The sequence below is a fragment of the Tardiphaga sp. GW821-FHT12E02 genome (assembly GCF_058807155.1).
The window spans coordinates 5,416,877-5,531,675 of record NZ_JBXAQK010000001.1; the positions used below are offsets into that span (position 1 = coordinate 5,416,877).

Sequence of the window (114,799 nt, forward strand, 5' to 3'; positions counted from 1 at the left end):
GCACTTCGGAGCAGTCCTTTGATCATCACGCGCCGCGAATTCACCGCCGCTCTCGCTTTGACCGGCGCCGCCGCAGCCATCGGCCTGTCGCCGCTGCGGCTGATCTCCGAAGCCTCCGCACAGACCGCGGCCGATGTCGCCAAGCCAGTGTCGCTGCCGGACATGGCACTCGGCCCGAAGGATGCGGCCGTCACCGTGGTCGAATTCGCTTCGATGACCTGTGGCCACTGCGCGAATTTCAACGAGACCGTGTTTCCGAAGATCAAGACCGAATTCATCGACACCGGCAAGATCCGCTACGTGTTCCGCGAATTCCCGCTCGACATCAAGGCTGCCGCCGGCTCGATGCTGTCGCGCTGCATCGCCAAGGATGATGCCGGCAAGTATTTTGCCGTGGTCGATATGCTGTTCAAGCAGCAGAACGAATGGGTGATGAAGAACACCGCCGAGACGCTGACCCGCATCGGCAAGCAGGCCGGCCTCAGCCAGCAGCAGGTGGAAGAGTGTCTGAAGGACCAGGCGCTGCTCGACAAGATCGCAGCTGACCAGAAGTTTGCCAATGAAGTCCTCAAGGTCAATTCGACCCCGACCTTCTTCATCAACGGCGAGATGCTGCGCGGCGAGCAGACCTTTGACGAATTCTCCAAGAAGATCACACCGCTGCTGAAGAGCTGAGGCGGTTTTTCACGCACTCAGAACGATCATGGCCGGGCGCAGTCCCGGCCATTTTTTATGGGGCAATGCCTCTGTGTTGCCGCAACGGCCGCAAGTTTGCCGCAAGCGGATACCTGCCAAAACCCGCGCAAACGCCAAATTTCTTGCGGCAATCCTGTGGCAGCACGGCGGCGGCGAATTTCTCGGGAACGGACCGGACTCGGCTGCGTTGAAACCGATTGAAACCGCCGGCGCTGCGTCCCCGTAGCTCTCCTATTGCGCCCTTCGTGTCCCCGGAACTGCATCACCCCGACATGCCAGCACGCGCCCCCCACCTTCCCCATTACATCGAGCGTACCGCGTTGCAGAAGCTTTGCGCTGCGCCGGAATTGCCGGCCACGCATCTGCTGCCTGCCGGGCAGAAGACCCTGGCCAATATGATCCAGAAGGGCTGGATCGAATCCACCCCAGGCAGCATGGCGCGCTATCGCATCACCCCCCAGGGCGAAACCGCGCTGAAGGCGGAGATCCCGATGCCGCGGACGACGCAAGCCCGCGTGCGCTAGGCGCCGTATCGGAATTAACCATGTTAAGACCCCGGTAACGCGCATTAAGAAGTGCTTAAGCGGGAACTCGGCAATCTCCGGACATATTGCAAGGGGGGTGTCATGTTTGGAAATCTCGTCGTCGATTTTATCGGTCTGGCCTTTTTGGGCCTTTGCATTGCCGTGCTCGGCGCGCCGCAGCAGCGCCGGCCGGACGAACTGGCCCGCGATATCTGAAGCCGGCGCCTATGCCGCGCGCGGCATTTCGACATCCATCACCCAGGTGACACCGAAGCGATCGGTCAGCATGCCGTAAAGCGGCGACCAGCCGGACGGCCCGAGTGGCTGCAAGATGGTCGCGCCTTCGGACAGTTTTTCCCAATGGCGCGTGATCTCATCCGCGCCATCGCCCCGCACCGAGACGAAGAATGCCCGCTCGCCGGGATTCCACGCCATCCGCGCCTGCACGTCATAGGCCATGACGCGAAAACCGTTCGCGGAGGCCACCTGTCCCCAGATCACCTGATCGGCATCGGCCGGATCCTGCGCCTGGCCGGCCTGCGCATAGGTGAACAGCATCACCTCGCCGCCGAACACGGTTTGATAGAAGGCCAGCGCTTCGCGCGCATTGCCGCGGAAATTCAAATGGGTCGTGGTCGTCACAGCCATCACGGGCTCCTTTGCTTGATCGGATGCCCGCTGCTATAGCCCTGCCCTCCTGACAGTTTCCGACAGTAGGATATCTCCGGAGGAAGATTTGGCCCGCTCCGATCGCCTTTTCCGGCTCCTCCAGGCGATGCGCACGCTGCCCGCGCCGGTCACGGCCGCGCGGCTGGCGGAGGAGACCGGCGTCTCGCAGCGCTCGCTCTATCGCGACATCGACAGCCTGCGCGCCGCCGGCGCCCGCATCGAGGGCGAGCGCGGCTATGGCTATCGGCTAACAGAAGACTACGCGCTGCCGCCGCAGACATTTTCACGCGACGAGATCGAGGCGATCGTGCTGGGGATGGCGCAGGTCCAACACATGGGCGATCCCGCGCTTGCCCGCGCCGCCACGGACGTCCTCGCCAAGGTTGCCGCCACGCTGCCCGACGATCGAGAGCAGCATCTGCTTCATGCCATCTCGCAGGTCTATCGGCCGGATGCGCCGGAGACGCTGGCGCCCGATATCGACCTCATCCGCAAGGCCTGCTGGCACGAACAGGCGCTGGCGATCTCCTATACCGACCAGGCCGGCCGCGTCAGCACGCGCGAGATCTGGCCGCTCGCCATCGTCTATTCCGAGCGTGCACTGACGCTGCTCGCCTGGTGCTGCCTGCGCAAGGCCTTCCGCATGTTCCGGCTGGAGCGGATCGGCAAGCCGCAACGGACCGGCACGAGCTTCCGGCCGAAGCGCGCGGCGTTGCTGCGGGAATATCTCGCGGAGTTGCACGCACGATGACGTCGCCTCGGTTCACACATGGCGCTGGCGTCGCTAAGACATCAGCGTGATTGCAACAGGAGACACAGGCCGCATGGCGAATGACACGAGACTGCGCGCCGGCCAGTGCCATTGCGGCGCCGTGCGTTTCGAAGCGGTGCTGAGTGATGGCTTCAGCACCGTCCGCCGCTGCACCTGCTCCATGTGCCGCATGCGCGGCGCTGTGATGGTGATGACAGCAGCAGGCGGGGTCAACGTGCTGCAGGGTGCGGAGACACTTTCGAGCTATCGCTTCAACACGGGCGTCGCCCAGCATTTCTTCTGCGCGCGCTGCGGCGTCTACACGCATCACCAGCGGCGCTCGGACCAGACGTCATTCGCGGTGAATGTTGCCTGCCTTGATGGCGTGAGCCCGTTCGATTTTGTTGAAGTGCCGGTGAATGACGGCGTCAATCATCCAAACGACACGGGCAAGCCGCAGCGCATGGCGGGCACGTTGCGGTTTATTCCAGAGGAGTGAGGATCGAAGCCAATCAACTCAGTCCCTCGTGGTGAGGAGCGCGCATCTTCGCGCGCGTCTCGAACCATGAACTGTCCGGGCTCCGCGTTCGTGGCCATCCTTCGAGACGCGCGCCTTGCGCGCTCCTCAGGACGAGGGACGGAGTTACGATGAGCAAGACAGTGTAATCACCGCTTCTCATCCGCTTGTGCTTGTGCTTGTGCTTGCGCTCACCCCGTCCCACGCCTCGGCGCGCCGCTTATCCCTCCCGCGCCCATAGCTGCCGCACCAGCATCCCCGCCCGCTTCTCGATCGCCGCGGCCGCATCCAGCGCCAGATCCTCGCGATAGCGCCCTGCGATCAACTGCACGCCGATCGGCTTGCCGTCATGCAGCGCCACCGGCACCACCGCGCCGGGCAAGCCCAGTACATTGATCGCCGAAATGAACCGCAGGTCGTTCCAGAAGATCTCGCGGATGCGCTCGGCACTTTCCACATCGGCGCGCGGCCCCGGCGTCGGCTGCACCGTGGTCGGCGCCAGCACCACCGGGTAATCCTCGAAGAACATCTGCCACGCCCGGATATGCGTGCTGCGCGCCGCCGTCGCATTCATCCACGCGGCGAGATCGAGCGTGCCGGCCTTGGCCTTGATGCCCGCCCAGGCCTTGTGGAAGTCGTCGGACGTCACCGCCAGCATCTTGGCTTCCTGCAGCACCATGGTCTCGTTGGCGATGATGTCGCACCAGGTCTGCCAGACCCCGCTGATGTCAGGCACCTCGACCTCGGTGACACGATAACCTGCGCGCTCCAGATGGTCGGCGGCCTGGCGCAGCGCCGCGGTCACCGACGGATCGACTTTCATGTCATCCGGCATTTTCGCCAGCGCGACCTTGATCGGACCTTTCGGCTTCGGCCCTTCCAGCGGCGCTGGCACCCACCAGGGATCGCGCGGATCGCGCTGGCTCATCACGCCGAGACCAAGCCGCACATCCGCGACGCTGCGCGCCAGCGGTCCCTGCGCCGACATCAGATGCGCCATCAGCGGCCGTTCCACCGCGGCACTTTCGTTGAAGGCGGGGATACGGCCCTGGGTCGGCTTGATGGTCGCGATGCCGTTGCAATGCGCCGGCCAGCGTAGCGAGCCGCCGATGTCGTTGCCATGGGCGATGGTGCCGATGCCTGCCGCCACCGCCGATCCCGCGCCGCCCGACGAGCCGCCGCAAGTCATGTCCGGGCTCCACGGATTGTGCGTGAGGCCGTGGAGCGGATTGTCGGTGAAGGCGCGGAAGGAGAATTCCGGCGCGTTGGTGAGGCCGAGCACGATGGCGCCGGCCCTCCTGAAATTGCGCACCACCGGCGAGTCCGACGGCGCGATGAGGTTCGCCAGCGCCGGCACGCCATTGCTGTTGGCCTGTCCTTCGAAGTCGATATTGATCTTGATGGTGATCGGCACGCCATGCAACGCGCCGCGGTCCGCACTCTTGCGCATCTTGTCGGCCGCCCGCGCTGCCGCCAGCGCCTGCTCCGACAGATCGACCACCACCGCATTCAGCTTCGGATTGACCGCCTGCATATGCGCGACCTGCGCCTCGGTGACCTCGACGGCCGACACGGCGCCAGACCCGATCGCCGCAGCCGTCTCCACCGCGGTCCACTGCCAGACCGGCCCCTTAGGCAGGCGCGCCTTCGGCGCTGCCGCGAACGACGATTTGGCTTTGGATGTCTTCGATTTGGCTGTCTTGGATTTCGCTGTGGATTTCGCTGCCGGACGTTTGGCTGCCGCCGTCTTTTTCACCTTGCGTGACTTGGCCGCTTTCGCCGCTGGACGCTTCACCGTTGTCTTTGCCACCACGAAGTCTCCATTCCATCGAATGGACGCAGCCTGCCAAGACATTGACGCAAGGGCAACGCGGTGTTCCGTGCAAAATGCAGAAAGACGCGCGTGCGGGACGCCTTGCACGTCCTGCCTCGCGGCACGGTGAGGCACCTCGATCACTTTCAGCCGTCATCCGCAGGATGAGGGGCGGAGCTGGGATGGGGGCTGACTATGGTCAGCGCTTCTCATCCGGCCGCAGCGTCAGCACCTTCGCGCCTTTCGCCGTCACCGCCACCGTGTGCTCGAACTGCGCCGACAGCGAGCCGTCCTCGGTCACCACCGTCCAGCCGTCCTCTTCCGTGCGCACCTTGCTGCGGCCGCGATTGAGCATCGGCTCGATGGTGAACACCATGCCCTCGCGCAACACCATTCCGGTATTCGGCTTGCCGAAATGCATCACCTGCGGTGCTTCATGCATCTCACGGCCGATGCCGTGGCCGCAATAATCGCGCACCACCGAATAGCCGCAGCGTTTTGCGTGGCGCTCGATGGCAAAGCCGATATCGCCGAGCCGCGCCCCCGGCCGCACCGCGCGGATGCCCTGCCACATCGCCTCATAAGTCGCCTCGACCAGCCGCTTCGCCGCGGTGTTCACTGCGCCCACGCAATAGGTCTTGCTGGAGTCGGCGATATAGCCGTTCTTCTCCAGCGTGATGTCGAAATTGACGATGTCGCCGTCCTTCAGCACATCGGCGCTGGAGGGAATGCCGTGGCAGACCACCTCGTTGATCGATGCGTTCAGCACGAATGCAAAGCCATACTGCCCCTTGCTCGCCGGCCGCGCGGCAAGGTCCTCGGTGATGAAACGCTCGACCATGTCATTGATCTCGAGCGTCGAGCGACCGACCAGTTCGGTGCGATCCAGCAGCGCGAAGACGGAGGCCAGCAGCCGGCCGGATTCCGCCATCAATGCCAGTTCCTGCGGCGCCTTTGTCATGTCTGCGACGTCTTGGTCATGCCGCGCTCGCGGCCAGCGATGGCATCGCCACTCCCGCCGCGCTCATCTCGCGCGCCAGGATTTGGGTATAGCTCAACGTCGGATTGGCCTCGCAGAGCATGCCAATCCTGATCCAGTAAGCCGCCTGCGCATTGATCGACCGGCACGACACCTTGGTGACCTTGCGAAGCTGTTCATGCAGGTCGTCGTCGATGCTTACAATGCCCACGGGACGCTCCATATACGATTCATCTATGTATCGTATATTCATTATGGACGGGAAAGCCAAGCACTTGATCTAGCTGCCCCGCTGCCCGATCTTACCGGCAAGGAGATCATCATGAAGATCAAGATCGTCGTGCATGACGCAGAGGAAGGCGGCTACTGGGCCGAAGTCCCTGCAATTCCCGGTTGCGCCAGCCAAGGCGAGACCATGGACGAGTTGATGGTCAATTTGCGCGAGGCGATCGAGGGATGCCTGTCCGTCGAAGTCGAGGCGCCCGCGCCTGGCGGTGACATCCAGATGTTAGAGCTCACCGCATGACATCGATATCCGGCCGCGCCTTTGCTCGTCTGGTCGAGCGGCGCGGCTGGGTTCTTCTCCGCGTCAATGGCAGCCATCACATTTATGGCAAGCCCGGCAGTGTTATTCGACTATCAATTCCCATTCACGGCAACGGTGCGCTGAAGACTGGATTGCTGCGGCATCTCATGAAGGCTGCGGGAATAAGAGAGGACGAATTGAGCTAGTCAGCATCATTGCCGAACTCGCATATATTCCAAGCTCCCGGCTTCGATTGCTTTGCGTTATAGTAATAACAGAATGAGCTACGGTGTATCACAGCAATCGTTTTATAGACGAAACAGCCTGTCACTATCAGTGATTTGGTGCCTGCAACCGCTTCTTCATCTATCTGATGCGCCTCAAATTTCTTACTGAGGGAATACCCTCCACCGCCAAATCCACCGGTTGATGGATAGATGACTTGAGATTTCGTGGGAGCCCACGTCATCTTACATTTGTTGACAAAATCAGTGACCCACCCATGTGGCTTACCAGCGGCATCCTCGTCTTCCGACGCCACAAATAGACTGGCGTCATAGACCGCTTCGACGCCCGGCTCGCGCCCACTATTCTGATAATCGACGAATACTGTGAGTTCCTTACCCGACTCCGGGGTAGTGTCACTGCGTGCATTTCTCGGCCCGACCCAAGCACGTTGACTAGCAATCATGTTGTTTTGCGCAGTCTTCACAGTTTCAACCGCTGCATCTGCTTGCTTTGCTGCTGCCTCCGCGAGCTGCTTGTTGGTTTCAATCATTTGATCAGTTTGAGCCCCAGTGCCTTTCATTTCACTAAGCTGCCCCTGCATCGCTGTGAGCTGCGCCTGCATGACTTTGGTCTGAGCTTCAGAGTCATGATTAGCTACGACAATCGCGGCCACGCCCACCGCAGCCGCAAACCAGAGACCTAAAGTTTCCGCGATTTCGAGCCAGAATTTTCTACGCTCAAGGCGCAGGCTTAGTTTTTCAGCTAAACGATGGAATCGATCGGCACGGCTCGACTGGCGGCCCGTATCTTTCGCCTGCTCCGCGATGCGTACAAGCGCGTCGATCACGCTTTGCAAGTAGCGTTGTGTCTCGGCCGCGTGCCTTCGGTCTTCTAAAGCTTTTTTCTTCGCTCGGTATTCCGCCCTATCCATAGAGATCGCCCCCAAATCTTACGCATCAAGACGCACCCATTGATTGCAATCAACAATAAACACCCTCTCGCCCAGCAAAAACTCAACGGCAGCGTTGGCGGAAAGGAATGCGTGCAGAATGGACATTCGTTTGGTGAGATCACATAACCGCGGTGGCCGTGGTGCTCGGTGCAGCAAGCCCTTTCCGTCCCTTTTCCTGCCCTTCCCGCCCCTTATCCCCTGCAAAACCCTTGGGACAACGCGGGTTCCGCCGTTGTGCCGGTGCCCTCGTCTCGCCATTGTCGGGCCCAATTGAGAGCCGTGCCCGCGAGTCCCGGGCGGCGCTGCATATGCATTCATGCTATTGTTTGCGCTCAGGGATTCGTGTTGCCGGACAACTGGCTTAACTAGAGTACCGTATCCATGAAACTCACGCGCCTGCGCCTGAACGGATTCAAGTCGTTCGTCGAACCGACCGACTTCATGATCGAACCCGGCCTCACCGGCGTCGTCGGCCCCAATGGCTGCGGCAAGTCCAACCTTGTGGAAGCGCTGCGCTGGGCGATGGGCGAGACCTCGCACAAGTCCCTGCGCGCCACCGACATGGAAGCCGTGATCTTCGCCGGCTCCGGCAACCGCGCCTCGCGCAACCATGCCGAAGTCACCATGACCATCGACAATGCCGAGCGCACCGCGCCGGCCATGGTCAATGACGCGGAAATCCTCGAAATCACCCGCCGCATCGAGCGCGACAACGGCTCGAACTACCGCATCAATGGCCGCGATGTCCGCGCCCGCGATGTGCAGATCCTGTTTGCCGATGCCGCCACCGGCGCGCGCTCGCCGGCCCTCGTCCACCAGGGCAAGATCGGCGAAATCATCCAGGCGAAGCCCGAAGCGCGACGCCGCGTGCTGGAAGACGCCGCAGGCGTCGCCGGCCTGCATGCGCGCCGCCACGAGGCCGAACTGCGCCTCAAGGCCGCCGAGACCAACCTCACCCGCGTCGAGGATGTGATCGGGCAGCTCTCGGGCCAGATGGAAGGCCTGAAGAAGCAGGCCCGCCAGGCCACGCGTTTCCGCGAAGTCGCCGCCAAGGTGCGCAAGGCAGAAGCCATGCTGTTCCACCTGCGCTGGATCCAGGCGCATGCGGACAATGCCGATGCCGCCACCACCCATGACCGCAATGTGGTCGAGCTGGCCGAAGCGACCCGCATCCAGGGCGAATCGGCGCGCATCCAGGCGATCCGCGCCAGCGAGCTGCCGGCGATGCGCGAGGCGGAAGCGGCCGCGGCCGCCGGCCTGCAGCGCCTGACCAATGCCCGCGACCTGCTCGACCGCGAAGAGAAGCGCGCCGAGGAGCGCGCGCAGGAGCTCGATCGCCGCCTCAACCAGTTCGAGGCCGACGTCGCCCGCGAAATGAAGCAGTCGGAAGACGCCGAATTCGCGCTGCTGCGGCTCGACGAAGAAGACACGATGCTCAAAGAGGAGATCATGCAGCGCGTCGAGCTGCGTGGTGGCGTCGATGACCGCGTCTCCGAGGCCGAGCAGGTGCTGGCCGCGGCCGAGCGCACCTTCTCCGAACTCACCACCGCCCATGCAGACATGACGGCGAAGCGCAACCAGCTGCAGTCCAATGTGCGCAGCCAGGCCGATCGCCTGACCCGCCTCGGCCAGGAAATCAGCCGCGTCGAGAGCGAGATCGATGCGCTGACGGCGCAGACCTCGGGCTTTGGCGATCTCGATGAACTCGCCGCCCTGATGGAGACCGCGCAGGAGATCCTGCTGCAGGCGGAAATGTCGGTCAACGACAATGAAGGTGCGCATATCGCCGCGCGCCAGACGCTGGAAGCCTCGCGGGCCCCGCTCGCGGAAGCCGACAAGAAGGTGCAGCGCCTCGAGACCGAAGCGCGGACCATCTCGAAGATCCTCAATGGCGAGACCAAGAATCTGTGGCCGCCGATCATCGACGGCGTCAGTGTCACCAAGGGCTATGAAAAGGCCATCGGCGCCGTGCTCGGCGACGATCTCGATGCGCCCGTCGATCCCTCGGCGCCGATGCGCTGGACCGATGCCGGCGTGCCCGCCGATGATCCGGCGCTGCCCGACGGCATCGAGGCGCTGGCGCAGCATGTCACCGCGCCGCCGGAGCTGCAGCGCCGCCTGAAGCAGATCGGCATCGTCACCAAGGATCAGGGCGCGGCCCTCGTTTCGCAGCTCAAGACCGGCCAGCGCCTCGTGACGCTGGAAGGCGACGTCTGGCGCTGGGACGGCTTTGTTGCCGGTGCGCATGCGCCGACCGGTGCAGCCCGTCGTCTCGCCGAGCGCGCCCGCCTGACGGATATCGAGGCTGATCTCGAAAACGCCAAGATCGACGCCATCGCCAAGCGCGAAGCGCTGGAAAGCGCGGAAGCCGCGTTGAAGACGGCGGCCTCCGCGGAAGGCGCATCGCGCGATGCCCTGCGCAATGCCCGCCGCGATGTCGACCAGGCCCGCGAGCGTCAGGCCAATGCCGAGCGCGAGATCAACCGCCACGCCGCCCGCCGCGCGACGCTGACCGAAGCGCAGTCGCGCCTCTCCAACGACCGCATGGAGGCCGAAGCCGGGCTCGAATCCGCGCATATGGCGCTGGAAGAGCTGCCCGACACCGCCGAGGCCGAAGCCAAACTCGCCGATGTCCGCACCGAGATCGACGGCTATCGCCGCGCGGCTGCACAGGTCCGTGCCGAAGCGCAGGCGCTGGCGCGCGAGGCGGAGCTCGCCGATCGCCGCCTGCAGGCGATCATCGCCGAGCGCACCGACTGGCAGAACCGCAAGACCTCCGCCGCCTCGCAGATCGAGACCGTGGCCTCGCGCCAGGCCGAGCTGCTGCGCGAGCGCGAAGAGCTGGAAGACGCGCCCGCGCTGTTCCTGCAGAAGCGCCGTGCGCTGATCTCGGAAGTCGAGAATGCCGAGCAGGCGCGCCAGATGGCCGCCAATGCGCTGCAGGCGGCCGAGAACATGATGCGCGACACCGACCGCGAGGCCCGCACCTCGCTGGAATTCCTGTCGCAGGCGCGCGAGGCCTGTGCGCGCTCGGAAGAGCGCATGGAAAGCGGCAAGCGTCGCCTCGAGGATATCGAGCGCGAAATTCGCGACATGCTGGAAGTGGAGCCGGACGGCGTCGCGGCGCTCGCCGAAGTGCGCCAGGACGACAAGCTGCCCGACCTGCATGAAGTGGAAGTCGAGCTGGAGAAGATGCGCCGCGACCGCGAGCGTCTTGGCGCCGTCAACCTGCGCGCCGAGGAAGAGCTCAACGAGATCGAGGGCTCGCATAACAGCCTCGCCACCGAACGTGACGACCTGGTCGAAGCCATCAAGAAGCTGCGCACCGGCATCCAGAGCCTGAACAAGGAAGCGCGTGAGCGCCTGATGACCTCGTTCGAGGTCGTCAATAGCCACTTCAAGCGCATGTTCGTCGAACTGTTCGGCGGCGGCGAAGCCGAGCTGAAGCTGATCGAGAGCGATGATCCGCTCGAGGCCGGCCTCGACATCATCGCCAAGCCGCCGGGCAAGAAGCCGCAATCGCTGTCGTTGCTCTCGGGCGGTGAACAGGCGCTGACCGCCCTGGCACTGATCTTCGCGGTGTTCCTGACCAACCCGTCGCCGATCTGCGTGCTGGACGAAGTCGACGCGCCGCTGGACGATCACAACGTCGAGCGGTTCTGCAGCCTGCTGCACGAAATGATCGCGACCACCGATACGCGCTTCATCACCATCACCCATAACCCGATCACCATGGCCCGCATGCATCGCCTCTACGGCGTGACCATGGCGGAACGCGGCGTGTCGCAGCTGGTGTCGGTGGATCTGGAAAACGCGGTGAAGATTCTCGATCAGGAAGTGGCGTAACGAGAACACGAAGCCAATGGCCTCCCTCCCCCAAGCGAAGCGCAGTGGGGAGGGTCCGCCGACAGGCGGGGGTGGGGTCTATCACCACGTGACGTCAGAGCCTGCCGCACCACCCCACCCGTCTCGAAGCTCGCTGAACGCTCGCTTCGATCCACCCTCCCCGCTGCGCGGCTTGGCTGCTTGGAGGAGGGATAAGAGGAGCGTCGCTGTTTAGATGACCTCGCCCGATCTTCCAGTATCCATCTCCGCATCCCTCGCCGCGCGCCTGCATGGCGTGTCGCGATCCGACGCGGCACAGCGCTCCGACACCATCTCCAAAACCTATCGCGCTGGCGGCGGCTCAACCACCATCCGCACCGAAAGCGACGCTCTGGCCTATGCGCTCGCCCGCATGCCGGCGACCTATGCGGCCGTCATCGCCAGCCTCAATGCCTTGCAGGAGATCCGCCCGGATTTCGCGCCAACCTCACTGCTCGATTGCGGCGCCGGGCCGGGCACGGCGACATGGGCCTGCGCGGAGGCGTTCGAGACGCTGGAGAGCTTTGCGCTGCTCGATGCCAATCCGGCGCTGCGTTCACTCGCGATCGAACTGGCGCGCGAGAATGATCGCACGATCACCTACACGCTCGGTGATGCGCCGACGAAGATCATCGATGCCCCTTCCGCCGATCTCGTCATCGCGAGCTATGTCATCAACGAACTCGCCGACACTGTGCGCGAAAAACTCGTCGCCGCCATGTGGTCGAAAACGAATGACACACTGCTCATCGTCGAGCCCGGCACACCGGCCGGCTATGCGCGCATCCTCGATGCCCGCACGCAGCTCATCAAAGCCGGCGCGCATGTGATCGCGCCGTGCCCGCAAGACGAGACGTGCCCGCTGGTGAAGCCGGACTGGTGCCATTTCAGCCAGCGGCTGCAGCGCTCCCGCGTGCATAAACAACTTAAATCCGCAGAACTTCCCTATGAGGACGAGAAATTTATTTATCTCGCCGTCTCGCGCACACCGATCGCGCCACGTCCATCGCGGGTGCTAGCGCAGCCGATCACGACAAAGATCGCCATCACGGCGAAGCTTTGCACCACCAATGGCGTCATCGCTGCCGTGGCACCGAAGCGCGACAAGGCACTCTATAGCAAGTTCCGAAAGCTCGATTGGGGCGATGCGGTTTTCGAACACCCATCATCGGAATAATCCGGCGGTGCGGGCGTTCTAACTCCTGACGCGACTGCGTCGCATCGTTCATCAGGAGTGATATCTATGACCAAATCATTCGCCACCGCCGCGGCGCTCGCCGTGCTGCTCACCGCATCCGCTGCCTCAGCGCAGGCGCTGAAGACGGCCGATACGCCGAAGGGCAAGACCTTCGTCGACGCCAAGGGCATGACGCTCTACACCTTCGACAAGGACGCCGGCGGCAAGTCGGCCTGCAACGGCCCCTGCGCAGAAAACTGGCCGCCGCTGTTTGCAGCCGACAGCGACAAGCCGACCGCCGACATGACCATCGTGGTGCGCGACGACGGCAAGAAGATGTGGGCCTACAAGGGCAAGCCGCTTTATACCTTCAAGAAGGACACCGCCGCTGGCGAGGCCAATGGCGATGGTTTTCTGAATGGTGCCTGGCATATCGCCAAGCCGTAAGGCCCTCTCCCGCCCGCCGCTTTGCTCGGGCCCCCCCTCCCGCTTCGCGGGAGAGGGGATAGTTAAAACGCGTGCTTGATGCGGCCCATGACCTGATGCGTGACGTTATCGCTGCCGCCGACGATCGCATCATAGTTCACCGACAACACCGTGAGCGGCGCGAGCTTGCCCGAGAGGCCTGCACCCAGCACGCCGCGGTCGCGGATGCCTGATGCGGTCGAGGTCACGAACGAGCCGGGCAGCGTGGTATCTGCAAAGCTCGCATTGATTCCGCGGATGCCGTCGCTGAATTCGTGCAGCCAGGCGAAGCGCAGCTCAGGCGTCACCACGCCGCCGCTGATCGCATAGTCATAGGCGAAGCGCGCGCCGACGCTGGAGCGGAGCGATTCCGAACTGTCTGCGCCCACGATCAACGCTGCCGCGCTGCCGCGCTCGGTGAAGCCGTCGGTCATCACCCGCATATATTGCAGGCCGATCTCCGGCGTGACCACCCAGCCGCTAACGCGGATGTCGGTGCCGACGGTGCCGCGGATGGCATAGTGATCGCCGGAGAAGGTGGCGTCATTGGCCGAGCCGAGTGCCACGCGCGAGGTCGTGTAGTCGCTGAAGCCATAGAGGCCCATCAGCGTCGCGAACCAGGTTGGCGCCTGATAGGTGCCATAACCGCCGATGGTACCGGTCGAGATCCGGCTGTTGCTGCCATTGCTGTCGAGCTCGCCGCGCGTAAAGGCATAGCCGCCGAACACACCGGCGACGAAATTGTCGCTGAGGCGCTGGTCATAGCCGGCCAGCACATTCACCGTGTTCGCCTTGAAGCCGGGCGCATCCGCGCGCGCGCCTTCGCGAGCGAAGCTGGCGCCGGAGGTGACGAAGAAGCCGTGATCGGCTGTCACCGCGATCGGGCGCAACGCCGGCGCCTTGTTGATCGGCGCATAGGCCATCGCATCGACCACGCCGGTGCCCCAGCCGGCTTCCGCCAGCGACGCGCCGGCACTGCCCGGAAAGGCCATCACAGCGGCCAATGCGCGATCAGTGCCAAAATTGCGGTCGAACATGCCGCCATCGAACATCGCCAGCGCATTGCCGGCACCGGAGACATCGGTGCCGAGACCGTTGATGCGATTCTGCGTCAGATGCTGGCCGACCAGCGAGGTGGTCTGCTGGGCATTGTTCATGCCGATGCGGCCGAGGCTCTGATACGATCCAGGCGTCAGCTGCGACAGCGCCGCGCCGACATCAGTTGCGCTAGCGACGCGGTCCAGCATATCGACGACGCCGAGGCCCGTGGCATTGAGCGGCAGATTATCGAACAGCGCAGCGATGCCGCGCGCATTCGCATTGGCCAAAGCGGAGAAGGACGGCGCATTGGCGTTGACGACCTCGAAGGACGTATAGAGCGTGCCGCCGATATTCACGGTCTGGCCGCTCTGCAGGGCCACGCGGTTCGTCTCGGAAAGACCAACCTTGTTGTAGTTCAGCGTATCGCTGCCAGCGCCGCCATCGACCAGGCCCGCGATGCGCGACCCCTTCATGATGTTCAGCGTGTCATTGCCGCCTTCCAGATTGATGGCGCGGCCGGTATTGCCGATGATGGTGCCGTAATTGGTGAGGACGTCATTGCCCTCGCCCATCTGGATCGCGGAGCCGTCGCCGCGGATGAAGCGGGCAGAGCCGGTGCCGGTGTAAGTGACGCCGTTCAGTGTGCCGACTGAATTTTCGTCCACCAGTCCATTCTGCTTCAGCACAATGGCGTTCGGGTCCGGGATGGAGCCGTTACCGATGATCGTGCCGTAATTGACGATCGTATCATCGTTGATCGCCGGCGTTGCCGTGCTCTTGTTTTCGAACCGGATCGCATAGCCGTTCTGTCCGATGATAGTGCCGCCAGCGTTGTTGACGATCGTGGTCGCAGCAACGCCGCTGCGGTCAAAATGGCCATCACCATCATTGTTGACGACAATGCCGTTGCCGGCACCACTGATCAGACCATAATTAGTCACCGTGCCGCCGCCGAGCGACAGACCTTCGCTGTTATTGAGGCGGCCGCGACCATCATAGCCGCCAGCGCCGGTACCCTCGATCGTCCCGTAATTCGTGATCGTCGCTGCGTTATCCACATCGACACCGTCACCATCGCCGGTTCCGTTGCCGTCATATGCGCCGGTGATACGACCGTAGTTGACTACAGTACCTGTGTTGTCCGAACCGATGCCCGAACCGTTGCGTCCCAGGATCGTGCCACCGGCTTCATTGGTCACAGTCACGCCGCCGAACTCACCGACGGAAATGCCGTGACGAAAACCTGAAACAGTGCCGCCGGATTTGTTGATGACCGTTCCGGAACGGTCCTGCATGTCTATGCCGTCGGTACCCGCGCCCGATCCGATCACTCCCTCTGAGTAGATCAGACCCCAATTGGTCACAACGCCGCCTGCGCCCGGCCGAACCGCATCCGATGTCGTGGTCCGAATGACACCCGTGGCATAGTTGAATATGTTGATCGTGCCGGTTGCCAACGAGATCGCATCGAAATCGAGCGCCTGGCCGCCAGTCGATGAGATCGTGCCATAATTGTGGACGGTGATCGTCCCATTGCCGATTTCGTTATTGATGCGGAACGCGTCGTTTGTCGTGCCGCTGATGGTGGCGCCAGCGCGATTCCAGACTGTGATATTGCGCGGCGTGCCAGAGCCCGATGTATCGATACCGCGCGTAGCGCCGATGATCGTGCCGGAATTGTCGATGGTGACGCCGGGGGCCGGCGACGGATTGCCGGCAGTGACGCTCCAGGTGATTGCAGTCGCACTCGACAATGTGGCACCGGCTTCGACCGTGCCGGATTGCGTACCGGTCAAGGTGCGTCCAGTGGTGTTCGTCGTCCCGCTCGGGATCGTAAATGTCTGTGCCTCTGCCGTCATCGGCGCGAACAGCGCCGTCACGACCACACCCATCGCAAGCCGGCTCGCGCCGTCACGCCAATTCCGCATCACTTAACCCTCAGCCCCAGAAGTTAAGGCTCATTAGGTTTCGTGGATGACAGTGCGGTGACGGAACGCGCAGTGCAGCCAACCCGCAGCTGGCTCACATCAGAGTCATTCCAACTGATGCGTGGCCGCAACACAGGGCACGTCGCAACGCGAGCATGTCCCCTATAATTCAACGTATGGCATCGCCCCGCCCAAGCCGCATTGAACATATCTCCGGCCGCGCGCGACATAGACAAGTCGCCCTCACCCGGCGGCCGCTGCCCTGTGCTTGCAGCATCGGCTATGGTGCTAATGTCATTGTCTCTTTGGGGGGAGTTTTTACATGTCGACCAGCTGGATCGTTCTCGGCGTCATCGCCGTCATCGCGTTTTTCCTGTTCGCGACCTACAACCGGCTGGTGGCCCTGCGGCAGCGGGTGGACCAGTCCTTTGCCGATATCGACGTGCAGTTGAAACTGCGCCATGACCTGATCCCGAACCTGGTCGAGACCGTCAAGGGCTATGCCTCGCATGAGCGCGGGACGCTTGAAGAGGTCATCAAGGCGCGCAGTGCAGCGATGGGCGCACAGGGGCCGGGTCAGGTTGCCGCCGCCGAACAGCAGCTCACCGGCGCGTTGGGCCGGCTGATTGCACTGGCCGAGGCCTATCCGGACCTCAAGGCCAATGCCAATTTTCAGCAACTGCAGACCGAGCTCTCCGACATCGAGAACAAGATCGCCGCCGCGCGCCGCTTCTTCAACAATGCGGTCTCGGAATACAACACCGGCATCCAGCAGCTGCCAGCGGCCCTGTTCGCCGGCGCGCTGGGATTCCATCCCAAGCAGTTCTTCGACCTCGGCGAGAGCCGCGCGCAGGCCGAGGCGGCGCCGACGGTCAAGTTCTGAGGTCGTTCCACGTCATTGCGAGCGAAGCGAAGCAATCCAGAAAGCCAAGAACTGGATTGCTTCGTCGCTACGCTCCTCGCAATGACGGCTGATGGTGCGTAGCAGGACCCCACGATGGCAGCTTACGGTCTCTACACGCATATCGCATCGAACAAGACGCGTTCGATGCTGCTGCTCGCCGGCCTGTTCGTGCTGATCTATGTGGTCGTGTTCGCCGGTGCGCTGGTGCTGGAGGTCTGGAGCAACAATCGCGGCACGCTGCCTTATTATCTCAACGCGGCATTCCGCGATCTTCTGCGAGCGATGCCTCTGGCAACCCTCGCAGCCATCGGCTGGATCATCATTTCCTATTTCGGTCATCAGAAGATGATCGACATGATCACCGGCAGCGCAAGCGTGACGCGGCAGCAGCAGCCGCGGCTGTATAATCTGCTGGAAAACCTCTGCATCTCGCGCGGCATCACGATGCCGAAGCTCAAGATCATGGAGGACGACGCGCTCAACGCCTTCGCCACCGGCCTCAATCCGAAACAATATTCCGTGACGGTGACGACGGGGCTGCTGCGCAATCTCGACGATGACGAGATCGAGGCCGTGCTCGGCCATGAGCTGACACATATCCGCAATGGCGATGTGCAGCTGATGGTGATCGCCGGCATCATTGCCGGTGTGGTCGGACTGTTTGCCGAACTGATGTTCAGGTCCTTCACAAATGGCAATTACCGTTTCTCCTCCAGCCGCTCGTCCTCGCAATCGTCATCCAGCGATGGCAAGAGCGGCGGCGGTGCGATGTTCGCCATCATCATCGCGGTGGTGTTGCTCATCGTTGCCTGGGCGCTGTCTCAGGTAATCCGGCTGGCGCTGTCGCGCTCGCGCGAATTCATGGCCGATGCCGGCGCGGTGGAGCTGACCAAGAATCCGGATGCCATGATCTCGGCGCTGCGCAAGATCGAGAATCGCGGCGAGCTGCCGGGCGCGACCTCGGCGGTGATGGAAATGTGCGTGGACAATCCGCGCTCGGGCTTTGCGGATATTTTCGCGACCCATCCCTCGGTGGATGCGCGGGTTGCCGCGCTGATCAAATATGCCGGCGGGCATGATCCCGGACCGCTGGCGTTGCCCGGTGAGGCGACAGAGGAGCCGGAGGCTCTGCCGGAGGGCGGACCGGCCAAGCCGGGACCATTGAGCGACGGGGCACAGCCCACGGGAGCCTCAACCGCTGGCCCGTGGGGCAAGCACGCCTGATCCCTCCAAATGTCGTCGCCCGGCTTGACCGGGCGACCCAGTCACCTCAGTAGCTGCGGTGTTTACCGGGTCACCCGGTCAAGCCGGGTGACGACAAGCAGATGCCCTCAAAATTCTCCAATGATTTCCATCATCTGCCGTGATCTGGCGATTGAAATCCCCCATCATTCTGCCATGTTCGCGCCCAAAGCAGCCATGGGCTACAGTGGCTGCGCGCGAGTCTCGCTCGTGCGTTGGGGATTTCGAGCAGCTAAGGGAATTTCATGGCGAAGCCAGCAGTGATCGTGGTGGGCGCGGACAAAGGCGGGGTCGGCAAGACCACGGTGTCGCGGACCGTTCTGGATTATTTCAGCGCCAACAATGTCGCGACCCGGGCCTTCGACACGGAATCGCCGCGCGGCACGCTGAAGCGCTTCCACCCGGACATCACCGAGATCGTCGACATGACGACCACCTCGGACCAGATGAAGATCTTCGATACGCTGAACACGGTGGCGCCGTCGGTCACCGTCATCGACGTCCGCGCAGGCCTGCTCTCGCCTGCCCTCGCCTCGCTGCGGGACATCGGCTTCCTGGATGCCGCCAAGTCCGGCCAGATCACCTTTGCTGTCTTCCATATACTCGGCCCGTCGATCGCGTCGCTGGACGAAATCGCCGAGACCGCCGGCTTCATGGATGGCGCGAAGTATTTCCTGGTGAAGAATTTCATCAACAATACCAGCTTCTTCGAATGGGACCAGGCGACCTACAACTCCTATTTCCACAAGATCAAGGGCGCCACCGAGATCGTCATCCCGAAGCTCAACGAGATGGCCTATGAGCAGGTGGAAGTCTCCCATGTGCCGTTCCTGAAATTCGTCGCCAACAAGGGCCCGAATGACGAGGCGGCGAACTATTCGTTCGTGCTGCGCGGCTATGTGCGGCATTGGCTGGCCAATGTCTGGAGCGAATTCGACCGCATCAAGCTGACGGATATCGTGCACGACAAGCCCAGCGCACGCACGCCGGGCGAGCAGTAAGATCGATTAAACTCCGCCCTCTCGACACCTCTCCCCTCCGGGGAGAGGTCGGCGCGTAGCGCCGGGTGAGGGGGCAAACTCAGGCAGCGGTGCAAGCCCCCTCACCCGCGCGCAAGGGCGCGCGACCTCTCCCCGGCGGGGAGAGGTGAAGAGCGAGCTTCACTCGTATTCCCAGCTATACTGCCCCCATGTCGCGTACGCCCGTCTACATCATCTGCTCAACACGCCCCCAGGTCGGCAAGACCCTTGTGGCGCGCCTGTTGACGGAATTCCTCAAGCTGCAGCGCGGCGATGTGGTCGCCTTCGATGTCAGCCTGAAGGAACCGTCGCTGCTCGACTTCCTGCCGCGGCTGACCGAGACCGCCGATATCGACGACACATTCGGCAAGATGGCGCTGATGGACCGGCTGATCGTTCACGACGAGACGGCGAAGGTGATCGATCTCGGCTATCACGCCTTCGATGAATTCTTCCGCATGACCGCCGAGATCGGCTTTGCCAAAGAAGCTGCGCGCCGTGGCGTGGCACCGATCGTGCTGTTCATGGGCGACAGCGACCGCGCCTCGCTGCGCGCCTATGAGACGCTGCAGCAGCAATATCCGCAACGCTCACTCTATGTGATCGACAACGAGCAGGTGCTGCGCGGGGAGATCCCGCCCGCGCTCGCTCAAGGCAAGATGCTGCATGTCCCAGCGCTGCCGCCGTTTTTGAAAACCTATATCGATCGGCTGAACTTCTCGTTCACCGGCTATCTGAGGTCGGAGCACGATTCATCCACCGAGCTGCATCAGTGGATTCGCCGGAACTACTTTGCGTTCCGGGAGATCGAATTGGGGCTGCTGCTGATGTGAGCCGGGCCGCCTCACGCTCCGTTGTCATTGCCCGCGAAGGCGGGCAATGCAGTACACGGCGGAGCCAGTGTAGATCTCGAATGTGGCTGTCTACTGGGTCACCCGGTCAAGCCGGGTGACGACAGGCAGAGTCAGTGCCCCTCGAACGTCATCAGCGTGCGCACCGGCACGTCCATCGCGCGCAGTTTTGCGGCCCCGCCGAGATCCGGCAGGTCGATGATGAAGCAGGCCGCAACCACATCCGCACCGATCTGGCGCATCAGCTTCACGGCGCCTTCGGCCGTGCCGCCCGTGGCGATGAGGTCGTCCACCAGGATCACGCGCTCGCCGGGCTTGATGGCGTCGGCATGCACTTCCATCTCGTCGATGCCGTATTCCAGCGAATAGGCAATGCGCACAGTCGTATGCGGCAGCTTGCCCTTCTTGCGGATTGGCACGAAGCCAGCCGAGACCTGATGGGCGACGGCGCCGCCGATGATGAAGCCGCGGGCTTCCATGCCCGCGACCTTGTCGATCTTCGAGCCTGCCCAGGGATGCACCAGTTCGTCCACGGCGCGGCGGAACGAGCGGGCATCGCCCAGCAGCGTGGTAATGTCGCGAAACAGGATCCCCGGCTTCGGATAATCCGGAATGGTGCGGACGGAAGCCTTGAGGTCGTGAGCGAGGTCAGGGGTCATCAGGATCTCTGTTTCGGTCGAATGCGGGCGGCGGCGAAGGTATCGAAGCAATCCGGATGCCACAAGCAAGGCCGGATTGCTCCACCGTGGGCCCTCGCCCGCGGTTCACTCCGCCTTTTGGCCCAGCCGGAACGCATTTTCAACAATGCGCAGGCCGACCTCCCCGCCCAGCGACATCAGCGATTCCGGATGGAACTGGACGCCTCCCACCGGCAGCGTCGTGTGCTCGATGGCCATGGCGACGCCATCCTCGGTGGTGGCCGTCACCGTGAGCGCTTCGGGCATGTCGCCCATTTCGACGAACAGCGAGTGGTAGCGGCCGATGGTGACCTCGTTGGGCAGGCCCTGCATCAGCTGCCCACCCTTGACCTGCACCCGCGACGGACGGCCATGGGCCGGCTGCGTGAGCTGGCCTAGCCGGCCACCAAAATATTCGCCGATGGCCTGCACACCCAAACAGACGCCGAACACCGGAAGATTTTTGGCAAGCGCGGTATCGATGGTTTTCGAGATGCCGAAATCGGCGGGGCGGCCGGGACCGGGCGACAGCACCAGCAGATCGAACGTGTCGCGGTTCAGCACCGTCTGCGCATGGACGTGCCTGATCACACTGACATCGGCGCCAACCTGGCGGAAATAATCCGCCAGCATATGGACGAAGCTATCCTCGTGATCGATCAGCAGCACCTTCTTGCCCGAGCCGCGCGCATCCGGGGCGAAGGCGGAGAGCTTCTTCGGCGGATCGCCGCGCAACGCCTGGAAAAGTGCAGCCGCCTTGGTCTGGCATTCCTTCTCTTCCGCCACCGGATCGGAATCGAACAGCAACGTCGCGCCGACGCGGACTTCGGCGAGGCCATCCTTCATGCGGATGGTGCGGATGGTGATGCCGGTATTGATGGTGCCGTCGAAGCCGACCACGCCAATGGCGCCGGCATACCAGCGCCGTGACGAGCGCTCATTGTCCTCGACGAACTGCATCGCCCACAGCTTTGGCGCGCCGGTGACGGTGACGGCCCAGGCATGGGTGAGAAACGCATCGAGCGCATCGAAGCCGGGGCGCAGCATGCCTTCGACATGATCGACGGTGTGGAAGAGTTTTGAGTAAGTCTCGATCTGCCGACGTGCGAGCACCTTGATGGTGCCGGGCACGCAGACGCGCGCCTTGTCGTTGCGATCGACATCGGTGCACATGTTGAGCTCGAATTCGTCCTTCTCCGAATTCAGCAGCTGACGGATCTGCTCGGCATCGCCGATGGCGTCAGAACCGCGGGCAATGGTGCCGGAGATCGGACAGGTCTCGACCCGGCGCCCATCGGAGCGCACGAACATCTCCGGCGAGGCGGAAACGAGGAATTCGCCATCACCGAGATTCATCAGCGCGCCGTAAGGCGATGGATTGATGATGCAGAGGCGCTGGAACACTTCAGCCGGCGAGCGATCGCAGGGCTCGGCAAAGAGCTGACCCGGCACGGCCTCAAACAGATCGCCGCGCGCGAAGGCAGCGCGGGCTTTTTCGACCGTCTCTTGATATTGACCGGGCGCGTGATCGGCAAAGCCTTCGCGCGGCGACTTGTTGTAGCCGCTCTCCGGCGTCTCGCGCGGCAGGCCGTCGGTGGAGCGTTCCTTGAAGGCGAAATCGTAAGTGAGCGTGACGCCACGGCCGGTGGCGCGGTCATAGGCCAGCAGGCGATCGGGGATATAGAGCACGATATCGCGCTGGTCGGCTTCGCGGTCGCGTTTCTGCTTGAGATCCTCGACCTGGAACACGAGATCATAGGCGAAGGCGCCAAACAGGCCGAGCATGGGATCGGCGGAGGAGAACAGTTGCGCGACGAGATCGCGGATCAGCGACATCACGCTGGCGCGGCGGGTGCGCTGGTCTTCCTCCACCGGCGCCTCGCCGCGCACTATGTGGCCCTTGAGCTTGGCCATGGTGCGGGCATCGAGCACGACGCAAGGGTCGCTCAGCGTCTCGGCGATGAAGGCGATCAGCACCTGTCCGCGCTTGTTCAGCGCCGTGATGGTGAAGTCGGTGCCGGTGGTCTCCAGCAGCAACGGCGGATCGGAGAAGCCGAGGTCGAAACTCTCATAGCGGCCGGGCACCGTGGTCCCGGAGGACAGCACCACGCCGCGGTGATGATCGAGCCGGGTGATGAGATCGTCGAGCGCCGTGCCGCCGGTGAACATCTCGGCATGGCGCGTGACGGTCAGGCCGCCGGCGGTCTTGTAGGAGCTGTCGGCGGGAAGGGAAAAAATCGTCCTGTTCATTGTGTCCTCTTACGGAAACGAAGCCGGAGGGCGCCACACAGGACAAACGAGGCTAAGACAGAACCGAAAGCCGTCGCGTACTGCGATGGCGGCCTTCGACGATTGGGAAAAGAGCAAATCGCACCAGCCACCTCTTCAGGAGGTGCGCCACCAACGACGGGAGTTGCGGACAGGGGTGCTCATGGCGGCTACTCAGCCACGGGAAACCGGCGGCGTCAAGATGGGGGCGCAGGCAATTGATCCCTGACAAATACCGTCAGCTTGAGCGGGCCGACATTCTCCTCGATCGGCTGCCAGCCCAGCTGCAAATAATAGTCCCGACGTGGCGGGGCAGCGCAGAGATAAACTTTATCGTGACTGCGGGCGAACGCCTCGGCGCAGGCGCACGCGATCAGGACCGGCGCAACGCCCTGCCCGCGCGCATCCGGTTCGGTCCAGACGGCGGCCACCCAGGGTGTATATTGCGGGCGTTCGTCGAGATCGGAGACCAGCAGGGAGGCCGTGCCGAGAAAAGCCGATCCATGATGGGCCACCAGCGCGATCGGCAGACCATCGCCCTTCATGTTCTCGCGCAGGCGCTCGACGATATACGCCTCCGGCACACCATGACGCTTCCACCATGCCTGCCAGATCCGATCCGCGACGGTGTCGAAGAATTCCGGGACGTGACGCAGGTCGGAGATGGTGAGGTCGGGCGACATGCACCCGACCTACTGTGTTGTTCACACCGCAGCAAGTGCGGCCGGCAATCAACCCAGATGCTTCTTGAAGAACGCCGTTGCACGGCTCCAGGCGAGCTTCGCGGCTTCGAGATCATGCACTTCGGCGCGCTGTTCGTTGACGAAGGCGTGGTCGGCGTCATAGCGGAAGAATTCCGCGCTCTTGCCAGCGGCCTTCAGACCCTTCTCGAAATTATCGACGACTTCCGGCGTGCACCAGTCGTCGCGGTTGGCGAAGTGGCCCTGCAGCGGCACCTGCACATCGGCGGGCGCAGCTGCCTGCTCCGGCGGGATGCCGTAGAACGCCACGGCCGCGCTGAGTTCGGGAATCTTTGTGGCGCCGATCACGGTCACCGCGCCGCCGAGGCAGAAGCCGGTGAGACCAACCTTGGCGCCGTCCTTCGACAGATACTGCACGGCACCCCGCACGGTCTGCGTGGTGGCATCCATGAAATCGAGCGAGTTCATCTCTTTGCCCGCGGCATCCGCGTCGTGATAGGGCACGACAACGCCGTCATAGAGATCCGGCGCCAGCACATCAAAACCTTCTTGGGCGAGACGATCGGCGAGACCCTTGATCTGGTCCGACAGACCCCACCATTCCTGGATCATGACCACGCCCGGCGCGTTGCTGGCCGCGGCCTTGGCGAGATAGCCCTTGGCGTCCTTGCCGTCGGGGCGCTTGAAAGTGATGGATGAGCCCATGATGTCCTCCGGGGAGTGTGTGGTGTGATCGGTTGAACGCATTTTGGCGTCGAGATGATGACAACGCAAATACACGCCATGCGTGGCAGCCTGGAATGCCGTTAAACGCCACATGGAACAAGGGCAACAAAAAAGCCCCCGCAGGGGCTTTTCGGTTCAGGTCGATACCGTCGCTCAATGCGCGTCGGCCCAGACCTTCTTCTTGGTGAAATACATCAGGAACGCGAAGATGATCAGGAAGATCATGACCTGCAGGCCGAGCTTCTTGCGCGCTTCGAGATGCGGCTCGGCCGTCCACATCAGGAAGGTGGAGACGTCCTTGGCGTAGTTCTCGACCTTCTGCGGGGTGCCGTCGTCATAGGTCACCTGATCGTCGGAGATCGGCTTCGGCATCTTGATGGCGTGACCGGGGAAGTACTTGTTGTAGTAGGCTCCCTGCGGCAGCTGGAAATCCTTCGGCGCGTCCTCGTAGCCCTGCAGCAGGGCGTCGATATAGTTCGGGCCCTTTTCCTGGAACTGGGTGAAGAAGTCGAAGATGAACTGCGGGAAGCCGCGATCGTAGTTGCGGGCCTTGGCCATCAGCGACAGATCCGGCGGATAGGCGCCGCCATTGGCCGCGCGGGCCGCGTTCTCGTTGGGGAACGGCGCCGGGAATTTGTCGGCAAGACGACCCGGACGGTCGAACATGTCGCCGGCGTCATTCGGGCCATCCTTGACCTGGATATCCGATGCCACAGCCGACGCCTGCGCCGCCGAGAAACCGGGGCCACCGGCATCCGCGAGGTTGCGGAAGTGGAGCAGGTTCATCGAATGGCAGGTGGCACAGACTTCCTTGTAGACCTTGTAGCCGCGCTGCAGGGCACCGCGGTCAAACTTGCCGAAAGGGCCGGCGAAACTCCACGACAGCGACGGCGGCGTCGGGCCGCCTTCCGCGGCCCTGGCGTTCTGGGCACCGCCCATCACGAGGCCACCGGCCAGCAACATCACGGCAATCGCCGATGCAGCCTTCTTGCCGTATTTCGCCAGCACGTCGTCGGCGATCGAGTTCGGCACCGCGCGCGGCGTCTCGATGCGGCTGAGGACCGGCAGCACGATCAGGAAGTAGGCGAAGTAGCAGGCGGTCAGGATGCGACCGGCCGTGATGTAGATGCCTTCCGCAGGCTTGCCGCCGAGCCAGCCGAGCAGGATGCACACCACCACGAAGATCCAGAAGAACTGCTTGGCGAGCGGGCGATACTTCGACGAGCGTGTCTTGGCGCTATCCAGCCATGGCAGGAAGGCCAGCACGATGATCGCCGAGAACATGGCGATGACGCCGCCGAGCTTGGACGGGATCGAGCGCAGGATCGCGTAGAACGGCAGGTAGTACCATTCCGGCACGATGTGGGCGGGGGTCACGCCGGGATTGGCCGGGATGTAGTTGTCGGGATCGCCGAGATAGTTCGGGATGTAGAACACGAACCAGGCATAGAAAATCATGAAGCAGACGATGCCGAAACCATCCTTGATGGTGGCGTAGGGCGTGAACGGCACCACGTCCTTCTCGGTCTTCACCTCGACGCCGGCCGGATTGTTCTGGCCCACCACATGCAGCGCCCAGACGTGCAGGACCACGACGCCCGCGATCACGAAGGGCAGCAGATAGTGCAGCGAGAAGAAACGGTTCAGGGTCGGGTTGCCAACGGCGTAACCGCCCCACAGCAGGGTCACGATGTGCTCGCCGACATAGGGAATGGCCGAGAACAGGTTGGTGATGACGGTGGCGCCCCAGAAGCTCATCTGGCCCCAGGGCAGCACATAGCCCATGAAGCCGGTGGCCATCATCAGCAGGTAGATGATCACGCCGAGGATCCAGAGCACTTCGCGCGGCGCCTTGTAGGAGCCGTAATAGAGGCCGCGGAGCATGTGGATGTAGACGGCGATGAAGAACATCGATGCGCCGTTGGAATGCAGATAGCGCAGCAGCCAGCCGTAATTCACGTCGCGGACGATGCTCTCGACCGAGTTGAAGGCGAGATCCACATGCGGGGTATAGTGCATCGCCAGGATCACGCCGGTGACGATCTGCACGCCGAGCATGAAGGAGAGGATACCGCCGAACGTCCACCAGTAATTCAGGTTACGCGGCGTGGGGTAAGCGATGAAGGACGAGTGGATCAGACCGATCAGCGGCAGGCGCTTTTCGAACCACTGCAGGGCGGGATGGGAAGGCTGGAAACTGGATGGTCCGCTCATGATGCGATCCTGAAGAAGAAAACGACACTATCGGCGCAAGGTCTCGAGGCGAGCCGGGAGGCTCAGCCAATCTTGATCTTGCTGTCGGAGACGAAGGCGTAAGGCGGAATCGGCAGATTGGCGGGAGCCGGTCCCTGACGAATACGCCCGGACGTGTCGTAGACCGAGCCATGGCAGGGGCAGAAGAAGCCGTCATAGGCACCTTCATGGGCGATCGGGATGCAGCCGAGATGGGTGCAGATGCCGATCACGACCAGCCACTGGTCATGGCCTTCCTTGACGCGGGCCTGGTCGGTCTGCGGATCAGGCAGGCTCGTGACCGGAACGGCACGGGCGTCCTCGATCTGCTTCTTGGTGCGATGGCTGATGAAAATCGGCTTGCCGCGCCAGAACACCTTGATGTCCTGTCCCTCGGCGATCGGGGTGAGATCGACCTCGATCGGCGCACCTGCCGCGATGGTCGAAGCATCTGGATTCATTTGAGAAATCAGCGGCCAGACGGCGGCTGCGGCACCAACGGCAGCCACCGCCCCGGTGGCTACGTACAGGAAATCACGGCGCGTATGCTGCGCCGAAGACGTTGTCGTCACGATCCCAACCCTTTCTTATCTGCTCCCCGTCTTTGCCCGTCCGGCAACGCATGCGCGTTGACCTAGAGCAATGACCGGTGCCCGCGGTTCCTCCCCACGGCGGCGTGGTCACTTGTCCTTGCCTCGCAGCAAAAACACGCAATCCAGAATCGTTCTATTGCATCCCTACCGCGGCATCGCAAGCCTACGAACGGGGTAACAGGATGCGATGCACGCAAGATTCAACCGCGTTCCGTAATGCGGAGAATTTGGCAGCCGCACGCGGCATCAACGGCCGATTCGCAGGGCGCGATCCCCGCTTCCGGCCATTTCGTGCAACGAGCTCCAGCCACAACCATGTCGCGCAAAAGGGCTCCAAGTCCTGGAGGCTAGTGCGCCGTCTCGGCAACACCCTGGAATGGAAACCCGAACCTGAAACTATTCTAACGGCCAAAGCCTGTACTCGGACGACGCCTTCGATAGAGCCGGATGACACCAAAATCATACCGGCAGAAGCCGACTCCAGCTCCGGGGGCAACTTGGCCATGACGACTGCACGCAGCGCGCGACCTCTCGCGCATTTCCGAACCATCCGCACGCTCTGCCTTTGCGCCGTTAGCGGCCTCGCTTTGTCGGTTACCGACGTCGCGGAAGCGCAATCGACGCTCCCGGCGGTGACGGTGGAGTCGCCGCAACAGCGTACGCGGCCAGCCGCATCCCGTCCGTCACGGCGGGCTTCTACAAGCCGTGCTGCACGCGCCAATCGCGCCGCACGGGCTCCGCAGGCCGCGCCCGTCGCTGCCACCACCGCCAATCCGAATGTCGGCGAGCGTGCCGGCGGCCCGGTGAACGGCTTTGTCGCCACCCGCAGCGGCACCGGCACCAAGACCGACACCCCGCTGATCGAGACGCCGCAATCGATCTCCATCGTGACGCGCGATCAGGTCACCAATCAGGGTGCAGGTTCCATCGGCGAAGCACTGCGCTACACGGCCGGCGTCAGCGGCGACGTCAATGGCGGCTCCGACACCCGCTTCGGCGGGTTGCAGATCCGTGGCTTCGACATGACCATGCCTGGCCTTTATCTCGACGGCCTGCGGCTGCCGAGCAGCCAGTATGTGCACTTCCTCGGCCTCGAGCCCTATGGCGCCGAGCGACTCGAAGTCCTCAAGGGCCCCTCCTCCGCCATGTATGGCGGCAGCGGCACCGGCGGCCTGCTCAACTATGTGAGCAAACTGCCGACGGCACGCCAGTTTGGCGAAGTCTCGATCTCCGGCGGCAGCTTCAACCGCTATCAGGGTGAATTCGACTTCGGCGGTCCCGCCAACAAGGAAGGCACCGTGCTATATCGCCTCACCGGTGTGATCCGCGACAGCGACACCCAGGTGGACTTCTCCAAGAACAACCGCGTCTTCATCGCTCCGGCGGTAACGTTCAAACCGAACGAAGACACCAGCATCACCTTCCTGTCGAACTATCAGAAGGACAAGGCAGGCTGGGGCCTGCAGTTCTTCCCGCCGTCAGGCACCGTGTGGTCTAACAACGGGCGCACCATTCCGGTGAACCGGTTCGGCGGCGAGCCTGGCATGAACCAGTTCGATACCGAACAGGCGTCGGTCGGCTATCTGTTCTCGCACAACATCAATGATGCGCTCACCTTCAAGCAGAACCTGCGCTATTCTTACATGTACAATCAGCAGGCCAGCTTCTACGGCACCGGCTATGCGACACCTGCCGATGAAGCAGCGGGCCTGATGGGACGCGGCGGCAGCGCCGGCGATTCCACAATCAACTCCTTTGCTGTCGATAACCAGCTGCAGGGCAAGTTCAACACCGGCATCCTCGCCCACACGGTGCTGTTCGGCGTCGACTATCGCAACACCACGTTCCGCGACCGCGCCAACGGCTACACCACCGGCAAGATCGATATCTTCAATCCGGTCTATACCAATGCCTGGGTCAACAACGGACCGGAAGACAACACCGGCGTGAAACAGTCGCAGGTCGGCATCTATCTGCAGGACCAGATCAAGCTCGGCAATCTCTCGTTCCAGCTCGGCGGCCGGCAGGACTTCGTCACCACTGATGTGGATGCAACGCTGCGTGGCGCGAAAGCATCGACTGATGCTTCTGCCTTCACCGGCCGTGCCGCGGTCATGTATAATTTCGACAGCGGCATCGCGCCCTATTTCAGCTATTCGGAATCCTTCCTGCCGGTGCTCAATACCGACGGTCTCGGCAATCTGCTCAAGCCGGAGACCGGCAAACAGTACGAGGTCGGCGTCAAGTATCAGCCCGTCGGCATCAATGCGCTGATCACGCTGGCTGCGTTTGATCTCACCCGTGCCAATGTCGTCACATTCCCGCCCCCGACCTTCGATGCGGTGCAGACTGGCGAAATCAATTCGCGCGGCATTGAACTCGAAGGCACTGCCACGCTGACCGAAGGGTTCAATATTCGCGGCGCCTATTCGTATATCCACGCCAAGGTGACCAAGGACCCCGTGAATGTCGGCAATGCCCCGACCACGGTTCCTCTCAACCGCTTCTCGGTGTGGAGTGACTACACGTTCAAGGGCGGCCCGCTGGCCGGCATCCAGGTCGGTGGCGGCGTGCGTTATGTCGGCTCGACCTTTGGTGACGATGCCAACACCTTCAAGGTTCCTGCATCGACCGCCATCGATGCGATGGTCGCCTACAGCAAGGATAACTGGCGAGTGGCGCTTAACCTGACCAATCTGGCCGATACCCGCTATGTCGCCGCCTGCTATGGCTATACGAGCTGCTTCTATGCAGAAGGCCGTAAGGCCATCGCCAAGCTCACCTATCGCTGGTGACAGTTTAGAACCTTCCTAAATCGCGACATTCTGACACCGCCGGTCCCTCGACCGGCGGTGCTCGTTCTTGGTAATCAGATCCCGTCTAGATTGAGAGGGGCGGAACGCCATGAGATTGATTTTCGGGCGCCTGCATCGCTGGGCTGGCCTCTTAACAGCCGCCTTCCTGTTCTTCTCGGGCGTGACCGGCGCGATCATCTCGTGGGATCACGAACTGGATGATCTGCTGAACAGCAAGCTCAAGGACGTCACCACGCAGGGGCCGGCGAAATCGTCGATCGAATTGGCCAACCTGATCGAGCAACGCGATCCGCGTGCGCGCGTGATCCATATGAATATGACGCCGGAGAAGAACGAGTCGTTGTCCTTCTTCGTGCTGCCCCGCATCGATCCGGCGACGCAGAAACGCTACACCATCGACTACAATCAGGTGTTCCTCGATCCCAACACGGGTGAGGAACTCGGCAAGCGCTATTGGGGCGCGGTCTGGCCGATCACCCGCGAAAACTTCGTCTCGTTCCTCTACAAGCTGCATTACACGATGCACATTCCGGAATTCTGGGGCAGCGATCGCTGGGGCATGCGCATCCTCGGCATCATCGCCATCATCTGGACCATCGACTGCTTTGTCGGTTTCTATCTGACGCTGCCCTCGCGCAAGCGAGCCAAAGCCGGAGCTGATCCCTCTGTCGCGCGCGAGCTCGGCAAGGGTTTTTGGGCACGCTGGAAGCCAGCGTGGATGATCAAGACGACAGGCAGCACCTATCGCATCAATTTCGACATCCACCGTGCTTTCAGCCTGTGGACCTGGGGCCTGCTGTTCATCATCGCCTTCACGGCGTTCTCGCTGAATCTCTATTTCGAAGTGTTTTCACCGCTGATGAAGACGGTGTCGAACTACACGCCGACGCCCTATGAGCAGCGCGAATATCGCCATCTCGACAAGCCGATCGAGCCAAAGATGACCTGGGCGCAGATTTACGAGCGTGCACAGGCCGACGGCAAAGCACGCGGCTGGGACACGCCGGTGGGCTCGTTGTTCTACGGCCCCGCTCACGGCATCTTCCAGGTCGGTTTCTTCAATCCCGGCGACGATCACGGTGCTGCGGGCGTCGGACCGGCGCAACTTTACTATGACAGCGAAGATGGTCGCCCGCTCGGCGAGAAGCTGCCATGGGTCGGGACCGCCGCGGATATTTTCGTGCAGATGCAGTTCCCGCTACATTCGGGCCGCATCCTCGGATTGCCCGGTCGCATCCTGATCTCGCTGATGGGTCTCGTGGTCGCCGCGCTGTCGGTGACCGGCGTGGTGATCTGGTGGAAGAAGCGACGGGCCCGCGTCGGGCGTCGCGAAAAGGCGGCGACGATCGAGGGCCGTCCGCATCTTGCGCCTGCGGAGTAGCGCGACCGCTTGTCGCCGCGGCCGGAGGGCGGTAACGCATCACGATGCGCATCGCCCTCTACCAGCCCGATATCCCGCAAAACACAGGCACGATCCTGCGCCTGTGTGCCTGCCTTGATGTCGAGGCCCATATCATCGAGCCCGCGGGCTTTCCGATTTCGGATCGTCATTTCCGGCGTGCGGGGATGGATTATCTCGATCAGGTTTCGATCGTGCGGCACATCTCGTGGCGGCATTTTGACGAGTGGCGGCGCGAGGCCGGCTGCAAACTCGCGCTGTTCACGACGAAGGGCGCGGAGCCCTACCTCACGCACAGTTATACCGACGATGAAATTCTGCTGTTTGGCCGCGAAAGCGCCGGCGTGCCGGAAGATGTGGCTGCCGCCGCAGACAGCCGTGTCGTCATTCCCATGCGCGAGAGCCTGCGCTCGATCAATCTGGCGATGACGGTAGCGATGGCGCTTGGCGAAGCGCTGCGGCAGACGCGTGGATAGGAGGTAGGGCGGATGAGCGAAGCGTCATCCGCCGGCCGATTTCATGTGGCGAAGAACGGCGGATGATGCCCGGCTCATTCGGGAATGGCCGGGCATCGATCTGGCTGCTTACTCGGTGATGCCACCGGCCGCGGCGACGCGGCGGAGATGGAAATCGGCATCGCCGAACTGTTGCTCGATCATGGTCAGCCGCTTGAAGTAGTGGCCGATCTTGTACTCCATGGTGACGCCGACGCCGCCATGCAGCTGGACGCCGCCCTGACCGACCGCACGCGCGGAGCGGCCGATCTGCACCTTGGCAGCGGCGACCGTCTTGGCGCGTTCGTCGAGATCAGTGAAGCTCGACGCCATCGATGCGAGATAGGACATGCTGCGCGCAGTCTCCAGCGCGGTGAACATGTCGGCCGCGCGGTGCTGCAGCGCCTGGAACGAGCCGATGGCAACGCCGAACTGCTTGCGCTCCTTGATATATTCGACCGAGACCTTGAGGGCCTCTTCCATCGCACCGACCGCTTCGGCGCAGAGCGCGATGCGGGCATCGTCGACCACCTGATCGATGATCGACAGGCCGTTTTCGGCATCGCCGATCACGGCGTCAGCGCCGACTTCGACATTGGTCAGCTTGATGTCGGCAGCGCGGCTGCCGTCCTGGGTCTCGTAGCCGCGGACATCGACGCCCTTGGCATCGGCTGGGACGAGGAACACACCAACGCCCTTGGCATCGCGCTGGCCGCCGGCCGTGCGTGCGGTGACGATCAGCGTGTCAGCCGTGTCGCCATGGCCGACCACAAACTTCTCGCCGTTGAGCGTGTAGCCCGTACCGCTCTTCTTGGCGGAGGTCTTGATGTCGCCGAGGTCATAGCGGGAGTCGCGCTCGACCTGCGCAAAGGCCAGCGTCTTCGAGCCATCAATGATGCCAGGCAGATGCGCGGCGCGCTGTTCGGCCGACGCACGACGGAGGTAACCGCCGCCAAGCACCACGGTGTCGAGATAGGGCTCGACCACGAGATTGCGGCCGAGCGCTTCCATCACGATCATGGTCTCGATCGGACCGGCGCCAAAGCCGCCATCCTCTTCGCTGAACGGCAGGCCAAGCAGGCCCTGCTCGGCAAACTTGCCCCAGATCGCCTTGCTGTAACCGCCCTTTTCAGCGCGATACTTCTTGCGGTTCTCGAAGTCGTAGGACGCCTTCAGGAGGCCGTCCACGCTGTCTTTGAGAAGCCGTTGCTCCTCTGAAAGATCAAAATCCATTTTCTTTTCTCTCGGATCGCGCGCGACGCGCGTGGTGAATGTGTGAAGCTTGGCTCGCTAACCTCGCCCCGCTTGCGGGGAGGGGTCGGAGCCTGAGCGATAGCGAGGGCTTCGGGTGAGGGGGCTATCCGCGTGCTCCGAGCCCGCGGCGGCTCCCCTCACCCCGCCCCTCTCCCCGCAAGGGCGGGGAGAGGGAGAAGATCAAAGCCCCAGCACCGCTTTCGCGATGATGTTGCGCTGGATCTCGTTGGAGCCGCCATAGATCGACACCTTGCGGTAGTTGAAATAGGTCGGCGCGATCGGCGAAGCCCAGTCGCCCTCCTCGTTCTGCCCTTCGCCTTCCGGCGCGAATGGCAGCGCGAACGGGCCGGTCACTTCGAGCAGCAGCTCGGTGAGCGTCTGCTGGATTTCCGAGCCCTTGATCTTGAGGATCGACGAGGCCGGATCCGGCTTGCCCTTACCGTGCTTGCCCTCAGCCGCGACGACGCGCATCTGGGTCAGCTCGAGCGCCTTGAGCTCGATCTCGGTCGCCGCCAGCTTCTGGCGGAACTGCGGATCCTCGATCAGCGGCTTGTCGCCCGACATCACGCTGGAGGCCAACTCCTTGATGCGGCGGATGCGCTCCTTCGACATGCCGACGCGGGCGATGTTGACGCGCTCGTTACCGAGCAGGAATTTGGCGTAATCCCAGCCCTTGTTCTCCTCGCCGACGAGATTCTCGGCCGGCACCACGACTTCATCGAAGAACACTTCGTTGACTTCGACGCCGCCATCGATGGTCTGGATCGGACGGACGGTGATGCCCTTCGACTTCATGTCGATGAGGATGAAGGAGATGCCCGACTGCTTCTTCGCATCGGGGTCGGTGCGGCATAGGCAGAAGATCCAGTCGGCATGCTGGGCCAGCGTGGTCCAGGTCTTCTGGCCGTTGACGATCCAGGTGTCGCCCTTCTTCTTCGCCGTGGTCTTCAGCGAGGCCAGGTCCGACCCCGAGCCGGGCTCGGAGAAGCCCTGGCACCACCAGTCGTCCATATTCGCGATGCGCGGCAGGAAGTGCTTCTTCTGCTGCTCATTGCCGAAGGTGTAGATGACCGGGCCAACCATGTTGACGCCGAACGGCAGCGGCGGCGGCGCCGGGGTCTTCTGCAGTTCTTCGAGGAAGATGTACTGCTTGGCGGCGCTCCAGCCGGTGCCGCCATATTCCTTCGGCCAGTGCGGGACGGCCCAGCCCTTCTTGTTCAGCGTGCGCTGCCAGTTCACCAGGTCTTCCTTTGACGTGTGGTGACCTTCCTGCAGCTTCTTGCGCACGACCGGGTCGATACTTTCATGGAAGAACTTGCGCACTTCCTCGCGAAACGCGACTTCTTCCGGATTGAAACTCAGATCCATCGGATCCTCCTTGAGAGCAGTTGTTTACTGAACGATTTCGAGCAGGCCGGCAGAGCCCATGCCACCGCCGACGCACATGGTGACCACGGCATATTTCGCCCTGCGGCGACGGCCTTCGATCAAGGCGTGGCCGGCGAGACGGGCGCCCGACATGCCATAAGGATGGCCGACCGAGATGGCGCCGCCATTGACATTGAGTTTGGCCGGATCGATGCCCAGCTTGTCGCGGCAATAGATCACCTGCACGGCGAAGGCTTCATTGAGCTCCCAGAGATCGATGTCATCGACGGTGAGGCCATGGCGCTTAAGCAGGCGCGGCACGGCAAACACGGGACCGATGCCCATTTCATCCGGCTCGCAGCCGGCCGAGACGAAACCGCGGAAGATGCCGAGCGGCTTGAGGCCCTTCGAGGCGGCGAGCTTGTCGCTCATGATCACGGTAGCGCTGGCGCCGTCCGAGAGCTGCGAGGCATTGCCGGCGGTGATGGTGAAGCCCTCACCGCGCACGGCCTTGAGGCCGGCCAGACCTTCAGCGGTGGTCTCCGGACGCGGACCTTCGTCCTGCGACAGGGTGATGTCCCTCATGGTGACTTCGCCGGTCGCCTTGTCGGTCACGGCCATCTTGGTAGAGATCGGCGCCAGTTCGTCGTTGAACTTGCCGCCCTGCTGCGCCGCCGCGGTGCGACGCTGGCTTTCGAGGCCATATTCGTCCTGCTTGTCGCGCGAGATGCCGTAGCGCTTCGCCACCGTCTCGGCGGTGTCGAGCATCGGCATATACACGTCGGCCTTGATCTTCAGCAGTTCGGGATCGACCGTATGAAACTTGTTGGCGTGATCGTTCTGCACCAGCGAGATCGACTCGCCGCCGCCACCAACGGCGATCTCGACACCGTCGAAAATCACCGAGCGTGCGGCCAGCGCGATCGCCTGCAGGCCCGAGGCGCACTGGCGGTCGATGGTGGTGCCGCCGACCGTCACCGGCAGGCCGGCGCGCAGCAGCGCCTTGCGCGCAATATTGCCGCCCGTGGAGCCCTGCTGCAAGGCGGCGCCCATCACCACGTCCTCGACTTCCTTCGGATCGATGCCGGCGCGCTTGACGGCATGCTCGATGGCATGGCCGAGCAATGTCGCACCTTCGGTGGCATTCAATGCACCACGATAGGCCTTGCCGATGGGTGTGCGGGCGGTTGAAACGATGACGGCGTCGGTCATGAGTATCCTCCAGGTCTTTATTGTTGGCTGAGTGTGGGCGTGGCGATCAGGTCACGCAAGGCGTGACGCGAGAGTTTTCCGACTGTCGTGCGCGGCAAATCGGTCATGAATTCGACGGCGGCCGGCAATTCGTGCTTGCCGAGCTTGCCGGTAAGGAATGTACGCAGGTCGTCGGCGGAGAACGGCTCCGCACCCTTGCGGAGCGAGATGAAGGCTTTCGCGGCCTCGCCGCGATAATCGTCCTTCACGCCGATGACGATGACTTCCTGCACCGACGGATGGGTGTAGATCGCCTGCTCGATCATCTGCGGATAGACGTTGAAGCCGCCGGAGATGATCATGTCCTTCTTGCGATCGACCAGGTAGTAATAGCCGTCGTCGTCCATGTAGCCGATGTCACCGGTCAGGAAGCGATCGCCAACAAAGGCTTCCGCGGTTTCCTGCGGGCGATTCCAGTAGCCCTTGGTGACATTCGGGCCCTTGATGCGAATCTCACCGGTCTCTCCGACGCCCAACACCTGCAAGGGATCTTCCAGCGACACGACATCGAGTTCGATACCGGGCAATGCGAGGCCGATGGAGCCCGGCTTGTCGAGGCCCTCGGCCGAATGCGCCGTGCCTGGCGAACAGGTTTCGGTCATGCCCCAGCCGCTCTTCAGCTTGAGGCCGGTCTTGCGCTCGAATAGTCGCGCGACTTCTACCGGCAACGGTGCGCCGCCGGAACTGGCCACCGCCAGCGAGGAGAGATCGCGTGTCTCCAGCGACGGATCGGCGGCGATGGCGATCCACATGGTGGGGACGCCGGGGAATACGGTGGCTTTCTTCTTCTCGATATCGTCGAGCACAGCCGCGACATCGAAGCGCTGATGCAGCGAGATGGTATCGCCGACGCTGATGCGGCCAAGCAGGATGACGGTCAGCGCGTAGATGTGGAACAGCGGCAGCGTGCAGATGACGCGCTCGACGCGGTTGCGCTCGGCGCGGGACGGCGCCCCCCAGACATTGTAGATCGCCACAGCCGAGGTGAGATTACCGTGGCTCAGCATCGCGCCTTTCGGCAGACCGGTGGTGCCGCCGGTATATTGCAGCAGCGCGACGTCATCGGGGGAGATGTTTGGCCATTCTGCTGGCGCCGTCGCGTCCGCAGTGAAGTTACGGAAGGTGACGATCTTCGGACTGGCCGGCAGCGGAAGCTGCTGGGTCCCGATCGCGCCCCAGTCGTCGTCTTCGCAGACGATGAGCTTGTCGAGCAAGCCCTTGTAGAGAAACTTGAGCGCCATGGGTAGCAGCGCCGCGAGATTGCTGGTGACCAATACGCGCGCGCCGGAGTCGCTCAGCTTGTGAGACAGCGCGATCTCGCCGTCGAGCGGCGACAGATGCACGAGACGGGCGCCGGCCTTCAGCGCGCCGAAGAAATTGACGGGATGGTCCGGCGTATTGCCGAGAAACAGCGCGATGGTGGCGCCGCGGCCGAAGCCGGCGCGCATGAAGCTGGCGGCAGCGATATCGGCGCGCGCCTGCAGATCGGTGAATGAGATCGGCTTGCCGCGGAATTCGATGGACGTGCGGGTGTCATAGTTGCGTGCCGCATCGGCGAGCAGCCCCGGCAAGGTGCCGCGCGCGATCGGTGCGTCCCAGCGCACGCCTTTGGGGTAATATTTCTCGCCGGGGTAGGAAGAAGTCATGCGCGCTTGGTCCGCATGTTGAAGAAATGGAGCGGCGGCGGGTGCCTTCTCCCCGCTTGCGGGGAGAAGGTGGCGCGGACGAAGTCCGCGACGGATGAGGGGGACTCTCCGCAGGCTCGGAGCGTGTGGAGAGTCCCCCTCACCCGCCCTCCACATGCTCCGCATGTGAAGGACGACCTCTCCCCGCAAGCGGGGAGAGGTTAGAAGGCTACTTGCCCAGCGAAGCGAAGGTCTTGCCTTCATCCGCGAGCTTCTTCAGCAGCGGCGCCGGCTCGAGCGACGGATCGTTGGTCTGCTTGGCATAGAACGACAAGCGATCCGCAATTTCCTTCAGGCCGACGAGATCTGCGTAGAACATCGGGCCGCCGCGATAGATCGGCCAGCCATAGCCGTAGAGCCAGATCACGTCGATGTCGCTCGGACGCGAGGCGATCTTCTCTTCGAGGATGCGGGCGCCCTCATTGATCATCGGATAGACCATGCGCTCCAGGATCTCCTGGTCGCCGATGGCACGGCGGGTGAGACCGAGGCGTTTGCAGGTCTCGTCGATCAGTTTCTCCACTTCCGGATCCGGAATCGGCGCGCGCGAACCGGCTTCATACTTGTAGTAGCCCTTGCCGGTCTTCTGGCCGAAACGGCCGGCTTCGCACAGCGCGTCGGCGATTTCCGACTTGATGCCGCGGTCCTGGCGCGAGCGCCAGCCGATATCGAGGCCGGCGAGATCGCCCATGGCGAACGGGCCCATCGGCAGACCGAACTTGGTGACGACGGCATCGACCTGCTGCGGCAGCGCGCCTTCGAACAGCAGCTTTTCCGACTGCTTGGAGCGGGCTGCGAGCATGCGGTTGCCGACAAAGCCGTCGCAGACGCCGACCACGGCCGGCACCTTGGCAATCTTGCGGGCAATGGCGACGGCGGTGAGCAACGCATCCGGTGCGGTCTTCTCGGCACGCACGATTTCGCACAGCTTCATCACATTGGCGGGCGAGAAGAAGTGCATGCCCAGCACGTCCTGCGGACGCTTGGTGACGGCGGCGATGTCGTTGATGTTCAGATAGGAGGTGTTGGAAGCCAGCACCGCGCCCGGCTTGGCGTGGGCGTCGATGGCGGTGAACACTTCTTTCTTGATGGCCATGGTCTCGAACACGGCCTCGATGATGAGGTCCGCGCCCTTGACGTTATCGAGGCCGACCTTGCCGTCAATCAGTGCCATGCGCTTGGCCGGTGCATCGGCCGGGATGCCGCCGCGCGCCGCGGTGTTCTCCCAGTTCTTCTGCATGATGCCGAGGCCGCGCTTGAGCTGCTCCTCGCCGGTTTCGATCAAGGTGACCGGGATGCCGGCATTGGCGAAGGACATGGCGATACCGCCGCCCATGGTGCCGGCGCCAATGATGGCGACACGCTCGACCGGACGCGGCTTGACGCCTTCCGGCACCCCCGCGACCTTGGCCGCTTCACGCTCGGCGAAGAAAGCATAACGCTGCGCCTTGGACTGGTCGTCGGCGACCAGCTTCAGGAACATCTCGCGTTCCTTCTTCAGCGCTTCATCGAATGGCGTGTCGAGGGTCCAGCTCACGGCTTCGGCGCAAGCGAGCGGCGCATTCATGCCGCGGTTCTTCTTGTTGGCGGCGGCAGCAGCATTGGTGAAGATCGAGCGATCGGCCTTGGCGGCGGCCAGCTTCGAATCGTCGTTCTTGAGCACGCGCAGCGGGCGCTTCTCGGCGACGACCTTCTTGGCGAACGCGATGGCGCCTTCCTTCGGGCCCTCAACGATCTCTTCGATCAAGCCATTCTTGAGTGCTTCCGCAGCACCGATCGGATTACCGGTGACGATCATCTGCACGGCGAGTTCGGGACCGACCGCGCGCGGCAGGCGCTGGGTGCCGCCGGCGCCCGGCAGCAGGCCGAGCTTCACTTCGGGCAGGCCGAGCTTGGCTTCCTTCACGGCGACACGGAAGTGACAGCCGAGCGTGAGCTCGAGGCCACCACCGAGCGCGGTACCGTGAATGGCAGCGATGACAGGCTTAGAGGAATTCTCGATCTCGGCGATGACTTCGTTGAGGCCGGGCGACTGTGGCGGCTTGCCGAATTCGGTGATGTCGGCGCCGGCGACGAAGGTGCGGCCTTCGCAGGCAATCACGATGGCCTTCACAGCGCTGTCTGCGTTCGCAGCTTTCACGTTCTCGAAGATGCCGCGGCGAACCGCCGCGCTGAGGGCATTCACCGGCGGCGAATTGACCATCACGACGGCCACTTCATCATGACGTTCAAGCTTCACGACATCGCTCACGGCATTCTCCTTGGGTCGAAATCAGGGCTGATTTTTGTTGTTTCGCAGTGCGAAATTTAATTCCACATCTTGACAGGCAGGGTTATTTTGAAGAGCGTCCGTTGTCAACGAGGGCACCCCACAGAAAAACCAATCTGGGCGTAAACTCTCGCGAAAACAAATAGACGTCATCGAACAAGATGACGTGAGACACATCATCGGGGAAGCGTGAAGCGTTCAGGAAAACCAGCGGCGACCGATCGCAATTTCGTCGTCGCCTTGGCACGTGGCCTCGATGTGCTGCGCGCGTTCCGCCCCAATGACGGGATGCTCGGCAACCAGGAAATCGCGGCGCGCACCAATCTTCCAAAGCCGACGATCTCACGTCTCACCTATACTTTGACAAAGCTTGGCTATCTTACGCCCGTTCCACGCTTCGAGAAGTACCAGCTCGCGCCAGCAGCCATGGCCCTGGGGTATGCCGCACTTGCGAACCTCGGCGTGCGCTCGCTCTCCGAGCCGTTTCGCGACGAACTGATGCGGCAAACCGGCGGCGCTTGCGCCGTGGGCGCGCGCGATCGCCTCAGCATGATCTATTTCGGGCAGAGCAAGTCGAGCCTCACCGTCGGTGTTCAACTCGATGTCGGCTCACGTATTCCCATCGCAACGACAGCCATGGGGCGTGCTTATTTCTGGGCATTGCCTGCGGAAGACCGTGCCCAATTATTGCGCGAGTTCCGCGAACACTACGGAAGCCGCTGGGCGAAGATGCGCGATGGCCTCGAACAGGCCGGCGAGATGGTCGCCAAATATGGATTCGTGATTTCCGCCGGTGAATGGCAGGACGACGTTCATGCCGCTGGCGTCGCGCTCACTTTGAACGATGGCACAGGTCCTTACGCCTTCAATTGCGGCGCGCCTGCATTTCGCTTCACGGAAGAACGACTACGCGACGATATTGGACCTCGCTTACTCGCGATGGTAAGGAATATCGAAGCGGCGCTCGGGGGACTTGCAGCGCCGCACACAAAAAAAACAGAACCAAAGAAAAATAAATCAGGAGGGAAAGTTGCTCGTATTGTTGAAGGGCTCGGATAGCCTTCGCGACCGCGAAGGATGCCGTACATGACACAGGCACAGCTCGCAGAACGCGTGCCTGTCACCTCAGGCGCTCCACTGCTGCAGGTCAACGACGTCAGCGTCGTGTTCGGCGGCATTATCGCGTTGAACGGCGTCTCGTTCAACATGCAGAAGGGCCACATCCTCGGCCTGATCGGACCGAACGGCGCCGGCAAGACCACGCTCTTCAATTGCCTCAGCCGGCTCTATCAGCCGAGCAAGGGCGACATCCTGATGGAGGGCCAGTCAATCCTGACACGGCCCGCCCACAAGATCTCCGAAATCGGCATTGGCCGCACGTTCCAGAACGTCGCGCTGTTTCCGAACCTCACGGTTCGCGACAATGTGCGCGTCGGCAAGCATGCACGCACCAATAGCGACATCGTCAGCGATGCGCTGAAGCTGCCATGGGTGCGCAAGGGCGAAGCCGCGATCAACAAGGACGTCAACGACATCCTCGATTACCTCGATCTGCAGGGCGTCGCCGACACCATCGTGTCAGGGCTCCCGTTCGGCACACAGAAGCGCGTCGAACTCGCTCGCGCACTTGCGGCCGAGCCGAAGATCCTGCTGCTGGACGAGCCCGCCGGCGGCCTCAATCATGAGGAAGTCTATGTCCTCGGCGATTTGATCCGCCGCATTCGCGACGAACGCGATGTCACCGTGCTGCTCGTCGAGCATCACATGGGCCTCGTGATGTCGATCGCCGACCACGTGGTCGCGCTCAACTTCGGCAAGAAGCTCGCGGAAGGCACCCCGGCTGCCGTCCAGAAAGACCCGGCTGTCATCAAGGCCTATCTGGGGGACAAGGATTCATGAGCACCATGCTTCATGTAAAGGACCTGCGCGCCTATTACGGCCAGGTCCAGGCACTGCACGGCCTCGAATTCGACCTCAAGGAAGGCAGCCTCACCACCCTGCTCGGCGCCAATGGCGCAGGCAAGACCACCACGCTGCGGGCGATCTGCAACATGGTCCGCTCCACCGGCTCGATCGAGTTCGAGGGCAAGAAGCTCGACAACAAGTCGACTGAAAGCATCGTGCGCCTCGGCATCGCCCATGTGCCGCAAGGCCGCGGCACCTTCACCACCATGACGGTGGAAGAAAACCTGCAGCTCGGCGCCATCAGCCGCAAGGACACCAAGGCGATCGATGGCGACATCGAGCGCATGTATGACCACTTCCCGGTGCTCAAGCAGCGCCACACCCAGCAGGCCGGCACGCTGTCCGGCGGTGAACAGCAGATGCTCGCGGTGGCCCGCGCGCTGATGTTGCGGCCCCGCCTGATGCTGCTGGACGAGCCCTCCTTCGGCCTCGCGCCGCTGATCGTGCGGGATCTGTTCAAGATCCTTGGCAAGATCAACCGCGAGGACAAGGTCTCGATCCTGGTCGTCGAACAGAACGCACAGCTCGCGCTCGAACTCGCCGACAAGGCCTATGTGATCGAAACAGGACGCATCGTGATGTCCGGCACCGCCGACGAGATCGCGAACAACGAAGACGTCCGTAAATCCTATCTGGGATATTGAGGGGGAAGCCATGGAGCTGTTTACCAACCAAGTCCTGGCTGGCATTGCCACGGGCGCGATCTATGCCTGTATGGCGCTCGCGGTCGTGATGATCTACCAGGCGATCGACCACCTGAACTTCGCCCAGGGCGAAATGGCGATGTTCTCGACCTTCATCGCCTGGCAATTAATGCAGTGGGGCGTGCCTTACTGGGTCGCCTTCATCCTGGTGCTGATCTTCTCCTTCATCGGCGGTGTCGTGATCGAGCGGGCTTTGTTCAAGCCGCTCGCCAAGGCGCCGGTGCTGACCCATGTCGCCGGCTTCATCGCGCTGTTTGCCATCGTGAACAGTGTCGCGGGCCTCACCTGGGACTTCACCATCAAGCAGTTTCCGTCGCCGTTCGGCTCTGCCCCGTTCCTGGGCAGCCAGCTGATCTCGACGCATCAAGCCGGCATGATCGGTGTCACGCTGGTGCTGTTGCTGCTGCTGTTCGCTTTCTTCCGCTACACCCGCGTGGGTCTGGCGATGCGCGCTGCGGCAGTGATGCCTGAATCGGCCCGCCTCGTCGGTATCAACACCTCGTGGATGATCGCGCTCGGCTGGGGCATGGCAGCTGCGATCGGTTCGATCGCCGGCATGCTGATCGCTCCGGTCGTGTTCCTCGAGCCCAACATGATGGGTGGCGTGCTGATCTACGGCTTCGCGGCCGCGGTCGTCGGCGGCCTGTCGAGCCCGCTCGGCGCCGTGATCGGCGGCTTCCTGGTCGGCATCTTCGAGAATCTAGTCGGCACCTACATTCCGGGTGTCGGTAACGAGCTCAAGCTGCCCATCGCGCTGGCGCTGATCATCACCGTGCTGGTCGTCAAACCCCATGGCCTGTTCGGCCGCACCATCGTGAAGCGAGTGTGATCATGAGCACCGTGCAAGAAGTCTCCTCTGCTCCGGTCGTCGCTGCCGTCCCCAAGAAGGCGATGTCGCTCGGACCGGGCGCCTCGCTAGTGTTGCTCGCCCTCCTCGCGATCACGCCGTTCTTCGTCAAGAACTTCATCATCTTCCAGATGACGATGGTTCTGATCTACGCGATTGCGGTGCTGGCGCTGAACATACTGACGGGTGCCAGCGGCCAGTTCTCGCTCGGCCAGAGCGCGTTCTACGCGCTCGGGGCCTATACGTCGGCGATCCTGATCGAACATGCCGGCATGAACTACGCGCTAACGCTTCCGTTTGCCGGCATCGTCTGCTTCATCGCCGGCTTCCTGTTCGGCCTGCCCGCGCTGCGGCTGTCCGGCATCTACCTCGCGCTGGCGACCTTTGCGCTGGCCGTGGCGATGCCGCAGCTCCTGAAGCTCGGCGTGTTCGAGCACTGGACCGGCGGCGTGCAGGGCCTGGTCGTCACCAAGCCGGATGCCCCGGAGATCTTCGCCTCCATGGGGCTGAAGGTCTCGCAGGACATGTGGCTGTATTTCTTCACCCTCGTCGTTGCGATCGTCATCTACATCGTGTCGGTCAATCTGCTGAAGTCGCGCTCCGGCCGCGCGATGATGTCGATCCGTGACAACGAAATCGCGGCCTCCGCGATGGGTGTCGATGTAGCGCTCTACAAGACCCTCGCCTTCGGCGTCTCGGCCGGCATTACCGGCATTGCTGGTGGTCTTGGCGCCATCGCCGTGCAGTTCGTGGCGCCAGATGGCTACACCATCCAGCTCGCCATCGCGCTGTTCCTCGGCATGGTGGTCGGCGGCGTTGGCTGGCTGCCGGGTTCGCTGGCCGGTGCGCTGTTCATCGTGTTCGTCCCGAACATCGCCGAGCATGTGTCGAAGGGATTGTCCGGTGCCGTGTTCGGCGTCATCCTGATCTTCATCATCTTCCTGCTGCCGAACGGCGCGCGTCAGCTCGCTTATGGCGCACAGGCGATGTTCAGCAAATTGCGCGGAAGCTGATCGATCAAAGCAACATTAACTATCAGAGGCCCCTGCGACGAAAGTTGCGGGGGCTTTTTCTTGCCATCAGCAGGCGAAACCTGTTCAATCCGCGCACCGCAGCATTCATAAAAACAACAACACGCGCGGTTTCATGGACATGATCAAGGAGACCAGAAATGCCTTCGTTTAGCTCGCGCGCAATGACGTTCTCGATTGCCGCGGCCCTCGTTGCCTCAGCAGGCAGCACAGCTTTCGCTCAAAAGAAATACGACACCGGTGCCACCGACACCGAGATCAAGATCGGCAACATCATGCCCTATAGCGGGCCAGCCTCCGCCTATGGCGTGATCGGCAAGATGGAAGAAGCCTATTTCAAGATGATCAACGATCAGGGCGGAATCAACGGCCGCAAGATCAACTACATCACCTATGACGACGGCTACTCGCCGCCGAAGGCCGTGGAGCAGGCACGCAAGCTGGTCGAGTCCGACGAAGTGCTGTTCATCGCGAGCTCGCTCGGCACCCCATCGAATTCGGCGATTCAGAAATACATGAACGCCAAGAAGGTACCGCAACTGTTCGTGGCCACCGGCGCCACCAAGTTCGGCGAGTATAAGGACTTCCCGTGGACCATGGGCTGGCAGCCCGCCTATCAGAGCGAGTCGCGGATCTATGCGGCCTATCTGCTCAAGGAAAAGCCCGACGCCAAGATCGGCGTGATGTATCAGAACGACGATTTCGGCAAGGACATGCTGAAGGGCCTCAAGGACGGTCTCGGCTCCAAGGCCGCCTCAATGATCATCGCCGAAGCCAGCTATGAAGTGTCCGAGCCGACCATCGACTCGCATGTCATCAAGCTGAAGTCGGCCGGTGCCGATACCTTTGTCAGCTTCACGACGCCGAAGTTTGCCGCACAGGCGATCAAGAAGACCGCCGAACTCGGCTGGAAGCCGACCTACATCCAGAGCAATGTCGGCGCATCGGTCGGCAGCGTGATGAAGCCGGCAGGCTACGACAATGCGCAAGGCATCCTGTCGGCGAACTACGCCAAGGATGGCGCCGATGCGAGCTGGGACAATGACGAGGGCATGAAGAAATTCTATGCCTTCCTCGCCAAATACGCGCCCGGCATGGACAAGAATGACGGCTCGGTCGTCTATGGTTACGGCCAGGCCCAGACCATTGTCCAGGTGCTCAAGCAGGTGGGCGACAACCTGACCCGCGCGAACATCATGAAGGAAGCGGCCAATCTCAAGAATTTTGCGCCCGATACCCTGCTGCCCGGCGTGACGATCTCGACCTCGGCCACTGACTTCTACCCGATCGAGCAGCTGCAGATGCAGCGCTTCAAGGGCGAGAAGTGGGAGCTGTTCGGCCCGATCATCGCCGGCAAGATCGACGGCTGAGCGGGTTCCCGCCACCATCTTTCTGCCACATCGACAGTGCCCCTCGCGATCACATTGCGAGGGGTTTTCTTTTGGTGCCGACATCGGCGCCCCCTCGCCGCGCCGAGGATTGTTCTGGATATGCCGACCCGCTTTCGCTCGCCCGCTGCATTCGCTTTGACGGCAGCTCTGTCTTTCGCAGTCGCGGGCACCGCTTGTGCGCAGAAGGCATACGATCCCGGCGCATCCGATACCGAGATCAAGATCGGCAATATCATGCCCTATAGCGGTCCGGCCTCGGCCTATGGCACGGCGGGCATCATCGAGGCCGCTTACTTCAAGATGATCAACGATCAGGGCGGCATCAATGGCCGCAAGATCAATTTCATCAGTTACGACGACGCCTACAATCCGTCCAAGGCGGTCGAACAGGCGCGCAAGCTGGTGGAATCAGACGAGGTGCTCGTGGTCTTCAACCCGCTGGGCACGCCATCGAACACGGCGATCCTGAAATACCTGAACGGCAAGAAGGTGCCTCAGCTCTTCGTTGGCGCTGGGAGTACGTCATTCGGCGATCACAAGGCCTATCCGTGGACCATGGCCTGGCAGCCGCCCTATCAGAGCGAAGGCCGCATCTATGCGACCTATATTCTGAAGGAGAAGCCCGACGCAAAGATCGCGGTGCTCTATCAGAACGACGACTTCGGCAAGGATGTGCTCAAGGGCCTGAAGGACGGCCTTGGCGACAAAACCTCGATGATCGTCGCCGCCGAAGGCTATGAAGTGAGCGAGCCGACCATCGACAGCCGCATCATCAATCTCAAGGCTTCCGGCGCCGATGTGTTCATCAGCGTGACCACTCCGAAGTCGGCGGTGCAGGCAATCCGCAAGGTCGCCGCCTTGGACTGGAAGCCGCTCTACATCCAGGGCTATGCCAGCGCCTCGGTCGGCTCAGTGCTGAAGCCGGCCGGCCTCGACATCTCGCAAGGCATCCTTTCGGCCTACTACGCCAAGGACGGCTCCGATGTGCAGTGGGACAATGACGAGGGCATGAAGCGCTTTACCACTTTCCTCGCCAAATATGCCCCGGATTACAGCCGCAATGACATCTCCACCGTCTATGGATATGGCGTGGCCCAGGCGATGGTGCAGGTGCTGAAGCAGGCCGGTGACGATCTCACCCGCGCCAATGTCATGAAGCAGGCTGCGAATCTGAAGGATTTCGTACCGGATATCGTGCTGCCCGGCGTGAAGCTCAACACGTCGGTCAGCGATCATTACCCGATCGAACAGCTGCAGATGATACGTTTTACCGGCGAGACATGGGAGCCGTTTGGACCGGTCATTTCCGGAGAGATGAAGCGGTAAAGCGTAACTCACAGGGTGGACAAAGCGAGGCCTGCCCACCGCATCCCTTGACCGCGGATGGCGGGCACGGCGCAAACGCGCCTTTGCCCACCCGACAGAATGCTCAATAAATCAGCCCCTTGTGACGCCAGCACAAGGAGCTTTCTGTTGCCGCATGCGTGCGAACGGTGTTGAATTCAACCGGAGCCACAAAGGCCCTCAAAGAAAAACAGAATTCGGGAGTTGGAAATGCCGTCGATCCTTTCGCGCACCACAGACAGTCTTTTGCTCTTGTCCGTCGCTGCGACCCTCAGCGTCGCTGCCACAGGCGGCGCACTCGCCCAGAAGAAATACGATACCGGTGCCAGCGATACCGAGATCAAGATCGGCAACATCATGCCGTATAGCGGCCCTGCCTCGTCCTATGGACTGATCGGCAAGACCGAAACCGCCTATTTCAAGATGATCAACGACAATGGCGGCGTGAACGGCCGCAAGATCAATTTCATCACCTATGACGACGCCTACTCGCCACCAAAAGCCGTGGAGCAGGCGCGCAAGCTGGTGGAGTCCGATGAGGCCCTGTTGATCTTCAATTCGCTGGGCACGCCGTCGAACACCGCGTTCCAGAAATACATGAACGCGAAGAAGGTGCCGCAGCTCTTCGTCGCCACCGGCGCCAGCAAGTGGAACGACCCGAAGCATTTCCCGTGGACCATGGGATGGCAACCGAGCTACGCCGTCGAGGCACAGATCTACGCCAAATACCTGATGAAAGAGAAGCCGAACGCCAAGGTCGCGGTGATCTATCAGAACGACGATTTCGGCAAGGACTACCAGAAGGCCTTCAAGGAAGCGCTCGGCGCCAAGGCCGCCACGATGCTCGTGACCGAGGAGAGCTATGAGATCTCCGAGCCGACCATCGACTCTCACATCGTCAAGGTGAAGTCGCTCAATCCCGACGTCGTCGTGCATTTTGTCACGCCGAAATTTGCCGCCCAGGGCATCAAGAAGATCGGCGAACTCGGCTGGAAGCCGCTGCAGCTCGTCACCAATGTCAGCGTGTCCGTTGGCGCCGTCATGCAGCCCGCCGGTTTCGACAATGCGCAGGGCGTGCTCTCGGCCGACTATCGCAAGGACGGCGCGGACTCGCAGTGGAACAACGACCCCGGCATGAAGAAGTGGTCGGCCTTCATCGACAAATACATGCCGGGCGCTGATCGCACCGACAACAGCCTCGTCTATGGTTACGGCGCGGCCCAGACCATGGTGAAGGTGCTGGAGATGGCGGGTGACAATCTCACCCGTGAGAATGTGATGAAGCAGGCCGCAAGCCTGAAGGATTTTGCGCCGGATACGCTGCTGCCGGGCATCACCATCACGACCTCGGCCACCGACTATGCGCCGATCGCGCAGCTCCGCATGATGCGCTTCAAAGGTGACAAGTGGGAGTTGTTCGGCGACGTCATCAATGCGGATGTGGCTGCGCCCGAGTAAGTGCAACGCACTCGCCGCACTGCACGCATTTTATAGCAATTCCGGGCCCCTGCGATTTTGTCGCAGGGGCTTTTCCTTGTGACGTGACGGCGACAGGCGTTCAATATGTCGCAGGAGCCGCAGAGCTCCGCAAAACGATTGGGACGAACGACCTCGGGAGACTTTGAATGCTCGCACGATCAATGCGCTTGGCAGCGGTTTCCGCTGCGTTGGCTTTACTGGCTACAACTGCCACCGGCGCATTCGCGCAGAAGAAATACGACACCGGCGCCACCGATACGGAGATCAAGGTCGGCAACATCATCCCCTATAGCGGCCCAGCTTCCGCCTATGGACTGATCGGCAAGACCGAAGCCGCCTATTTCAACATGATCAATGCGCAGGGCGGCATCAACGGCCGTAAGATCAACTTCATCAGCTATGACGACGGCTACTCGCCGCCGAAAGCCGTGGAGCAGGTCCGCAAGCTGGTCGAATCAGACGAAGTGCTCGTCGTCTTCAATCCGCTCGGCACGCCCTCCAACACCGCGATCCAGAAATATCTGAACGGCAAGAAAGTGCCGCAGCTGTTTGTCGCCACCGGCGCCACCAAGTGGAATGATCCGAAGAACTTTCCATGGACGATCGGCTGGCAACCTTCTTATCAGAGCGAAGCAGTCATCTATGCAAAGTATCTGCTGAAGGAGAAGCCGAATGCCAAGATCGGCGTTCTCTATCAGAACGACGATTTCGGAAAAGACTATCTGAAAGGCTTCAAGGACGGTCTCGGCGCCAAGGCTGCGTCGATGATCACCATCGAGGACAGCTACGAGATTTCCGAGCCGACCATCGACACCCATGTGGTGAAGCTGAAGGCTGCCAATCCTGACGTGCTGATGATCTTCACCACGCCGAAATTCGCGGCGCAGACCATCAAGAAAACTGCTGAACTCGGCTGGAAGCCGCTGCAGATCCTTGCCAATGTCAGCATCTCGGTCGGCGCGGTGATGCAGCCCGCCGGCTTCGACAATGCACAGGGCGTGTTGTCGGCGTCCTACAGCAAGGACGGCACCGATCCGCAATGGAAGGACGATGCCGGCATCAAGAAGTGGAACACCTTCCTCGACAAATACATGCCGGAAGCCAACAAGGCGGACTCGAGCACGATCTACGGCTACGGCGCCGCGCAGACATTGGTAAAGGTGCTCGAAATGTGCGGTGACGACCTCACCCGCGCCAATGTGATGAAGCAGGCCGCCAGCCTGAAGGATTTTGTCCCGGACACGCTGCTGCCCGGCGTGAAGATCAACACCTCCCCCACCGACTTCGCCCCGATCTCGCAATTGCAGATGCAGCGTTTCAAGGGCAATGCGTGGGAGCGCTTTGGCGAAATCTTCAGTGGCGACGTAGCACCCACGCAATAATCCTGCTGCAACAGCGAAGAGACACAACGATACCGCCCTCGCGATCATGTCGCGGGGGCTTTTTCTTGCCGGTGATCGCGCGCGGGTGTTGAATGTCGCAAGGAGCCGCAGAGCTCCAGCGTCAACAACATGACACACACGCCATCATCAGGGAGACAGAAATGCCCGCAATGCATCTGCGTTTGGCCGCGCTTCCGGCTGCCGTCGCCATCCTTGCCGTCACCACATCCGGCGCGCTTGCCCAGAAGAAATATGGCCCCGGCGTCACCGACACCGAAATCAAGATCGGCAACATCATGCCCTATAGCGGACCTGCTTCCGCTTACGGCGTGATCGGCAAGACCGAGGAGGCCTATTTCAAGAAGATCAATGCCGAAGGCGGCATCAATGGTCGCAAGATCAATTTCATCAGCTATGACGATGGCTATTCCCCGCCGAAGACCGTCGAGCAGGCGCGCAAGCTGGTCGAGAGCGACGAAGTACTACTCATCTTCAATCCGCTCGGCACACCACCCAATTCGGCGATCCACAAATACATGAACGCCAAGAAGGTGCCGCAACTCTTCGTCGCCACCGGCGCCACCAAGTGGAACGATCCGAAGGATTTTCCCTGGACCATGGGCTGGCAGCCCAGCTACCAGTCCGAAACCCAGATCTATGCCAAGTATCTGTTGAAGGAACGACCGAACGCCAAGATCGGTGTGCTGTTCCAGAATGACGATTACGGAAAAGACTATCTGAAGGGCTTAAAGGACGGGCTCGGCGCCAAGGCCGCGACCATGATCATCGCGGAAGAGGCCTATGAGACCTCGCAGCCGACCATCGACAGCCACATCGTCAAGCTGAAGTCCTCGGGCGCCGATGTCTTCATCAACATCACCACGCCGAAATTCGCCGCGCAGGCGATCAAGAAGATTGCCGAGATCGGCTGGAAGCCCGAGCACTTCCTCAACAACGTCTCGGCGTCCGTCGGCAGCGTGATGAAGCCGGCCGGCTTCGAGAACGGCCAGGGCATCATCTCCGCCGCCTATGCCAAGGACGTGTCCGATCCGCAATGGAAGGACGACAACGGCATGAAGACTTTCCTCGCTTTCCTGGCGAAGGATTTTCCCGAGGGCAACAAGCTCGACGGCAATGTCATCGTCGGCTACGGCGCGGCACAGACGCTGGTGCAGGTGCTGAAGCAGTGCGGTGACGACCTCACCCGCGAGAACGTCATGAAACAGGCCGCGAGCCTGAAAGACTATCGCACCGAGATCCTTTTGCCCGGCATCAAGATCAATACCTCGGCCTCGGACTTCGCGCCGATCAGCCAGTTGCAACTGATGCGCTTCAAGGGCGAGATGTGGGAGCTGTTCGGCGACATCATCAGCGCCGACGTCGCCGGCTGATCATTCCTCACAACGAAATAAACGAGGCCTGCGACCAAAGATTCGCAGGCCTCTTCTCATTTCTGAACGCTTTCCTTTTGAGCCACTAAGCATTCGCGGTAAGACCACCTCGCAAGTGCGAGAGCGCATTTGCCGAACAAGAAAATCACGCCTTGCAAGCAAGGGAAGGAACTCGAATGTCCGCCACCTCCGTGCGGCTGGCTGCCCTCTCGGCCGCCGCCATGTTGCTCGCTGTCTCCTCCACCGCCGTCTTCGCCCAGAAGAAATATGACACCGGCGCCAGCGACACCGAAATCAAGCTCGGCAATATCGTGCCCTATAGCGGACCGGCTTCGGCCTATGGCGCCGTCGGCAAGGCACAGGCCGGCTATTTCAAGATGATCAACGACAAGGGCGGCATCAATGGCCGCAAGATCAACTTCATCTCCTATGACGACGCCTATTCGCCGCCGAAGGCCGTGGAGCAGACCCGCAAGCTGGTCGAGAGCGATGAAGTGCTGCTGATGTTCTCCGCACTCGGCACGCCGTCCAACACCGCGATCCACAAATACATGAACGCCAAGAAGGTGCCGCAGCTGTTCCTGGCCACTGGCGCCACCAAGTGGAATGATCCCAAGAACTTTCCTTGGACCATGGGCTATCTGCCAAGCTACCAGAGCGAAGGCCGCATCTACGCGCAATATCTGATGAAGGAGAAGGCCGGCGCCAAGGTCGGCGTGCTCTATCAGAATGACGACTTCGGCAAGGACTATCTCAAGGGTCTCCGCGACGGTTTCGCCGATAAATCTTCGTCGATCGTCATCGAGGACAGCTATGAGCTGACCGAACCCACGGTCGATTCCCATATCGTGAAGATCAAGGCAGCCAATCCCGATGTTGTCGTCATCTTCGCAACGCCGAAATTTGCCGCACAGACCATCAAGAAGATCGCCGAGCTCGGCTGGAAGCCGACCATGATCGTTCCAGGCGTCAGCGTTTCGGTCGGCCAGGTGCTGCGGCCAGCAGGCTTCGAGAATGCGCAGGGCCTGATCTCCGCGCATTACGCCAAGGACGCCACTGACCCGCAGTGGAAAGACGATCCCGGCATGATCGCCTACAAGGAATTCCTCGCCAAATATGTGCCGGACGGCAATCCCGCGGATTCCTCGCTGATGTCCGGCTACAACATCGCCGTAACCATGGCGATCCTGCTCCAGCAGTGTGGCGACGACCTCACCCGCGCCAATGTGATGAAGCAGGCGGCGAACCTGAAGGACATCCAGCAGCCGACCTTGCTGCCGGGTGTGAAGATCAACACGTCGCCTACCGATTTCGCACCGATCGACCAGATGCAGCTGATGAAGTTCGAAGGCGAGAGCTGGAAGCTTTTTGGCGAGGTGATGAAGGGCGAAGTGGGCACGAACTAAGGCGGCCGAAGCTCCATGTTTTCCTTCTCCCCTTGTGGGAGAAGGTGGCTTCGCGAAGCGAAGACGGATGAGGGGTACGGCTAGGCTCGGAGCCTGTGGCTACCCCTCCCCCGTCTCGAACGCTTCGCGTTCGATCCACCCTCTCCCACCCCGCACAGCTTCGCTGTGCTAGGGGGAGAGGGAAGGAAAAGCCCATCTTGCCGCCTCCGTCATTGCCCGGCATAACCCCCTCATGACCGACAAACGCCCCCTGCTCCGCGCCATGTTCGATGCCGCTGTCGCTGCAGCGCATCCTGACGTCATTCTCAGTGCCCATCTGCCGGCGCCACCGAACGGCCGCATCATCTGCTTGGCCGCCGGCAAAGGCGCCGCCGCCATGGCTGCAGCTGCCGAGAAACATTATCTCGACGATCTCAAGCTCGATCCCGAGCGTCTGACCGGCATCGCCACCACCCGTCACGGCCACGGCGTGCCGACCCGCCGCATCCGCGTGGTCGAGGCCGGCCATCCCGTGCCCGACGAAGCCGGCATGAAAGGTGCCGACGACACGCTGGCACTTGCAGCCACAGCCACCACCGACGACCTGCTGCTGGTGCTGATCACCGGCGGCGGCTCGGCCAACTGGACCGCACCGGTCGCCGGCATCACGTTTCAGCAGAAGCAGCAACTCAACCGCGCTTTGCTGCGCTCGGGCGCCGTCATCGGCGAGATCAACACCGTGCGAAAGCATCTGTCCCGCATCAAGGGCGGCCGCCTCGCCCGCGCCGGCCAGAAGGCGGAGATCCTGTCGCTGGCGATTTCCGATGTGCCGCATGACGATCCCGCCGTGATCGCGTCAGGGCCCACCGTGCCGGACACGACGACGCTTGCGGACGCCCGCGCCATCGTCGCCAAATACAAGCTTGCCGTGGACGATGCCGTCAGCGCCGCACTGAACGATCCGGCGAATGAAAGCGCAAAGCCGAACGATCCGGCTTTCGCGCGCGCTACGTTCAAGCTGATCGCCAGGCCGAAGGAGTCGCTGGATGCCGCCGCTCAGGTGGCACGCGATGCCGGCTATGAGGTCATCGATCTCGGCGCCGATCTCGAAGGCGAAGCCCGCGAGGTTGCGGCCGAGCATGCAGCCATGGCGCTCAAAGCCCAGGCCGAAGGCAAGAAGATCGCCATCGTCTCCGGCGGCGAACTGACGGTCACGGTGACTGGCAACGGCCGCGGCGGCCCCAATCAGGAATATGCGCTGGCGCTGGTGGATGCCTTCAAGGACACCACAGGCATCGTGGCGCTGGCCGGTGATACCGATGGCGCCGATGGCGGTGCCGGCAGCGCTAGCGATCCCGCGGGTGCACTGCTCGATGCGAAGACGTTCGAGGCCATGCGTGCACAGAAACTCGATCCGATCGCTTCGTTGAAGAACAACGACGCAACCACGTTCTTCACGGCCACGGGAGATCTTTTGCAGACCGGCCCGACGCTGACGAATGTGAATGATGTTCGGGTGATTTTGGTGGGGTGACTCTGTTCCCTCCCCCAAGCGGCAAAGCCGCGCAGCGGGGAGGGTGGATCGAAGCGAGCGTTCAGCGAGTTTCGAGACGGGCGGGGTGTCTCCCCAAACTCCGTCCTACCGTGGGGATAGACCCCACCCGGCGCTACGCGCCACCCTCCCCGCTGCGCGGCTGTGCCGCTTGAGGGAGGGAGATCACGCGCAGCCGCGCTTCAAAACTCGTTCGCGATCTTCGCCATCATCCCCAGCAGCGCCTTATGCTCCGTCGGCCCCAACAGCTCGATCAGCCGCGCCTCGTGTCGCGTCGCCACCAGCTTCTTGGCGCGGGCCAGGGTCGCGCGGCCCTTGTCCGTCAGCATCAGCACATGCGAGCGACGATCGCTGGGCGAGCGCATCCGCGTCAGCAGGTCGCGGCTTTCGAGCCCGTCCAGCATCGCCACGAAATTCGGCCGCAGAATACCGAGCGTATTGGCGATCTCGGTCTGGTTGCGGCCCGGGTTCTTGTCCAGCAGGAGCAGCACTGAAAACTGCGCCGGGGTCAGTTGCAGCGGCGCCATGCAGCGATGGAAATCGTCGAACACCTTCAGCTGCGCACGCTTGATGACATAACCCAGCAATTCGCTGAGTTCACCCATCTGCAGCGCAGCGCCTTCCTCGTCCAAACCAGCGGGCGCCGGCGATTTGGATGAATCCTGGGCGGATGTTTTGGACGTGGGCATCACTCGCCTTCCGCGATAGCCGGTGGTTGAATGTCACACCCGGTCGAATTGCGGCTGGGCTTGAGTTATGATCAATAATCGTTATGAAATATATCAAATATGTGAGCGGGTTCAACCGCCATTGTTGATTGTCCTGCCCCTGTGGTATCCGCCGCGGCAGGCAATGTGGGGGAGCGTCCGGCCTTGAATACGACGATCTTGCTGTTCCTGCTTCAGGACGGCATCACCAATGGCGCAATTTATGCGCTGCTCGGACTGGCACTGGTGCTGGTCTTTGCAGTCACGCGCATCATCCTGATCCCCCAGGGCGAATTCATCACCTTTGGCGCGCTGACCTATGCCAGCCTCTCCGCCGGGCAGACGCCGGGAACCATCAAGCTCGCGGTCGCCATGGGCGTCGTTGCCTTCGCCTTCGACCTGTTCACCTTTCGCCGGGCGCTGCAGGCCAAGCGCGTGCTGCGCTCGCTGGCCGTGAACATCGTGTTCCCGCTGGCGATCTGGGCCGTGCTGTGGGCGCTGGCCGGCAGGCCGTCCAATATCGCCGTCAACATCGCGCTATCGCTGCTGATCGTCGCCGCCATCGGCCTCTATCTCTATCGCATTGCCTTCCAGCCGATAGCCCACACGTCCGTGCTGGTGCTGCTGATCGCCTCGGTCGGCTGCCACCTGGCGCTGCAGGGCTTTGGCCTCGTCTTCTTCGGCGCCGAAGGCCAGCGTGGACCCGCGATCTCCACCGACGCCATCACCATCGGCGCGCTGCGCTTCACCGGCCAGAGCATCGCCGTCTATGCCATCACCATCGCGCTGATCGTCGGGCTCTGGCTGTTCTTCGGCTACACGCTCTATGGCAAGGCGCTGCGTGCCACCGCCGTGAACCGCCTCGGCGCACGTCTGTCCGGCATTCGCACCACGCTGTCGGGCCAGCTCGCTTTCCTGCTGGCCTCGGTCATCGGCGCCATCTCGGGCATCCTGATCGTACCGATTACCACGCTCTATTACGACACCGGCTTCCTGATCGGCCTCAAAGGCTTCGTCGCCGCCATCATCGGCGGCCTGGTGAGCTATCCGCTGACGGCTGCCGCCGCCATACTGGTCGGCTGCGTTGAAGCGTTCTCGTCCTTCTATGCCAGCAACTTCAAGGAGGTCATCGTCTTTACGCTGATCCTGCCGGTTCTGGTGCTGCGCTCGCTCGCAGCCCCTGAAGTCGAAGAAGAGAAGGATTGAGCGCCATGTCATCGCGTCTCCTTCCCATTTTCGCTTTCGCGCTCGTCATGGCTGCGATCCCGTTCGTGCCCGGCGTGCCGCCATTCTGGATCGTGCTGCTCGACAATATCGGCTTGGCCGCGCTCGTGGCCATGGGCCTCGTTCTGCTCACCGGCGTCGGAGGTCTCACCTCTTTCGGCCAGGCCGCCTTCTGCGGCTTCGGCGCCTATACGACAGCCGTGCTGACGACGACCTATGGCGTGTCGCCATGGCTGACTCTGCCACTGTCGCTGCTGGTCGCAGGCTTCGCCGCCGTGTTTCTCGGCCTCATCACCATGCGCCTGTCGGGCCACTATCTGCCGCTCGGCACCATCGCCTGGGGCATCAGCCTGTTCTATCTGTTCGGCAAGCTGGAATTCCTCGGGCGCAATGACGGCATTTCCGGCATTCCGCCGCTGTCCATCGGCAGCTGGAAGATGCTGGATCCCGGCTCGATCTATTTCCCGATCTGGATCGCCGTCATCATCGCCGCATTGCTGTCGATGAACCTGCTCGATAGCCGCACCGGCCGCGCCATCCGCGCGCTGCGCCGCGGCCATGTGGCGGCAGAGGCGTTTGGCGTGCAGACCGCGCGGGCCAAGCTGCTGGTGTTCATCTATGCCGCCGTGCTCGCCGGTCTGTCCGGCTGGCTCTATGCGCATTTCCAGCGTGCGGCGAACCCGACGCCGTTCGGCCCGCATCTCGGCATCGAATATCTGTTCATCGCCGTGGTCGGCGGCGCCGGCTATGTGTGGGGCGGCGTGCTCGGCGCGGCGGTGGTGATCATTCTCAAGGAAGTGCTGCAGAGCTATCTGCCGATGCTGTTCGGCGGCAGCGGCCAGCTCGAGACCATCGTGTTCGGCATCTTGCTCGTGGCGCTGCTGCAGCTCGCCCCCACCGGCATGTGGCCGTGGGTCACGTCGCTGCTGCCTGCAAAGGACAGCCGCAAGCGCCCGGCTGCCGCCGACGCACTGCCCGGCCGCGCCGACAGCGCGCAGGCCGGAAGCATATTGCTGCAGGTTGAGAAAGCGCGAAAGCAGTTCGGCGGCGTGGTTGCCGTCAATGATGTCTCCTTCGATGTGAAAGCCCGTGAGATCGTCGCTCTGATCGGCCCCAATGGTGCCGGCAAGAGCACGACCTTCAACCTCATCACCGGCGTGCTGCCGGCCACCGCCGGCAAGGTCACCGTGCGCGGCGAGAGCGTCTCCGGGGCACCGCCGCAGGAGGTCGTCAAACTCGGCGTCGCCCGCACCTTCCAGCATGTCAAGCTGGTGCCCGACATGACCGTGCTGGAAAACGTCGCCCTCGGCGCGCATCTGCGCGGCAGCGCGGGTGCCATCGCAAGCATGCTCCGGCTCGATCGTGCCGATGAAGCCAAGCTGTTGGCGGAAGCCGCCAAGCAGATCGAGCGCGTCGGCCTCGGCGACCAGATGAACCAGCTCGCAGGCTCGCTCTCGCTCGGCCAGCAGCGCATCGTCGAGATCGCACGCGCACTCTGCGTCGATCCGATGCTGCTGCTGCTCGACGAGCCCGCTGCGGGTCTCCGCCACATGGAAAAACAGCAACTCGCTGCGCTCCTGCGCCAGCTTCGCGAAGGCGGCATGTCGGTGCTGCTGGTGGAGCACGACATGGGATTTGTGATGAACCTTGCTGATCGCATCGTGGTGCTCGATTTCGGCACCAAGATCGCCGAGGGCACACCGACCCAGATCAAGACCAATCCCGACGTGATCAAAGCCTATCTGGGAGCCGCGGCATGAGTGCGCTGCTGCAAGTCACCGACGCGCATGTTGCTTACGGCAAGGTCGAGGCCGTGCGCGCCGTCAATCTCGACGTCCGCGACGGCGAGATCGTCACCATCATCGGCGCCAATGGCGCCGGCAAGACGACCCTGCTCAACGCCACCATGGGCATCTTCCCGCTGAAAGGCAGTGTGCGCTTCGCTGGCAAGGAGATCAGCAAGCTCGACATCGAGGACCGCGTCGCCGCCGGCCTCAGCCTGGTGCCCGAGCATCGCGAACTGTTCGCCACGATGAATGTGGAAGACAATCTCCTGCTCGGTGCCTTCCGCATCGACAAGGCGACGGCTGCACGCTCCTTCGAGCGCGTCTACACGCTGTTCCCGCGCCTCAAGGAACGCCGCAAGCAGCTCGCCGGCACGCTGTCCGGCGGTGAGCAGCAGATGCTTGCCATGGGCCGCGCGCTGATGGGCGCGCCGAAGCTGCTGATGCTCGATGAACCGAGCCTCGGACTTGCGCCGATCATCGTCGCCGATATTTTCCGGATTGTCGGTGAATTGAAGGCCGCCGGCGTCGCCGTGCTGCTGGTGGAGCAGAACGCGCAGGCAGCATTGAAGATCGCCGACCGCGCTTATGTGATGGAGCTTGGCGAATTCGTTCTCGACGGCAAAGCCAGCGACATCGCCAGCAACCAGCGCGTGGTGGCAAGCTATCTCGGCTTCCAGCACGAAGGCGAAAGCGCGATCTGATCTTCCGCCGTCATTGCGAGGAGCGCAGCGACGAAGCAATCCAGACCTGGGCCAAAAACTGGATTGCTTCGCTGCGCTCGCAATGGCGACTGACAAGCAGGTGCCTCAATGAAAAGGCCGGCGATCTCGCAACCGCCGGCCTTCTCTTGCGAATTCCAGCTCACTTCGCCGGAACGTATTTCCCGTCCTTCACCGTCAGCAGGATCCGCGAGCGGTCATCGACGCCGTTGCGATCCTTTTCGGTGTAGTTGTAGACGCCCTGGCTCGCCGGGATCTCACGTTCGGTGAGCAGCGCCTGGCGAATGGCCTCGCGGAATTCCGGGGTGCCGGGCTTCGCGGTCTTGAGTGCCACCGGCACGATGCGCTTCAGCACTTCGAACACGTCGTAGGAGTGCCCCGCGAACTGGCTGCGGCTGTTGGCGCCGTATTTGGCTTCATAAGCCGTATTCAGTTCGAGGCCCGGCTTCTTGGTCAGTGCCGAATCCGGCTGGCCTTCCGGATACATCACCGGACCCGCTGCCATCAGCACACCTTCCGCCGACTTGCCGGCAATGCGGATGAAGTCGCTGCTCGCCGCACCATGGGTCTGATAGATCAGGCCCTTATAGCCGCGGTCGCGCAGTTCGCTCTGCGGCATGCCGGCGCCGGTGCCGGCAGCGCCGATCAGGATCGCATCGGGATTGGCGGCGATCAGTTTCAGCGCCTGCCCGGTGATCGAGGTGTCGGGACGGGCGAAGCGCTCGTCGGCGACCATCTTCATGCCCAGCCCGCCAGTCTGGGTCTTGAAGTCGTTGAACCACAGGTCGCCATAGCTGTCGGAATAGCCGATATAGCCCACGGTCTTCACGCCATTGGCCTTCATGTGGTCATACATGACCTTGCCGACGATCTCGACCGGCTGCGGCATGTCCACCGACCACTTTTCGCGCGCCGGCGTAAACGGCATCGGCGACAAGCTGAAATGCGGCACGCCGACTTCATTCGCCACCGCCGAGATAGCGATCGAGGTCGGCACGATGGACGATCCGACGATCAGGTCGGCCTTGGATTCGGTGACGAAACGGCGGGCATTGGTGGTCGCGGCAGTCGGGTCGCCGCCATCGTCGAGCACGATCAGCTTCAGCGGCACGCCGCCGATTTCCTTCGGCACGAAGTCGAGCGCGTTGCGCGAGGGCACGCCAAGGGCTGCGGCCGGGCCGGTTGTCGAGAGGCTGAGACCGATGGTGATTTCAGGGCTTTGGGCTTCCGCCGGGGAAGCAACGGCCAGCGCAGCGGCAACGGCCGCAATCGCCAGATGAAGCTTGGACATTTCTTGTTACTTTCTTGGATGGATGGCACGGCAGCCACGGCAACAAAGGCCGCAGGCTGGCACGGGTGGCGATCTGCGCGCCGGAACGCGCACGGCAAAAAGCCGGCCTTCAGGTGAAGGCCGGCTTTGGTTAGCCAATATTGCGCTGCGGGGGAAGCGGCTTGGCGCCGCGGGTTCTTGGCAAAAGGTAGGCTTGTCAGCCTCTTTCTTACCTCTCCCCTCCGGGGAGAGGTCGGCGCGCGCAGCGCGACGGGTGAGGGGGCGCCGCGGGCAACAGAGCGTGTGGAGCCCCCTCACCCGCCCGACTTCGTCGGTCGACCTCTCCCCGGTGGGGAGAGGTGAAACAGATTTACTGCGCCAGCACGTATTTGCCGTCCTTGACCGTCAGCAGGATGCGGGAACGCTCGTCGAGGCCGTAGCGGTCCTTCTCGGTGAAGTTGTAGACGCCCTGGGTCGCCGGAATTTCACGCTCGGTGAGGAGCGCCTGGCGGACGGCCTCGCGGAACTCGGGGGTGCCGGGCTTCGCGGTCTTCAGCGCCGTCGGAATGATGCGCTTCAGCACCTCGAAGGCGTCATAGGAATGGCCGGCGAACTGGCTGCGGCTGTTCGGGCCATACTTCGCCTCATAGGCGGCATTCAGGGTCAGGCCGGGCTTCTTGGTCAGCGCCGAATCCGGCTGGCCTTCCGGATACATGACGGGACCCGACGCCATCAACACGCCTTCCGCCGCCTTGCCGGCAATGCGGATGAAGTCCATCGAGGCCGCACCATGGGTCTGGTAGATCAGGCCCTTATAGCCCTTGTCGCGCAGCTCGGTCTGCGGCAGGGCAGCGGCCGTACCGGACGCGCCAACCAGGATGGCGTCGGGATTGGCGGCGATCAGCTTCAGTACCTGGCCGGTGACCGATGTATCCGGACGGGCAAAGCGCTCTTCAGCGGCAATGGCGATGCCCATCGGCACGGCCTGGGTCTTGAGATCGTTGAACCAGAGATCGCCATAGCTATCGGAATAGCCGATATAGCCGACGGTCTTGATGCCCTTGGCCTTCATGTGGTCGTACATCACCTTGCCGACGATCGGCACCGGCTGCGGCATGGCCACCGACCATTTGGCGCGCTCCGGCGTGATCGGCAGCGGTGACAACGCGAAATGCGGGATGCCGGCTTCGTTGGCGACGTTGGACACCGCGATGCTGGTCGGCGTCACGGCCGAGCCCATGATGATGTCGGCCTTGGATTCGGTCACGAAGCGGCGGGCATTGGTGGTCGCCGAGGTCGGATCGCCGCCATCGTCGAGCACGATCACTTTCAGCTTCACGCCGCCGATTTCCTTCGGCACGAATTCCAGCGCATTGCGCTCGGGAATGCCGAGGGCTGCCGCCGGGCCGGTGGTGGAGGTCGTCAGTCCAACCGTGACTTCCTGCGCTGCAGCAGGCGTGGCAATTGCCAGCGACGCGGCCACGGCCGCCATCGCCAAGGCACACTTGGAGTGGTACTTGGTCATTTGTTCTCTCCCTCAAGATTCTTTTGTTATCGACAGCTAAACAAAGTCCGGCTGTACTTTCAGCCCCTTCTTTAGGTCAGTGGGGAGGGACTGGTAAAGGCCCACCCCACCGGCGCTTCGCCGCAGGCTTAACGGCTAGACGGCGATCACCCGCGCCGCTTCGCTCCCCGTATAGATATCGTCAATCAGCGCCGCCCGATGCTCCAGCACCGCGCGCTGGTTGATCGAGCCCTTGTCGGTCACCTCGCCTTTGTCGATGGAGAGTGGCGTGTCCAGCAACACGGCCTTGGCAATCCGGGTGGACGAGCCGGTGGCGCCCGCCATGAACTGCGCCAGCCGGTCACGGAAGGCGTCGCGAACCACCGGATCATGCGCTGCAGCAGCGAGATCGCCGGCCGGAAGGTCGGGATTGATGACGCGGCAGCCATCGAGATCGAGCACCACAAGCGCCGCCAGCTCATCGCGATTGATGCCGGCGATGACGACATCGCGGACCAGTGGCGCGCAGGTGCCGACAAAGCGCGCCCGCAGCGGGCCAACGCTGACCCAGGTGCCGCTGCCGAGCTTGAAATCCTCGGAGATACGGCCGTCGAAATCGAAGCCGGCATCGAAGTCATCGGGATCGACCGCCTTCAGCGCATCGCCGAAAATATAGTAACCCTCGTCATCGAACGCCTTGGCGGTGAGGTCCGGCTGACGCCAATAGCCCGGCGTGACATTGGGACCCTTGGCACGGACTTCCATCTTGCCGTTGTTGGGCACCAGTTTTGCGTCATTGCCCGGCACGGGAAGGCCGACATGGCCGGAGCGGCTGGTGAGCGGTGTCACGCACATGAAGAACGGCGCGGTTTCCGTGGCGCCAAGCCCGGTCAACATCGGCACGCGCTTGCCAGTGGTCTGCACCGAGAGCTCGTCGAGACTGCCCCACACATAAGGGGACAGTGCTGCGCCAGAGAAGAACATCGCATGCAGCCGCGCAAAGAATTTTTCACGCAGCTGCGCGTCCTCGCGCAGATAGGGCAGCAACGACTCATAGCCTTTGGGGACGTTGAAATAGACCGTCGGCGAAATCTCGCGGAGATTACGGATAGTTTCCGCGATGCCCGCCGGGGTCGGCTTGCCTTCGTCGAGATACATCGAGCCGCCATTGAACAGCGTCAGTCCGATATTGTGATTGCCGCCAAAGGTGTGATTCCACGGCAACCAGTCGATGATCACCGGCGGCTCGTCTTTCAAAAAGGCGAGCGTATCGCGCAGCATGATCTGGTTGGCGCACATCATGCGCTGCGTATTGATCACGGCTTTCGGATTGCCGGTCGAGCCTGAGGTGAGCAGGAATTTTGCGATCGTATCCGGGCCGATGGCCTGATGCGCGGCGTCGAGACCCGCGGCCTCCGGTGTCGTCAAAAGATCCGACAGTTGCGTTGGGCGACGATCGGGCAACGTGCCGCGCGACACCACGACCTCGACATCAACCGGCACGTTGAAGCGGATGGCATCAGCGAACACATCGCCGTCATCGACGAAAACAAGACCGGGGGTCAGAAGCCCCATCAGATATTTCAGCTTGCCGTAGTCCTTCGACACCAGCGAATAGGCGGGCGACACCGGTGCAAACGGAATCCCCGCATAGAGCGCACCGAACGCCACCAGTGCATGATCGATGGAATTACCGGACAGAATCATGATCGGCCGATCCGGCGACAGGTTTCGCGCCAATAGCGCCGAGGCGATGCGGCGCGCCGCGTCCAGCATCTGCGCATAGGTGATCTCGCGCCAGCCATCGCCCTCGCCGCGCTCGCCCATGAAAACGCGATCCGGCGTCTCCTTGGCCCAGTGATGCAGATAGTCGGTGACTCGGGTGGGATAGTCGCCGATGGCATTGGTCGGGCGGAGATAGATGGTGCCGTCGTCGCGGCGCTCCACACGCACGGCCGGATCGCCATAGGAGATCGGGCGCAGCGGATGTTGTGCCGCGCTGGTCTGGTCGCTCGTCGTCGCCACTGCAGACATGACTGTCCCGTCCCTTGTGTCGTCCGTCCCGTTTTTTTTGTTCTTAGTTATAACTCCGTCGTTGCGAGGAGCGTAAGCGACGAAGCAATCCAGAAGCCGAGTGAAGAAAGACTGGATTGCTTCGCTGCGCTCGCAATGACGGTGGTCGTCAGTCGGATTTCACCTTGCCGACTTTCTTCTCCAGAAAATCCCGGATGCGGTTCTTCGCCTCCTGATCGCTCTGCGCCACCGAAGCCATCAGAGATTCCAGCATCAGGCCGGTCTGCGGGCTTGCCTCGGCGATCAGCGGCAACGCCTGCAATACGGCGAAATTCGTCAGCGGCGCATTCTGCGCCACGCGCTCGGCGAGTTCGAGCGCCTTGGTGAGCGCACCATCGGCGTTGGTGAGATATTGCGCGAAGCCAAGCGTGATGCCCTCTTCCGCTTTATAGACACGGCCGGTGAGCATCATGTCCGCCATCCGGTGCACGCCGATCAGGCGCGGCAACCGCATCGAGGCGCCGCCGCCGACAAAGATGCCGCGGCTCCCCTCCGGTAGCGCGTAATAGGCAGAAGGGTCGGCAACGCGGATATGCGCGGCACAGGCCAATTCAAGCCCGCCGCCGATCACAGCGCCCTGCAGCGCAGCCACGACGGGCACGCGGGCGTGCTGGATCAGGTCGAACACGCGGTGCCACATGCGGGAGTGCATCAGGCCCGCGGTGGCGTCACGCTCCTGCAGTTCGGAGAGATCAAGACCGGCCGAGAAATGACCGCCGATGCCGTGGATCACGATGGCACCGATATCGTCCGGTAGCGCGCGGAAAACCTGCTCGATTTCGAGGATGATTCCGTCATTCAGCGCATTGCGCTTGGCAGGACGGTTCAGGCCGACCAGCAGCACCCGGCCACGGGTTTCGGTCTGGAGCAGGGAAGCAGTCTGGGACATCGGCGCCAAATAAGTCTCCGGAAGAATAATTATATACTATAACGGATTGGGCGCGAGTCAACCGCTGGGGCCGTAGGATGGGTTGAGCGGAGCGATACCCATCGCCACAGGCACCGGAGCCGCGGTGATGGGTATCTCTCCGGCGCTTTGCGCCTTCGCTCAACCCATCCTACGCGCTCTCAATTGTCGCCCTACCTGATCGCCACCGGATTGATCATGCTCTGCACCCCGCCCTTGAACCGCGGCTGGCCGAGCACGAACAGGAACTCGTAGCCCTTGTCCTTGGCGAGTTCGGACGTGTCCATGTTTTCGAGAATATAGGTGCCGTTCATGGCCAGCAGGATCTGGTGCACCTCGAACACGGTGTTCTTCTCGAACGGCACCACCTCGACGCCCCAGGTATCCGCGCCGACGGCCACCACGCCCTTGCCGGTGAGAAATTTTGCGCCCTCGACGCCGAGGCCGGGCTCGCCGCCATTGTAGCGCTTGTCGTCCTTGCCGACGAGGCTGAGCCACCCGGTGTGGAACAGCACCACATCGCCCTCCTTGATCTCGACGCCCTGCGCCTTGGCGGCTTCCTCGATCTCCTTGGTGTTGAAGGCGGTGCCTTCCTTGACCACATCGGTCTTGTAATAGGCGGCCATGTCGAGCATCACGCCGCGCGCCACGATCGGTGGGACCTTGTCGATACCGAGCTTCTTCAGGCCGCTGACATCGCCGAAATCCGCGATCTTGTTGCCGTTGTAATAGACGTGATCGACGCCGAGATGGCCGAGCCCGTCCATCTGGCTGCCGACGCCAACCCAGCCAGTGATCATGTCGTCATTATAGGTGGCGTTGTTGGGACCGATGCCGTGATTGCCGGCCTGGCCGGGCTGCACGATGGTGACCTTCACCGACCGCGGCGGATAGGCCGGTGTATCGGAACCGACGGGAATGCCGAGTGCATAGGTCTTGCCGGTCTTCACCAGTTGGGCTGCGGCCTTCACGCGTTCGGGGGTGATGTAGTTGGCCGCGCCGATCTCGTCAGTCGGGCCCCATTTCGATTTGGTCCAGTCCTGCGCCCATGCGGGCATGGCCATCACAAGCGATACGGCACTTCCAAGCAAAGCTGCTCTCAACATCGTCGCCTCCCTGTGTTCGCCGGATGTTTCCGGTCGATGGGGAGTAGACTACAGCAATTAGGGTGAAAGTAAGTATCACCGTCATTGCGAGGAGCGAAGCGACGAAGCAATCCAGCGCCGCAAGCGAAAACTGGATTGCTTCGCTACGCTCGCAATGACGGCGGAGAGGACGGTGCTCTACAGCACCTGATGCACCGCAAGCTCCACGCGGTCCGGATGCCGGGCACCGACGCCGATGAACAGGTTCTGCATCAGCCAGCGATAGTCCGGATGCGCGGTCTCGAATTTCGGCACCGATCGGAAATAGATCAGGCGGGGATCGACGATCTCGCCACGGGCGATGCGGTCCAGCGCCTCTTTCGGCCCGAAGCGGATGCCGTAATTGGCGATATAGATCACCGCGCCATCATCGAGCTCGAATGTGTATTTCGCTTCCAGCTCCGTAAAGCCATCCGGACGGATGATCTGGAAATCAGCACCGCCCTGATGGATCGTGCCGTTGATCCCCTCGCCCTTCACGGTGCCACCGAGCACAGGGATGACGCGCCGGGTGCCATAGCCGAGATCGCCGGCGACCACGGGCGTCCCGACCTGGATCGCAAGGCTGAACACATATTTCGTCTTCAATTCCGGCACGCTCATCGCCTCACCCCAGCATTCGCATCGGCAGCCACGTGGCGATGATCGGGAACAGGATCAACAGCACCAGCCGCACGAGATCGGTCGCCACAAAGGGCAGCACACCCTTGAAGATCGTGGACATGGTGACGTCCTTGATCACGCTCTTGATGACGAAGACATTCATGCCGACCGGCGGATGGATCAGGCCGAGCTCGACGGTCATCACGATGATGATGCCGAACCAGATCGGATCGAAGCCGAGCGCCATGATCACGGGGAACACGATCGGCACCGTGAGGATCACCATGGCCATGGCATCCATCAGGCAGCCGAGCACCAGATACATCAGCAGGATCAGCGCCAGCACACCATAGGGGCCGATGCCGAGGCCGGTGAGGAACTCCGTCACATGCTGCGGCGTCTGCGTCACCGTGAGAAAATAGCCGAAGCAGAGCGCGCCGATCAGCACGGTGAACACGGCCGCAGCCGTGCGGGTCGCCTGCAGCAGCGATTGCAGGATACCTTCCTTGTTCAGCTTGCCCCGCATCACCCCGATCAGGAACGCACCGACGGCGCCGACCGCCCCCGCCTCGGTCGGAATGAAGAAGCCGCCATAGAGCCCGCCGATCACGAAGACGAACAGCAGCAGCGGCGACCACACGTCGCGGATGGCGGCCGCGCGTTCGCGCCACGAGGCTTTCGGGCCTTCGGGCAGAAAGCCGGGCTTCACCACGCCGATGATGGCGATGGTGATCATGTGCATGACGATCGCCAGCAGGCCCGGCACGATGCCGGCAATGAACAGCTTGCCGATATCCTGCTGGGTGATGATGCCATAGACCGCCAGCACCGTGGATGGCGGCAGCATGGCGCCAAGCGTGCCGCCGACGGCGATGACACCGGTGGCAAAGCTCTGCGGATAATTGTGCCGCCGCATTTCCGGATAGGCCACTGCGGAGAACGTCGCTGCGGTCGCCACGGACGAGCCGGAGATCGCCGCAAAGCCGCCGCAGGCCGCGATGGTGGCGATGCCGAGGCCACCCTTCCAGTGCCCGACGAATGTATTCGCTGCGCGAAACAATTCGCGGCTGATGCCGGACACCGAGACGAAGGCGCCCATCAGCAAAAACATCGGGATCACGCCGAAGGAATAATCCGTCACCGTGCGCATGGTGGTCTGGCCCACCAGTTTCAGCGCCGGCGCGAAGCCGGTGATGTAGCCAAAACCGGTGATGCCCACGAGGCCCATGGCCATGCCGACCGGCACGCGCAGCAGCATCAGCGCGAACAGGCTGACAAAGCCGATGACCGCGACCGCTTCATTGCTCAATTCCATCGCCGGTTACTCCGCGGTCTTGATCTTGGGCTCGTGCATTTCGTCCGGATGCATCACGAGCCGATAGGTGCGGATGGCGATCAGGAGCACGGCCGCCCCGTCGCCGATCCATGACAGCAGGAAGAACGGCCACACCGGCAATTGCAGGTCCATGGTGACGAGCCCGCTATTGTAGGTGTCCACCACCTTGTCGAACAACGTGTAGGTCTGCACGCTCACGACAAACAGCAGCACCAGGGTCGCGAACACGTCGATCCAGCGCTGATACTTTGGCGTGGCATTGGCCCAGACCAGATCGACGGTGATGTGCGAGCCGCGATAGCTGGTGGCGGCGATACCCCAGAAGATCAGCACGCCCAGCATGAACTGGCCGACATTGTAGTAATCTGGGATCGTGACGGCGAAGAACTTGCGCATGAACACGGCGATAAAAGTGTTCAGCGCGACGACGCCGACGAAGAACGCGGCGATCCATTCGATGGAATCGATGAAGCGATCCATCACGTTCTTCTTGCGCGGCTCCGGCGGTCCGGTGAGCGCGCCATCGGCGGTGACTTCGGGGGTGGAGGTCATGAGGAATTCCTGAGGCAGCGGTGGTGCCTTCTCCTCGCTTGCGGGGAGAAGGTGGCCCGGCGTAGCGCAACGAAGCCTGGAGGGATGAGGGGGCTCTCGGCGAACTGCGGAGCGTGTGGAGAGCCCCCTCACCCGCCTTCCACATGCTTCGCATTTTACAGGCGACCTCTCCCCGCAAGCGGGGAGAGGTTAAGAAGCTCACAGCCCGGCATTATGCTTCTTCAGCGAGGCCTTGAGCTCCGCATCGATGGCATCCGCATCGCCGCCGGCTTTCTTCACCGCGGCAGCCCATGCTGCATGCAGCGGCTCGACGCCCTTCTTCCAGGTGGCAAGCTGCTCCGGCGTCAGCGGATAGACCTCATGATCCGGCAGCGCCTTCATCTTGGCGATGCCAGCGAATTCATAGTCCACCCAGGGATCGGTGACCTTCGCCGCCCATTCCGGCGAGCAGTGATCGTCGATGATCTTCTTCTGCCCAGGCGACATGGAATTATATTTGGCGAGATTGACGTTGTAGGTGAACACCGTCGAATAGAGCGGCGCGTCGATGTGATACTTCACCACCTTGTCGATGCCGAACAGGAAGATCGAGCCCCACGGGAAGAAGATCGCGTCAGCCACGCCACGCTCGATCGCGTCGCGCGATTCTGGCGCGGACGCCTGCACATTGGTGCCGCCGAACAGCTTCACCATTTCGCCGATCGTGCTCTGTGCCGGACGCACCTTCACGCCCTTGAGATCGTCGGGCACCACGATCTTCTTCTTGCTATGAATCGAGCCAGGCGCGTGGATGAAGGCGAAGCACAGCTTGGTGTCCTTCATCTCCGTCTTGGCGTATTTCTGGTACCACTCGTTGAACGCCTGCGTGCCCTTCTTGCCTTCGTTGAACACGAAAGGAAGCTGGCCGGCCGCGGCGATCGGGAAGCGGCCCGGCTGGTAGCCGGGATTGACGTAAGTGACATCGGCGATGCCATCGCGCGCCATGTCGTAATGATCGAACGCCTTGCCGAGCTGCTCCGAGGGGAACACCGACAGCTTGATGCTGCCGCCCGACGCCTTCTCGATATCGGCAGCCCAGGCCTGCGTCGCGGGCACCAGCGGATGCGCCGGGGGAACCCACAGCGATACTTTCAGATTGACGGTCTTGTCCTGTGCCTGCGCGGCGATCGGCAACATGCAGCCGGCCGCGAGCAACGCCATCAGCGTCTTCCTCATCGACGTCTCTCCCTCTGTGCGTCCGTGGATTTTTCCACTGAACCCTGTCCTCTCGGACTATTCACCGGACCTTGAATGGCCCTTGGCGGATATTGTTATATCTTATAACGATCATTGCAAGCTTGACGGATGTCAGTCTCGCCACGGCGCTTGACTTGTCAACTGAGCCTTGAGACTGAGTCAATATCAATGACGGGAGTAAGTCGTGCGCACGAAAGTTGCGATCATCGGTGCCGGTCCGGCGGGCATGCTGCTCGGGCAGCTGTTGCACTCCTATGGCATCGACAACGTCATCTTGGAACGCAAGGATCGCGACTATGTGCTGGCGCGGATCCGCGCAGGCGTGCTCGAACAGGGCACCGTCGGCCTGCTGGAGACGCTGGGGATCACCGAGCGCCTGCACCACGAAGGCCTGATCCATGACGGCATCGAACTGCTGTTCGGCGGCACCCGCCATCGCATCGACCTCAAGGCAGCCTCCGGCGGCAAGACCGTCACCGTCTATGGCCAGACCGAAGTCACGCGCGACCTGATGGATGCGCGCGCCAGAGCCGGCCTCAAGACCATTTACGACGCCGATAACGTCCGCCTGCATGATTTCGACAGCGACAAGCCGCGCGTCCGCTACGAAAAAGACGGCGTCACCTATGAATTGCTGTGTGATTTCATCGCCGGCTGCGACGGTTTTCACGGCGCCAGCCGGCAGGCGATCCCCGCCTCCGCGGTACATGCCTATGAGCGCGTCTATCCGTTCGGCTGGCTGGGCTTACTCTCGGATACGCCGCCGGTGTCGCCGGAGCTGATCTACACCAATCACGCCCGCGGCTTTGCTTTGTGCTCGATGCGCTCTCCGACCCGCAGCCGCTATTATGTGCAGTGCTCCCTCGACGAGAAGGTCGAGACCTGGACCGACGACATGTTCTGGGACGAGCTGCGCCGCCGTCTCGATCCGGAAGCTGCCGAAAGCCTGATCACTGGCCCGTCGCTGGAAAAGAGCATCGCGCCGCTGCGTAGTTTTGTCGCGGAGCCGATGCGCTTCGGCAAGTTGTTTCTCGCCGGCGACGCTGCCCATATCGTGCCACCTACCGGCGCCAAGGGTCTCAATCTCGCGGCCTCGGACGTGCATTATCTGTCGATGGCGCTGCGCGAATATTACGACGAGAAGTCATCCGCGGGCCTCGATAACTATTCGGTCACCGCGCTCAAGCGCGTGTGGAAAGCCGTGCGCTTCTCGTGGTGGATGACATCCATGATGCATCGTTTCCCCGATACGGACGGCTTCGGCACCAAGCTGCAGCAGGCCGAGCTGGATTACGTCGTGCATTCGGATGTGGCGCGCGCCTCGCTGGCGGAGAATTATGTGGGGCTGCCGTATTAGGCACCTCGCTCTTTTGTCGTCACCCGGCTTGACCGCGTGACCCAGCAAACTCCGCCGACGTCGTGAAACGATTGGTCCGTGTTGACTGGATCACCCGCTTTCGCGGGTGATGACGGACGGGGAGCTATTCCGCCCTCGTCCCGCCTGTTTTAAACGCGCCATCATTCCCGTTTGAAACTTTGTTGGCCTGTCGCTCGCGTCTCTTTTCGTTTCAAATACGCGCATGACCGACACCATTCCCCAAGATCCTATCCCCGAAGGTTTCGCGCCGCATTTCCGCAAGAGCCCGCTTACCGCACCGTGGGAGCCGATCTATTCGAAGACCACCGATAGCGCCGTCATCCTTGGCCTGCGCATCGCCGAGCCCCACACCAATTCGCGCGGCATGGCGCATGGCGGCCTCATCACGGCGCTCGCCGACAATGCCATGGGCCTGAGCTGCGGCCATGTTGCAGGCGGCGGCACGCGGCTTGTCACGGTGAACCTCTCCGCTGATTTTCTTGGGCCCGCGAAAATCGGCCAGTGGCTGGAGATCGTAACCGATGTGGTGAAAACCGGCAGCCGTCTGTGTTTCGCGCAGGCGCTGGTCACTGCCGACGGCGTGCCATGTGCGCGGGCGAATGGGACCTTCAGCGTGGTGACGCAGAAGGAATGACTCGCTGCCGTAGGATGGGTTGAGCGCAGCGAAAACCCATCATTCAAACCACGCGGCAGGCTCCGCCGATGGGTTATCGCTCCGGCGCTTCGCGCCTTCGCTCAACCCATCCTACGCTTCTCACCAAACCGCCAATCCGTCGTCTCCACCGCCAGATCGATGAACGCCCGCACCTTTGCCGATAGCAGGCGCGAGGTGGGATAGACGACATGAATCGGAATTGCTGGCTGCTCGAACGCCGCCAGCACCACTTTCAGCTTCCCCGCCGCCAGCGCCTCCGCGGCCTGATAGGCGAGCACCCGCGTCAGCCCGCCGCCCTGCGCCGCATGCCAGATGGCAGCATCCGCGACATTGCAGATGAAGCGCGGCGTGTACGGGATGCGCAGATCCTGCCCGTCCCGCGCGAACTTCCATTCCGGCGAGACGACGGCCGCACCGAACTGGATCGTGTCATGTTCGGCAATCGCCTCCGGTGTCTTCGGCTCGCCGCGGCGCTTGAGATAGTCCGGCGAGGCCACAACAATGCGCCGCATATCGCCGACCTGCCGCGCCACCAGGCTGGAATCGGCGAGCTCACCGACCCGGACGGCGACATCGACGCCCTCTTCCACCAGATTGACCATGCGATCATTGAGCCGGAGCTCGCCCGACACGTCGGGATAGCGCTGCAGATAGGCCGACATCAGCGGCGTCACATGCAGCCGCCCGAAGCCCACGGGAGCGGCGACAACCAGCCGGCCGCTCGGCTGCGCCTGCTCGGCCTGGGCTGCGCCATCGGCTTCCTCGAGATCAGCCAGGATGCGCCGCGCCCGTTCGAGATAGCGCGCGCCGACATCTGTCAGTGTCACCGACCGCGTGGTCCGCTGCAGCAGCCGGGCGCCCAGCCGCTCTTCCAGCGAAGCCACCAGCCGCGTGACGGCGGATGCGGAAATGCCGAGGCGGCGCGCTGCAGGCGCAAAGCCCTGCAGGTCGGCCACCGTGACAAAGGCCGTCATGGCTTCGATGCGGTCCATAAACTCTCCCCTCATCCTGAGGAGCGGCCACAGGCCGCGTCTCGAAGGATGGCCACACACTCGGAGCCACGCCAGCTCATGGTTCGAGACGGCGCTTCGCGCCTCCTCACCATGAGGGACGGCGTGAGGCCATTCCACCACTATTTCAATATCCGCAACAATGAAGTGTCAATCGCGATAATTGTTGCTGGCACGGCCGAAGGCCATATTGGGCAGGAAACAGAAAGGTGGCTCAGATGTCCGACACCCATGTTTATTCCAGCGACATCGCCTTCTCGCCTGCCGTCAAGGCGATCCAGGCCCGCAAGGGCTCGCGCAAATCCTACGCACATGTGGAAGAGAGCGGCGGCTGGCAGACCGAGATCGACGACAATCTCGCGGAATTCCTCGCCCACACCAACAGCTTCTATCTGGCGACGGCGAGCGCCGACGGCCAGCCCTATATGCAGCATCGTGGCGGCCCGAAGGGTTTTATCAAGGTGATCGACAAGAACACGATCGCCTTCGCCGATTTCAGCGGCAACCGGCAATACATCACGCAGGGAAATCTGACGGAGAATCCCAAGGCCAATATCTTCATCATGGACTATGTCCATCGTCGCCGTGTGAAGATCTGGGGCACCGCAAAGGTGATCGAGGACGACAAGGCGCTGATCGACTCGATGATGCCGAAAGGCTATCGCGCGCGGCCTGAACAGGTGATTCTGTTCACTGTGTCTGCTTGGGACACCAACTGCCCGCAGCACATTCCACAAAAATTCGATGCGGCGGATGTGGCGCAGGCGGTCGCCCAGCGCGATGCGAGGATCGCGGAGTTGGAGGCTGAATTGGCTAGCCTCAAACAAACTTTGTCGTCACCCGGCTTGACCGGGTGACCCAGTAAACTCACTGGCTGCTATGTGTACTGGATCGCCCGGTCAAGCCGGGCGACGACAGGTAGGGAGCCGTCACGCCGCCTCGGCGTGACACTGCCAGGCATGTTCCGGATAGAAACGCGCCATCATGCGATCCACATAGGCCGTGAGATTGCCGAACTGCATCAACCGCTGCCGCAGAGGTGAATCGAAATACGGCGTCATGATGCCGGCCAATACAGCGAAGGCCGTTGCATCGGCGCCGCATGGACGTTCCCCCATCAGATAGGGCTTGTCCGCCAGCAGCAGCGACAGCGCCATCAGCGAGCGGCCGGCGAGTTCGAGCGCCTCATCCGGCGAATGCCGGCCGAGACCGCTAACCAGATAATTATGCTTCACCTGCTCGCGGACGGCCGCGCGTACGCCATCGCGCTGCGTTGCTGGAAGATCGTCGAAGAATTGCGCCGGGCCTTTCGCAAAATTCTCGTCATTCAGCCAGCGGGCACCGACCAGCGCGAAATAAACATGATGTTCGATCATCCGCTCCATGGCCCAGGCCTGCGCGCGTTGAGAGAGATCGAGCCCTTCATCAAAATCGATTCCGTGCTGGCTCTCGATATGCGCACGGATGAAACTTGAATCGGCAATGGTCTCGGCACCGTCCTCGATGAAGGGCATCTGTCCCTTCGGTGACGCCATCGGCTTTGACGGCTGCTTGCGATAGGCGAGCCCCGCCATTTTGAGCTGGACCTCGGTCTTGGTGACGAAAGGGCTGACCTCCGGCAGGCCGAAGCCTGCGCCGCCGCCGTGAAGCGTAATCATGTCGTTCTCCCGATGATGATGATGACGTTCTAGAGGGACGCTGCTGCCACCGTGGTGTCAGCAGCGGGTGGTGGACACGAACCACAGGCGCGCTTGCGTCAGTCCCGCCGATATCATCCGGCAGATGAGCCCGAACAACGCCCAACGCCAATCGCCGGCCATGAGGATTATGGCGCGCTCCAGCAGCCAGGCGCGCAGGTGCCAGAGCCTGTCGTCCTGGGGACAGCCCAGGCTTTCGAATGCGTTCATCGCAGGAATCCTTCCGTGTTCAGGGTTGGCTCCTGTATGACGGACCCCTGCTGACAACATGCTGTCAGCATCATGCGACGAGGATGCAATGAGACGTGCGGATCGCCTGTTCCAAATCATCCAGGTGCTGCGGCGGACGCGAAAGCCACTGACGGCTGACGCGATTGCCACCGAACTGGAGACGTCCAAACGCACCATCTATCGCGATATCGCGACCCTGATGGGCCAGCGCGTGCCGATTCGCGGCGAGGCCGGCATGGGCTACATTCTCGAGAGTGGGTTCGACATGCCGCCTCTGATGCTGACACCTGACGAGATCGAAGCCGCCGTGCTCGGCGCGCAATGGGTGATGGGCCATGCCGATCCGGCGCTCGCCACAGCGGCGAAGGATCTGATCGCCAAGATTGCCGACACCGTTCCGGAAAAACTTCGGCCCTTTGTACTGGAGCCGGCCAGCCGTGCCCGACCGAATTTCATCGGCATCCCGGATGCGCTCGATATGGTGCAGATGCGCGCGCATATTCATGCCGGCAAGAAAGTGCGGCTCTGCTACCGCGACGAATCCGGCCGCGCCAGCGAGCGCATCATCTGGCCGATTGCCGTGGGCTATCTCGAAGCCGTGCGCCTGCTCGCGGCCTGGTGCGAACTCCGCGGGGATTTCCGCAGTTTTCGCACCGACCGCGCGGTGACAGCCGAATATCTCGACGAAAAATACCCGGAAAGGCGCGAAGTGCTGCGCAGCCGCTGGCGCAAGACGCTGGCTTGGGAACCGCCGACGGATGCGTGATCGGCTGGCCACCTGCTGCCGATCGCGCTAAACCGCGCGCCATGACGACCACCGCTCCCATTGCTGACGACAGCCCGTGTCAGGCCTGCGGCGCCTGCTGCTCCTATTCGAGCAACTGGCCGCGCTTCACCATCGAGGATGATGCGGAGCTCGATCTGATCCCGGAGAAATTCGTGAATGAGCGGCAGTCAGGCATGCGCTGCGATGGCGATCGCTGCAGCGCGCTGACGGGCAAAGTTGGCGAATTCGTCGCCTGCGGGATCTATGAGATCCGGCCGGATGTGTGCCGGACCTGCATGCCCGGCGATCCCGAATGCGCCATGGCTAGGCGCCGCCACGGACTGCCGATCCTGGCAGCCCCGGACTGGTAACTTAAGCGATGACGCGGTCGCGTTCGGTTTCGATCTCGTCGTCGAGATCATCGTCCATCGGCGCCAGCGTCGACAGCGGTTTGGTCGACAGCGTAATCGCCTTGCGGCTGCTATAGGCCGACACCGACACGCTGCGCACCGCAGGCGCTTCGTTGGCGAGCGCGTAAAGCGTGGAACCGACGCGGCCGCCATGCTCGATCAGCTCGCGCTCGTTGCAGCTCGATGCGATGGAGATCGCAAGCGCATGCATGTGATTGCGGCGATAGCAGAACAGCGCCAGCATCGCGCGCACTTCTGACGGCACGCTGGCAACGAGATGGGGCAGGCCATTTTCATTCGCACGATACATCGCACCGAGCAGATCATCACTGACGGGGCAACGATCGTTCTCAAAAGCTTGACGGCTGGACCACATGGGTTGTTCTCCTCGATAGCGAGGATGCGGTTCAATTTGCTAACGTGCGGTTAACCAATAGGCTTAACGGCCGGGTGCGACTCTTGCGCAACAGTGGTAAATATGGCAGCGGCCGCCGCAAGCCTGACACAAGCTCGCCGCAACACTTTCGACGATTCAGCTGTTTGCGACGATGTAAATGGCGAGAAAAAAGCCGGTCAGATGGTGCAAAGCCTGGTCGATTCCGATCAGCCACCAGAACCAGCGCGAGGCCTGCGTGACGCCGTAATGCGCCACCGTCCATCCCTTGGCGCGATCGATCGTGATGTGGATCGCGAAATCAACCAGCCCGAGAAACCAGAGCTTTGGCTGAACAGCGGCAATGATGGCGGTCGTGAGCACGCCATGAATCGCGCAATGAATGAGCAGCGGCAGCGCCCAGCCGGTCTTCTGATCCTTGCCCATTGCGAGCCAGGCATTTTGCAGCATGAAGTCCGCGATCACGTGCTTGACCGTGAGCGCGAGCATCCAGCCGACAAGCCCGCCCAGAGCAATCGACGACGACATTGCAGGAAACACGCTGGCCCCTTTTTGCAGTCACAACGGGCGACCTCTCGGCCGACCGTCGCTCGCCCCATTTATGACATCCCGGCGCCGGGAATGCACGCCGCGGAACCGGTAAACTCACCGCATCGTGTTGCGCCTTTTGCCACGCCGTCAATGCGCTTGCGCATATCAATGCGCCAGCACATGGCCGCGCAACTCGCCGATCGCCTTCCGCAATTGCTCCCCCTTGGGATCGCGCGGCACCGTGCGGGCGCGCTCGATGGCGCCACTGAGATCGGCGATATCGAGCAGGCCGTCGAAGCTCGGTTTTGCGAGGCCATCGATGATCTGGTGCCAGGCTGCCATCCCATGGCGATAGCCGGTGCCATAGCCTTCGATCATGGTGGCCGAACGCACCACCGCAATCACCGCATCAGGCCGTTTGGTCAACGCGCGGTCGATCATATGCAGCCAGCGCTCGACCCAGACGCGCTCCTGCTCGTAGCGCGTCGACAGGCGGCGCCAATGCCGCAGCCAGGCCTCGAATTCGAGGCGTTTGATGCCGACAATGCTCGCCTTGCTGAAGCGGATCTGCATCGTGCGATGCGCGCAATAGATGCGCTCCAGCAGCCGCATGGCGGGCTTGCCGACGATATCGGGAAGCGACGACACGAGTTCGTCCAGGCGGAAGCGCCGCTTGTCCACCACGGACTTGCGGCCCGGCGTCACGGGCTCCTGCAGCTTCAATTGCGCGATGCGGATCGGATCGAGATAGCCCATGCGTGCAACAAGCAATTGCGCGATCTCGACGAACAAATCGTCATCGACACCGCGCTTGCCGATGAATCGGCGGAGGCGATCGCAATAGAGCTGTGCATAGGCTTCGCTCTGATAGTCGATCAAAAGTGCAACAGCATCCTGTGCGATTGGCTGCACCGCTGCCGGAAGCCCGACCGGATACTCTACCGCAGCGACATCGTTGATCCCCGCGATCTCGCGGATGGTCGAGCGGATGACATTGGTGAAGCCGACCACGACGATCCCTGACTGTTAAACGGCCTGCGCTGCCGCCACCGGCACAGGCATCGGCACATCGCGCTGCGACAGCCGTGCTTCCAGCGTGCCGATATTCTCGAACAGCCGCGCACTGGCTAGCCGCAGGAAAAAGAATCCGAATTCAGGATTCTGGACGTAGAGTTCTTCCACCTGCGCATAAGTGACGCTCAGCACGAGACCGGCCTCAACGCATTCCAGCGTCTGCGTGCGCTCGCCGAGCGGCGACAGCATGCCCAGCTCGCCAACGATGGCACCGACCGGCAGCTCGATGCCGGACTCCACGAGGCGATAGCGGCCGGAGACGATGTAGAACATCCGGTCGGCCTTCTCGTCCTTATAGAACAGGACTTCGCCCGCCTTGCATTTCTGCTTGGTCATGAACGGCTTCAGCCACTCCATCGACAGGTCCGAATTCACGGACTTCTTCACGTCGCGCACCAGCTGCAGCATCTGGCGCAGGCGCCAGATATTCACCGGCAGCAACACTGCATGCAGCACCAGCGTCGGATAGTTATGGGTCGGGATCGAGATCGCGATCAGCAGCAGATTGGCCATGATGCCGAACACCCGCAGTGGGATCATCGTCCGCATGGTGGCCGTTGCCACCACGAAGATCGTGGCGGCGGCACTGCCGAAATGATGGAGATAGGACATATCCATGGGCGCGAACCGGTTTCAGAGAGTGCGCCCGCTATGTGTCCCGTCCATATGAAAAATCAATGACCGGAAGCGCGCGAGCCGCAATAGAACCTATGGGGTCATCATAGCCTGCCCTGCAACTTCTGAAAATGCGCCGATCAGGCATGGCGATTGACGCGCCCGGGGCGCACGGGCACCGTCGGCCAGCTGCAAAGGAGAACAACATGTCGGAAACGACAGACACCCCCGATAATTCGGCCCCAATCCTCACCATCGACGGCCCTCGCGCCACCATCCGCCTCAACCGCCCTGCCAAGCTGAACCGGCTGTCGCAGGCCGATCTGGACACGCTGATGGCTCATTTCGACCGGGTCGAGGCAAATCCGGCCATCCGGGTGCTGGTGTTGACCGGCACCGGCCGCGCTTTCAGCGCCGGCTTCGACCTGACGGCGATTGCGGCCCGGGCGGCGAGCACGCCCGCCGATGGCTCATCCGGCTCGGCCTTCGAGGCCGTCGCCAACCGGCTGGAGGACCTCGGCGTACCGACCATCTGCCGGCTGAACGGCGGCGTCTACGGCGGCTCGACGGATCTGGCGCTGGCCTGCGACTTCCGCATCGGGGTGGACATGGCCGAGATGTTCATGCCGGCCGCAAGGCTCGGGCTGCACTACTACCGGGGCGGCATCAAACGCTATGTGAGCCGGCTCGGCGCGGACAATGCCAAACGGCTGTTCCTGACCGCGGAGAAGATCGACGCGCATGAGATGCTGCGGATCGGCTATCTGACGGCGATCGCGACCACGCGGGCGCTGGATGGCGAGGTGGACAAGCTCGCAACAGTGTTGTCCGGCAATGCGCCAAAGGCCATGCGCGGGATGAAACAGGCAATCAACGAATTCGCCCGCGGCGAGCTGGATGAGGAAGCCGCGGATCAACGCGCTCGGGACAGCATGCGCGGGGACGAGATCAAGGAAGGGACAACGGCGTTCAAGGAGAAGCGGGCGCCGAGGTTCTAACTGAGAGTGCGCAGCGACGCTCGGTTACCTCTCCCCGGTGGGGAGAGGTCGGATTGCGAAGCAAGCCGGGAGAGGGGGCGCCGCAAGCGACGTCATTCGTGGCGCCCCCTCTCCCACCGCGAAGACGCGGCGACCTCTCCCCGGTGGGGAGAGGTGAAGAAGGAGCGTCGCTGCGATGACGTCACTCCACGAACGTCGCGACATCACCAAGTTGTGCCCTGCTCGTGCGATAGCTGTTCACCTTGTGCTCGATGTCCGCATAGCCGAATGAAATGCCGCACACGACACGGCGATCATCCGCCATTCCAAAATGCTTGCGCACAACGGCAGAATGAAACGCCAGTGCGGCCTGCGGTACGGTGGCGACACCAAGCGCTTGTGCGGCCAGCATGAAATTATTGACATAACCGCCGCAGTCCACCGCCCCATAAACGCCGAGCGCCTCATCCGACGTGATGATCGCCACATGCGGTGCGCCGAAGAAGTTGAAATTCTGCAGCGCCTGCTCGGCATAGGCAGCCTTGTCGCCACGCGCGATGCCGAGCGTGTTGTAGAGCTGAAAGCCACTCTCGCGGCGGCGGTCGAGATAGGGCCCTTTATATTCGCGCGGGAATTCGAAATCGCCGCTGCTCGGCGTACCCGATGCCGCGACGGGATAGAGGACATCTCGAAACTTCGATGTGGCTTCGCCCGACGTGATCGTCACCTGCCACGGCTGGCTGTTGCACCACGACGCCGTCCGCTGCGCGGCCGTGAGAATGCGATCAATGATCTCGCGCGGTACGGCATCGGATTTATAGGCGCGGCAGGAGTAGCGGTCGGTAAGAAGCGTTTCGAGTGTAGCGATGGCGTCGGTCATGTAGGCCTCGTACTTTACTCAGCCCCTCATAGTGAGGAGGCGCCACTCGGCGCCGTCTCGAACTATGAGATGGCCTGGCTCTGTGATTGCCGCATCCTTCGAGACGCGCGCCGAGTGGCGCGCTCCTCAGGAGAGGGCGGAGTTTTGGGCGTTACCGTCCCCTGGTCGGCACCTTGTTGAACGGTACATCCTTGTCGACGCGGATGTCACCGGGCAGGCCCAGCACGCGCTCCGCGATGATGTTGCGCAGGATCTCGTCCGTGCCCCCCGCGATGCGCATCGACGGCGAGGACAGGATCGTCGCTTGGAATTCGCCGTCGGCTTCCGCGTCCGTGCCGACCAGCGCGCCGGACGCGCCCTGCAGATCGGCCGCGAACTGCGCGATGTCCTGCATCATCATGCCCGAGACGAGCTTGCCGATGGAGTTCTCCGGACCCGGACGCTCGCCTTTCGACAGCGCCGAGATCGAGCGGTAGCTGGTATAGGTCAGGCCGGAATTCTTCACCGCCCAACCCGCCAGCTTCGAACGCACATTGGAATCGTCGATGGCAAGACCATCCTCGAGCATCAGATTGCTGCAATAGTCGAACAGCTCGGGGAAGCCGGTGTGGACGCGGGCGCCGATCGACATGCGCTCGTTCATCAGCGTGGTGAGCGACACGTTCCAGCCATCACCGACCGCACCGAGACGCTGGCTGTCGGGAATGCGGACATTGGTGAAGAACACCTCGTTGAATTCCTGCATGCCATTGGCCTGCTTGATCGGCTTCACCTCGACGCCTGCGCTCTTCATGTCGAGAAAGAACATGGTGAGGCCCTTGTGCTTGGGCACATTGGGGTCGGTGCGGGTGATGAGGATGCCGTAATCGGAATAATGCGCACCGGAGGTCCAGATCTTCTGGCCGTTGATGATCCAGTCATCGCCATCCTTCTCTGCCCGGGTGCGAAGACCCGCGACGTCGGAGCCGCCGGCAGGCTCGGAGAACAGCTGGCACCAGACCTTTTCGCCGGAGGCCAGCGGCGGCAGGTACTGGCGCTTCTGGTCTTCGGTGGCATAGGCCATGACGGTGGGGCCGCACATGCCCTGACCGATGGCGAAGGGTCGGGAGAGCTTGTCATAGACGCCCTCCTCCTGCTGCCAGATCACGCGCTCGATCGGCGTCGATCCGCGGCCGCCATATTCCTTCGGCCAGTGCAGGCAGGCCCAGCCCGCATCGGCCTTCTTCTTCTGCCACGCCTTGGACGCGCCCAGCATGGAATCGCGCTTGGCATTGGGGTTCGACAGCTCGGCCTCGAGCTCTTTCGGCGCATTGGTAGCGATCCATTTGCGCGCGACGGCGCGGAATTCGGCTTCCTGCGGCGTGTCATCGAAATTCATGGCTCTCGTCTTTCTCTCTGTCACTCATGGTGAGGAGGCGTCACCTGGCGCCGTCCCGAACCATGAGTTCGCCTGGCTCTGCGTGTGCCGCCATGGTTCGAGACGGCGCTGCGCGCCTCCTCACCATGAAGGCGGAGTTTATGCGCGTCCCCGCGTCGGGATCTTGTTGAACGGCACGTCCTTGTCGACCCGGATGTCGCCGGGCAGGCCCAGCACGCGTTCCGCGATGATATTGCGCAGGATCTCGTCGGTGCCGCCTTCGACACGCGTCGCCGGTGAACGCAACAGCATCGCCTGGAATTTGCCGGCAACTTCCGCATCCTCCGGCCCGTTCAGCACGCCGGCCGCACCCTGAAGATCGAGCGCATAGGTCGCGACATCCTGCAGCATGGCGCCAGCAACAAGCTTGCCGATCGAGTTTTCCGGGCCTGGCCGCTCGCCGCGCGACAGTGCGGAGATCGACCGAAAACTCGTGTAACGAAGACCCGAGGCACGCACGGCCCAGTTGGCGAGCTTCGAGCGCACAGCGGGATCGTCGATCGCCGGGCCATCCTCCAGCGTCAGATTGCTGACGAAGTCGAACAGCTCCGGAAAGCCGGTCGCGACACCGGCGCCGATCGCCATGCGCTCATTCATCAGCGTGGTCAGCGACACATTCCAGCCGTCGCCCACGGCGCCGAGACGTTGCGAGTCCGGAATGCGGACATCGGTGAAATAGACCTCGTTGAATTCGGCCTGGCCATTGGCCTGCTTGATCGGCTTCACCTCGACGCCGGGGCTCTTCATGTTCAGAAAGAACATGGTGAGGCCCTTGTGCTTGGGTACAGTGGGATCGGTGCGGGTGATCAGGATGCCATAGTCCGAATGATGTGCGCCGGAGGTCCAGATCTTCTGGCCGTTGATGACCCAGTCGTCGCCATCCTTTTCCGCACGCGTGCGCAAACCCGCGACATCGGAGCCACCGGCCGGTTCGGAGAACAGCTGGCACCAGATGTTTTCGCCAGAAGCCAGCGGCGGCAGGTAGCGGAGCTTATGTTCTTCCTGCGCATAGGCCATCATGGTCGGGCCGCACATGCCATGGCCGATGATGAAGAGCGCGCCGAGCTTGCCGAACACGCCCTCTTCCTGCTGCCAGATCACGCGCTCGATGGGCGATGCGCCGCGGCCGCCATAGTCCTTCGGCCAGTGCGGCACGGCCCAGCCGGCGTCAGCTTTCTTCTTCTGCCAGGCCTTCGCGACCTCAAGGATGTTGGCGCTCTTGAGCTGAATGCGGCCGAGTGCGGCCTTCTTCAGTTCGTCCTCATATTCGCGTGGCGCATTGGCCGCGATCCAGGCGCGCGCCTTGGCGCGGAATTCGGCTTCTTGCGGGGTGTCATCGAAATTCATGTCGCGATCCCTGATGATTGTCGTCCCCGCGAAGGCGGGGACCCATAACCACCGTCTCTTGTTACGAAGCTGGGCGACGCCACAGCCCTTATTGCTGGTTCAGTGTGTATGGGTCCCCGCCTTCGCGGGGACGACACGGAGTTAAGCCGCGTTCTTCTGGCGCATGCGTTCGATCAACTGGTCTTCCCAATAGCTCAGCGAGCCCAGGCCAACGGCGAGCGCATTGGAGCGGCGATAATAGAGGTGGCAGTCGAATTCCCACGTAAAGCCCATGCCGCCATGAACCTGGATGTTGTTCTTGGAGCAATGCTGGAACGCCTGCGTCGCGCTGATGCGGGCCGCAGCTGCTGCTTCCGGCAATTCGGCGGCATTGGTCGAGAGCGCCCAGGCGCCGTAATAGCAATTCGAGCGCGCCAAGGTCGCCGAGACATACATATCAGCGAGCATGTGCTTCACCGCCTGGAACGAACCGATCTGGCGGCCGAAGGCAATACGGTCGAGCGCGTAGTCGCGGCCCATCTCCAGCGCGCGGTCGGACCCGCCGACCTGCTCGAAGCCGATCAGCACCGCGGCGCGGTCGAGCACTTGGGAGAGGATGCTCCAGCCTTCGCTGGCAGCGCCGAGCGGCTCGGCCTTGACATTGGTGAAGGTGATCTCTGCCTGGTTGCGCGAGGGATCGATGGAGGTCAGCGCCTTGGCCTCGACGCCCTCGGAGGTGAGATCGACGAGGAACAGCGCGATGTCGCTGTCGCGGCCGGTGGATGCGGTGCGCGCGGCGACGATGGCGAAGTCGGCAATGGCACCGTCCGCGACCGGCTTCTTGGTACCGTTGAGTACGCCATTGGTGGCGGTGAGCTTCACCGCCTTCGGCGACGGATTGCCGGTGCCTTCGAACAGCGCCAGCGTGCCGACCGCATGGCCCTGCGCAATCGCCGGCAGCCACTTCTGCTTCTGGGCATCGGAGCCGGCGAGCAGCAGCGCTTCGGCGGCGAGATAGACGGTGGAGGAGAACGGCACCGGCGCCAGCGCGCGGCCCATTTCCTCGGCGATCACGCAGAGTTCGAGATGTCCGGCGCCCGAGCCTCCAAAGGCTTCGGGAATCGCGACGCCGAGGAAGCCCATATCGGCGAGGCCTTTCCAGAGCTCGCGATCATAGGGCGCCTGACCATCGATCACAGCGCGCACCGCCTTCGGCGGGCATTTTTCGGTGAGGAAGCGGCGGGCCTCGTCGCGGAGCTGTTTCTGATCGTCGGAGAAATCGAAATTCATGGCGGTGTCTCTCTTCGTTCGAATTTTATCTTGGTCGTCCCCGCGAAGGCGGGGACCCATAGCCTCTGTCCGCGCAATCGAAACGGCAGGGCCGCCCCGATAAAGCTTCACCCAAATCTCCGGTGTCTATGGATCCCCGCCTTCGCGGGGATGACATCGGAGCGTGGGATTACATCTTCATTTCAGCACGATCACATCCTCACCCGGATGCTTTGCATAAAGCTCCGCCACATCAGCGGCGCGGCGTTCGAGGCCGGCGCGCTGGTTGATGTAGCCCTTGTCGGTCAGTTCGTTGCCGTCGATGGAGGGCGGCTCCACCAGGAACATCGCGCGCGCGATGCGGCGGCTGCTGGCGCCGACCGATGCGGCGTTATGGGCACGCAGACCGTCCTTGAAGCAGGCAAGCACCTTCGGGTGCTTCACGACATCGGCAAAGCTCGCATCCGGCCTGTCGATCAGGATGCGACACGCCGGCAGGTTCGGCCAGGCGAGCACGCCGATGAATTCGCGGTCCTGCCCGGTGATCAGCGCGTCCTGCACCACAGGCGTTGTGGCCGCGATGATATCCGTGCGCAAAGAGCCGACATGGACGAAGGTGCCCGTGGTGAGCTTGAAATCCTCCACCACGCGACCGGAAAAGATCAGCCCCTTCACCGGATCGTTGTTATCGACGAACACACCGGCATCGCCGATCTTGTAGAAGCCTTCCTCGTCGAAGGCGGCTTTTGTCAGCTCGGGCTGGCGGTAATAGCCGGGCATCACATTGATGCCGCGCAGGCGCAGTTCATATTTCGCGTCCACCGGCACCATCTTCAACTCGACGCCCGGAAACGGCAGGCCGATCAGGCCGACGCGCTCGGTGTCCCAATAGGTGCCGGTCGAGGTCGGCGCCGTCTCGGTGCAGCCCCAGCCGGTATAGAACACGATGCGCTCGCCACAGGCGCGCACGGCCAGCGCCTGCATGCGGTCGAACAGATCGTCGGGGAGACGCGCGCCGCCATAGCCCATGATGCCGAGATTCTTGAAGAAGGAGCGCGCGAGATCCTCGTCCTTCTCCAGGGCGCCGGCGATGGCCGCATAACCGGCGGGCACATTGGCGTAGTAGGTCGGCGAAATCTCACGCAAATTGCGCAGCGTCTCGTCGATCATGCCGGGCATCGGGCGACCGTCGTCGATATACAGCGTGCCGCCATCGACCAGCAGCGGATTGAACAGCGCATTGCCGCCCATGGTGTGATTCCACGGCATCCAGTCGAGATAGACCGGCGGCTGCGCACCGGGCTGGCGCGGACGCGTCTGCATCATCTGCGCCGCATTGGCGCACATCATCTGCTGGGTGTTGATGACCGCCTTGGGCAGGCCTGTCGATCCCGACGTGAACAGCAGTTTGCCGACCGTGTCCGGCGTGATCGCCGCAATCGAGTCAGCGACGTCGCCGGTCACCTTGGTCGCGGCCATATCGGCGAATGACACGCTCGCGATCCCTTCCGGCGGACGCGACACATGGATCACCTTGATGCCGGTGAGATCGAGCGCATCCAGCGCCTTCTGGAAGGTCGGTCCGTCCTGCACCATGATGGCCGCAGGCTTCACCAGATCGAACAGATATTTGAGCTTGAGATGATCCTGGCTCATCAGCGAATAGGCCGGCGACACCGGCGCCGCCGGATGCCGTGCCTGCATCGCCGCCATGGTCATCAGCGCATGTTCGATAGAGTTGCCGGACAGGATCGCAATTGGTCCTTCCGAGGCCAGCTTCATGTCGAGCAGCGCCTGCGTGAGCCCATCGACAATGCGCTTGGCTTCCGCATAGGAGACGCGGCGCCATTGCCGGTCATCACCAGCGCGTTGGGCGAGCCAGGTAAGATCGGGACGCTCTTTCGCCCACTTCGCGAGCGGCGCAGCGAGATGCGGCTCACGCGCCATCAGCGGGACGCGCGACTTCATGACGATGACCCCATCCGGACGGCGTTCGACATCGATGTCGCGCTCCATCCAGTGCACCTTGCGGAAGGCGGGTTTGGTCTGTGCCGCGGCCTGCACGTTCATTGCGTTCCTCCCAGAACGGCTTGGCCGACCACAGTCTCTTTATCTGGACCTTGTGTCGGTTTCATCTTCTCAGCGCGTCACATAAACCGGTTTGCGTTTCTCGATGAAGGCGCGGATGCCCTCCTCGAAATCTTCGGACCGGCTGCACAGCACCTGATTGCGATCTTCCATGGCGATGACGGCCTCGATCGAGCCGGCATCCACCGCCATGTTGATGCATTCCTTCGAGAGACGCAGGCCGACCGGCGAGGCTGAGATCATCGCATCGACATAGGGCGCAGCGGCCTTGTCGAGCTCGCCGTCAGCGACGACTTCCGACACGAGACCTACGGCGAGCGCACGATCGGCATGGATGAAACGGCCGGTGAGGATCAGCTCTGAAGCCACGGACACGCCGACGAGACGCGGCAGGAAATAGCTGGTGCCGATATCGCAACCGCCAAGGCCGAGCTTGATGAAGGCGCAGTTCATCCGCGCAGATTTTGAGGCGATGCGGATATCGGCGGCGAGCGCCAGCGCGAATCCACCGCCGGCGGCTGCGCCCTGCACCAGCGCGATGATCGGCTGCGGGCAGCGGCGCATCAGCATCACGATGTCGGCGATGCGGCGCTGCGAATCCAGCGACTCGGTAACGGTGCGCGGCGCATTCTGGCCACGCGCGGCCATCGCATGTTTGAGGTCGAGCCCGGCGCAGAAATTATCGCCGGCGCCGCGGAGCACGACGACGCGGGTCTTGCGATTGCGCTGCAGGCTTTGAAAGTAATCGTTGAGGGCATCGATCAGAGAGGGATCGAGCGCATTCAGGCTCTCCGGGCGATTGAGCGTCACCCGGTCCACGCCGTCGTCATGGTCGATCAGCAGTGGGGATGCCACGTGCGTTACTCCTACCCGTCTTTGTTTTTCGGCATCTTCGGGCGCCTGTTGTAGTCCCCTCTCCCCTCGGGGAGAGAGGAGCGCAGGAATTAGACGAAACCTCTTTCGGAAGAGGGGGAGCAGCGACGCTCTGAGTTTGTGACTGCCCCTCTCCCGCCTTTCGCTTCGCTCAGGCCCCCTCTCCCGCAAGCGGGAGAGGGGAAACAACCACTACCGCGGAGCCATGCGGATGGCGCCGTCGAGACGGATCGTCTCGCCATTCAGCATCGGGTTCTCGACAATGTGAACCGCGAGATTGCCGTATTCCGACGCGTCGCCCAGACGGGCCGGATGCGGCACCTGCGCGCCGAGGCTGGCGCGGGCTTCTTCATTGAGGCCCATCAGCAGCGGCGTCAGGAACAGGCCCGGCGCAATGGTGTTCACGCGGATCTTCTGCGAAGCAAGATCGCGCGCGGCTGGCAAGGTCAGACCCACAACGCCGCCCTTGGAGGCGGAATAGGCGATCTGGCCAATCTGGCCTTCATAGGCCGCAACCGATGCGGTGTTGATGATGACGCCGCGCTCTTCGCCGATCGCTTCCGCGGTGGCAAGCTGCTCAGCGAACAGACGCAGGCAATTGAAGGTGCCGATCAGGTTCACCATGATCACATTGGTGAACTTCTCCAGCGGATAGACGCCCTGCTTGCCGACAATGCGCTGCGAACCGCCGATGCCGGCGCAGTTCATCAGCACGCGTGCGGTGCCGTGAGCAGCGGCGGCCTTGGCCAGAGCTGCCTTGACGTCGGCCTCGCTGGTGACGTCACCGACGCAGGCGACGCCCTTGATCTCGGCAGCGACCTTCTCGGCATTGTCAGCGGCGCGATCGAACACGGCGACTTTGGCGCCCTTGGCGGCCATCGCGCGTGCGGTCGCGGCGCCGAGGCCCGAGCCACCACCGGTGATGAATACGGCTACGTCTTTGAGCTGCATGGGAAGAGCCTTTCCTTGGGCGTTTCTGGTATTTTCTTGAATCGTTAGGTCGCGAAGAGAAAAAGAAGAAATGGTCCTTGGGCGTTTCTTATTGGTCTTGAACTGCGAGCTTGATGGAATCTGTTTTGTTATTTTTTCTTATTGTTGTTTTTGTTGAGTTCCTTGGGCGCTTCCTCAAGTCTTTTGTTTTTGCAGTCTGTCCTTGGGCCGTTTCTTCTTGAGCTCGGTTGTCAGCGGGCTTTGGCGCCCGCCTTCTTGTTTGTCAGCATGCCGTCGAGCAGCAGCATTTCGAGATGCGCCACATAGGCGCGGCACACATCATCCGTCACCGGGCCGACGCCAATGGCGCGCGACATGGCATGACGGCTGAAGAAGAGGTTGTCGCAGGCGCCGATCAGGCTGGTGTAGAACAGCACCGGATCGACCACGCGGAATTCGCCGGTCTTGTGGCCCTCGGCCAGCAGGCGGCGATGGAAGCTGAGCAGCGGCCCGACGAAGAACTTCGAGACTTCATCCGCCGACTTGTCACTGCTTTCATGCAGCAGATAGTGGATCAACCGGTTCATATAGGGGAACTGGTTGTAGGCCTTGATGATGCCGCCGATGTGCAGGCGCAGCTTTGCCGTGGCCGTGATCGGCTGCTCCAGCAGATATTCCAGATTGGTCATCTCATTGGCGGCGTCGCGCTCGAGCAGCGCCAGCAGCAGACCATCCTTGTTGCCGAAATGATATTTCACCAGCGCAGCGTTGACGCCCGATTGCTGGGCAATCTCGCTCAGCGACACCTCGATGGAGTTGCTGGAGATCATCAACTCGCTCGCCGCGAGCAACAGCTTGTCCGCGGTCGGATTCTTGCCGACCGGGTGACGTACTGAGGCTTGGGATGGGCTGGGAGTCGCTGCCATGGGAGCCGCAGATAATACGAAGATACGACCGCACTCAAGAGTTAATTGACCGATTGACTAAAATGAATGCGCCCCGTTAAATCCGCCCAACACCACGCCCATCACAACAACAAAATTCCAGGGAGAACGCTCATGGCCGAGGCCTATATCGTCGCCGCCGCACGCACCGCAGGTGGCCGCAAGGGTGGCCGGCTGGCCGGATGGCATCCGGCGGACCTTGCCGCTTCCGTGTTGAACGCTCTGGTGGATCGCACGGGCGTCGATCCGGCACTGGTGGATGACGTGATCATGGGCTGCGTCGGCCAGGGCGGCGAACAGGCCGTCAATGTGGCGCGCAATGCCGTGCTGGCGTCCAAGCTGCCGGAAAGCGTGCCGGGCACCTCCATCGATCGCCAGTGCGGCTCGTCACAGCAGGCGCTGCACTTTGCGGCGCAGGCGGTCATGTCGGGCGCCATGGATATCGTGATCGCCTCGGGCGTCGAAAGCATGACGCGGGTGCCGATGGGCTCGCCCAGCATCCTGGCTTCCAAGGCCGGCATGGGCAATTATATGAGCCCGAACATCCAGGCGCGCTATCCGAACATCCAGTTCAGCCAGTTCACCGGTGCTGAAATGGTGGCGCAGAAATATGACCTGTCAAAGGATCATCTCGACAGCTATTCCTATCAGAGCCATCAGCGCGCCATTGCGGCCACCGAAGCCGGCCGTTTCAAGGACGAGATCGTGCCGCTGCAGATCACCCGCGCGGATGGCTCGACCGATACGCATCACATCGACGAAGGCATCCGCTTCGACGCAACCCTGGACGGCATCAAGGGCGTCAAGCTGATCAACGAGAATGGCGGGCGGCTTTCTGCCGCCTCGGCGAGCCAGATCTGCGACGGCGCCTCGGGCGTGCTCGTGGTCAATGAGAAAGGCCTGAAGCAGCTCGGCGTCAAACCACTGGCGCGCATCCACCATATGAGCGTGATGGGCGGCGATCCCGTCATCATGCTGGAAGCCCCGCTGCCGGCTACGAAGCGCGCGCTGGAAAAGGCCGGCATGAAGATCGACGATATCGATCTGTTCGAGGTCAACGAGGCCTTCGCGTCGATCCCGACTGCCTGGCTGCAGGCGACCGGCGCCGATCCATCGCGGCTGAACGTGAACGGCGGCGCGATCGCGCTCGGCCATCCGCTCGGCGGCTCCGGCACCAAGCTGATGACGACCTTGGTGCATGCGCTGAAGCAGCAGAACAAGCGCTACGGCCTGCAGACCATGTGCGAAGGTGGCGGCATGGCCAATGTGACGATTGTGGAGCGGCTGTAACTCGGTGTCGTCCCCGCGAAAGCGGGGACCCATAGACACCGAAGAAGTGATTAGCTGAGGGAGAAGCCTCAGCCCTCACCTCTGACGACAGAGGTTATGGATCCCCGCTTTCGCGGGGATGACATACTGAGATAGCTGAGCAGAACACGAGCGGGCCAACCCGCCGATCCTTCCAAGAGGAAACACCCATGACCCATCCGTCGCTTCACGCCAAAACCAATCCCGACAAGATCGCCTATCGCATGGCCGGCTCCGGCGCGGCCCTCACCTATCGCGAGCTCGACGAACGCTCCAATCGCGGCGCGCATCTGTTCCGCTCACTCGGGCTGAAGGCCGGCGACCACGTCGCACTCCTGATGGAAAACCGGCTCGAATTTATGGAGATCTGCTGGGCCGCACAGCGCTCGGGGCTCTATTACACCGCCATCAGCCGCTATCTCACCGGTGATGAGATCGCCTATATCGTGAAAGACTGCGGCGCCCGCGTCGTCATCACCTCCGAACAATGCGCCGACGTCATCGCACCGCTGATTACCAATGCGGCCGAACCTGTCTTCTACATTGTCGATGGCTCGCGCGCCGGTTTTCGCGACTGGAACACCGCACTCGCGACCCAACCGACCACGCCGATCGCCGACGAGATCGCCGGCTACGACATGCTGTATTCGTCCGGCACCACCGGTCGCCCCAAGGGCATCAAGCGCGCCTCGGAGAATTCACCAATCGACGTACCGAACCCGTTCCTGAAACTGCTCTGCGCCAATATGTGCGGTATGGCCGAAGACAGCATCTATCTGTCGCCGGCGCCGCTCTATCATGCAGCCCCGCTGCGCTTCAACATGATGACCATCACGCTTGGCGGCACCTCGGTGATCATGGAGAAATTCGACGCCGAGAAATTCCTCGAGCTGGTGGAGACGCACAAGATCACCCAGTCGCAGCTGGTGCCGACCATGTTCGTGCGCATGCTGAAACTGCCGGACGAAATCCGCCAGCGCTACGACGTGTCCTCGCTGAAAGGCGCGATCCATGCGGCGGCGCCCTGCCCGGTCGATGTGAAGGCGAAGATGATCGACTGGTGGGGGCCGATCCTGATCGAATATTACGCCGGTTCCGAAGGTAACGGCGTCACCGTCTCGAATTCGCAGCAATGGCTGAGCCATCGCGGCACCGTCGGCAAGGCGGTGGTCGGCAGCGTCAAGATTCTCGACGAAGAGGATCAGGAACGGCCGACGGGCGAGATCGGCACCGTCTATTTCGCCGACACACCGGTGTTCAGCTATCACAACGATCCCGAGAAGACGAAGCGCGCCTATAATGCGCGCGGCTGGTCGACGCTCGGCGATGTCGGCTACGTCGATGCCGAGGGCTTCCTCTATCTCACCGACCGCAAGTCCTACATGATCATTTCCGGTGGGGTGAACATCTATCCGCAGGAGACGGAGGATGTCCTGATTACCCATCCGGAGGTCGCTGACGTCGCTGTGTTCGGCGTACCCAATGACGAGATGGGTGAAGAGGTGAAAGCGGTGGTGCAGCCCCACAGCATGAACCGCGCCGGCAAGGCACTGGAAGCCGAGCTGATCGCGTTCTGCCGCAAACACCTGTCGCCGATCAAATGCCCGAAGAGCGTGGATTTCGAGCCGGAACTGCCGCGCACGCCGACCGGCAAGCTGGTGAAGCGCCATTTGCGGGACAAGTACTGGCCGAAAAAGGAAACGGCGACGGCGTAAAATCGATCGCCCCGCCGCCTCTAATTGTCGTCACCCGGCTTGACCGGGTGACCCAGTACACACCGCACTGACTGAGTTGACTGGATCGCCCGGTCAAGCCGGGCGACGACAAGGGAGTTAGGCTGCTTGCGGCTTGCCTCCTCCCGCAGTAATCCACCGCGATGCTGCGAACCTTCCCATGACAACCGGTATCCTGATCTCCGCCATCCGCTCTGGCGCCGGCAAGACGACGGTGACGCTTGGCCTGCTGGCCGCACTGGCGCGGCGCGGCACCAGGCTGCGCGCGGCCAAAGCCGGGCCTGATTATATCGATCCCGCCTTTCACGCCGCAGCAACGGGCGCGCCTTGCGTCAATCTCGATAGCTGGACCATGCCGCCGCCGCTGCTGCAGACGCTGATGGCGCGGGCGACAGACAACACCGACCTCGTCATCGTCGAAGGCGTCATGGGCCTGTTCGATGGCGTACCGGCCAATCCCGATCGCGACGGATCGAGCGGCAGCATCGCGGCGCAATTTCGTCTGCCTGTCATCCTTGTGCTCGACGTGACCGCGCAATCGCAATCAGCAGCAGCGGTCGTCAGGGGCTTTGCGGCGCATCGCCCCGACGTTCACGTCGCTGGCGTGGTGCTCAATCGCGTCGGCAGCGAACGGCACCAGAAGCTCATCACCGACGCCATCGCGACACTGAACATTCCTGTGGTCGGCGCTGTGCCGCGCGATGCCGCTTTCGCTCTGCCGGAGCGCCATCTCGGTCTGGTTCAGGCGGACGAGCATGGCGATCTCGCCAAGCGCATCACTGCGCTCGCTGACATGGCCGAAACACACCTCGACCTCGATGCGATCCTCGCGCTGGCCGCGCCGATCGAGACGTCATCGCTTAACGCGACAGCGACCGCTTTGCCGCCGCCGGGCCAGCGCATCGCGCTCGCCTCCGATGCGGCATTCAGTTTCATCTATCCGCATCTCATCGCGGGCTGGCGCGATGCGGGCGCCGAGATCGTCCGTTTCTCACCGCTTGCGAACGAAGCCCCCCCGGACAAATGCGACAGTTGCTGGCTGCCCGGCGGCTATCCGGAACTGCATGCCGGCGCGCTCGCAGCTGCGACGACGTTCCAAGAAGGGCTTGTGCACTTCGCACAGACGCGGCCTGTCCATGGCGAATGCGGTGGCTACATGGTGCTTGGCAAAGGACTGGAAGATGCCGACGGCCAGCGTCATGCGATGACTGGGCTCCTCAGCCATACGACGAGCTTCCAGAAGCGGAAACTGCATCTCGGCTATCGCGAGGCGCGGCTGCTGGTGGACAGCGTCATCGGATCGACTGGCATGATCGTGCGCGGCCATGAATTCCACTATGCCTCGCTGACCGACATCGGTCACGACGAACCACTGGTCGAACTCACCAATGCCGACGGCCATTCCCTGCCCGAACGCGGCGGACGGCGCGGCCATGTGACCGGGACATTCTTTCACGCGATTGCGGCGGCGTAATGCGGTGGCACACCGCGCTCCAACTGTCGTCACCCGGCTTGACCGGGTGACCCAGTACGCACCGTACCGACGGCGTTTACTGGATCGCCCGGTCAAGCCGGGCGATGACAAGATAGCGTGACACCTACCGTCCCCAGCGATCCTGCCAGATTTTCTCGCCCACCATGCAATTCACCCGCGGCTCTCGCGCAGCAGCGGGAATGATCTTCGCGTAAGGCAGCGCGATGCCTGCAACTTCCATCACCAGCTTGGTGCGGATGGCTTCCTTGAACTTGTCGCGCTCCTTGATCGGCACCACGAAGGCGCCGGGGCCGCCGATCACGCAGTCCTCGTAATACCAATCGAGATTCTCGATATCCATGGTCGAGTAGGACAACTCTTTTGCCATGATGGGCAGGCCGTTGATGATGATACCCTTCTCCACCGCCGCATCGCGCGCGATGGTGACGGGGCCGCCATTGTTGTTCGGCCCGTCGCCGGAAATGTCGATGACGCGGCGGATGCCGTGCAGCGCATTCTCCTCGAATAGCGGCATGGCGAAATTGATGGCGCCGGAGATCGAGGTGCGCGATGCCCGGCGGATCGGTGCCTTGCTGATCTCGGCGGCAACGGCATCGGCCGATTCCGGCCCGTCGATCACCCGCCAGGGAATGATGACCTTCTGGTCGCTGGCAGCGGCCCATTCGAAATAGGTGACGGCGATCTTGCCGTGCATGCCGGTTTTCAGCGCCGCGAGGAATTCCTTGGAGACAATGGCCTGGGCATAGCCCTCGCGCTGGATCGCCAGCTCGTCCATATCCATCGAATAGGAGACGTCCACTGCAAGGACGAGTTCGACATCGACGACAGGTTCGGGCTTGTTCTGGGCGAGTTGCGGCCGCAGGCCGGTGGCGGCCACACTCGTGGCGTCACCGCCGAGCAGGGCGCCGGCGACGAATACCGCTCCAATCGAGACACACCAGCGCATTGCGGCCCTCCCGTTGAGAATCGAATGGTGACACGCAAATGACGCGCCGCAAAGCAGGAACCGCATCGCCCCTTCACAATCAGGTCAGCAATGCAGACAACGGCGGGCTCATCGACAGTGCGGAGCGGTGCGATTATATGTGAGCGCTTCAGAGCGCATCCCGACGCCCGCCCGCGTGACAAGCCATGCCCGACAGCACGATCAAGCCGGAAACCAAGGCAAAGCCGAAGGTCGAGCGGCCAAAACTATACAAGGTGATCCTCGTCAATGACGACTTCACGCCGCGCGAATTCGTCGTGCGGGTGCTGAAGGCGGAATTCCGGATGTCCGAGGACCAGGCGGCGAAAGTGATGATGACCGCGCACCAGCGCGGCGTCTGCGTGGTCGCGGTCTTTACGCGGGACGTGGCGGAGACCAAGGCGACGCGGGCGACCGATGCCGGGCGCGCGAAGGGCTATCCGCTGCTGTTCACGATAGAACCGGAAGAATAGCACTCCTCCCCTCATGGTGAGGAGGCGCGCAGCGCCGTCTCGAACCATGAGCTGACCTGGCCGGGAGCTCTCGGCCATCCTTCGAGACGCGGCCTGTGGCCGCTCCTCAGGATGAGGACCAAGTTTGTGGCGGCAAACTTTCATCCGCCAATCCATACACCCGCTCCGCCCGCGCAAATCCCGCAATCGGAAACTCGCCGAGATCGGTCCACACCCCCTCGCTGGCGTCGGCGAATGCCGACGACGCCACCACCGTGCGTGCGAGTTTGCCGGCAATCTTCTCCAGCCGCGCGGCAAGGTTTACGGCCGGGCCGATACAAGTAAAATCGAGCCGGTCGCCACCGCCGATATTGCCGTACAGCACCTTGCCCACGTGGAGTGCGAGGCCAAAGCGGAATTGCTCTTCGGTGAGATTGGTGCCGGCCCAGCGCAGTGCCTCGACGGCCGCGCGTGAGGCACGCGCAGCTTCCAGCACACGAGCGCATACGGCGCTGAGATCCTCGTCGTTCTCAGCCACAGGGAAGACGGCAAGCAGACCATCGCCCATAAACTTCAGCACCTCGCCGCCCTGCTCCAGAATCGCCGGCACCTGGCAATCGAAATAGCGATTCAGGATATCGACGACATTTTCCGGCTGCAGCCGGTCCGACAGCGCCGTAAAACCGCGCAGGTCGGACAGCCAGATCACCGCCTGCATGGTCTCGGTATGACCACGCCGGATCTGCCCGGCGAGGATGCGCTCGCCGGCGCGGGCGCCGACATAGTTGTCGAGCAGGCCGGATGCCGTGCGGCGGAGCAGATGGATCTCGATCATGCGGGTCAGCGATGGCATTACGCGGCGCAGACCGGCGAGTTGCTCCTCCGAAAAACCGTCGGGATCGCGCGTCGTCCAGCTCGATGCATGGACATTGCCATCGGACATTTCCAGCGGCAGCGCGATGTAGTCCGTGCTGCCTTCAGCCAGCATGTCGGCGAGGAACGGGATGTTGCTGACATTGGCACCGATCAGGCGATGGCGCACCTCAATGCCTTCATGGAAGACATATCGGAGCGGGCTGCGCAGGAATTCGTCGCCCTCGTCGTCGCCATGAGCAAGTGCGCCCAGCGTGACCTCGCCGCTTGCGCGCCAGATGAAATTGCGGCCCAGCATGCTCGGATGCAATGTGCGCACGAACACGCCGACGCGGGCAAGCGGAATGCCTGCGGCCACCATTCGCTCGCAGGTCTCGGCCATGAACAGGTCCGTGCGGACGGCCGAACGGGCGCCATCGGCAAGCCAGATAATGAGATCGTTGAGCTGCGTCGCGTTCATTGCGGATGCAGTCTAGCACAACTGTCTTTGACTTCACCTCTCCCCTCTGGGGAGAGGTCGATCGGCGCAGCCGAGCGGGTGAGGGGGCGCCGCAGATGACGTCGTTCGCAGAAGCCCCTCACCCGCGCGCAAGAGCGCGCGACCTCTCCCCGGCGGGGAGAGGTGAAGAAAGAAGCGACTAACCGACCTGCCCGCGATGGCGGATGAAATGATCGGCGATCACGCAGGCGACCATGGCTTCGGCCACCGGCACGGCACGGATGCCGACGCAGGGATCGTGGCGGCCCTTGGTGAGGATGTCCGTATCGGCGCCGTTGCGATCCACCGTTTGGCGCGGCGACAGGATCGATGAGGTCGGCTTCACGGCGAAACGCGCGATGATCGACTGGCCGGTGGAAATGCCACCGAGAATGCCGCCGGCATGGTTGGACAGGAAGGTTGGACCGTTATTGCCCATCCGCATCTCGTCGGCATTTTCCTCGCCTGTCAGCGAAGCGGCATCGAAACCATCGCCGATCTCGACGCCCTTCACGGCATTGATGCTCATCAGCGCTGCGGCAATATCGGAGTCGAGCTTGGCGTAGATCGGCGCCCCCAAACCTGCGGGCACGCCGTCGGCCACCACCTCGATGACGGCGCCGATCGAGGAGCCGGATTTGCGGATGCCGTCGAGATAGTCCGCATAGAAAGCGGCCTTCTCCGCATCGGGGCAGAAGAACGGGTTGTTGCCGACCTCGTCCCAATTCCAGTTGGCGCGGTTGATCTTGTGCGGCCCCATCTGCACCAATGCGGCGCGCACATTCACGCCCGGCAGGACTTTTCGTGCAATCGCGCCAGCGGCCACACGCGTCGCCGTTTCGCGTGCGGAGGAACGACCGCCACCGCGATAATCGCGCAGCCCGTACTTCGCTTCATAGGTGAAGTCCGCATGGCCGGGACGGAATTTGTCCTTGATCTCCGAATAGTCCTTGGAGCGCTGGTCGGTGTTCTCGATCAAGAGCGCGATCGGCGTGCCTGTCGTCACCTGCACACCGGTCTGCGGATGCGGCATCACGCCCGACAGGATCTTCACCGCATCCGGCTCCTGCCGCTGCGTGGTGAAACGCGACTGGCCGGGGCGACGGCGATCGAGATCGAGCTGGATCTCGGCCGCCTCCAGCGGGATCATCGGCGGACACCCGTCGACCACGCAGCCGATCGCCACACCATGGCTCTCGCCAAAGGTGGTAACGCGGAACATATGGCCGAAGGTGTTGTGGGACATGGAGCTCAGAGCCGATCTGCAAAGTTGCAAATGTCGTAACGCGAGTGGTCAAAAGGGTCAAATGACGACATATCGACGGTCATCCCCGCGAAAGCGGGGATCCATAACCACCGTCGAATTGGCTGGTCGCCGTCCGAAAGGCCGTGTCGTCACACCAACTGGGAGTCTATGGGTCCCCGCTTTCGCGGGGACGACGTGGCGAGCACCGCCGGGGCACGAGCCTAGCTGAACTTCTCCAGCCCATCCGCGCCGAACACATAGACCGCGCCCTGCTGGATCGGCAGCTCGGCCACGCCGTCGGGCGTGTCGATGCCGAGTGCCACCATGAGCGCGCGGCAGGTGCCGCCATGGGCCACCGCGACCACATCGCCGGTCAGCTCCGCCGCCCAGGCGCGAACGCGTTCTTCCACCTGCACATAGGTCTCGCCATTTGGCGCCGGCAGCGTCCATTTCTGGGTCAGGCGCGCCGCGAACAGATCCGGCTTGTCGGCCTGCTGTTCGGCAATCGTAAAACCTTCCCAGTCGCCGTAACCGATCTCGCGCAGGCGGTCATCGAGGCCGTAGTCGCCGACCGGGATGGCGAGCTCCGTGCGCACCAGCTCCATGGTGTTGCGCGCGCGGCCGAGCGGGCTGGCGACAAAACTCACATCGCGATGCGTGCGATTGTGGCGCGCCAGCAGATCCTTCAGCACACCGCCGGCATGGGTCGCCTGTTCGCGGCCGAGATCGTTGAGCGGAATGTCCTTGGAGCCCTGAAAGCGGCCCAGGGCATTCCACTCCGTCTGGCCGTGGCGGATGTAATAGATGACCGGCTTGGGCATGGGATGAAACTCAGGAAGAAAAAGTCGTCATTGCGAGCGAAGCGAAGCAATCCAGAAAACCACAAAGCAAGAACTGGATCGCTTCGTCGCTTCGCTCCTCGCAATGACGTGGAGAGGTGCGGAGTGCTTACTCTCCGCTGCCCATGCGGATATCCGGCGCGTCCGGCACCTTGGTGCCGAGCACGTGATAGCCGGCATCGACATGATGCACTTCGCCGGTAACGCCGCTGGAGAGATCCGAGAGGAAATACATCGAGCTCTGGCCGACTTCGTCGATTGAGACGTTCTTGCGCAGCGGCGCGTTCACTTCGTTGTACTTGAGCAGATAACGCGAATCCGCGATGCCCGCGAAAGCCAGCGTCTTGATCGGGCCGGCCGAGATTGCATTGACGCGGATGCCCTTCTCGCCCAGGTCAGCTGCGAGATAGCGCACGCTGGCTTCGAGAGCTGCCTTGGCGACGCCCATGACATTGTAGTTCGGCATCCACTTCTCGGCGCCGTAATAGGACAGCGTGACGATGGATCCGCCCTCGGTCATCAGCTTCTCGGCGCGCTGGGCGATCGCGGTCAGCGAGTAGCAGGAAATCAGCATGCTCTTGCTGAAATTCTCCGCCGAGGTGTCGACATAGCGGCCTTCGAGCTCGTTCTTGTCCGAGAATGCGATGGCGTGGACGACGAAGTCGATCTTGCCCCACTTTTCCTTCAGGCGATCGAACACCGCATCGATGGTGGCGGGATCGGTGACATCGCAATGGCCGAGCAGTTCGGCGCCGAGTTCGGCAGCCAGCGGCTCGACCCGCTTCTTCAGCGCATCGCCCTGATAGGTCAGCGCGATTTCGGCACCCTGCGCCTGGCACGCCTTGGCGATGCCCCAGGCGATGGAGCGGTTGTTGGCGACGCCCAGAATGACACCACGCTTGCCCTTCATCAGGCCTGACACTTCGCTCATATCGCCTCCGTTTTCGCTGGCGGGCCGGCTCGTGGCCGAGCCCAAAATCTGGCCTTTGGGGTACACCAGCACTGCCGCAGGGTATAGCCCCAAAGTGCCGGGATCGTGGTCTGTTCACCATGTCCGCGAGCGCAGGAATAGACGCCCGGACAAGGTGTTATGATGGATGCGGCAATTGTGGCCGCGCCGAAATACCGATGGACCCCGACCAATGGCGACAGCCTCATGAACGCATTCCGCGAGGGCGTGGAAAGCATGATCCCGGCGTTGCGGCGCTATGCCCGCGCGCTGGCGCGCGACGCCGATATCGCCGATGACCTCGTGCAGGACACGCTGGTGCGCGCGCTGCGCTCCGAAAAGCTGTTCATCGGCGGCGATCTGCGCAGCTGGCTGTACACGATCCTGACCAATCTGAACCGCAACCGCCGCCGCTCGCTGGCCCGCAAGCCCATCTTCACTGAACTGTATGACAACAATGCCGACGCGTCAGGCACCGAAGCCGAAGGCCGCGACATCTCGCGGGCTTTGGCCCATCTCGTCGAGGAGCAACGCTCGGTGCTGCTGCTCGTGATGCTCGAAGGGCTCAGCTATCGCGAGGTCGCCGATATCCAGGGCGTGCCGATCGGCACCGTGATGTCGCGCCTCGCCCGCGCCCGCGCCCATGTCAAAGCCTATCTCGACGGCGAGCGCCCGGCGCTGCGCGCGGTCAAGTGATTTCAGAGGAACCGGACATGACCGACCCGAAAATCCCCGTCACCGAAGACGAACTCCACGCCTTCGTCGATGACGAATTGCCGACCGAGCGCCGCGCCGATGTAGAAGCGTGGCTCGCAGCACATCCGGACGATGCCGAGCGCGTCCGCTCCTGGCGCAGCATGGCGGAGCTGCTGCATGCCCGCTACGACGCCGTGGCTGAAGAACCGGTGCCGCAGCGGCTCGAACTCGAACGCCTCACCCGGCAGTCCCAATCGCGGCCGTGGATGTATGGCGCCGTCGCGGCCGCACTTGTTGCGTTTGTTGCGGGCGGCAGCGTCGGCTGGCTCGCGCGCGGCGCCTCAGCTGCGTCACCGAACTTCCAGACCTTTGCGCTGGACGCGCTTGATGCGCATCGCACTTATGTGGTCGAAGTCCGCCATCCCGTCGAGGTCGCGGGCAATGAGCGCGCGCATCTGCAGCAGTGGCTGTCAAAACGCGTCGGTTATGCCATCAAGGCGCCGGATCTGGATAGCAGCGGCTTGAAACTCGTCGGCGGACGCTTGCTGCCCGGCCCTGACGCGCCGGCCGCGTTCTTCATGTATGAGACCGCGAGCGGTGAACGCTTCACGCTCTATACGTCGCGCGCCAAGACCGACACCACCTCGATGCGCTATGCCGCGCAGGACAAGGACGGCGCCATGTTCTGGGCCGACAAGGGCGTCGGCTATGTGGTGTCAGGCACGTCCGACAAGGAGCGGCTGAATACGGTCGCGCGGGCGATTTATGATCAGACGGAGAAGACAGGATCGTAGGCCGTAGGATGGGTCGAGCGGAGCGATACCCATCACCACGAACTCCGAGCGCGCGCTGATGGGTATCGCTGCGCTCAACCCATCAGCGCGCGGTGATGGGTTTCGCTCCGGCGCTGACGCGCCTTCGCTCTACCCATCCTACGGCTGCGGAGTGTTACATATCACTCCGCGGGTTATACGGATGTCCGCTCTGCCACTTCTCCATCAGGGCTTCCAGTTCGGCGTCGTTGCCGTCGGGGAGCATGATGCGGGTGGTGAAATACAGGTCGCCGGCGCCGTCGGCTTTCGGCAGGCCCTTGCCCTTCAGGCGAAACACGCGACCGCTCGACGTGTTCTTCGGGATCGATAGTTCGACCGCCCCCGTCAATGTCGGTGCACGCACCTTGGCGCCGAGCACGGCTTCATAGAGCGTGATCGGCAAATCCACGCGCAAATCGCTGCCGTCGATCTTGAACACCGCATGCGGCGCGATGGTGACCGTGATCATCAGGTCGCCGGGACGATGGCCGGGCGCGGTTTCGCCCTGGCCGCGCAGGCGGATCTGCTGACCATTGGTGACGCCGGCCGGGACCTTGACGTTCAGCTCCTTGCCCGTCGACAGCCGCACGCGCTTCTCGGTGCCCTTGACGGACTCCTCCAAGGTGACGGTCATGGCGACATTGATGTCGAGATCCGGAATGCCGCCGCCATAGGCGCTGCCACCACCGAATCCACCGCCGTCGAATTCGAACGACTGCGCGCCCGCGCGCGCGCCGCGCGGACCGGCGCCGCCGAACATGCTGTTCAGGATATCCTCGAAACCTGCTCCACCGGCGCCGGCGCCGCCGAAGCCCTGCTGGCCGCCGCGGAAGGCGTGCTCGAAGCCGGCACCACGCGCACCGCCGCGGCCACCGCCGGGAAAGCCCTGGAAGCGCTGCTTGCCCTCGGCATCGATCTCGCCGCGGTCGAACGCCTTGCGCTTCTCCTCGTCGCCGAGAATTTCGTTGGCCGAGTTCACTTCCGAAAACCGCTCGGCGGCTTTCGGATCGTCTTTGTTGGCGTCGGGATGATGCTTCTTGGCGAGCTTGCGAAAGGCGCTCTTGATCGCCGCAGCACTGGCGCCCCGCTGCACCCCCAAGACCTCATAGGGGTCGCGCATCCGTCGTCTCTCCTCAATTATGCAAATGGCGGGCGATTGCCCGCGTGAATGGCGTGCAGGCTCCGCCTGCTTGCCTTTTCATCTGGTGTGTTCGTGTCATTTTTGCAACGGGACCGCAAGCAGCTCTGCAAAACTCAGCTGCGCTTCCAAATCCTAGCTGCGCTTCCAAGGCACCAGGGTGCGAACATCCCAGCGGCCACGCTCGCCTTTACACGCCGCACCTTGCATCCAGCTTTCGGTGGTGCCGTTGACGTACGAGGCCAGGAAATCACGGCAGGTCTTGCCTTCGGCCACATAGGTGCTGGAGAGCGGCGTCACCGAGCCGCGCGCACCGGTTGCAGGATTTTCCCAGGGCTGGCTGGAGTCGCGACTGCCTTTGGTCAGGACATCGCTCGCGGCGTTCCGCGCCAGCGCCAGATCGGCTTCGGTCGGGTCGTAACTCGCCGGCTGCGCCATTGGGAAAACAGAACCGGGCGTGATCGAGCCGGTGACGTCGCCACCTTCCATTTTGGCGAACGGGCCGTCATCGCTGCGCATGATGCTGCAGCCGCCGAGACCGGTGCCGATGAGAATAGCTGTCAACGCAGCCCTGAGCGGGCACAGACCCGATAGGCCAATGCGGTCCCGTGTCCTATATAGGACCTGCCTATATGAGGATTGCCGCACGCACTCGCGGATAGGCCAACGCAATACGGAACTCCGGACATGACCGACACGACCTCCGCCATCAAAGACGCAACTCCGTTAACGTCAGGTGATTTTACGGCGGCCGAGGAGCCGTTTGCGCTGTTTTCCGAATGGTTTAACGAGGCCAAGGGGTCCGAGCCCAACGATCCGAACGCGATGGCGCTGGCCACTGTCGATGCCGACGGGCTTCCCGATGTGCGAATGGTGCTCATGAAAGGCTTCGATGCCGATGGCTGGGTCTTCTACAGCCACATCGCCAGCCAGAAGGGCCAGGAACTGGCCGGCAATCCCAAGGCCGCCCTGCTGTTTCACTGGAAATCGCTGCGCCGGCAGGTCCGCATCCGCGGCCTGGTGACGCCGGTGACGCCTGAAGAGGCCGACGAGTATTTTGCCAGCCGCCCCAAGCAGGCGCAGATCGGCGCCTGGGCAAGCAAGCAGTCGCAGCCACTGGAGAGCCGCTTTGCCTTCGAGCAGGCCATCGCCAAGGAAGGCGCAAAGCACCTGATCGGCAATGTGCCGCGTCCGCCAGGCTGGAGCGGATGGCGCATCACGCCGCAGCGGATCGAATTCTGGCACGATCGCCCGTATCGCCTGCATGACCGTATCGAATTCCGCCGCGAGGCAGCCGGCTCCGCCTGGAGCAAAGTGAGGATGTATCCGTGAACGCTGATCCGGCCGCGAGGCCCAAAGCCGCGACCCATCCCGGCTCCAACGCGCCCAAGCGCACCATGCTGCTGACAGGTGCCAGCCGCGGCATCGGCCATGCCACCGTGATGCGCTTTTCCAGCGCCGGCTGGCGCGTGCTGACCTGTTCGCGGCATCCATTCCCGGAAGTCTGCCCGTGGGATGCGGGCCCGGAAGATCACATCCAGGTCGATCTCTCCGACCATGACGACACCGCGCGTGCCATCGACGACATCAAGGAGCGCCTCAATGGCGGCGCGCTGCATGCGCTGGTGAACAATGCCGCGATCTCGCCGAAGGGCGAAGGCGGTTCGCGCCTGGGCTCGATCGGCACCGACGTCGCCACCTGGACCCATGTGTTCAACGTCAACTTCTTCGCGCCGATCATGATGGCGCGCGGATTGATCGAACAGCTCAAGGCCGCGAAAGGCTCGGTGGTGAACGTGACCTCGATCGCCGGTTCGCGCGTGCATCCCTTTGCGGGCGCGGCTTACGCGACATCGAAGGCCGCATTGGCTTCGCTGACCCGCGAGATGGCGTCCGATTTCGGTCCGCTCGGCGTGCGCGTCAATGCGATCGCGCCGGGCGAGATCGATACATCGATCCTGTCGCCGGGCACGCAGGCGATCGTCGACCACCAGATCCCGATGCATCGCCTGGGCACGCCGGACGAAGTCGCCAAGATCATCTATGTGCTGTGCACGGAGACGAGCTCCTACGTGAACGGCGCCGAGATCCACATCAATGGCGGGCAGCACGTGTAGTTGCTCGCTCCGTCCCTCATGGTGAGAAGGCGCGCAAGCGCCGTCTCGAACCATGAGCTGACAGGGCTCCGGAGTTCGCGACCATCCTTCGAGACGCGCGCAATTGCGCGCTCCTCAGGATGAGGGCGGAGTTTGTTGTAACAGGGGATTTTTAAGCACAAGGAGTGAGGCAGGCGCCTTTCTGGCGCTCCTCTTGAGGGAAGAACGGGACCGTCAGTCCGCGTAAAACTTCCGCAGCATCGGCGCGGCGGCTTCAATGCCGGCGCTCGAGCAATCATCGTCGGATTCGCCATCCAGCAGCGCCGCACCGCAATGGCGGCAATTGCGTGCCGTCATTGGCTGAGCCTTGCCGCGGCGCGCTGCCTGGTAGGAGCGCAGATCGACGACGTTCCGCCCGGGTAGTTTTGTTCTGTCAACCATTGCTGTCCTCTTCAGTCGAGACAGCGCTTATGACAGCAAGGTTTAGCGCAACCGTTCAGCGAACAGGTCGAATTTTACTGGAAACATTGTGGCGGAAGAGAGCACCTATGGATGCAGTGCCGTAGGATGGGTTGAGCCAACGGGTCGCGCGAAGCGCGCCCGATGATAAACTCCGCGAAAACCCATCATTCCGTCGATTGCCGCAGGCTCGGCCGATGGGTTTTCGCTCCGGCGCTCCGCGCCTGCGCTCAACCCATCCTACGGCCGCAGCGTCGCATTCTCGCGGCGCATGAAGCGTCCGAGGTATGAGAAGTTTTCCCCTCCAAACATGAGGGGAGGTGGCACGCCGCAAGGCGCACTTGAGTGGACTTGACGCTGCTCCTGTCTGCTGGATCGCCAGCAAACCGGAGCCGCGCAACGCCTTACGGCGCGCCACCGCGACGTTCTTACTGATCGAAGGACCGTTCTTCCGGGTACTGGGCGCTCTCCATAAGAGAGCCATCCGACGGATTTCTCCGCCTTCGCCCGCACCACGTCCAGCCGCACTAGCGGCAGGGCCCCGTAGTGGGCCCGGACGGTGACCCCCGACCACCCGAGTGCTGGGGGATACGTCCTCCCCCGGCCCGCAGGCGCCGCATCCACGTTCCGCTTAAAGACGCCTCATGAAAGCGCCCCTCACAAACGAGACGGGAGAAAGTATGGCAACGATGGGAATTTTGTCAAGAACAAAATAAGAACAAAACTCGGTACAGTAGGATGGGTCGAGCCAACGGGTCGCGCGAAGCGCGCCCGATGATAAACTCCGCGAAAACCCATCATTCCGTCGTTGCGGCAAACTCCGCCGATGGGTTTCGCTCCGGCGCTAAGCGCCTACGCTCTACCCATCCTACAGGGGTCTGCGCGCTCGAGCCTTACCCGCCCAGCTTCGCCATCAGCGCTTCCGAGATCTCGAAATTCGCATAGACATGCTGGACGTCATCGTGATCGTTCAACAGATCCACCAGCTTCATCAGCTTTTCGCCGGTCTCGTCATCCACCGCGATCGTGTTCTGCGGCTTCCAGATCAGCGCGGCCTTACGCGCTTCGCCATATTTGGCTTCCAGCGCCTTGGTCACTTCGTGGAAACTATCCTGCGACGAATAGACTTCGTGGCCGTCCTCGCCCGACACCACGTCATCGGCGCCGGCCTCGATGGCGGCTTCCAGCATGTCGTCGGCCGAGGCCTTGGCGGCGTCGTATTCGATCACGCCGACATGGTCGAACATGAAGGACACCGAACCGGTTTCCCCCATATTGCCGCCGGACTTGGTGAAGTAAGAGCGAATGTCCGACGCCGCGCGGTTGCGGTTGTCGGTCAGCGCCTGGACGATGACGGCGACGCCGCCGGGGCCGTAGCCCTCGTAACGCATCTCGTCATAGTTCTCGCCCTCGGTGCCGATCGCCTTCTTGATGGCGCGTTCGATATTGTCGCGCGGCATGTTTTCCTGACGCGCCGCGATCACGGCGGAGCGCAGCCGCGCATTCATGGCCGGATCGGGCGTTCCCAGCTTGGCCGCCACGGTGATTTCGCGCGCCAGCTTTGAGAACAACTTGGACTTCTGGGCATCCTGACGGCCCTTGCGGTGCATGATGTTCTTGAATTGGGAATGTCCGGCCATACGGTCTCTCTCGATCGTCCGACGTGAAGTGATGGTCTGTGGGGTGTGGCGCGGGGTTATAGTCCCGAGGCGGCACAAAATCAAAATGTCGCAGCCGATTAAGGACGATCACCGGCCTCCCCCGCCTGCCACTTAACGATCGTTTCACGGATCGGTGCAAGGCTACTCGCATAAATTGCAAAAATCAGGGGAGGCCGAGACAGGCCATGGCGATTCGACTGTTTCGCAGACGGCCGGCCGAGATGGCCGAACTGGCAATCCAGCCTGAAAACATTGCCCTTCCCACGCCTCCCGCCATCCCCGAACCCGACCCCGCCCGCGACATCCTGGAGTTGCTGGAGCTCGAACTCGGCGGCCTCGTGCGGCAGCTGGAAAAAGCGGCAGGCTCGGTGGCCGGCGGCGCAGAATCGACCGCCGCGACCCTGACCGCCATCCGCGACCGCACCGATGCGCTGACCCAGCGCAGCAGCGGCGCGCAGGCGACCGCGACCACCTTCGCCCATGCCGCCGACAAGTTCACCCATTCGGCGCAGGCCATCGGCGCGCAGGTGCGCGATGCCAGCAAGCTCGCCGACGAGGCCGGCGCCGCCGCCCATGACGCGAGCGTGAATGTGGACCGGCTGCGGGAATCCTCCGCCGCCATCGGCCAGGTGCTGGAGCTCATTGCGCAGATCGCCCGGCAGACCACGATGCTGGCGCTGAATGCGACCATCGAGGCCGCGCGCGCTGGCAGCGCAGGCCGCGGCTTTGCGGTTGTCGCCACCGAGGTGAAGGCGCTGGCGGTGCAGACCCAGGGCGCGACCGAGGAGATCAAGCGCAAGATCGACGCCCTGCAACGCGATGCGGCGAGTTCGGTCGAAGCCGTGCATCGCATCTCCACGGCGATCGAGGCGATCCGCCCGGTGTTCTCGCATGTGAATGGCGCGGTGGCCGAGCAGAATGCCACCACCAGCGAGATGTCGAGCAATGCGGCCTCGGCCTCGCAATTCATCGTCGCCGTGGGCGACAGCGCCCATGAGATCGATGCGGCGGCGAAGGAAGCGGCGGCGCATGGCGAGGACGTCGCGCAGGCCGGCGCCGCCGTGACGCTGTTTGCGTCAAAGCTGAAATCGCGCTGCGCGGTGCTGCTGAAGCAGGATGCCGATAGCGACGCGCAGCGCAGGCGCGAGCGCCTGCCCTGCCACCTGCAGATCACGCTGGAGACACGCGGCGGCCGCGTGAGCGCGCCGGTCTATGAGATCGCAATGGACGGCGTGCTGATCGGTGGACCTGATGCCACGCGGCTGCCGCTGCATGAGGTGCTGTCCGCCGAGCTTGGCGATATCGGCGCCTGCCGGCTGCGGATCGACGCTCATGACAAGTCCGGAGCGCAGGCGCGTTTCATCGCGCCGGATGCGCATGTCGTCAGCCGCATCGAAGATCGGCTGTGGGCGATCCATGACGAGAACACCGAACTGGTGACCCGCGCGCTTGATGCAGGCGCTGCGCTGAACAAGATCTTTGCCGAGGGGATCGCGTCAGGCGCGATCACGCTCGATGACATGTTCGACGAGACCTATGAGGAAATCGCCGGCAGCAATCCCGTGCAATATCGCACGAAGATTCTGCCCTGGGCCGACCGCGCGCTGCCGGAATTCCAGGATGCGTTTTTGGCGACGGATTCGCGCATGGCGTTCTGCGCCATGATCGATCGCAATGGCTATCTGCCCGTGCATAACGGCATCTATGCGAAGCCGCAGCGCCCCGGCGATGTCGCCTGGAACACGGCCAACAGCCGCAACCGCCGCATCTTCAACGATCCGGCCGGCCTCGCCGCCGGGCGAAATACGCGCGCTTATCTGATCCAGAGCTATGCCCGTGACATGGGCAACGGCCAGACCGTGATGATGCGCGAGATCGACGTGCCCGTGCGCGTACAGGGCCGGCACTGGGGTGGGTTCCGGACGGCATATAAGCTCTGATTTGTAGGGCCGCCTCACACTCTCCCCCCTCATCCTGAGGAGCGGCCGCAGGCCGCGTCTCGAAGGATGGCGGAAAGCTCCGAGCCCAGCCATCTCATGGTTCGAGACGGCGCTGCGCGCCTCCTCACCATGAGGGACCGAGCGGGGGCGACTTAACACCGCGCTCCCGGAACCGATGTCATACCAATGACATTCGATATTGGTTCAACCCACGAACTGACATTGATCACCCATTCCGATTTCCCGAGGCGACCATGAACGAACTCTCCCCCGACAATGCAAAAGCGATGCATGACCGCGTGCGTGAGGAGATGCTCGACAGCTATGACGAGGAAATGGAGCTCGAACTCGACGAGGATCGCCTCGACCAGATGGCCGACGAACTCGCGGGCCAGAACGCCGGCAGTTCCGTCGATCGCCGCACCTATTTCAAGGAGCTGTTCCGCCTGCAGGGCGAGCTGGTGAAGCTGCAGAGCTGGGTGCAGCATGAGAAACTGAAAGTCGTGGTGATCTTCGAGGGCCGCGACAGCGCCGGCAAGGGCGGCGTCATCAAGCGCATCACCCAGCGGCTCAATCCGCGCGTCTGCCGTGTCGCCGCACTGCCGGCACCAAACGAGCGCGAGCGCACGCAATGGTACTTCCAGCGCTATGTCTCGCATCTGCCGGCCGGCGGCGAAATGGTGCTGTTCGACCGCTCCTGGTACAACCGCGCCGGCGTCGAGCGCGTGATGGGCTTTTGCACCGAAGCCGAGGTGGAAGAGTTTTATCGCACCGTGCCGGAATTCGAACGCATGCTGGTGCGCTCGGGCATCATCCTGATCAAATACTGGTTCTCCATCACCGACGAGGCGCAGCACCTGCGCTTCTCCATGCGCATTGCCGATCCGCTCAAGCAGTGGAAGCTGTCGCCCATGGACGTGCAGTCGCGTGCGCGCTGGGAGGCCTATACCAAGGCCAAGGAAGCGATGCTCGAACACACCCATATCCCGGAAGCGCCGTGGCATGTGGTGCAGGCTGTCGACAAGAAGAAGGCCCGCCTGAACTGCATCGCGCATCTGCTCGAGCAGATCCCGTATGGCGAGGTGCCGCAGGACGAAGTCATCCTGCCGCCGCGCGTGCGCAATCCGGACTACTTCCGCAAGCCCGTGCCGCCGGAAATGTATGTGCCGGAGAAGTATTGATCAGGCCCTCATGGTGAGGAGCGCGCCGCTTGGCGCGCGTCTCGAACCATGAGATGGCGAGGCTCGGCGCACGCCACCATCCTTCGAGACGCCGCGCTTTGCGCGGCTCCTCAGGATGAGGACACAGCGGATTGCGGACGCAGTCGCCTCACCAGAAATCCGGCACCGTCTGCGACAGACGTCCGCCGATCCGCACCGGTGCGATCCGCGTCGCCAGCCCGGTCTTGTCGTCCGTCTCCACCGCGACGCCCGACAGCGTCGCGGGGCCGAAGGCTGGCTCGAAGCGACCGCTCGGGATGCCGGTGACGAAGCGGCGGACCGGCTCTTCCTTCTGCATGCCGATCACGGAGTCATAATCACCGGTCATGCCGGCATCGGTCATGTAGGCGGTGCCGCCGGGCAGAATCTGGTGATCGGCCGTCGGGATATGCGTATGCGTGCCGACCACGAGGCTGACTCGGCTGTCCAGGAAATGGCCCATGCCCTGCTTCTCGCTGGTCGCCTCGCAATGGAAATCGACAACGATGGCATCCGCAGCGTCCACCAGCGGACACGCTTCGATTTCTTTCGCGATGCCGGCGAACGGATCGTTCAGAGGCTCCATGAAGACACGGCCCATGGCATTGATGACCAGCGCACGGGCGCCGTTCTTGGCGTCGATCAACGCGGCACCGCGGCCAGGCGTGTGGCGCGGAAAATTCAGCGGACGGATCAGGCGCGGCGCGCGCTCGATGAAGACCAGCGCTTCCTTCTGATTCCAGGCGTGGTTGCCGAGCGTCACCGCATCGGCGCCGGCATCGATCAGGTCATTGTAGATGGACTCGGTGATGCCGAAACCGCCGGCAGCGTTCTCGCCATTGATAACGACGAGATCGAGCTTCCAATCGCGGATCAGGCCGGGAAGCTTGTCGAGGATGATCACGCGGCCGGTCTTTCCGACCACGTCACCGATGAAGAGAATACGCAACTCAGATGCTCCGAAAATCGATCATACGCGTCTCGGTTAGCACGAAATCGAGCGCCACGTCGTGCGGCTGCATGGGGATGGCCTCGATTTCCTGGGTATCGAAGGCCAGGCCGATGGCGGTAAACGGCTTGATCGCCCTCAATTGCGCGAAGGTGCGGTCGTAATGGCCGGCGCCATAGCCGATGCGGTGGCCAGCGCGGTCGAAGGCCGCGAGCGGCACCAGCAGGATATCCGGTATGAGTTGCGGCGCCTCCGGCGGCGGCTCGAGAATGCCAAGCGAGCCGGCGACGAGGGCACTGTCGGGCTTCCAGACGCGGAACATCAGGGGTTCGTCGCGGGCGATGATCACCGGCAGCGCGAGACGCGCGCCGTGGGCCGCGAGCGCCTGCATCAGCAGCACCGGATCGATCTCGCTGCGGATCGGGGAATAGCCGGCGACGATGGTGCCGGGGGCGATGGGGAGCGGAAACGGATGCGCGGCCAGTGCCCGTGCAGCAGCATCACGCGTGGCCTCGCCCAGCGCAGAGCGCCGTGCGAGGGCGGCGATGCGGAGTTCGGTTTTGCTGGGGGTCGGCGGCGTATCGGACATGCTGCAGACTAGGCCTCATCGTGCCGCTGCAAAAGCGGATCGGCGCGATACCTCAATGGCTTTGAGCGATGAGGTTAAGGAGCACGCATAGGCGTGACGAAAAAGAAAAGTGCGAAGCCACGGTGGCCGTTGAAGCACGCGATCCCGGAGCACCTACGAAAGTAGGTGGGCACCGTGTGACCAGGTCCACGGACCTGGCCAGGGACAGTTCCCGTGAGGATCGATAAGGCCCCGGGGATATATGGCTCCTGACGCGCGACGCAGCCTCGCATGAGCAATGTAGGGGTTATGGGGCGGATGCGCCAGTGGTGCCCGTCGTCCCCGCGCAGGCGGGGACCCATACACACAGGCGAAATGGCGGAGACAGGGGTGTGGCTGCTCGGCCGTCTGAATTGCGTTTCGGGGGTTATGGGTCCCCGCCTGCGCGGGGACGACAACCTAGCCGATCGCAACCCCGCCGCCGATGGTGCGGTTGAGCACCTGAGTCGTCTTCTCGATACGCTCGGCTGCCGCGTTCAGCGCCGCAGCCACCGCCGTCTGCGTCGCGCGGGCGCGATCGGCGGCGACGACGCGAACGTCACGCAAGGCCATCAGCTCTTCCTGCAGCGCACGGATCTGCGCGTTGGCATCGACCAGCTCGTCGGCCACCATCAGCGCCGCCATCACCGTGAGACGGGCATCGCCGATCTCGCCGAATTTGCCGCGCAAACCGGTGACCCGCGATTCGAGACTATCGGCGAGACGCAGCAGGCGCGTCTCCTGCCCTTCCTCGCAGGCCATGCGATATTGCCGGCCATTGATGGTGACGTTGACGTGGGTCATGCCATGATCACTCACGAACCTGCTCCGCCAGAACCGTGCGGATGGTGCCGATGGCGGCATCCAGGGAGCCTGCAATCTCGCGATTGGTGCGCTCGAGTTTTCGCGTTTTCACCAGCGAACCATCGAGCTCGTCGGCGAGGCGCGAGCGATCGGCGCCGAGCGCCTGGATCCGCGCCGCCAGCTCATCCTCATCGCGATCGGCCTCGCGACGGCGCTCCACAGCGCTTTCGAGCGCATCCAGCGCCGTCATCAGCCGGCGCGTCGCGGACTCGATCTCCTGCGCCCCGCCATGGGCAGGGTCGGAGGCAGAGAGATGGGCGGGACGTTCGATCATACCGGCGCGAGACACCTTGGCTGGCGGAACCTGACTGGGCGCGCGACGCCAAAAAACACGCCGCGGCAAGGTTTTAGGCTCGAAATTTAGGCGGACGGCGCTTCGGACGCAACGCCGGCCCAAAACCTATGCACCGTAAAGCGGTCAAAAACCGGGGTTATCCTGCGAACGAGGCCGCACTCCCGGGGATGGCTTGGACTCCCGGAACCGAGGTGCTATCCACCCGTTCTCCAATGCGATGCCGCACATACTGCAATGCCGCACACCCCGCGGCTGCAGACGGTTCACTCCCAAGACGGCTCAGTTTTCAAGATAAACGGAACACAAGATGGCGCAGGTTGATCACTCGAAAATGGCCAATGCTATTCGCGCTTTGGCCATGGATGGCGTGCAAAAGGCCAATTCCGGCCATCCCGGCCTGCCCCTCGGCGCCGCGGACGTCGCCACCGTGCTGTTCACCCAGTTCCTGAAATTCGATGCCGCCGATCCGAAGTGGCCGGACCGCGACCGCTTCATCCTGTCGGCCGGCCATGGCTCGATGCTGCTCTATGCCCTGCTCTATTTGACGGGCAACAAGGAGATGACGCTCGACCAGCTGAAGAATTTCCGCCAGCTGCATTCGGCGACGCCGGGCCATCCCGAGAATTTCCACACATCGGGCGTCGAGACCACGACCGGCCCGCTCGGCCAGGGTGTTGCGACATCCGTCGGCTTCGCGCTCGCCGAGCGCATGCTTGCTGCGGAATATGGCGATATCGTCGATCACCACACTTATGTGCTGTGCTCCGACGGTGACCTGATGGAAGGCGTCAGCCATGAGGCGCTGGCGCTTGCCGGCCATCTCAAGCTGTCGAAGCTGATCTTCCTGTATGACGACAACGGCATCTCCATCGATGGTCCGCTGTCGCTGACGGACAGCGTGGATCAGGTCGCGCGCTTCAAGGCGCATGGCTGGAACGCCGTTCAGATCGATGGCCATGATCAGGCTGCGATCGCCGCTGCCATCAAGGATGCGCAGAAATCGGATCGTCCGTCGCTGATCGCCTGCAAAACCACGATCGGCTTTGGCTCGCCGAAGCGCGCCGGCACCTCGAAGGCGCATGGCGAGCCGCTTGGCGCGGAAGAACTCGCAGCGACGAAGAAGGCATTGGGCTGGGATTACGGCCCGTTTGAAATCCCGGACGACATCCTCACTGCCTGGCGCGATGTCGGCAAGAAGGGCGCCGCTGCGCACGCCGACTGGCAGAAGCGTTTTGACGCGCAGCCGGCCGACAAGAAGGCTGAGTTCACGCGCCGCAACGACCACAAGCGCCCCGCAGCCATGGCAGACGCGATCCGCCAGCTGAAGAAGAAGCTGGTGGACGAGCCGCAGACTGTGGCGACCCGCAAGGCGAGCGAACTCGCGCTGGAAGCGCTGGTGCAGGTGGTACCGGAAATGGTGATCGGCTCGGCGGATCTTACCCCGTCGAACAATACCCGCACCAAGCAGGCGATCGAAGTGAAGACCGGCGACTTCAAGGGCCGCTATATTCACTACGGCATTCGCGAAATGGGCATGGCTGCAGCTATGAACGGCATTGCGCTGCATGGCGGCTTCATCCCGGCCGGCGCGACCTTCATGTGCTTCACCGATTATGCGCGTCCCGCGATGCGTATCTCGGCGCTGGCGCAGATCCCGGTCATCTACATCATGACGCATGACTCGATCGGGCTCGGCGAAGACGGCCCGACCCACCAGCCGGTGGAGCATCTGGCCGCCATGCGCGCGATGCCGAATATGCGCGTCTTCCGTCCAGCCGATACGGTCGAGACTGCGGAGTGCTGGCAGCTGGCGATGGAGAAGACCAATGGTCCGACCATGCTCGCGCTGTCGCGCCAGAATCTCGCGCCGGTGCGCACCACGCATCACGATGACAACCTCTCCGCCAATGGCGGCTATGAGCTTGTCGCCGCCAACGGCAAGGCCGCCGTCTCGATCTTCGCATCGGGCTCAGAAGTCGAGATCGCCGTCGCCGCACAGAAGACGCTGGCCGAGAAGGGTATTGCCACGCGCGTGGTCTCGGTGCCCTCGCTCGAACTGCTGCTGGAGCAGCCGGAAGACAAGCAGAAGGCGATCATCGGCGATGCGCCGGTGAAGATCGCGGTGGAGGCCGCCGTGCGCTTCGGCTGGGATGCCGTGATCGGCCATGACGGTATCTTCATCGGCATGACGGGCTTTGGCTCCAGCGCGCCGGCGAAGGAGCTGTACAAGCTGTTCGGCATCACGCCGGAAGCCGTTGTGGACGCCGCTACCCGCAAGCACAACGCGGCTTAACGCTACCGGGACATTGGTGATGTGACGCATTGCACCAATGTCCCATTCAGGGCATGAAATGCCCGCAAACGGGACTATATGAAGCCCTCACGCAAGGCAGGGCGCAACAAGGAGAAAATGAATGGCGATCCGGGTTTCGATCAACGGTTTTGGCCGCATCGGCCGCAACGTGCTGCGGGCGATCTACGAGTCGGGCCGCACCGACATCGAAGTGGTTGCCATCAACGATCTCGGCCCGGTTGAGACCAATGCTCACCTGCTGCGCTTCGACAGCGTGCATGGCCGCTTCCCCGGTGAAGTGACTGTCGACGGGGACACGATCCAGCTCGGCAAGGGCAACAAGATCAAGGTCACCGCGGTGCGCGATCCGAACACGCTGCCCTGGAAGGACCTCGGCATCGACATCGCGCTCGAATGCACCGGCATCTTCTCGGCGAAGGCAAAGGCCACCGCGCATCTCACCGCAGGCGCCAAGCGCGTGCTGGTGTCCGCACCGTCGGACGGCGCTGACGCGACCATCGTTTATGGCGTCAACCACAAGACGCTGACCAAGGATCATCTGGTCGTCTCCAACG

The 114,799-nt window shown here is 62.6% G+C and carries 104 protein-coding genes and 1 other RNA gene (1 of these 105 only partly in view); 49 read left to right on the forward strand and 56 right to left on the reverse strand.

Annotated features, from left to right (window positions below; translation table 11 throughout):
* Positions 1-18 precede the first annotated feature (18 nt).
* Positions 19-675 carry a DsbA family protein gene (locus AC1RQ5_RS25450; RefSeq protein WP_398481129.1) on the forward strand — a complete coding sequence of 219 codons (657 nt, stop codon included), beginning with the start codon at positions 19-21 and terminating at the stop codon, positions 673-675.
* A 341-nt stretch (positions 676-1,016) separates the two neighbouring features.
* Entirely contained in the window at positions 1,017-1,220 is a 204-nt protein-coding gene (locus AC1RQ5_RS25455; protein WP_493202682.1) for a hypothetical protein, read from the forward strand.
* 225 nt (positions 1,221-1,445) lie between these two features.
* Here AC1RQ5_RS25455 and AC1RQ5_RS25460 read toward each other — a convergent pair whose 3' ends face one another.
* A complete protein-coding gene (locus AC1RQ5_RS25460) occupies positions 1,446-1,868 on the reverse strand; it encodes a VOC family protein (protein ID WP_493202684.1) in 423 nt (140 codons plus the stop codon).
* Positions 1,869-1,956: 88 nt separating this feature from the next.
* On the opposite strand from AC1RQ5_RS25460, the gene AC1RQ5_RS25465 reads away from it, so the two are divergent.
* Together AC1RQ5_RS25465 and AC1RQ5_RS25470 are read left to right on the forward strand one after the other, a co-directional pair.
* A complete protein-coding gene (locus tag AC1RQ5_RS25465) occupies positions 1,957-2,640 on the forward strand; it encodes a helix-turn-helix transcriptional regulator (protein WP_493202686.1) in 684 nt (227 codons plus the stop codon).
* 73 nt (positions 2,641-2,713) lie between these two features.
* Positions 2,714-3,139 carry a GFA family protein gene (locus AC1RQ5_RS25470; protein ID WP_493202688.1) on the forward strand — a complete coding sequence of 142 codons (426 nt, stop codon included), beginning with the start codon at positions 2,714-2,716 and terminating at the stop codon, positions 3,137-3,139.
* A 238-nt stretch (positions 3,140-3,377) separates the two neighbouring features.
* Here the strand turns inward: AC1RQ5_RS25470 and AC1RQ5_RS25475 are convergent, their stop codons facing one another.
* From AC1RQ5_RS25475 to AC1RQ5_RS25485, 3 genes are all read right to left on the reverse strand, one after another.
* Positions 3,378-5,012, reverse strand: a complete 1,635-nt coding sequence (locus tag AC1RQ5_RS25475; RefSeq protein ID WP_493202690.1) for an amidase family protein — start codon at positions 5,010-5,012, stop codon at positions 3,378-3,380.
* Between the two features lie 157 nt (positions 5,013-5,169).
* Entirely contained in the window at positions 5,170-5,931 is a 762-nt protein-coding gene (map, locus tag AC1RQ5_RS25480) for a type I methionyl aminopeptidase (protein ID WP_493202692.1), read from the reverse strand.
* Positions 5,932-5,947: 16 nt separating this feature from the next.
* Positions 5,948-6,160, reverse strand: a complete 213-nt coding sequence (locus tag AC1RQ5_RS25485; RefSeq protein WP_493202693.1) for a ParD-like family protein — start codon at positions 6,158-6,160, stop codon at positions 5,948-5,950.
* 111 nt (positions 6,161-6,271) lie between these two features.
* On the opposite strand from AC1RQ5_RS25485, the gene AC1RQ5_RS25490 reads away from it, so the two are divergent.
* Both AC1RQ5_RS25490 and AC1RQ5_RS25495 read left to right on the forward strand, forming a co-directional pair.
* Positions 6,272-6,475: a type II toxin-antitoxin system HicB family antitoxin gene (locus AC1RQ5_RS25490; RefSeq protein WP_493202695.1), complete on the forward strand. Its 204-nt coding sequence runs from the start codon at positions 6,272-6,274 to the stop codon at positions 6,473-6,475.
* Positions 6,472-6,681, forward strand: a complete 210-nt coding sequence (locus AC1RQ5_RS25495) for a type II toxin-antitoxin system HicA family toxin (RefSeq protein WP_493202697.1) — start codon at positions 6,472-6,474, stop codon at positions 6,679-6,681. The genes AC1RQ5_RS25490 and AC1RQ5_RS25495 overlap by 4 nt, the downstream gene beginning before the upstream one ends.
* Here AC1RQ5_RS25495 and AC1RQ5_RS25500 read toward each other — a convergent pair.
* Positions 6,678-7,634 (reverse strand): hypothetical protein, encoded by a 957-nt coding sequence (locus tag AC1RQ5_RS25500; protein ID WP_493202699.1) that lies wholly within the window; start codon positions 7,632-7,634, stop codon positions 6,678-6,680. The genes AC1RQ5_RS25495 and AC1RQ5_RS25500 overlap by 4 nt on opposite strands.
* A gap of 402 nt (positions 7,635-8,036) precedes the next feature.
* Here AC1RQ5_RS25500 and smc point away from each other — a divergent pair, with 402 nt between their 5' ends.
* The 3 genes from smc to AC1RQ5_RS25515 all read left to right on the forward strand — a co-directional run bounded on the left by smc (position 8,037) and on the right by AC1RQ5_RS25515 (position 13,143).
* On the forward strand, positions 8,037-11,501 hold the full coding sequence (gene smc / locus AC1RQ5_RS25505; RefSeq protein WP_493202700.1) for a chromosome segregation protein SMC: 3,465 nt from the start codon (positions 8,037-8,039) through the stop codon (positions 11,499-11,501).
* Positions 11,502-11,715: 214 nt separating this feature from the next.
* Positions 11,716-12,696, forward strand: coding sequence for a small ribosomal subunit Rsm22 family protein (locus AC1RQ5_RS25510; protein WP_493202702.1), 981 nt, complete (start codon positions 11,716-11,718; stop codon positions 12,694-12,696).
* 66 nt (positions 12,697-12,762) lie between these two features.
* Positions 12,763-13,143: a COG4315 family predicted lipoprotein gene (locus tag AC1RQ5_RS25515; protein WP_398483802.1), complete on the forward strand. Its 381-nt coding sequence runs from the start codon at positions 12,763-12,765 to the stop codon at positions 13,141-13,143.
* Between the two features lie 62 nt (positions 13,144-13,205).
* On the opposite strand, the gene AC1RQ5_RS25520 is transcribed toward AC1RQ5_RS25515, so the two are convergent.
* The gene (locus AC1RQ5_RS25520) at positions 13,206-16,130 is read right to left on the reverse strand and encodes an autotransporter family protein (RefSeq protein WP_493202704.1); all 2,925 of its coding nucleotides are present in this window, start codon (positions 16,128-16,130) and stop codon (positions 13,206-13,208) included.
* A 322-nt stretch (positions 16,131-16,452) separates the two neighbouring features.
* On the opposite strand from AC1RQ5_RS25520, the gene AC1RQ5_RS25525 reads away from it, so the two are divergent.
* The 4 genes from AC1RQ5_RS25525 to AC1RQ5_RS25540 all read left to right on the forward strand — a co-directional run bounded on the left by AC1RQ5_RS25525 (position 16,453) and on the right by AC1RQ5_RS25540 (position 20,128).
* Positions 16,453-17,013: a LemA family protein gene (locus AC1RQ5_RS25525; protein WP_493202705.1), complete on the forward strand. Its 561-nt coding sequence runs from the start codon at positions 16,453-16,455 to the stop codon at positions 17,011-17,013.
* Between the two features lie 114 nt (positions 17,014-17,127).
* Positions 17,128-18,258 carry a M48 family metallopeptidase gene (locus AC1RQ5_RS25530; RefSeq protein WP_493202707.1) on the forward strand — a complete coding sequence of 377 codons (1,131 nt, stop codon included), beginning with the start codon at positions 17,128-17,130 and terminating at the stop codon, positions 18,256-18,258.
* Between the two features lie 263 nt (positions 18,259-18,521).
* Positions 18,522-19,277, forward strand: a complete 756-nt coding sequence (locus tag AC1RQ5_RS25535; RefSeq protein WP_398483793.1) for a P-loop NTPase family protein — start codon at positions 18,522-18,524, stop codon at positions 19,275-19,277.
* Positions 19,278-19,465: 188 nt separating this feature from the next.
* The gene (locus AC1RQ5_RS25540) at positions 19,466-20,128 is read left to right on the forward strand and encodes a hypothetical protein (protein WP_493202709.1); all 663 of its coding nucleotides are present in this window, start codon (positions 19,466-19,468) and stop codon (positions 20,126-20,128) included.
* Positions 20,129-20,259: 131 nt separating this feature from the next.
* Here AC1RQ5_RS25540 and AC1RQ5_RS25545 read toward each other — a convergent pair whose 3' ends face one another.
* The 6 genes from AC1RQ5_RS25545 to petA form a co-directional block, all read right to left on the reverse strand.
* Positions 20,260-20,805 (reverse strand): adenine phosphoribosyltransferase, encoded by a 546-nt coding sequence (locus AC1RQ5_RS25545; RefSeq protein WP_398483704.1) that lies wholly within the window; start codon positions 20,803-20,805, stop codon positions 20,260-20,262.
* Between the two features lie 105 nt (positions 20,806-20,910).
* Positions 20,911-23,073 carry an anthranilate synthase component I gene (locus tag AC1RQ5_RS25550; RefSeq protein WP_493202711.1) on the reverse strand — a complete coding sequence of 721 codons (2,163 nt, stop codon included), beginning with the start codon at positions 23,071-23,073 and terminating at the stop codon, positions 20,911-20,913.
* A 215-nt stretch (positions 23,074-23,288) separates the two neighbouring features.
* Positions 23,289-23,774 carry a GNAT family N-acetyltransferase gene (locus tag AC1RQ5_RS25555; protein ID WP_493202713.1) on the reverse strand — a complete coding sequence of 162 codons (486 nt, stop codon included), beginning with the start codon at positions 23,772-23,774 and terminating at the stop codon, positions 23,289-23,291.
* 48 nt (positions 23,775-23,822) lie between these two features.
* Positions 23,823-24,497 (reverse strand): dienelactone hydrolase family protein, encoded by a 675-nt coding sequence (locus tag AC1RQ5_RS25560; protein WP_493202714.1) that lies wholly within the window; start codon positions 24,495-24,497, stop codon positions 23,823-23,825.
* 174 nt (positions 24,498-24,671) lie between these two features.
* Positions 24,672-26,732 (reverse strand): cytochrome c1, encoded by a 2,061-nt coding sequence (locus tag AC1RQ5_RS25565; protein ID WP_493202716.1) that lies wholly within the window; start codon positions 26,730-26,732, stop codon positions 24,672-24,674.
* Positions 26,733-26,794: 62 nt separating this feature from the next.
* Entirely contained in the window at positions 26,795-27,322 is a 528-nt protein-coding gene (petA, locus tag AC1RQ5_RS25570; RefSeq protein ID WP_398483694.1) for a ubiquinol-cytochrome c reductase iron-sulfur subunit, read from the reverse strand.
* Between the two features lie 524 nt (positions 27,323-27,846).
* On the opposite strand from petA, the gene AC1RQ5_RS25575 reads away from it, so the two are divergent.
* From AC1RQ5_RS25575 to AC1RQ5_RS25585, 3 genes are all read left to right on the forward strand, one after another.
* Entirely contained in the window at positions 27,847-30,138 is a 2,292-nt protein-coding gene (locus tag AC1RQ5_RS25575) for a TonB-dependent siderophore receptor (RefSeq protein WP_493202718.1), read from the forward strand.
* Positions 30,139-30,247: 109 nt separating this feature from the next.
* Positions 30,248-31,540 carry a siderophore utilization protein FsrB gene (fsrB, locus tag AC1RQ5_RS25580; RefSeq protein WP_398483690.1) on the forward strand — a complete coding sequence of 431 codons (1,293 nt, stop codon included), beginning with the start codon at positions 30,248-30,250 and terminating at the stop codon, positions 31,538-31,540.
* A gap of 44 nt (positions 31,541-31,584) precedes the next feature.
* A complete protein-coding gene (locus AC1RQ5_RS25585; protein WP_493202720.1) occupies positions 31,585-32,034 on the forward strand; it encodes a tRNA (cytidine(34)-2'-O)-methyltransferase in 450 nt (149 codons plus the stop codon).
* 108 nt (positions 32,035-32,142) lie between these two features.
* On the opposite strand, the gene pimD is transcribed toward AC1RQ5_RS25585, so the two are convergent.
* From pimD to AC1RQ5_RS25610, 5 genes are all read right to left on the reverse strand, one after another.
* Complete coding sequence (gene pimD, locus AC1RQ5_RS25590; RefSeq protein WP_493202722.1) at positions 32,143-33,285, reverse strand: pimeloyl-CoA dehydrogenase small subunit; 1,143 nt, start codon at positions 33,283-33,285, stop codon at positions 32,143-32,145.
* A gap of 201 nt (positions 33,286-33,486) precedes the next feature.
* On the reverse strand, positions 33,487-34,674 hold the full coding sequence (pimC, locus tag AC1RQ5_RS25595) for a pimeloyl-CoA dehydrogenase large subunit (protein WP_493202723.1): 1,188 nt from the start codon (positions 34,672-34,674) through the stop codon (positions 33,487-33,489).
* Between the two features lie 24 nt (positions 34,675-34,698).
* The gene (locus AC1RQ5_RS25600) at positions 34,699-35,886 is read right to left on the reverse strand and encodes an acetyl-CoA C-acyltransferase (RefSeq protein ID WP_493202725.1); all 1,188 of its coding nucleotides are present in this window, start codon (positions 35,884-35,886) and stop codon (positions 34,699-34,701) included.
* Positions 35,887-35,903: 17 nt separating this feature from the next.
* Positions 35,904-37,571 (reverse strand): dicarboxylate--CoA ligase PimA, encoded by a 1,668-nt coding sequence (gene pimA, locus AC1RQ5_RS25605; protein WP_493202727.1) that lies wholly within the window; start codon positions 37,569-37,571, stop codon positions 35,904-35,906.
* Between the two features lie 208 nt (positions 37,572-37,779).
* Positions 37,780-39,861, reverse strand: a complete 2,082-nt coding sequence (locus AC1RQ5_RS25610; RefSeq protein ID WP_493202728.1) for a 3-hydroxyacyl-CoA dehydrogenase NAD-binding domain-containing protein — start codon at positions 39,859-39,861, stop codon at positions 37,780-37,782.
* A gap of 207 nt (positions 39,862-40,068) precedes the next feature.
* Between AC1RQ5_RS25610 and AC1RQ5_RS25615 the strand changes: the two genes are divergently transcribed.
* The 12 genes from AC1RQ5_RS25615 to AC1RQ5_RS25670 all read left to right on the forward strand — a co-directional run bounded on the left by AC1RQ5_RS25615 (position 40,069) and on the right by AC1RQ5_RS25670 (position 54,332).
* A complete protein-coding gene (locus tag AC1RQ5_RS25615; protein ID WP_493202730.1) occupies positions 40,069-40,938 on the forward strand; it encodes an IclR family transcriptional regulator in 870 nt (289 codons plus the stop codon).
* A 27-nt stretch (positions 40,939-40,965) separates the two neighbouring features.
* Positions 40,966-41,778, forward strand: a complete 813-nt coding sequence (locus AC1RQ5_RS25620) for an ABC transporter ATP-binding protein (protein ID WP_398481848.1) — start codon at positions 40,966-40,968, stop codon at positions 41,776-41,778.
* The gene (locus AC1RQ5_RS25625) at positions 41,775-42,488 is read left to right on the forward strand and encodes an ABC transporter ATP-binding protein (protein WP_398481850.1); all 714 of its coding nucleotides are present in this window, start codon (positions 41,775-41,777) and stop codon (positions 42,486-42,488) included. The genes AC1RQ5_RS25620 and AC1RQ5_RS25625 overlap by 4 nt, the downstream gene beginning before the upstream one ends.
* 10 nt (positions 42,489-42,498) lie before the next feature.
* Entirely contained in the window at positions 42,499-43,377 is an 879-nt protein-coding gene (locus tag AC1RQ5_RS25630; protein ID WP_398481853.1) for a branched-chain amino acid ABC transporter permease, read from the forward strand.
* A gap of 2 nt (positions 43,378-43,379) precedes the next feature.
* Entirely contained in the window at positions 43,380-44,408 is a 1,029-nt protein-coding gene (locus AC1RQ5_RS25635) for a branched-chain amino acid ABC transporter permease (protein WP_493202732.1), read from the forward strand.
* Between the two features lie 182 nt (positions 44,409-44,590).
* Positions 44,591-45,796, forward strand: a complete 1,206-nt coding sequence (locus tag AC1RQ5_RS25640) for an ABC transporter substrate-binding protein (RefSeq protein WP_493203569.1) — start codon at positions 44,591-44,593, stop codon at positions 45,794-45,796.
* A gap of 120 nt (positions 45,797-45,916) precedes the next feature.
* Positions 45,917-47,143, forward strand: coding sequence for an ABC transporter substrate-binding protein (locus tag AC1RQ5_RS25645; protein ID WP_493202734.1), 1,227 nt, complete (start codon positions 45,917-45,919; stop codon positions 47,141-47,143).
* Between the two features lie 228 nt (positions 47,144-47,371).
* Complete coding sequence (locus tag AC1RQ5_RS25650; RefSeq protein ID WP_493202736.1) at positions 47,372-48,619, forward strand: ABC transporter substrate-binding protein; 1,248 nt, start codon at positions 47,372-47,374, stop codon at positions 48,617-48,619.
* 167 nt (positions 48,620-48,786) lie between these two features.
* The gene (locus AC1RQ5_RS25655; protein ID WP_493202738.1) at positions 48,787-50,022 is read left to right on the forward strand and encodes an ABC transporter substrate-binding protein; all 1,236 of its coding nucleotides are present in this window, start codon (positions 48,787-48,789) and stop codon (positions 50,020-50,022) included.
* Positions 50,023-50,183: 161 nt separating this feature from the next.
* Complete coding sequence (locus AC1RQ5_RS25660) at positions 50,184-51,413, forward strand: ABC transporter substrate-binding protein (RefSeq protein WP_493202740.1); 1,230 nt, start codon at positions 50,184-50,186, stop codon at positions 51,411-51,413.
* A gap of 176 nt (positions 51,414-51,589) precedes the next feature.
* The gene (locus AC1RQ5_RS25665) at positions 51,590-52,819 is read left to right on the forward strand and encodes an ABC transporter substrate-binding protein (protein WP_493202742.1); all 1,230 of its coding nucleotides are present in this window, start codon (positions 51,590-51,592) and stop codon (positions 52,817-52,819) included.
* A 232-nt stretch (positions 52,820-53,051) separates the two neighbouring features.
* Complete coding sequence (locus AC1RQ5_RS25670; protein WP_493202744.1) at positions 53,052-54,332, forward strand: glycerate kinase type-2 family protein; 1,281 nt, start codon at positions 53,052-53,054, stop codon at positions 54,330-54,332.
* Between the two features lie 200 nt (positions 54,333-54,532).
* Here AC1RQ5_RS25670 and AC1RQ5_RS25675 read toward each other — a convergent pair whose 3' ends face one another.
* The gene (locus tag AC1RQ5_RS25675) at positions 54,533-55,039 is read right to left on the reverse strand and encodes a MarR family winged helix-turn-helix transcriptional regulator (protein WP_493202746.1); all 507 of its coding nucleotides are present in this window, start codon (positions 55,037-55,039) and stop codon (positions 54,533-54,535) included.
* A 183-nt stretch (positions 55,040-55,222) separates the two neighbouring features.
* Here AC1RQ5_RS25675 and AC1RQ5_RS25680 point away from each other — a divergent pair, with 183 nt between their 5' ends.
* From AC1RQ5_RS25680 to AC1RQ5_RS25690, 3 genes are read left to right on the forward strand one after another with little or no spacing between them, the layout of a single operon-like run.
* Complete coding sequence (locus tag AC1RQ5_RS25680) at positions 55,223-56,263, forward strand: branched-chain amino acid ABC transporter permease (RefSeq protein ID WP_493202748.1); 1,041 nt, start codon at positions 55,223-55,225, stop codon at positions 56,261-56,263.
* 5 nt (positions 56,264-56,268) lie between these two features.
* Positions 56,269-58,041 (forward strand): branched-chain amino acid ABC transporter ATP-binding protein/permease, encoded by a 1,773-nt coding sequence (locus AC1RQ5_RS25685; RefSeq protein ID WP_493202749.1) that lies wholly within the window; start codon positions 56,269-56,271, stop codon positions 58,039-58,041.
* Entirely contained in the window at positions 58,038-58,769 is a 732-nt protein-coding gene (locus AC1RQ5_RS25690; protein WP_398481876.1) for an ABC transporter ATP-binding protein, read from the forward strand. The genes AC1RQ5_RS25685 and AC1RQ5_RS25690 overlap by 4 nt, the downstream gene beginning before the upstream one ends.
* 160 nt (positions 58,770-58,929) lie before the next feature.
* On the opposite strand, the gene AC1RQ5_RS25695 is transcribed toward AC1RQ5_RS25690, so the two are convergent.
* From AC1RQ5_RS25695 to AC1RQ5_RS25735, 9 genes are all read right to left on the reverse strand, one after another.
* A complete protein-coding gene (locus AC1RQ5_RS25695) occupies positions 58,930-60,078 on the reverse strand; it encodes an ABC transporter substrate-binding protein (RefSeq protein WP_493202751.1) in 1,149 nt (382 codons plus the stop codon).
* A gap of 349 nt (positions 60,079-60,427) precedes the next feature.
* On the reverse strand, positions 60,428-61,582 hold the full coding sequence (locus AC1RQ5_RS25700; RefSeq protein ID WP_493202753.1) for an ABC transporter substrate-binding protein: 1,155 nt from the start codon (positions 61,580-61,582) through the stop codon (positions 60,428-60,430).
* 135 nt (positions 61,583-61,717) lie between these two features.
* Entirely contained in the window at positions 61,718-63,595 is a 1,878-nt protein-coding gene (locus tag AC1RQ5_RS25705; RefSeq protein WP_493202755.1) for a feruloyl-CoA synthase, read from the reverse strand.
* A gap of 148 nt (positions 63,596-63,743) precedes the next feature.
* Entirely contained in the window at positions 63,744-64,523 is a 780-nt protein-coding gene (locus AC1RQ5_RS25710) for a crotonase/enoyl-CoA hydratase family protein (protein ID WP_493202757.1), read from the reverse strand.
* 191 nt (positions 64,524-64,714) lie between these two features.
* Positions 64,715-65,647 (reverse strand): cyclase family protein, encoded by a 933-nt coding sequence (locus AC1RQ5_RS25715; protein WP_493202759.1) that lies wholly within the window; start codon positions 65,645-65,647, stop codon positions 64,715-64,717.
* A gap of 177 nt (positions 65,648-65,824) precedes the next feature.
* Positions 65,825-66,289: a DUF3237 domain-containing protein gene (locus AC1RQ5_RS25720; RefSeq protein WP_493202761.1), complete on the reverse strand. Its 465-nt coding sequence runs from the start codon at positions 66,287-66,289 to the stop codon at positions 65,825-65,827.
* A gap of 4 nt (positions 66,290-66,293) precedes the next feature.
* Positions 66,294-67,598, reverse strand: a complete 1,305-nt coding sequence (locus tag AC1RQ5_RS25725; protein ID WP_493203571.1) for a TRAP transporter large permease — start codon at positions 67,596-67,598, stop codon at positions 66,294-66,296.
* A gap of 12 nt (positions 67,599-67,610) precedes the next feature.
* Positions 67,611-68,177: a TRAP transporter small permease gene (locus AC1RQ5_RS25730; protein WP_493202763.1), complete on the reverse strand. Its 567-nt coding sequence runs from the start codon at positions 68,175-68,177 to the stop codon at positions 67,611-67,613.
* 198 nt (positions 68,178-68,375) lie between these two features.
* Entirely contained in the window at positions 68,376-69,392 is a 1,017-nt protein-coding gene (locus AC1RQ5_RS25735) for a TRAP transporter substrate-binding protein (protein ID WP_493202765.1), read from the reverse strand.
* Between the two features lie 205 nt (positions 69,393-69,597).
* Between AC1RQ5_RS25735 and pobA the strand changes: the two genes are divergently transcribed.
* Together pobA and AC1RQ5_RS25745 are read left to right on the forward strand one after the other, a co-directional pair.
* Complete coding sequence (pobA, locus tag AC1RQ5_RS25740) at positions 69,598-70,770, forward strand: 4-hydroxybenzoate 3-monooxygenase (protein ID WP_493202767.1); 1,173 nt, start codon at positions 69,598-69,600, stop codon at positions 70,768-70,770.
* A gap of 223 nt (positions 70,771-70,993) precedes the next feature.
* Entirely contained in the window at positions 70,994-71,425 is a 432-nt protein-coding gene (locus tag AC1RQ5_RS25745) for a PaaI family thioesterase (RefSeq protein ID WP_493202769.1), read from the forward strand.
* A 101-nt stretch (positions 71,426-71,526) separates the two neighbouring features.
* Here the strand turns inward: AC1RQ5_RS25745 and AC1RQ5_RS25750 are convergent, their stop codons facing one another.
* On the reverse strand, positions 71,527-72,438 hold the full coding sequence (locus AC1RQ5_RS25750; RefSeq protein ID WP_493202771.1) for a LysR family transcriptional regulator: 912 nt from the start codon (positions 72,436-72,438) through the stop codon (positions 71,527-71,529).
* Between the two features lie 236 nt (positions 72,439-72,674).
* Here AC1RQ5_RS25750 and AC1RQ5_RS25755 point away from each other — a divergent pair, with 236 nt between their 5' ends.
* The gene (locus AC1RQ5_RS25755) at positions 72,675-73,313 is read left to right on the forward strand and encodes a pyridoxamine 5'-phosphate oxidase family protein (RefSeq protein WP_493202773.1); all 639 of its coding nucleotides are present in this window, start codon (positions 72,675-72,677) and stop codon (positions 73,311-73,313) included.
* 72 nt (positions 73,314-73,385) lie between these two features.
* Here AC1RQ5_RS25755 and AC1RQ5_RS25760 read toward each other — a convergent pair whose 3' ends face one another.
* Both AC1RQ5_RS25760 and AC1RQ5_RS25765 read right to left on the reverse strand, forming a co-directional pair.
* Complete coding sequence (locus tag AC1RQ5_RS25760) at positions 73,386-74,114, reverse strand: glutathione S-transferase family protein (protein ID WP_493202775.1); 729 nt, start codon at positions 74,112-74,114, stop codon at positions 73,386-73,388.
* A gap of 57 nt (positions 74,115-74,171) precedes the next feature.
* Complete coding sequence (locus tag AC1RQ5_RS25765; protein WP_493202777.1) at positions 74,172-74,363, reverse strand: hypothetical protein; 192 nt, start codon at positions 74,361-74,363, stop codon at positions 74,172-74,174.
* Positions 74,364-74,451: 88 nt separating this feature from the next.
* Here AC1RQ5_RS25765 and AC1RQ5_RS25770 point away from each other — a divergent pair, with 88 nt between their 5' ends.
* Positions 74,452-75,150: a helix-turn-helix transcriptional regulator gene (locus tag AC1RQ5_RS25770; RefSeq protein WP_493202778.1), complete on the forward strand. Its 699-nt coding sequence runs from the start codon at positions 74,452-74,454 to the stop codon at positions 75,148-75,150.
* A 41-nt stretch (positions 75,151-75,191) separates the two neighbouring features.
* Positions 75,192-75,521 (forward strand): YkgJ family cysteine cluster protein, encoded by a 330-nt coding sequence (locus AC1RQ5_RS25775; protein ID WP_493202780.1) that lies wholly within the window; start codon positions 75,192-75,194, stop codon positions 75,519-75,521.
* 1 nt (position 75,522) lies between these two features.
* On the opposite strand, the gene AC1RQ5_RS25780 is transcribed toward AC1RQ5_RS25775, so the two are convergent.
* The 4 genes from AC1RQ5_RS25780 to AC1RQ5_RS25795 form a co-directional block, all read right to left on the reverse strand.
* Positions 75,523-75,936, reverse strand: a complete 414-nt coding sequence (locus AC1RQ5_RS25780; RefSeq protein ID WP_398484117.1) for a hypothetical protein — start codon at positions 75,934-75,936, stop codon at positions 75,523-75,525.
* A gap of 156 nt (positions 75,937-76,092) precedes the next feature.
* Positions 76,093-76,482 carry a DUF3307 domain-containing protein gene (locus tag AC1RQ5_RS25785; protein ID WP_493203573.1) on the reverse strand — a complete coding sequence of 130 codons (390 nt, stop codon included), beginning with the start codon at positions 76,480-76,482 and terminating at the stop codon, positions 76,093-76,095.
* 168 nt (positions 76,483-76,650) lie between these two features.
* The gene (locus AC1RQ5_RS25790; RefSeq protein WP_493202782.1) at positions 76,651-77,496 is read right to left on the reverse strand and encodes a DUF6537 domain-containing protein; all 846 of its coding nucleotides are present in this window, start codon (positions 77,494-77,496) and stop codon (positions 76,651-76,653) included.
* A 15-nt stretch (positions 77,497-77,511) separates the two neighbouring features.
* On the reverse strand, positions 77,512-78,177 hold the full coding sequence (locus tag AC1RQ5_RS25795; RefSeq protein WP_493202784.1) for a Crp/Fnr family transcriptional regulator: 666 nt from the start codon (positions 78,175-78,177) through the stop codon (positions 77,512-77,514).
* A 203-nt stretch (positions 78,178-78,380) separates the two neighbouring features.
* Here AC1RQ5_RS25795 and AC1RQ5_RS25800 point away from each other — a divergent pair, with 203 nt between their 5' ends.
* Positions 78,381-79,172, forward strand: a complete 792-nt coding sequence (locus AC1RQ5_RS25800; RefSeq protein ID WP_493203575.1) for an enoyl-CoA hydratase/isomerase family protein — start codon at positions 78,381-78,383, stop codon at positions 79,170-79,172.
* Between the two features lie 181 nt (positions 79,173-79,353).
* Here the strand turns inward: AC1RQ5_RS25800 and AC1RQ5_RS25805 are convergent, their stop codons facing one another.
* The 8 genes from AC1RQ5_RS25805 to AC1RQ5_RS25840 all read right to left on the reverse strand — a co-directional run bounded on the left by AC1RQ5_RS25805 (position 79,354) and on the right by AC1RQ5_RS25840 (position 88,860).
* A complete protein-coding gene (locus AC1RQ5_RS25805; RefSeq protein ID WP_493202786.1) occupies positions 79,354-80,031 on the reverse strand; it encodes a nitroreductase in 678 nt (225 codons plus the stop codon).
* 151 nt (positions 80,032-80,182) lie between these two features.
* Positions 80,183-81,409 (reverse strand): acyl-CoA dehydrogenase, encoded by a 1,227-nt coding sequence (locus AC1RQ5_RS25810; RefSeq protein ID WP_493202788.1) that lies wholly within the window; start codon positions 81,407-81,409, stop codon positions 80,183-80,185.
* 138 nt (positions 81,410-81,547) lie between these two features.
* Positions 81,548-82,795 (reverse strand): acyl-CoA dehydrogenase, encoded by a 1,248-nt coding sequence (locus AC1RQ5_RS25815; protein WP_493202790.1) that lies wholly within the window; start codon positions 82,793-82,795, stop codon positions 81,548-81,550.
* A gap of 141 nt (positions 82,796-82,936) precedes the next feature.
* Positions 82,937-84,064 (reverse strand): acyl-CoA dehydrogenase family protein, encoded by a 1,128-nt coding sequence (locus AC1RQ5_RS25820; RefSeq protein WP_398484209.1) that lies wholly within the window; start codon positions 84,062-84,064, stop codon positions 82,937-82,939.
* A 177-nt stretch (positions 84,065-84,241) separates the two neighbouring features.
* Complete coding sequence (locus AC1RQ5_RS25825) at positions 84,242-86,113, reverse strand: AMP-binding protein (protein ID WP_493202792.1); 1,872 nt, start codon at positions 86,111-86,113, stop codon at positions 84,242-84,244.
* Between the two features lie 69 nt (positions 86,114-86,182).
* A complete protein-coding gene (locus AC1RQ5_RS25830) occupies positions 86,183-86,986 on the reverse strand; it encodes an enoyl-CoA hydratase/isomerase family protein (RefSeq protein WP_493202793.1) in 804 nt (267 codons plus the stop codon).
* A gap of 210 nt (positions 86,987-87,196) precedes the next feature.
* Positions 87,197-87,955 (reverse strand): SDR family NAD(P)-dependent oxidoreductase, encoded by a 759-nt coding sequence (locus AC1RQ5_RS25835; RefSeq protein ID WP_398484215.1) that lies wholly within the window; start codon positions 87,953-87,955, stop codon positions 87,197-87,199.
* A 230-nt stretch (positions 87,956-88,185) separates the two neighbouring features.
* Positions 88,186-88,860: a TetR family transcriptional regulator gene (locus AC1RQ5_RS25840; protein WP_493202795.1), complete on the reverse strand. Its 675-nt coding sequence runs from the start codon at positions 88,858-88,860 to the stop codon at positions 88,186-88,188.
* 132 nt (positions 88,861-88,992) lie between these two features.
* Here AC1RQ5_RS25840 and AC1RQ5_RS25845 point away from each other — a divergent pair, with 132 nt between their 5' ends.
* The 3 genes from AC1RQ5_RS25845 (at position 88,993) to AC1RQ5_RS25855 (ending at position 93,393) form a co-directional block, all read left to right on the forward strand.
* Positions 88,993-90,168, forward strand: a complete 1,176-nt coding sequence (locus AC1RQ5_RS25845) for an acetyl-CoA C-acetyltransferase (RefSeq protein WP_493202796.1) — start codon at positions 88,993-88,995, stop codon at positions 90,166-90,168.
* Positions 90,169-90,356: 188 nt separating this feature from the next.
* Entirely contained in the window at positions 90,357-91,901 is a 1,545-nt protein-coding gene (locus AC1RQ5_RS25850) for an acyl-CoA synthetase (protein ID WP_493202797.1), read from the forward strand.
* A 178-nt stretch (positions 91,902-92,079) separates the two neighbouring features.
* A complete protein-coding gene (locus AC1RQ5_RS25855; RefSeq protein WP_493202798.1) occupies positions 92,080-93,393 on the forward strand; it encodes a cobyrinic acid a,c-diamide synthase CobB in 1,314 nt (437 codons plus the stop codon).
* Between the two features lie 124 nt (positions 93,394-93,517).
* Here the strand turns inward: AC1RQ5_RS25855 and AC1RQ5_RS25860 are convergent, their stop codons facing one another.
* The gene (locus tag AC1RQ5_RS25860; protein ID WP_398484589.1) at positions 93,518-94,360 is read right to left on the reverse strand and encodes a DUF1194 domain-containing protein; all 843 of its coding nucleotides are present in this window, start codon (positions 94,358-94,360) and stop codon (positions 93,518-93,520) included.
* Positions 94,361-94,545: 185 nt separating this feature from the next.
* Between AC1RQ5_RS25860 and clpS the strand changes: the two genes are divergently transcribed.
* On the forward strand, positions 94,546-94,851 hold the full coding sequence (clpS, locus tag AC1RQ5_RS25865) for an ATP-dependent Clp protease adapter ClpS (RefSeq protein ID WP_398484587.1): 306 nt from the start codon (positions 94,546-94,548) through the stop codon (positions 94,849-94,851).
* Positions 94,852-94,957: 106 nt separating this feature from the next.
* Here the strand turns inward: clpS and AC1RQ5_RS25870 are convergent, their stop codons facing one another.
* From AC1RQ5_RS25870 to fabI, 4 genes are all read right to left on the reverse strand, one after another.
* On the reverse strand, positions 94,958-96,163 hold the full coding sequence (locus AC1RQ5_RS25870; protein ID WP_493202800.1) for an adenylate/guanylate cyclase domain-containing protein: 1,206 nt from the start codon (positions 96,161-96,163) through the stop codon (positions 94,958-94,960).
* A gap of 178 nt (positions 96,164-96,341) precedes the next feature.
* Complete coding sequence (gene aroC / locus AC1RQ5_RS25875) at positions 96,342-97,427, reverse strand: chorismate synthase (protein ID WP_493202802.1); 1,086 nt, start codon at positions 97,425-97,427, stop codon at positions 96,342-96,344.
* A 221-nt stretch (positions 97,428-97,648) separates the two neighbouring features.
* Positions 97,649-98,248: a histidine phosphatase family protein gene (locus AC1RQ5_RS25880; RefSeq protein WP_493202804.1), complete on the reverse strand. Its 600-nt coding sequence runs from the start codon at positions 98,246-98,248 to the stop codon at positions 97,649-97,651.
* A gap of 127 nt (positions 98,249-98,375) precedes the next feature.
* Entirely contained in the window at positions 98,376-99,197 is an 822-nt protein-coding gene (gene fabI / locus AC1RQ5_RS25885) for an enoyl-ACP reductase FabI (RefSeq protein ID WP_493202806.1), read from the reverse strand.
* 225 nt (positions 99,198-99,422) lie between these two features.
* Here fabI and AC1RQ5_RS25890 point away from each other — a divergent pair, with 225 nt between their 5' ends.
* Both AC1RQ5_RS25890 and AC1RQ5_RS25895 read left to right on the forward strand, forming a co-directional pair.
* Positions 99,423-99,911: a sigma-70 family RNA polymerase sigma factor gene (locus AC1RQ5_RS25890; protein ID WP_398481559.1), complete on the forward strand. Its 489-nt coding sequence runs from the start codon at positions 99,423-99,425 to the stop codon at positions 99,909-99,911.
* Positions 99,912-99,928: 17 nt separating this feature from the next.
* A complete protein-coding gene (locus tag AC1RQ5_RS25895) occupies positions 99,929-100,705 on the forward strand; it encodes an anti-sigma factor family protein (RefSeq protein WP_493202808.1) in 777 nt (258 codons plus the stop codon).
* 154 nt (positions 100,706-100,859) lie between these two features.
* Here the strand turns inward: AC1RQ5_RS25895 and AC1RQ5_RS25900 are convergent, their stop codons facing one another.
* Together AC1RQ5_RS25900 and AC1RQ5_RS25905 are read right to left on the reverse strand one after the other, a co-directional pair.
* Positions 100,860-101,843, reverse strand: a complete 984-nt coding sequence (locus AC1RQ5_RS25900; protein WP_493202810.1) for a DnaJ C-terminal domain-containing protein — start codon at positions 101,841-101,843, stop codon at positions 100,860-100,862.
* Between the two features lie 153 nt (positions 101,844-101,996).
* A complete protein-coding gene (locus AC1RQ5_RS25905) occupies positions 101,997-102,425 on the reverse strand; it encodes an RT0821/Lpp0805 family surface protein (RefSeq protein WP_493202812.1) in 429 nt (142 codons plus the stop codon).
* 123 nt (positions 102,426-102,548) lie between these two features.
* Between AC1RQ5_RS25905 and pdxH the strand changes: the two genes are divergently transcribed.
* Positions 102,549-103,193, forward strand: a complete 645-nt coding sequence (gene pdxH / locus AC1RQ5_RS25910; protein ID WP_493202814.1) for a pyridoxamine 5'-phosphate oxidase — start codon at positions 102,549-102,551, stop codon at positions 103,191-103,193.
* Between the two features lie 65 nt (positions 103,194-103,258).
* Positions 103,259-103,978: an SDR family NAD(P)-dependent oxidoreductase gene (locus tag AC1RQ5_RS25915; RefSeq protein ID WP_398481573.1), complete on the forward strand. Its 720-nt coding sequence runs from the start codon at positions 103,259-103,261 to the stop codon at positions 103,976-103,978.
* Between the two features lie 213 nt (positions 103,979-104,191).
* Here AC1RQ5_RS25915 and AC1RQ5_RS25920 read toward each other — a convergent pair whose 3' ends face one another.
* Positions 104,192-104,398 carry a hypothetical protein gene (locus AC1RQ5_RS25920; RefSeq protein WP_493202816.1) on the reverse strand — a complete coding sequence of 69 codons (207 nt, stop codon included), beginning with the start codon at positions 104,396-104,398 and terminating at the stop codon, positions 104,192-104,194.
* A 911-nt stretch (positions 104,399-105,309) separates the two neighbouring features.
* Positions 105,310-106,056 carry a YebC/PmpR family DNA-binding transcriptional regulator gene (locus tag AC1RQ5_RS25925; protein WP_398481546.1) on the reverse strand — a complete coding sequence of 249 codons (747 nt, stop codon included), beginning with the start codon at positions 106,054-106,056 and terminating at the stop codon, positions 105,310-105,312.
* Between the two features lie 206 nt (positions 106,057-106,262).
* On the opposite strand from AC1RQ5_RS25925, the gene AC1RQ5_RS25930 reads away from it, so the two are divergent.
* A complete protein-coding gene (locus AC1RQ5_RS25930) occupies positions 106,263-108,017 on the forward strand; it encodes a methyl-accepting chemotaxis protein (protein WP_493202818.1) in 1,755 nt (584 codons plus the stop codon).
* A 254-nt stretch (positions 108,018-108,271) separates the two neighbouring features.
* Complete coding sequence (ppk2, locus tag AC1RQ5_RS25935; RefSeq protein ID WP_493202820.1) at positions 108,272-109,198, forward strand: polyphosphate kinase 2; 927 nt, start codon at positions 108,272-108,274, stop codon at positions 109,196-109,198.
* Positions 109,199-109,346: 148 nt separating this feature from the next.
* Here the strand turns inward: ppk2 and AC1RQ5_RS25940 are convergent, their stop codons facing one another.
* From AC1RQ5_RS25940 to AC1RQ5_RS25960, 5 genes are all read right to left on the reverse strand, one after another.
* Positions 109,347-110,165, reverse strand: coding sequence for a TIGR00282 family metallophosphoesterase (locus AC1RQ5_RS25940; RefSeq protein WP_398481536.1), 819 nt, complete (start codon positions 110,163-110,165; stop codon positions 109,347-109,349).
* A 1-nt stretch (position 110,166) separates the two neighbouring features.
* The gene (locus AC1RQ5_RS25945) at positions 110,167-110,754 is read right to left on the reverse strand and encodes a 5-formyltetrahydrofolate cyclo-ligase (protein ID WP_493202822.1); all 588 of its coding nucleotides are present in this window, start codon (positions 110,752-110,754) and stop codon (positions 110,167-110,169) included.
* Positions 110,755-110,864: 110 nt separating this feature from the next.
* Positions 110,865-111,024, reverse strand: a non-coding RNA gene (ssrS, locus tag AC1RQ5_RS25950) — 6S RNA.
* A 168-nt stretch (positions 111,025-111,192) separates the two neighbouring features.
* A complete protein-coding gene (locus AC1RQ5_RS25955) occupies positions 111,193-111,576 on the reverse strand; it encodes a cell division protein ZapA (protein ID WP_398481570.1) in 384 nt (127 codons plus the stop codon).
* A gap of 7 nt (positions 111,577-111,583) precedes the next feature.
* A complete protein-coding gene (locus tag AC1RQ5_RS25960) occupies positions 111,584-111,910 on the reverse strand; it encodes a DUF4164 domain-containing protein (RefSeq protein WP_398481532.1) in 327 nt (108 codons plus the stop codon).
* 328 nt (positions 111,911-112,238) lie between these two features.
* On the opposite strand from AC1RQ5_RS25960, the gene tkt reads away from it, so the two are divergent.
* Both tkt and gap read left to right on the forward strand, forming a co-directional pair.
* Positions 112,239-114,224 (forward strand): transketolase, encoded by a 1,986-nt coding sequence (gene tkt, locus AC1RQ5_RS25965; protein ID WP_493202824.1) that lies wholly within the window; start codon positions 112,239-112,241, stop codon positions 114,222-114,224.
* 121 nt (positions 114,225-114,345) lie between these two features.
* Positions 114,346-114,799 carry the beginning of a type I glyceraldehyde-3-phosphate dehydrogenase gene (gene gap, locus AC1RQ5_RS25970; RefSeq protein WP_493202826.1) on the forward strand. 557 nt of this gene lie beyond the right edge of the window, so the window shows 454 of its 1,011 coding nt (coding positions 1-454); it begins with the start codon at positions 114,346-114,348; its stop codon lies beyond the right edge, outside the window.

Bases quoted from the DNA above. Each gene is read 5' to 3' on its own strand.
- AC1RQ5_RS25460 (WP_493202684.1), bottom strand. From the start codon at position 1,868: ATGGCTGTGACGACCACGACCCATTTGAATTTCCGCGGCAATGCGCGC.
- AC1RQ5_RS25470 (WP_493202688.1), top strand. From the start codon at position 2,714: ATGGCGAATGACACGAGACTGCGCGCCGGCCAGTGCCATTGCGGCGCC.
- AC1RQ5_RS25475 (WP_493202690.1), bottom strand. From the start codon at position 5,012: ATGTCTTGGCAGGCTGCGTCCATTCGATGGAATGGAGACTTCGTGGTG.
- map (WP_493202692.1), bottom strand. From the start codon at position 5,931: ATGACAAAGGCGCCGCAGGAACTGGCATTGATGGCGGAATCCGGCCGG.
- AC1RQ5_RS25490 (WP_493202695.1), top strand. From the start codon at position 6,272: ATGAAGATCAAGATCGTCGTGCATGACGCAGAGGAAGGCGGCTACTGG.
- AC1RQ5_RS25495 (WP_493202697.1), top strand. From the start codon at position 6,472: ATGACATCGATATCCGGCCGCGCCTTTGCTCGTCTGGTCGAGCGGCGC.
- AC1RQ5_RS25500 (WP_493202699.1), bottom strand. From the start codon at position 7,634: ATGGATAGGGCGGAATACCGAGCGAAGAAAAAAGCTTTAGAAGACCGA.
- smc (WP_493202700.1), top strand. From the start codon at position 8,037: ATGAAACTCACGCGCCTGCGCCTGAACGGATTCAAGTCGTTCGTCGAA.
- AC1RQ5_RS25510 (WP_493202702.1), top strand. From the start codon at position 11,716: ATGACCTCGCCCGATCTTCCAGTATCCATCTCCGCATCCCTCGCCGCG.
- AC1RQ5_RS25515 (WP_398483802.1), top strand. From the start codon at position 12,763: ATGACCAAATCATTCGCCACCGCCGCGGCGCTCGCCGTGCTGCTCACC.
- AC1RQ5_RS25520 (WP_493202704.1), bottom strand. From the start codon at position 16,130: ATGCGGAATTGGCGTGACGGCGCGAGCCGGCTTGCGATGGGTGTGGTC.
- AC1RQ5_RS25525 (WP_493202705.1), top strand. From the start codon at position 16,453: ATGTCGACCAGCTGGATCGTTCTCGGCGTCATCGCCGTCATCGCGTTT.
- AC1RQ5_RS25530 (WP_493202707.1), top strand. From the start codon at position 17,128: ATGGCAGCTTACGGTCTCTACACGCATATCGCATCGAACAAGACGCGT.
- AC1RQ5_RS25535 (WP_398483793.1), top strand. From the start codon at position 18,522: ATGGCGAAGCCAGCAGTGATCGTGGTGGGCGCGGACAAAGGCGGGGTC.
- AC1RQ5_RS25540 (WP_493202709.1), top strand. From the start codon at position 19,466: ATGTCGCGTACGCCCGTCTACATCATCTGCTCAACACGCCCCCAGGTC.
- AC1RQ5_RS25545 (WP_398483704.1), bottom strand. From the start codon at position 20,805: ATGACCCCTGACCTCGCTCACGACCTCAAGGCTTCCGTCCGCACCATT.
- AC1RQ5_RS25550 (WP_493202711.1), bottom strand. From the start codon at position 23,073: ATGAACAGGACGATTTTTTCCCTTCCCGCCGACAGCTCCTACAAGACC.
- AC1RQ5_RS25555 (WP_493202713.1), bottom strand. From the start codon at position 23,774: ATGTCGCCCGACCTCACCATCTCCGACCTGCGTCACGTCCCGGAATTC.
- AC1RQ5_RS25560 (WP_493202714.1), bottom strand. From the start codon at position 24,497: ATGGGCTCATCCATCACTTTCAAGCGCCCCGACGGCAAGGACGCCAAG.
- AC1RQ5_RS25565 (WP_493202716.1), bottom strand. From the start codon at position 26,732: ATGAGCGGACCATCCAGTTTCCAGCCTTCCCATCCCGCCCTGCAGTGG.
- AC1RQ5_RS25575 (WP_493202718.1), top strand. From the start codon at position 27,847: ATGACGACTGCACGCAGCGCGCGACCTCTCGCGCATTTCCGAACCATC.
- fsrB (WP_398483690.1), top strand. From the start codon at position 30,248: ATGAGATTGATTTTCGGGCGCCTGCATCGCTGGGCTGGCCTCTTAACA.
- AC1RQ5_RS25585 (WP_493202720.1), top strand. From the start codon at position 31,585: ATGCGCATCGCCCTCTACCAGCCCGATATCCCGCAAAACACAGGCACG.
- pimD (WP_493202722.1), bottom strand. From the start codon at position 33,285: ATGGATTTTGATCTTTCAGAGGAGCAACGGCTTCTCAAAGACAGCGTG.
- pimC (WP_493202723.1), bottom strand. From the start codon at position 34,674: ATGGATCTGAGTTTCAATCCGGAAGAAGTCGCGTTTCGCGAGGAAGTG.
- AC1RQ5_RS25600 (WP_493202725.1), bottom strand. From the start codon at position 35,886: ATGACCGACGCCGTCATCGTTTCAACCGCCCGCACACCCATCGGCAAG.
- pimA (WP_493202727.1), bottom strand. From the start codon at position 37,571: ATGACTTCTTCCTACCCCGGCGAGAAATATTACCCCAAAGGCGTGCGC.
- AC1RQ5_RS25620 (WP_398481848.1), top strand. From the start codon at position 40,966: ATGACACAGGCACAGCTCGCAGAACGCGTGCCTGTCACCTCAGGCGCT.
- AC1RQ5_RS25625 (WP_398481850.1), top strand. From the start codon at position 41,775: ATGAGCACCATGCTTCATGTAAAGGACCTGCGCGCCTATTACGGCCAG.
- AC1RQ5_RS25630 (WP_398481853.1), top strand. From the start codon at position 42,499: ATGGAGCTGTTTACCAACCAAGTCCTGGCTGGCATTGCCACGGGCGCG.
- AC1RQ5_RS25635 (WP_493202732.1), top strand. From the start codon at position 43,380: ATGAGCACCGTGCAAGAAGTCTCCTCTGCTCCGGTCGTCGCTGCCGTC.
- AC1RQ5_RS25640 (WP_493203569.1), top strand. From the start codon at position 44,591: ATGACGTTCTCGATTGCCGCGGCCCTCGTTGCCTCAGCAGGCAGCACA.
- AC1RQ5_RS25645 (WP_493202734.1), top strand. From the start codon at position 45,917: ATGCCGACCCGCTTTCGCTCGCCCGCTGCATTCGCTTTGACGGCAGCT.
- AC1RQ5_RS25650 (WP_493202736.1), top strand. From the start codon at position 47,372: ATGCCGTCGATCCTTTCGCGCACCACAGACAGTCTTTTGCTCTTGTCC.
- AC1RQ5_RS25655 (WP_493202738.1), top strand. From the start codon at position 48,787: ATGCTCGCACGATCAATGCGCTTGGCAGCGGTTTCCGCTGCGTTGGCT.
- AC1RQ5_RS25660 (WP_493202740.1), top strand. From the start codon at position 50,184: ATGCCCGCAATGCATCTGCGTTTGGCCGCGCTTCCGGCTGCCGTCGCC.
- AC1RQ5_RS25665 (WP_493202742.1), top strand. From the start codon at position 51,590: ATGTCCGCCACCTCCGTGCGGCTGGCTGCCCTCTCGGCCGCCGCCATG.
- AC1RQ5_RS25670 (WP_493202744.1), top strand. From the start codon at position 53,052: ATGACCGACAAACGCCCCCTGCTCCGCGCCATGTTCGATGCCGCTGTC.
- AC1RQ5_RS25675 (WP_493202746.1), bottom strand. From the start codon at position 55,039: ATGCCCACGTCCAAAACATCCGCCCAGGATTCATCCAAATCGCCGGCG.
- AC1RQ5_RS25685 (WP_493202749.1), top strand. From the start codon at position 56,269: ATGTCATCGCGTCTCCTTCCCATTTTCGCTTTCGCGCTCGTCATGGCT.
- AC1RQ5_RS25690 (WP_398481876.1), top strand. From the start codon at position 58,038: ATGAGTGCGCTGCTGCAAGTCACCGACGCGCATGTTGCTTACGGCAAG.
- AC1RQ5_RS25695 (WP_493202751.1), bottom strand. From the start codon at position 60,078: ATGTCCAAGCTTCATCTGGCGATTGCGGCCGTTGCCGCTGCGCTGGCC.
- AC1RQ5_RS25700 (WP_493202753.1), bottom strand. From the start codon at position 61,582: ATGACCAAGTACCACTCCAAGTGTGCCTTGGCGATGGCGGCCGTGGCC.
- AC1RQ5_RS25705 (WP_493202755.1), bottom strand. From the start codon at position 63,595: ATGTCTGCAGTGGCGACGACGAGCGACCAGACCAGCGCGGCACAACAT.
- AC1RQ5_RS25710 (WP_493202757.1), bottom strand. From the start codon at position 64,523: ATGTCCCAGACTGCTTCCCTGCTCCAGACCGAAACCCGTGGCCGGGTG.
- AC1RQ5_RS25715 (WP_493202759.1), bottom strand. From the start codon at position 65,647: ATGTTGAGAGCAGCTTTGCTTGGAAGTGCCGTATCGCTTGTGATGGCC.
- AC1RQ5_RS25720 (WP_493202761.1), bottom strand. From the start codon at position 66,289: ATGAGCGTGCCGGAATTGAAGACGAAATATGTGTTCAGCCTTGCGATC.
- AC1RQ5_RS25730 (WP_493202763.1), bottom strand. From the start codon at position 68,177: ATGACCTCCACCCCCGAAGTCACCGCCGATGGCGCGCTCACCGGACCG.
- AC1RQ5_RS25735 (WP_493202765.1), bottom strand. From the start codon at position 69,392: ATGAGGAAGACGCTGATGGCGTTGCTCGCGGCCGGCTGCATGTTGCCG.
- AC1RQ5_RS25745 (WP_493202769.1), top strand. From the start codon at position 70,994: ATGACCGACACCATTCCCCAAGATCCTATCCCCGAAGGTTTCGCGCCG.
- AC1RQ5_RS25750 (WP_493202771.1), bottom strand. From the start codon at position 72,438: ATGGACCGCATCGAAGCCATGACGGCCTTTGTCACGGTGGCCGACCTG.
- AC1RQ5_RS25755 (WP_493202773.1), top strand. From the start codon at position 72,675: ATGTCCGACACCCATGTTTATTCCAGCGACATCGCCTTCTCGCCTGCC.
- AC1RQ5_RS25760 (WP_493202775.1), bottom strand. From the start codon at position 74,114: ATGATTACGCTTCACGGCGGCGGCGCAGGCTTCGGCCTGCCGGAGGTC.
- AC1RQ5_RS25765 (WP_493202777.1), bottom strand. From the start codon at position 74,363: ATGAACGCATTCGAAAGCCTGGGCTGTCCCCAGGACGACAGGCTCTGG.
- AC1RQ5_RS25770 (WP_493202778.1), top strand. From the start codon at position 74,452: ATGAGACGTGCGGATCGCCTGTTCCAAATCATCCAGGTGCTGCGGCGG.
- AC1RQ5_RS25775 (WP_493202780.1), top strand. From the start codon at position 75,192: ATGACGACCACCGCTCCCATTGCTGACGACAGCCCGTGTCAGGCCTGC.
- AC1RQ5_RS25780 (WP_398484117.1), bottom strand. From the start codon at position 75,936: ATGTGGTCCAGCCGTCAAGCTTTTGAGAACGATCGTTGCCCCGTCAGT.
- AC1RQ5_RS25785 (WP_493203573.1), bottom strand. From the start codon at position 76,482: ATGTCGTCGTCGATTGCTCTGGGCGGGCTTGTCGGCTGGATGCTCGCG.
- AC1RQ5_RS25795 (WP_493202784.1), bottom strand. From the start codon at position 78,177: ATGGATATGTCCTATCTCCATCATTTCGGCAGTGCCGCCGCCACGATC.
- AC1RQ5_RS25800 (WP_493203575.1), top strand. From the start codon at position 78,381: ATGTCGGAAACGACAGACACCCCCGATAATTCGGCCCCAATCCTCACC.
- AC1RQ5_RS25805 (WP_493202786.1), bottom strand. From the start codon at position 80,031: ATGACCGACGCCATCGCTACACTCGAAACGCTTCTTACCGACCGCTAC.
- AC1RQ5_RS25810 (WP_493202788.1), bottom strand. From the start codon at position 81,409: ATGAATTTCGATGACACGCCGCAGGAAGCCGAATTCCGCGCCGTCGCG.
- AC1RQ5_RS25815 (WP_493202790.1), bottom strand. From the start codon at position 82,795: ATGAATTTCGATGACACCCCGCAAGAAGCCGAATTCCGCGCCAAGGCG.
- AC1RQ5_RS25820 (WP_398484209.1), bottom strand. From the start codon at position 84,064: ATGAATTTCGATTTCTCCGACGATCAGAAACAGCTCCGCGACGAGGCC.
- AC1RQ5_RS25825 (WP_493202792.1), bottom strand. From the start codon at position 86,113: ATGAACGTGCAGGCCGCGGCACAGACCAAACCCGCCTTCCGCAAGGTG.
- AC1RQ5_RS25835 (WP_398484215.1), bottom strand. From the start codon at position 87,955: ATGCAGCTCAAAGACGTAGCCGTATTCATCACCGGTGGTGGCTCGGGC.
- AC1RQ5_RS25840 (WP_493202795.1), bottom strand. From the start codon at position 88,860: ATGGCAGCGACTCCCAGCCCATCCCAAGCCTCAGTACGTCACCCGGTC.
- AC1RQ5_RS25845 (WP_493202796.1), top strand. From the start codon at position 88,993: ATGGCCGAGGCCTATATCGTCGCCGCCGCACGCACCGCAGGTGGCCGC.
- AC1RQ5_RS25850 (WP_493202797.1), top strand. From the start codon at position 90,357: ATGACCCATCCGTCGCTTCACGCCAAAACCAATCCCGACAAGATCGCC.
- AC1RQ5_RS25855 (WP_493202798.1), top strand. From the start codon at position 92,080: ATGACAACCGGTATCCTGATCTCCGCCATCCGCTCTGGCGCCGGCAAG.
- AC1RQ5_RS25860 (WP_398484589.1), bottom strand. From the start codon at position 94,360: ATGCGCTGGTGTGTCTCGATTGGAGCGGTATTCGTCGCCGGCGCCCTG.
- clpS (WP_398484587.1), top strand. From the start codon at position 94,546: ATGCCCGACAGCACGATCAAGCCGGAAACCAAGGCAAAGCCGAAGGTC.
- AC1RQ5_RS25870 (WP_493202800.1), bottom strand. From the start codon at position 96,163: ATGAACGCGACGCAGCTCAACGATCTCATTATCTGGCTTGCCGATGGC.
- aroC (WP_493202802.1), bottom strand. From the start codon at position 97,427: ATGTCCCACAACACCTTCGGCCATATGTTCCGCGTTACCACCTTTGGC.
- AC1RQ5_RS25880 (WP_493202804.1), bottom strand. From the start codon at position 98,248: ATGCCCAAGCCGGTCATCTATTACATCCGCCACGGCCAGACGGAGTGG.
- fabI (WP_493202806.1), bottom strand. From the start codon at position 99,197: ATGAGCGAAGTGTCAGGCCTGATGAAGGGCAAGCGTGGTGTCATTCTG.
- AC1RQ5_RS25890 (WP_398481559.1), top strand. From the start codon at position 99,423: ATGAACGCATTCCGCGAGGGCGTGGAAAGCATGATCCCGGCGTTGCGG.
- AC1RQ5_RS25895 (WP_493202808.1), top strand. From the start codon at position 99,929: ATGACCGACCCGAAAATCCCCGTCACCGAAGACGAACTCCACGCCTTC.
- AC1RQ5_RS25900 (WP_493202810.1), bottom strand. From the start codon at position 101,843: ATGCGCGACCCCTATGAGGTCTTGGGGGTGCAGCGGGGCGCCAGTGCT.
- pdxH (WP_493202814.1), top strand. From the start codon at position 102,549: ATGACCGACACGACCTCCGCCATCAAAGACGCAACTCCGTTAACGTCA.
- AC1RQ5_RS25915 (WP_398481573.1), top strand. From the start codon at position 103,259: ATGCTGCTGACAGGTGCCAGCCGCGGCATCGGCCATGCCACCGTGATG.
- AC1RQ5_RS25920 (WP_493202816.1), bottom strand. From the start codon at position 104,398: ATGGTTGACAGAACAAAACTACCCGGGCGGAACGTCGTCGATCTGCGC.
- AC1RQ5_RS25925 (WP_398481546.1), bottom strand. From the start codon at position 106,056: ATGGCCGGACATTCCCAATTCAAGAACATCATGCACCGCAAGGGCCGT.
- AC1RQ5_RS25930 (WP_493202818.1), top strand. From the start codon at position 106,263: ATGGCGATTCGACTGTTTCGCAGACGGCCGGCCGAGATGGCCGAACTG.
- ppk2 (WP_493202820.1), top strand. From the start codon at position 108,272: ATGAACGAACTCTCCCCCGACAATGCAAAAGCGATGCATGACCGCGTG.
- AC1RQ5_RS25945 (WP_493202822.1), bottom strand. From the start codon at position 110,754: ATGTCCGATACGCCGCCGACCCCCAGCAAAACCGAACTCCGCATCGCC.
- AC1RQ5_RS25955 (WP_398481570.1), bottom strand. From the start codon at position 111,576: ATGACCCACGTCAACGTCACCATCAATGGCCGGCAATATCGCATGGCC.
- AC1RQ5_RS25960 (WP_398481532.1), bottom strand. From the start codon at position 111,910: ATGATCGAACGTCCCGCCCATCTCTCTGCCTCCGACCCTGCCCATGGC.
- tkt (WP_493202824.1), top strand. From the start codon at position 112,239: ATGGCGCAGGTTGATCACTCGAAAATGGCCAATGCTATTCGCGCTTTG.